Genomic DNA, 110,627 nt, shown 5'->3' with positions numbered 1-110,627 from the left:
GCGAGCGGGTCCGCAACTACGACGGACTCGGCGGCCAGCTGCTCTTCGCCTACCTGCACAAGCACGACGTCGTCCGCTGGACCGACAACAAACTGCACATCGACTGGCAGCGCGCCCCGCAGGTCACCAACGAGCTGTGCGCGGAGATCGAGGACCTCTACCGGGCCGGCATCGACCGCCCCAAGCTCGTCCACTGGTTCAAGGCGTACGAGCTGGTCGCCACCTACCTCGCCCCGCACCCGGGCTCCCGCTGGGCCAAGGGCCCGGACGCCCTGGACCTCACCCTGCCCCCGCGGAAGCTCGTGGACGACGTGCTTCCGGACGAGTTTCCCCTGAGCATGTTCTATGAGGCGCTCGCCAAGAAGCTGAAGCATGTGATCGCCTCCACCAAGGGCATCACAGCGGCGGGCGCCGAACGGGCCGCCGCGTGAGCGCCCGTGCCCAGCACGCTCAGGAGGCGAGGACCATGTCCGACGGGAATGGCAACGGAGCACTGAGCGGAGCGGTGATCGCGGTCGCGGGTGCCGGAGGCCCCGCGGGCCGCGCGACGCTGCTGCGGCTCGCCGAGGCGGGCGCGACGGTCGTCGGCTCGGACAACGACCCCGAGCGTCTCGCGGAGGCCGTGGACGCGGCCCGCTACGCCTACGGAGGCGCCACCGTCGTCGGCGACACGGTGGACCTGCTCGACCTGGACTCGACCCGCGACTGGGCCACCCGCATCGAGAAGGACTTCGGTCGCGTCGACGGCCTGGTCCACCTCGTCGGCGGCTGGCGCGGCAGCGAGACCTTCACCAAGACGGTTCTCGACGACTGGGACCTGCTCGAACTGCTGCTCATCCGCACCGTGCAGCACACCTCCCTCGCCTTCCACGAGGCGCTGCAGCGCAGCGAGCGCGGCCGGTACGTCCTGACCAGCGCGGCCGGTGCGAGCAAGCCCACCGCGGGCAACGCGGCCTATGCCGCGGCCAAGGCCGCCGCCGAGGCCTGGACGTTGGCCATGGCCGACTACTTCCGCAAGGCCGGGGGCGAGCAGGGGCCGACCTCCGCGGCTGCCATCCTGGTCGTCAAGGCACTGGTGCACGACGCGATGCGCGCCGAGCGCCCGAACGCGAAGTTCGCGGGCTTCACGGACGTCAAGGAGCTGGCCGATGCCATCGCCGGCGTCTGGGACAAGCCCGCCGGTGAAGTGAACGGAAAACGTCTGTGGCTGACCGAGAAGCCGTGAACCCTCCCAGGACCGACGCCCGGCGTCGCCACGACCCGGCCGTCCGTGGCTTCGCCAGCGACAACTACGCGGGGGCCCACCCCGAGGTGCTCGCCGCCCTGGCCCTGGCCAACGGCGGGCACCAGGTCGCGTACGGCGAGGACGACTACACGGCCAACCTCCAGTCGATCATCCGCAGCCACTTCGGTGCCACGGCGGAGGCCTTCCCGGTCTTCAACGGCACCGGCGCGAACGTGGTCGCGCTCCAGGCCGTCACCGACCGCTGGGGCGCGGTGATCTGCGCGGAGAGCGCGCACATCAACGTCGACGAGGGCGGCGCCCCCGAGCGCATGGGCGGCCTCAAACTGCTCACCGTGCCCACCCCCGACGGCAAGCTCACCCCCGAGCTGATCGACCGGCAGGCGTACGGCTGGGACGACGAGCACCGCGCGATGCCGCAGGTCGTCTCGATCACCCAGAGCACCGAACTGGGCACCCTCTACACGCCCGAGGAGATCCGCGCGATCTGCGACCACGCCCACGCGCACGGCATGAAGGTGCACCTGGACGGGTCCCGCATATCCAACGCGGCCGCCTCCCTGGACGTCCCCATGCGGACGTTCACCAACGCGGTCGGCGTCGACATCCTCTCCCTGGGCGGGACGAAGAACGGCGCGCTGTTCGGCGAGGCCGTCGTCGTCATCGACCCCGACGCCGTCAGCCACATGAAGCACCTGCGCAAGCTGTCGATGCAGCTCGCCTCCAAGATGCGCTTCGTCTCCGTGCAGTTGGAGGCGCTGCTCGCCAAGGACCTGTGGCTTCGCAACGCCCGCCACTCCAACGAGATGGCCCAGCGGCTCGCCGAGGGCGTGCGCGCGGTGCACGGCGTGGAGATCCTCTACCCGGTGCAGGCCAACGCGGTCTTCGCACGCCTCCCGCACGACGTGAGCGAGCGCCTGCAGAAGCGCTACCGCTTCTACTTCTGGGACGAGAGCGCGGGCGACGTCCGCTGGATGTGCGCCTTCGACACGACCGAGGACGACGTCGACGGTTTCGTGGCGGCGCTCAAGGAGGAGATGGCGCACTAGCGAGCCGCCAAGGTATGCATAGATATACGGTCGACCGAAAAGTAATTGACTCCCGGTCGGCCGTATTCCTATGCTCTGCGACCATGGAGCTGATCCAGGAAACCCCCGACCTGTCCGCCTACTTGGCCGCCGACGAGGTCATCGACCACCATCATCCGCTCGTGCGGGAGGCGGCCGCGCGGCTCGCGAAGGGTGCGGCCGACTCGTATGGCTATGCGCAGGCCGCGTACGAATTCGTGCGCGACACGATCCCGCACTCGCAGGACGCCGGCGACCCGCGCGTCACCTGGCGCGCCTCCGACGTCCTGGAGCAGCGCACCGGCATCTGCCACGCCAAGGCGCACGCGCTGGCCGCGCTGCTGCGGGCGGAGGACATCCCGACCGCCCTGTGCTACCAGTCGCTGGCGCACGACGACGGAGGCGGGCATGTCGTGCACGGCCTGGTCGCCGTCCGGTTCAACGGAGCCTGGCACCGGCAGGACTGCCGCGGTAACAAGCCAGGCGTCGACGCGCGGTTCTCGCTCGACGGCGAGCGCCTTGCCTGGATCCCCGACCCGGAGTCCAATGAGGTGGACTACCCGGTACTGTACGCTGAACCTCACCCGGCCGTTCTGCGCGCACTCAAAGCCGCCCCCGACCGGCCGCACCTGTGGAAGACGCTCCCCACCGCACTCTGAGGCAAGGCCGCCCATGACTCTCACGCTCACCGTGTCCGACGAGGTGCGCGCCCTCGCGCCCGGCTTCACGCACGTCGCCATCGAGGCGTACGGACTCGTCAACGGGCCAAGTACCGAGGGGACTTCGGCGCTGCTGGACGACGCGGCCCGCCGTCTGGCCGTACGGCTGGACGGTCGCGCTCCGCACGAGGACCCGCACATGGCGGCCTGGCGGGAGGCCTACACGGCGTTCGGCTCCAAGCCCTCGCGGACCCGCAACTCGGCGGAGGCGCTGGCCAAACGAGCCCTCTCCGGCGCCGGACTGCCCCGGATCAACGTGCTGGTCGACGTCTACAACGCCATCAGCGTCGCCCACCTGATCCCCGTCGGCGGTGAGGACATCGACCGCATCCAGGGCGGGATGCGCCTCGTGCGCGCCATGGGCGACGAGGACTTCGTGACCGTTGCGGACGGCGAGGAGACCGTCGAACACCCCGACGCGGGCGAGGTGGTGTGGCGCGACGACGCGGGCGTCACCTGCCGCCGCTGGAACTGGCGCCAGGGCCCGCGCACGCGGCTCACGGAGGAATCGACCTCCGCGGTCTTCCTGCTGGAGAGCCTGGCGCCGATGCCGGTCGCCGAAGCCGAGCGGGCGGGAGCCGAACTCGCCGAACTCCTGGAGAAGTTCAGCCCCGGGGCGCGGATCACCGTCCACGCCCCGGAGTGACGATTCAGCGCGCCTCGGCCGCCTTCACCTCTTCGGGGGTCGGCGCCGTGCCGCCGAGGTGCGCGGGCATCCACCACGTGTCGTCCGGGCCGTTGGGCCGCACGGGATAGGCGCGCTGCGCGGCTTCGAGGAGCTCCTGTACCTGGTCGCGCAGCCGCCGGGTGATCGCCCCCGCGTACTGGTCCTTCGGAGCCTCGACCGGCTTGCCGACCCGGATGGTGATCGGGGTGTGGCTGCGCTTGAAGTTGCGCGGGCGGCCCTTGGTCCACAGGCGCTGGGTGCCCCACACGGCCATCGGGATCAGCGGGACGCCGGCCTCCTGGGCCATGCGTGCCGCACCCGACTTGAAGCTCTTCAGCGTGAACGACTGCGAGATGGTGGCCTCGGGGAAGACGCCGATGATCTCACCGGAACGCAGCGACTCCAGCGCGTGGGCGTACGCCGTCTCGCCCTGCTTCCGGTCCACCGGGATGTGCTTCATGCCCCGCATCAGCGGACCGGAGATCTTGTGCCGGAACACCGACTCCTTAGCCATGAAGCGCACGAGGCGCTTCTGCGGCAGGGCGGCCAGACCGTCGAAGATGAAGTCCAGATAGCCGATGTGGTTGCTCACCAGCACGGCGCCGCCCGAGCGCGGAATGTTCTCCGATCCCTTGAGGTCGATCTTGAGGTCCCAGGCCTTGAACAACGTTTGGGCGAGACCGACGACGGGACGGTAGACAAGCTCTGCCATGGACGGGGTGGACCCTTCTCTCTGCCAGGGAAGGGGTCTCCCGGCGGGAAAGTTACGCAGCCGTAGGTTTACGGCATTGCGCAGATCGTGCCCCAAGAACGGACGAGTGGCCAGTCCTAGTGCCAGTGGTGGGCGAGATCCTCGTCACGTCACCCCTTGATCCACCTCGGAGTTTTAACTTCCCTTTACTCCGCACGTACCGTGACTCGGCGCACGAGCAAGTACATCTCGCACCCGAGGCAGTACCCGAACGCGGCATTGAGAAACGCCGCCGCGAGCGCGCAAGCGGTTGCCGCCGTCCCCAGCCACTCCGGTCCCACCGCGTAGCCGATGAGTCCCACGACCGCGAAAGCGAACCCGACCGCCTGCGCGAACCGCGGCGGCTCCGGCGCCTCGAACTCCGTCGGCGGCCCGATCCGGGGACGTACCGCCTTGCGGAACAGCCAGCCGTAGGGGGAGCGCCCCACGCCGCCCGCCGCGCCCAGTGCGAACGCCAGCGTCTGCCAGGCCAGCAGCCAGGCGCTGCCGGTGATCAGCACGACCGCCAGCACGACGGTCGTCACGGCCGCTCCGAACCGCGGCCCCCTCACATCGATGTCCATGAATCAAGCATTCCGCACTCATCGGCTTTTGTGAGGCCGGGAATCTTTGCGGTCTCGTGAATGCTTGTGCAGGTGATGACCGGACTTGTGGTGTGCGTGGTGGTGCTCGCGCTGTCGAGCGCGTACGGAGTGCTGCATCGGCGGCGGAGCGGGAGGGTGAGGGTGCGCGGGCGCGACGGTGGAAAGCTTCTCGGCGCGGCGGAGTTGGGGGAGGGGCTCGGTGAACGGGCCACGCTCGTCCAGTTCTCCAGCGCCTTCTGCGCCCCCTGCCGGGCCACCCGACGGGTGCTCGCCGAGGTGGCGGAGATGGTCCCCGGGGTGTCCCACGTGGAGATCGACGCCGAGGACCGCCTGGAGCTCGTACGCGAACTCGACATCCTCAAGACCCCGACCGTGCTCGTGCTCGACGCGGGCGGGCGGATCGTGCGGCGGGCAACAGGGCAGCCGCGCAAGGCCGATGTGATCGCCGCGCTGGGAGAGGCCGTCTGACCGTGGTGATCAAGGTGAGGCATCTCCCAGATGCCGGAACGCACTTGACTGCACCCACCACCTATCGTCAGCCTGACCGTATGCCCCGGGAAATCCTTCTCTTCGAGCGCGTCCACGTGGACCTGGCCCGCACCGCGAGTGCGCGCTGTCCGGGCTGTTGAGCAGCCACGGATCAGCCCGTCACCTCTCGCAGAAGGACAACTCCATGACGGCCACGCCCGACCTCGGCACCCCACAGCTCGCCTCTCCCGACCTGCTGCGCTCCGTCTTCAGGCGGCACGCGGCCGGTGTCGCCGTGATCACGGCCCCCGGCGCCGAGGGCCCCGTCGGCTTCACCGCCACCTCGCTCACCTCGGTCTCCGCCGAGCCCCCGATCGTCTCCTTCGGGATAGGCGTCGGCGCCTCCAGCTGGCCCGCCATCTCCGCGTCCGACCACATCGGCGTGCACATACTCGGGGAGCATCAGCAGGAACTCGCCGGCACCTTCGCCAGGAGCGGCGCCGACCGCTTCGGCGCGCCCACCCGTTGGCGTAACGGCCCTGAAGACGTTCCCGTGCTCGACGACGTCCTCGCTTGGCTGGTGTGCCGTGTCGTCGCGCGCGTGCCCGCGGGGGACCACCGCATCGTCCTGGCCGAGGTGGTCCTCGGTGACCCGTCGGGCGCGGGCCGCCCGCTGCTCTACCACCAAGGGCGCTTCAACGGCCTGCGCGACTGAAGCTACCGGCGGGTCCTACTCGTCGGTTACGCAGCGTTGCGAAGGTCACAGTTCAAAGCGCTTGCTTAGTGGGTAATTGATGGGTGTACTGGCGAGTAATATTTCGGTCGGAGCGCGGGCCGCCCCGACCGGGATCGGCCGCTTCAGGCGCCTATGCTGCCGATAAGAAGGCAGCCAAAAATGACGATGCAGTAGGAGAGCCGGCGTGAGCTTGAGGATCGTTGTCACTGTGAAGTACGTGCCCGACGCCACTGGCGACCGGCACTTCGCCGATGACCTGACCGTCGACCGTGACGACGTGGACGGTCTGCTCTCGGAGCTCGACGAATACGCGGTGGAACAGGCGCTGCAGATCGCCGACGAAGCCGACGACGCCGAGATCACCGTGCTGACCGTCGGCCCCGAGGACGCCAAGGACGCGCTGCGCAAGGCGCTGTCGATGGGCGCGGACAAGGCCATCCACGTCGAGGACGACGACCTGCACGGCACCGACGTGATCGGTACCTCGCTGGTGCTGGCGAAGGCCATCGAGAAGGCCGGCTTCGACCTGGTCATCTCCGGCATGGCGTCCACCGACGGCACCGCGGGTGTTGTCCCGGCCCTCCTTGCCGAGCGTCTCGGCGTTCCGCAGGTCACCCTGCTCTCCGAGGTCTCCGTCGAGGACGGTGTGGTCAAGGGCCGCCGTGACGGCGACTCCGCCTCCGAGCAGCTGGAGGCCTCCCTCCCGGCGGTCGTGTCGGTCACCGACCAGTCGGGCGAGGCGCGTTACCCGTCCTTCAAGGGCATCATGGCGGCCAAGAAGAAGCCGGTGGAGTCCTGGGACCTGGAGGACCTGGAGATCGAGGCGGACGAGGTCGGCCTCGAGGGCGCCTGGACGAAGGTCGACTCCGCGGCCGAGCGCCCCGCACGCACCGCCGGCACGATCGTCAAGGACGAGGGCGAGGGCGGCAAGCAGCTCGCCGAGTTCCTCGCGGGCCAGAAGTTCATCTAGGAACACCGGCCCGCCGCAGGCTCCCTGACCGCCCCTCATCTTTCGCAAGCAGGAGAGAAGAAGTCCCATGGCTGAAGTTCTCGTCTACGTCGACCACGTGGACGGCGCCGTCCGCAAGCCCACCCTGGAGCTGCTGACCCTGGCCCGCCGCATCGGCGAGCCCGTCGCCGTCGCCCTCGGTTCCGGTGCCGAGGCCACCGCGCCCGCGCTCGCCGAGCACGGCGCGGTCAAGGTCCTCACCGTCGACGCCCCCGAGTTCACCGACTACCTGGTCGTACCCAAGGTGGACGCGCTCCAGGCCGCGTATGAGGCCGTGTCCCCGGCCGCCGTGCTCGTCCCGTCCTCCGCCGAGGGCAAGGAGATCGCGGCCCGCCTCGCGCTCCGTATCGGCGGCGGCATCATCACGGACGCCGTCGACCTGGAGGCCGGCGACGAAGGCCCGGTGGCCACGCAGTCCGCGTTCGCCGCTTCCTTCTCCACCAAGTCCCGTGTCTCCAAGGGCACTCCGGTCATCACGGTCAAGCCGAACTCGGCCGCCGTGGAGGCCGCCCCGGCCGCGGGCGCGGTCGAGGCCCTCGCCGTGTCTTTCTCGGAGAAGGCCACCGGCACCAAGGTCACCGCGCGCACCCCGCGTGAGGCCACCGGCCGCCCCGAGCTGACCGAGGCCGCGATCGTGGTCTCCGGCGGCCGTGGCGTCAACGGCGCCGAGAACTTCTCGATCATCGAGGGTCTCGCAGACTCCCTCGGCGCGGCCGTGGGCGCCTCGCGCGCCGCGGTCGACGCCGGCTGGTACCCGCACTCCAACCAGGTCGGCCAGACCGGCAAGTCGGTCTCCCCGCAGCTGTACATCGCCTCCGGCATCTCCGGCGCGATCCAGCACCGCGCCGGCATGCAGACCTCGAAGACCATCGTCGCCATCAACAAGGACGCCGAGGCCCCGATCTTCGACCTCGTCGACTACGGCGTCGTCGGCGACCTCTTCGACGTCGTCCCGCAGCTCACCGAGGAGATCAAGTCCCGCAAGGGCTGAGTCTCCGTAGGAAGCGTGAGAGGCCCCTGCGACCGTCGTTGACGCGGTCGCGGGGGCCTTCGCTCATGCCAGGGTCAGCGTCGCCTGTACGGGCAGATGGTCGCTCGGGAACTGGCCGTTCAGGGAGAAGGTGTTGATCGTGGAGCGGTGTGCGGTCACACCCGGCGTGGTGAGGATCCAGTCGATGCGGTCGCCGTCCGGCGCCAGCGGCTTGTATCCGTGCAGGGTGGCGTACAGCCTGCTGCGCTCGGCCGCCGTCTCCCAGGTGTCGACGAGTCCGGGGCACAGCATCGTGTCGTAGACGGGGTTCTCGTGGGCGGCGACATTGAAGTCGCCGGTCACGATCAGCGGCAGGGAACGGTCGAGTCCGGCGATGCGTTCGCCGATCAGGGCGGCGGAACGCGCGCGTGCGTTCTGACTCGCGTTGTCCAGGTGGGTGTTGAGGAAGTAGAACTCCCGCCCGCCGTTGCCGAGGTCACGGAAGCGGACCCAGGTGACCATGCGTATGGAAGCGCCGCCCCAGGTGTTCGAGCCGGCCACCTCAGGGGTGTCCGAGAGCCAGAAGTGTTCGTGCTCGACCGGGGTCACCCGACGGGTGTCGTAGAAGATCGCCATGAACTCGTCCTGGTTGCCGCCCGCGCGGCCGGTGCCGATCCAGTCGTAGTACGGGCCCAGGTCGGCCTCGATGTCGAGGATCTGCTGGTGGAGGCCCTCCTGGGTACCGATCACATGGGGCCGTTCCTGGAGCAGTAACGCCCGCATCGCGGGGCGGCGTGCGGCCCAGCTGTTGGGTTCGGTGGTGCTCGCGAAACGCAGGTTGTACGTCATGACGTCCAGGCGGCGGCCCGGGCTTCCGGCGGCGGAGACGGACGCTGTACTGAAAAAGGGCAGGGCGACCGCGGCGGCCACGACGGTCTTGAGCCCCATACGGCGGGTGAGTCTCTTGGGGTTCGGCACGCGTGCTCCTTCGATCGCTGGTCCCTCAGGATGATGAAGGGTGCGGGCCGCAGTGTGAAGCAGGGAACCGAGAGGGGAGTGAACGCGGTGGGTTCGGAGGGTGACCCGGGACGCAAGAGGGTGTTGACCGGCGGGAAGGTCCCCGGATAACTTCGTTCTACGGATTGTTGATTCCGCAGTGCGGAAAACAGGAGGGTGCGGGATGGGTCAGGGCCAGCAGGAGAAGGTGGCGACGAGCCTCGCGGGCGCCGTCAGCGAGGAGATCAGCGCCTCCCTCGCCCCGGTCGACGCCGAGTTGGAGCGCCGCTACCCCGGAGACCCGGGCACCCGGCAGCCCGTCCACACCGTCTACGTGCCCGGCGACGCGTTCGCCGCCGACACCATCCGCTCCTGGGGCGACCGGGCCCTCACCGCCCTCGACGAGCACGCCCCGGACGCCGCCTCCTTCGCCGCCGTCCTCGGCCTCACCGACGACCTCGCGAAGCCCGTGTACGACCGCGTACGGGCCAAACTGGAGCGCGAACCGATCGAGGACCTGCGCGTCGACTTCGAGGACGGCTACGGCCCGCGTCCGGACGCAGAGGAGGACGAGGCGGCGGCGCGCGCCGCCCGGCTGATCGCCGAGGCGTACGAGAACGGTACGGCGGCCCCGTACATGGGCATCCGCATGAAGTGCATGGAGGCTCCGGTCCGCGACCGCGGCATCCGCACCCTCGACATCTTCCTCACCGGCCTGATGGAGGCCGGGGGCCTTCCCGACGGGCTCGTGCTGACGCTGCCGAAGGTGACGTACGCCGAGCAGGTCACCGCGATGGTGCGGCTCCTCGAGGAGTTCGAGAAGGCGCGCGGTCTCGAGCCCGGGCGGATCGGCTTCGAGATCCAGATCGAGACCAGCCAGTCGATCCTCGCCGCCGACGGCACCGCGACCGTCGCCCGCATGATCCAGGCCGCCGAGGGCCGCGCCACCGGTCTGCACTACGGCACCTTCGACTACAGCGCCTGCCTGGGCGTCAGCGCCGCCTACCAGGCCAGCGACCACCCCGCCGCCGACCACGCCAAGGCGATCATGCAGGTCGCCGCCGCGGGCACCGGCGTACGCGTCTGCGACGGCTCCACCAACGTCCTGCCGGTCGGCCCGACGGAGAAGGTCCACGACGCCTGGCGGCTGCACTACGGCCTCACCCGCCGCGCCCTCGCCCGCGCCTACTACCAGGGCTGGGACATGCACCCCGGCCACATCCCGACCCGCTACGCGGCCGTCTTCGCCTTCTACCGCGAAGGCTTCGAACAGGCCGCGGCCCGCCTCTCCCGCTACGCCAACCAGGCGGGCGGCGACGTCATGGACGAACCCGCCACCGCCAAGGCCCTCAGCGGCTACCTGCTGCGCGGCCTGGACTGCGGCGCCCTCGACATCGCCGAGGTGGCGCGGGTTACGGGGCTGACGCGGGCGGACCTGGAGGGTTTTGCGGTGCCGAGGCGGGGAGATCTGACAATCTCGGCCAAGTAGAGCTTCCTAGGGGCGCGGGGAACTGCGCGACCAGCCACAGGCGGCCCGCAGCTTCAGAACGGCCGTTGTGGCCGGTCGCGTAGCGACCACGTCACAGAGCCCGCCTCCCGACACCACCTGTCACTGCTGCCCCGTAGTGTGGACGCCATCCACTGGCGTGACACAGGAACGGGGCAGCAGTGTCTTCGGGGGAGAACGAACAGCCGGACGGCGTAGGCAGACTGCTGGCCGACCGGTACCGCGTCGTGGCCCAACTCGGCCGCGGCGGCATGGGCATCGTCTGGCGAGCCCGGGACGAAGTCCTCGGCCGCGAGGTAGCCGTCAAGGAACTCCGCACCTACACCGACGCCGCCGCGCCCGAACTGGCCGACCTGGGCCGGAGGATGCAGCGCGAGGCCCGCGCGGCGGCCCGGGTGAGCCACCCCGGAGTCATAGCCGTGCACGACGTGGCGGAGGTCGACGGACGCCCGCTCATCGTCATGGAGCTGGTGGACGGCCCGTCGCTGGACGACGTCCTGCGCGAGCGCGGCACCCTGGACCCCCGCGAAGCGGCCTCCATCGGCGCCAAGGTCATGGACGCGCTGGCAGCCGCCCACCGCGCAGGGGTCCTGCACCGCGACGTGAAGCCGGGCAACATCCTCCTCGACCGCTCGGGCCGCGTCGTCCTCACCGACTTCGGCATCGCCACGATGGACGATCCCGGCGACGGCTCCACCACCCACCTGACCCGCAGCGGCGAACTGGTCGGCTCCCTGGACTACTTGGCACCAGAGCGGGCCCAGGGCAACGACCCGGGCCCCGCGTCGGACGTCTGGGCACTCGGCGCGACCTTGTACGCCGCCGTGGAGGGATCGTCCCCCTTCCGCCGTACGTCGACGTGGTCCACGCTCACCGCGATCGTGGTCGAGCCGCTGCCGGAACCCCGGCTCGCCGGTCCGCTGGGCCCCGTACTGCAGCAGCTCATGAACAAGCAGCCGGAGGCCCGCCCGGACGCGGACCGCGCGCGCGAGCTGCTGGAGGCGGTCGCGGGAGCGCCCGAGGCGGACTCCGCGACGACGGGGCTGAGGGTGCCGGAGCCGCGGCCGCGTGAGGCGACGGAACGGAGCGTCCCGTCGGTTCCGCCGGGATTCGGACCGCCGGTGCCCGTCGCTCCGGCGGTGGCCCTCACGGCCGTCGCCCCATCTCCCGCACCCCGCCGCCGCGGAGGCCGCGCCCTCCTCGCCGCCGTGGCCGTCGTCGTCGTCCTCGCGGCGACCGGCTTCACCGTCGCGCTGCTGAACAGCCCGGACGACACGGGCACCACAGCCCTGCCGACGCCGTCCGACGTCGGCGGCACGGCCCCCTCCGACGGCGCCGGCCGCGGCTCGGTCGACCTGTCGGACGACTCCAAACCGACCGGAAAGGGAGACGGGAAGTCCAAGGCCCCGGAGAAGCAGCCCAGCTACATACCCGAGACCACTCCTGAGCCCTCGAAGACACCTGCCAACGGAGGCAGTACCGGCGGCGCATCGGGCGGCGGCTCGGGAGGTTCCACCGACGCTGGCACCACCGGCGGCACCACCGGGGGCGGTTCAAGCAGTCCGACCACCCCTGCCGCCCCGGTCTGCGACCCCATCGGCGGCGGCAAGTACAACTGTCAGGTCTGGCGCACCGCCAAGTCCTACACCGCCTCCGGCACCGAGGTGGGCGTCCTCAACGCGGGCACCAACTACTTCTACTGCCAGCAGAACCTGGGCCGCCGGGAGACCTACGGCGAGTGGACCAACGTCTGGTGGGCCAGGACCGACGACGACAGCGGCAACACCGACGTCTTCGTCAGCGATGTCTACATCAAGGGCGGCGACAACGACGCACCGCTTCCGGGGCTTCCGGTCTGCTGAGGCCGTTCGGATCATCGAGGCTGTACGTACCTTTCGAGGCCGGAAGCCGTCACGCGTCCCTCCTCGGCGAACAGCCGCGTGCCCTGCGCGCAGAGCGCCCTGTCGGAGCGTGCCCGGGCGCAGAACTCCTCGGGTGTGTCCCCGAACAGTTCACGCAGGCGCGGTGATTCGGCGAGAAGAGAGGTGAGCAGCGGACGCTCGCCCGGATGCCCGCGCGGTGTCCCGGTGCCGTCGTGGAGGACGCCGCGGCGGTTGACGTAGACGTACGCGCCAGGGAGGAGTTCGCCGGACTCCAGCTCGATCCGGAAGTCCTCCGAGGAGAGCCGGGCGCGGTCGTACGCACCGGTCGGCGCCGTGACCCCCTCGCTCGCGTCGACGACCGCGAGCTGGGCCGAGTCGAGCCAGGTGACGAACAACTCGCCCACGGTTCCCGGCGCTTGGAACGGCGACGCGGACACATATCCGGTCAGGCTCACATGGGCCGAGACGCCGACGCCAATACCGGTGACCGTCGCCTTCACCATCGGGATCGGAGAGGACACCTCGAACTCCGCCATCTTGTGCCGGAGTTGGGCGGGGCAGGCGTTGGAGCCGACGGCGACGACGGGGACGCGGTCCTCGTACACCAGGCGGCTCAGGGGCAACAGCCGGTCTCCGTCCAGGAGTCCGGATTCCTGGGGCCACTTTCCCGGATAGCTCAGCGGATGGTCGCGGGGCGCTTCGGCGAGGCCGAGAGCTTCGAGCGTACGAGGGTCCGGGCGGGCCATGGCTCAGTCCGCGGGCGGCAGTTCGCCCGAGCCGCGGGTGATCAGCCGGGTCGGGAGCTGGATCCGTTCGGGAGTGATGAGGCTGCCGTCGAGCTGGCGGAAGAGGCGTTCGGCGGCGGTGCGGCCGAGGGTGGCGGCGTCCTGGGCGACGACGGTGACGCCTGGCTGGAGGAGATCGGCGAGTTCGATGTCGTCGAAGCCGACGAGGGCGACAGGACGGCCGCGCTCGGCGATGACACGGACGACCGTGACGGTGACGCGGTTGTTGCCGGTGAAGATCGCGGTGACGGGGGAGGAGCCGGAGAGCATGTCCTCGGCCGCCTTGCGCACCCGCTGCGGGTCGGTGACGCCCAGGGACATCCACGCGTCCTCGACCGGTATCCCCGCGTCCTCCATGGCGGCGCGGTAACCGCGCAGCCGCTCGGCGGCGGTGTGGATGCGGGGCATGTCGCCGATGAAGCCGATCCGCCGGTGGCCGTGGGCGATGAGGTGGGCGACGCCGTCACGGGCTCCGCCGAAGCTGTCGGACAGCACGGCGTCGGCGTCGATCCTTCCGGCCGGACGGTCCACGAACACCGTGGCGACGCCCGCCTTTATCTCGGGCTCCAGATAGCGGTGGTCGTCACCGGCCGGAATCACGACGAGCCCGTCCACGCGGCGCGCGCACAGCGCGAGGACCAACTCCTGCTCGCGGTCCGGGTCCTCGGCGCTGGAACCGTTGATCAGGAGCGCGCCGTGGGCCCGGGCGACCTCTTCGACCGCGCGGCTCAGAGGTCCGTAGAACGGGTCCGCGAGATCCTCCAGGACGAGACCGATGCTCGCGGTACTGCCCTTGCGCAGCACCCGCGCGCTGTCGTTGCGACGGAAGCCCAGCGCGTCGATGGCCTCCTGGACCCGGCGCTCGGTGTCCGGGGTGACCCCCGGTTCGCCGTTGACCACACGCGAGACCGTCTTCAGGCCGACCCCCGCACGCGCCGCGACGTCCTTCATGGTGGGACGGTTGCCGTAACGGTTCTCGGATCGGCGGGCGGTCTCTGCCACGATGCGCTGTCCTGTCCTGTCGTCCACGGGATGCACCGGCCCACGAGAATGGTCGATGGGGATGCACAGGTCCATGGGGTTGTATGAGGATGTGGCGTCGAGCATAGAGCCTGGACAACGTTGTCAGATGCGGGAGAGACTGTCCACCGCATTCTCCGGCCTGCGCCTTCCCCCAGGGGCGCGTCGTCCTGTCCAGTTTTTCGGCCGGGGACCCGGATCCGCAGCGCGGCGGGTCCGACTCGACACCTCCTTGGGAGATCTGAAACTGATGCACACCGACCTCGTGGCCGCGCTCGACATCGGCGGCACCAAGATCGCCGGAGCGCTGGTGGACGGCCACGGCCGGATTCTCCTCCGCGCGCAGCGCGCGACGCCCGCGCAGGAGGACGGCGACACCGTGATGGGGGCCGTCGAGGACGTGATCGGCGAGCTGACCCTCTCTCCGCTGTGGAGCAGGGCAGTGGCCGTCGGTATCGGCAGTGCGGGCCCCGTGGATGCCTCCGAGGGCACGGTGAGCCCGGTGAACGTGCCGGGCTGGCGTGCCTATCCCCTGGTCGAGCGGGTCCGTACGGCCACGGCCGGGCTGCCCGTCGAGCTGATCGGCGACGGTGTGGCCATCACGGCGGCCGAGCACTGGCAGGGCGCGGCGCGCGGTCACGACAACGCGCTGTGCATGGTCGTTTCGACGGGGGTCGGCGGCGGACTGGTCCTGGGCGGAAAACTGCACCCGGGTCCCACCGGCAACGCGGGCCACATCGGCCACATCAGCGTGGACCTCGACGGCGACCTCTGCCCCTGCGGATCCCGGGGCTGTGTCGAGCGCATCGCGAGCGGTCCGAACATCGCCCGCCGCGCATTGGAGGGCGGCTGGCAGCCGGGCCCGGACGGCGACGCCTCGGCGGCCGCGGTGGCCGCCGCGGCCCGCGCCGGTGACCCCGTCGCCACCGCCTCCTTCGAGCGCGCGGCCCAGGCGCTCGCGGCGGGCATCGCGGCGACCGCGACCCTCGTCGAGATCGACATCGCCGTCATCGGCGGGGGAGTGGGCAAAGCGGGGGACGTCCTCTTCACACCGCTGCGCAAGGCGCTGGCCGACTACGCGACGCTGTCCTTCGTCCAGCGGCTGACCGTGACGCCCGCGCTTATGGGCACGGACGCCGGTCTGGTCGGCGCGGCGGCGGCCGCGCTCACCCGTAAGGCGAGCACGACCGCCGCCGGCGTGAGTGGCTGACCCGTCGGCAGGTGAGCGGCGCGTCAGCAGGTGAGCTGCGCGTCCGCCCAGTCGCCGTGGTCCGAGGTGATCCCGTCTCCGCCGTCCGTGACGACGAGACGCACCACCTCGGCACCGCTCACGTCGGCCGAAATCGCCTGCGCGGCCTGGGCGTTGGTGAGTACGCCCGTGGAAGCCACCTTCGTGCCGTCCGCCCAGATCTCGAACGCGACGGAGCCGTCGGTGCCCTCCTCGTCATCGACACCCACCTGCGCCGTGACGGTCTCGCACGCCTTGCCGGTGTAGTAATCGATGGTGCTCTCCGCGTGTACGCCCAGCCCCTTGGCATACACGACACCGTTGATGGTGATCGGATTGCCGTCTCCCGACTCGTTCTCACCGTTGCTGGTGTCGCGCTCGACCGGGCCCCAGCCGTTGGTGGTCGACAGCCATGGCAGGTCCCCGAGGGAGGAGGCTCCCGAGGGTGGTGCCACGACCACGGACGCCGTCAGCGGCAGCACGTTCTCGGCGCGTACGCCGGTCGGCGAGCGGTAAGTCGCCTTCAGCGTCAGGTCGTACGAGCCCGCGGGCGTGCCCGCGGGAGCGGTGACCTTCCATGACGTACGCAGCGACCGTCCCGTCGGCAGGACGCTCGCGGTGGTCGGCGAAGCCGCTTTCACCTTCCATCCCGCGGGCCCGCTCAGCTTCACCGAGACCTGCTTGGCGGCCGTACGGCCCAGGTCGGTGACCGTCGACGTCAGTGCGACGGATTTGTCCGGCTCGGCCAACAGGCTGCCTTCCAGGCCGAGTTCGACGGCGGGCGGGTTCTTGGCCCACTTGGTGTCGGTGGACACACGTACGAGCACCGTGCCGTGCGCCGGGACGGTCGCCGAGATCGTGCCCGCGGTGTTGTAGCTCTTGTGCTGCCACAGATCGCGCAGGGTGTACGCGCTCGCCTCGGGCAGGCCCAGGGCCTGTGCGGTCGTGGCGATGTGCTGCGCGCTGCCGGTCTCGTTGAACAGCGCCACGGTCCGGCTGCCGTCCTGCATCTCCTTGGCGACGACCCAGCGCCCGTCCTCGGAGGAGAGCACCGCGCCCTGCTTGCCCAGCGGGTCCTGGTCGACCGCGATGACCTCCTTGTTGCCGAGGATGTCGAAGGTCGCATCGGAGGCCGTACGCAGGTCGGAGCCGATGAGGAGAGGCGCGGCCATGATCGACCACATCGAGAAGTGCGAGCGGTACTCGGTGTCGGTCATGCCGCCGTTGCCGACCTCCAGCATGTCCGGGTCGTTCCAGTGCCCGGGACCGGCGTACTGGGCGAGTGGCAGGTTCTGCTTGAGGATCGACAGCATCGAGCCCCAGCTGTCGCTGATGTCACCGGTCGTACGCCACAGTTGTCCGACGTCCGCAGCCCATTCCCAGGGCTTGTTCTCGCCCCACTCGCAGATGCTGTAGACGATGGGGCGGCCGGTCGACTGGGCGGCGGCCGCGAGGGCGTCACGCATGGTGTTGTAGCGCAACCGGGCGTCCACGCCTTGGTTGTTGCAGTTGTCGTACTTGAGGTAGTCGACACCCCAGTCCGCGAACTGCTGGGCGTCGCTGTACTCGTGGCCGAGCGCGCCGGGGAAGCCCGCGTCGTTGCATGTCTTCGTGCCCGCGCTGGTGTAGATGCCGAGCTTCAGCCCCTTGGAGTGGACGTAGTCGGCAACCGCCTTGATCCCATTGGGGAATCGCGCGGGGTCGGGCACCAACTTGCCGTCCGCGTCGCGGGACTGCAGGGCCCAGCAGTCGTCCAGGTTGACGTACTGGTACCCGGCGTCCTTGAGGCCCTTCTCGACGAAGATGTCGGCGATCCCCTTGACCATGTCCTCGTTGAACTCGGCGCGGCAGTGCGTGGAGTTCCAGTTGTTGAAGCCCATGGGCGGGGTGAGGGCGAGGCCGTCGGCCAGTGCGGGGGAGACGGTGTCCTCGGCCGGGGCGGCCAGGGCCGACGCGGCGAGGCCGATCGTACACAACAGTCCTGCGGTGAGCGCTCCGACCGCTCTTCGGCGGGCCGTGCGGGTGTGAAGGTGACGCATCGTTACGTCCTCCGAACACGCGAAAGGTGGGATGACGTCATGTTCGCGTCATCGCTGCGCGTTTAAGGTAGGACGTGTTCGACTCTGTTGGAAGAGGGTGCGCAAGACCCGCTCCGAGTGACGTCAGTGGTTCGATATCTCGTCAAAACCCTTGACGTGGCGTCACTTGAGCAGTGGGACCAACCCTCGCGTTCGGTTGTGTTGGTTGCCGCATTGAGGGGGAGGGCTCGACATGGGCATCATTGAAGGGGCTCTTCCTGCCCGAAAGTGCGACAGGAGATCGGATGTCCCGGCGAAATCTCCTGCGTGGTGCGGCCGTTGGCGCCGACGCGGTGGCGCTTACTGTGCTGCTGCCCGCGTGCGGCGGGGGACCCGGCGGAAACAAGAGCGAAGTCGCAGTGGGGCCCAACGCCTCGGACGCGGTACCGCGGCGGTGCGTCGGCGATGCGTGGAGGCGAAGGGCTGATCCCACCCTCACTCGCAGCCGACGCCGTCCCCGTCACGGTCGAGGTGGCGGCCGTAGCCGGGGTCTCCGGTGCGCACGGGTGCGGCTCCTGCCGCGCGGGCGGCGTCGCAGTTCTCGTAGTACACGTCGCCGCTCCCGCCACTGCTGTCGTCCGTGTTGCCACTGTCGGCGGCGGGCTGTGCGGTGACGGTCGTTCGCACGGTTGTCGTCGCCCGGACCGTCACGGTGGCGGCGGGCGCCGCGGTGGCGGTCTCCGTCGCGGTGGCAGTCGTGGTGGCGGTGACCGTGGCGGTCGGCTGGGGCTTGGCGGTCGCGGGCTCCTTGTCGTCTCCACTGCTGCCGGCGCCTATGCCGATGAAGAACGCCAGAGCGAGTGCCGGCAGGACGAAACGTTTGCGCGCCCAACCTGGAGCGATGCGGGCCGGTGCGCCTGATGGTGGTGTGTACGGATTGGTCATCTCGTCCCCCCTGGGATGTTTCGAGGGAGATGACGGTAGTGCTCGGGATGTGCCGGATGGTGCGGAGATGGCGTTGCGTGACCCACCCGTTACTCATGCCCTGCTCCGTAGTTGATCCGGGCATGAAGAAGCGAAGCATGCTTGCCATTGCCTCCCTGGCTGCCGGATTCGTCGTCGCGGCGGTCACGCCGTCCCATGCCGACACCGACGTACTCGACAACCTGGACGTCAACGACACGCTCAGCACCCTCGACCACACCGTCAGCAGCGACAGCCTGGCCGGGCACGAGGGCGCTCAGGGCAACAACAGCTGAGGGGTTCGACCAAAGGCGCCGGTGTCCCTGGGCGGGGACACCGGCGCCGTGCTTTCGGCCCCCTCATCAGGGGCTGGTTTCCGTGGCAGGGTGAAGCGGGCAAGCCTCAGGGGGCCAACAGAAGAGGGGGAACCGTGATCGTCTGGATCAACGGTGCGTTCGGTGCGGGGAAGACCACCACCGCACGGGAACTGATCGAGCTGATCCCGAACAGCACGCTCTTCGACCCCGAGGTCATCGGCGGCACGCTCCCGCAGCTGCTGCCGCCCAAACGCCTCGCCGAGGTCGGCGACTTCCGGGACCTGCCGATCTGGCGACGCCTCGTGGTCGACACCGCGGCCGCGATGCTCGCCGAACTCGGCGGCGTCCTCGTGGTTCCGATGACCCTGCTGCGCCAGGAGTACCGCGACGAGATCTTCGGCGGTCTCGCCGCGCGCCGGATCCCCGTACGACATGTGCTCCTCGCCCCGGCGGAAACGATCCTGCGCGAGCGAATAGCCGGGCGCGCGGTGCCCCCGGACCTGCCCGACGGCGAGATACGTGTGAGCCAGTGGGCCTACGACCACATCGAGCCCTACCGCGCCGCGCTCGCCTCGTGGCTCATCGCCGACGCGCACCCCGTGGACACCAGCGCACTCACACCGTACGAAGCGGCGTTGCGCATCGCCGATGCCGTACGCACCGGGGATGTGCCCGTGTGCGACATCGTCCAGACCCCCGAACCCACCGCGGAGACCGTCGCCGCGGGGGTCCTCCTCTTCGACGAGCAGGACCGCGTGCTGCTCGTCGACCCGACCTACAAGGCGGGCTGGGAATTCCCCGGCGGCGTCGTCGAATCCGGTGAGGCTCCCGCACGCGCCGGCATGCGCGAGGTCGCCGAGGAGACCGGCCTGCAACTGGAGGACGTACCCGCTCTGCTCGTCGTCGACTGGGAGCCGCCCGCACCGCCGGGCTTCGGCGGACTGCGCCTTCTCTTCGACGGCGGCCGGCTCGACGACACCGCGGTCCGGCGCCTGCTGCTTCCCGGCCCCGAACTGCGCGACTGGCGCTTCGTCAGCGAACAGGAAGCGGCGGATCTGCTGCCACCGGTGCGTTACCAGCGGCTGCGGTGGGCGCTGCGGGCGCGGGAGCGCGGAGCGGCGTTGTACCTGGAGGCGGGGATTCCCGTCGGCTGACCTCATCATCGAGCTGAGTCGACGTCAGATGCGGTCGCTGTGACGGGAGTTGCCGACTGAGTCACCGTCAGGTGTTACCGAGTCGGCGCAGCTCCTGTGCCGGATACGGGGTCTGCCGGGTCTGCCGGAGCCTGCTGATGAAGTCCGTCATCACACCTGCGAGCGGCGCGTGCCGGGTGAGGATCGCAGCGGCGGCCCGTGGGATTCCCTCGGGCCGCTTTCCCCCGGCGCAGGCGCGTATCATCGCCTCCCGCTCCTCCCTCCCGTACCCGTACAACGCGGTGACCAGCCAGTTCACCAGATACGACTTCGTGTACGAGCGGTCGTAGCCTTCGTGCTCTTCGAAGAAGTCGGCTTCCTGCGGCGAGAGTTGGAAGCGCGAGGACAGTGAGAGGCCGTAGTCCGCGAAGTACAGCTGCCTGCCGTCGGTGAGGATGTTCTCGAAGTGCGCGTCGAAGTGCAGGAGCCCGCGCGCGTTCATGAACGACACGCCGGCCTCCAGTCCCTCCTCGACCAGGGAGTAGGCGGTCAGGTCGTCGGGCTCCTCATGGAGTCGTGTGCCCAGCCAGACATGGAGGTTGTGCGGGATGTACTCCAGGAACAGCGCGACGCTCGCCGTGGCGTCACGGAGAGCCTCGATGCGCCGGCGCACCTGCTCCGAGCCTCCCCAGTAGGCGACGGCCCGGTCCACGTCGGCCAGTTCCTCGGGAAGCGGCTGCACCGCATCGGGCAGCACCCGCCAGTGATACATCAGCGGGAAGCCGCCGAACTCCCCGGCAAGCACCCAGTTCGTCGTCATCGTGTGCACGGCGAGCTCGCGCCAGGCACCGAATCCCGGCCCACCGCCAACGCCGTACTGACAGAACGACGGCAGCCCGAAGATGTTGGCCGTGGACCGGACGTTCTCCGGCAGGCGCTCCGGATCGGTGAGCGGCACCCGCTTGACGAAGACGGGTGTTCCGGCGACGTCCAGCAGCGCGGATCTCCCGCCGATGCCGGTGCCGAGGGGCTTGGCGGCCGCCACCAGTGCGCCGAGTCCACGATCGCCGCACAGGGCCAAGGAGGTGGAAACCTCACTGTGGAGGCCGAGGCGTGCCGCGTGCGTCATGCCGGATGTCTTCACCGCGGCAAGCCTGCCACCTCCGGTCGCACGACTCTGCCGACTTCCGCAGCACCGCCAGGACCTGCGTGCGGCGAGGGCCCTCACCCGGTGGCGAGGGCCCTCTGCCGTGGCGGGACCGGTTCAGCCGGTCGCCGGTGTGCTCAACTCGCCGCGTAGTTCCGCAGGAAGAGCGCCTCCGCGACCGAGAGGCGCTCCAGTTCGTCCGGGGAGACGCTCTCGTTCGCCGCGTGGATCTGTGCCTCCGGTTCGCTCAGACCGATGAGGAGGATCTCGGTCCGCGGGTACAGCGAGGCGAGGGTGTTGCAGAGAGGGATGGAGCCGCCCATGCCCGCGTACTGCATCTCCTGGCCCGGGTAGGCGACGGACATCGCCTCGGCCATCGACGCGTACGCGGGGCTGGACGTGTCGGCGCGGAACGCCTGGCCCTGGCCGATCTGCTCGGTGCTCACCCGCGCGCCCCACGGCGTGTGCGCCACCACGTGGGCCTCGAGCAGCTTGGTCGCCTCGGCCGCGTCCATGCCCGGCGGCACCCGCAGGCTGACCAGTGCGCGGGCGCCCGCCTGTACCGACGGTGTCGCGCCGACGACCGGCGGGCAGTCGATGCCGAGGACGGTGACGGCCGGACGCGCCCAGACACGGTCGGCGACGGTTCCGGAGCCGATGAGCTCCACCCCGTCGAGCACCTTGGCGTCCGCACGGAACGCCTCTTCCTCGTACTGCAGCCCGTCCCACTCGGTGTCGCCCGCCAGCCCGTCGACCGTCGTCGAACCGTCCTCGGCCCGCAGCGAGTCCAGTACGCGGATCAGCGCGGCGAGCGCGTCGGGGGCCGCGCCACCGAACTGTCCCGAGTGCAGGTTCCCTTCGAGGGTGTCCACCTGGACGCGTACGAGGGTCATGCCACGCAGTGTGGTGGTGACCGTCGGCAGACCGGCCCGGAAGTTCCCGGCGTCGCCGATCACGATGGTGTCGGCGGTCAGCAGCTCGGGGTGCTCCTCGGCGTACCGCTCCAGACCGCCCGTGCCCTGCTCCTCCGAACCCTCGGCGATCACCTTGACGTGCACGGGCACGCCACCGTTCGCCTTCAGCGCACGCAGCGCGAGGAGATGCATCACGAAGCCGCCCTTGCAGTCGGCGCTGCCACGTCCGTACCAGCGGCCGTCGCGCTCCGTCAGCTCGAAGGGCGGCGACACCCAGGCCGCCTCATCCAGCGGCGGCTGCACGTCGTAGTGCGCGTACAGCAGGACGGTCTTCGCACCCTCGGGACCGGGCAGGAAGCCGTACACCGACTGCGTGCCGTCGGGGGTGTCGAGCAGTGCCACGTCCTGGAAACCCTCGGCGCGCAGTGCGTCGGCGACCCAGTTCGCGGCGCCCTCGCTCTCGCTCTTGGGGTATTGATCGAAGTCCGCCACCGACTTGAAGGCCACCAGCTCGGTGAGCTCCGCCTTCGCCCTGGGCATCAGGGAGGCGACGGTCTCGGCGACCGGATTCGACGACATGGGCACGCTCCTTGTGGGTGCGACGTTGTACATCTGTGTACTGGTGTCTGGGTACTGATGATCGTGCGGTGTGTAAGCGTCTCCTGGTGTGCAGGGTGCCTACGCTGCCGATCCTCCCACAGTGGCCTGCGGCGATGGCCGCCGTAGGATGCGGGAGACAGGTGCGGCAGACGGTTGGACTGGGAGCAATAGACCATCGTGAGCAGCGAGAACTCTTCGGCGGACGACGGGCAGCTGGTGTGGGACGTCGTCGTGGTCGGCGCGGGGCCGGCGGGCGCCTCGGCCGCCTATGCGGCAGCGGTCGCGGGACGCAGTGTCCTGCTGCTGGAGAAGGCGGAGCTGCCGCGCTACAAGACGTGCGGCGGCGGCATCATCGGTCCCTCGCGCGACGCGCTTCCGCCCGGCTTCGAACTGCCGCTCCAGGACCGGGTGCACGCGGTCACGTTCTCGCTGGATGGGAAGTTCACGCGCACCAGGCGCTCGCGGCAGATGCTGTTCGGGCTGATCAACCGTCCCGAGTTCGACCAGCAGCTGGTCGAGTTCGCGCAGAAGGCGGGAGCCGAGCTGCGTACGGGCGTCACGGTCTCGCGCGTCGAACAGCATGGTTCCGCCGTACCGGACAGGCGCACCGTGGCCGTCGTCCTGCAGGGCGGTGAGACCGTCCTTGCGCGGTCGGTCGTCGGCGCGGACGGCAGCGCCAGCCGGATAGGAGCGCACGTCGGGGTGAAGCTCGACCAGGTCGACCTCGGGCTCGAGGTGGAGATCCCCGTGCCGGAGACCGTCGCCGAGGACTGGCAGGGGCGGGTCCTCATCGACTGGGGACCCATTCCCGGCAGTTACGGCTGGGTGTTCCCCAAGGGCGACACGCTCACCGTCGGTGTGATCTCCGCGCGCGGTGAAGGCGCGGCCACCAAGCGGTACTTGGAGGACTTCGTCGCCCGGCTGGGGCTCGCCGGTTTCGAACCGAGCATCTCCTCCGGTCACTTGACGCGCTGCCGCGCCGACGACTCGCCGCTGTCGCGCGGCCGGGTGCTGGTGTGCGGGGACGCGGCGGGGCTCCTCGAACCCTGGACCCGCGAGGGCATCTCCTTCGCGCTGCGCTCCGGGCGGCTCGCGGGGGAGTGGGCGGTACGGATCGCCGAGGCGCACGACGCGGTGGACACGCGGCGCCAGGCCCTGAACTACGCCTTCGCGATCAAGGCGGGACTCGGTGTCGAGATGAGCGTCGGCAAGAGCATGCTCTCGGCATTCGAACGCCGTCCGGGTGTGCTCCACGCAGTGATCACGGGCTTCAGGCCCGCGTGGAGCGCCTTCGCCGGGATCACGCGCGGGTCCACCTCCCTCGGTGAGGTCGTCCGCTCGCACCCGATGATCGGGCGTGTCCTGACCGCGCTCGACCGGTAAGCCCGCGTCCTGGGCTCTGTGCCCGGTGGGGGCTACGGCTTGACCGTGATCCGGAACACCGGGTGCTTGGGTGCGGCGGCGAGCAACTCCTCGTCGCTGGAGTTCACGTTGACGTCGCCGAAGAACCTGCCGACCTCCCAGCCCCACTTCTTGAGGTAGGTGCGCAGGACCACCGGCTTCTCCTCGTCGGCCAGCTCGACCGCCGTGAACTCCTGGGTCCTGCGCCCGACCTGGAGCCGCCCACCACCGGCCGCCCGCAGGTTGCGCACCCATTCGGAGTGGCCGCGGGCCGAGACGAGGTACGGGCCGCCTTCGTACGGGAGCGGGTTGACGGGAACCTTCCGCCACTCGCCGCTCTTGCGCCCCTTCACGGAGAGCTCGGCGCTGCCGAGGAGGCTGACGCCGCGGCGCGCGAGCCAGCCGACGAGGCCGTTCATGGCCCTGTCGAGGGGCTTGGGCTTGATGTAGTGGGCCGTCGACATGGTTCCTCCTGGTTTTTGGAGAGCACTGCTCTCGCTTGAGAGCAGTGTGTACGAGATCGGTGATCCAAAGCAAGAGCACTGCTCTCGTTTTTGTGCGGCGCTCTCTTTTGTGTGCACTGCTCCGAAAACGTGGCACACTGCCCGGCATGAGTACCGCACGAGGGGCACGGGCCCGAGCCAGGATCGAGGTCACCGCGGCCATCAAGGACGAGGCCCGCAGCCAGCTGGCGGCGGAAGGCGCCGCCAAGCTCTCGCTGCGGGCCGTGGCCCGCGAGCTCGGCATGGTCTCCTCCGCGCTGTACCGCTACTTCCCCAGCCGCGACGACCTGCTGACCGCGCTCATCATCGACGCCTACGACTCGCTTGGCGAGGCCGCCGAATCGGCGCACGCCCAGGTCGCCGACGCCGCACCCCGTGAGCGCTGGATCGCGGTCTGCGTGGCGGCGCGCCACTGGGCGCTGGAGCATCCGCACGAGTACGCGCTCATCTACGGCTCGCCCGTGCCCGGGTACACCGCGCCGGAGACGACGATCCCGGCCGCCTCCCGCGTGGGCCTGCTCCTGATCGGCATCGTCCGTGACGCGTACCAGGGCAAGGGTGTCGCCCGCCCCCGCCTGCCCGCCGAACTCGTACCCGAGGCGAAGCGGATGACCGCCGACCTCGCCCCCGACCTCCCGCCCGAGGTCGTCACCGCACTGGTGGCCGCCTGGGCACAGCTCTACGGGCTGATCGGCTTCGAACTGTTCGGGCAGTTCAACCGCGTCGTCGAAGACCGTGAGGTGTTCTTCCGGCATGCCGCGGACCAACTCGCCCACGGTGTGGGCCTGGTGTTCCCTCAGCCCACCGCTACGGCGGTCAAGGGCCCCAGCGGTTCCGGGTCCTGACGGAGGATCCGCGCGTGCAGTGAGCGCAGCGCGGGCCCCGGGTCCGCGCCGACGGCCTCGGCGAGCCGCTGCCGTACACCTTCATAGGCGACCAGTGCGTCCGTGGGGCGGCCGGTCCGGTACAGAGCCAGCATCAGCAGCTCCGCGAGCCGCTCCCGCAATGGGTGCGCGGCGACGAGCCGGACGAGTTCATGGACGTACTCGAAGGATCTGCCGAGTTCGATCTCGCCGGCCAGCCGGGCTTCGAGGACGGTGAGCCGCTTCTCCGCCCACCGGAGCCGCTCGGCCGCCAAGCAGGGTGCCTGCAGCCCCTCCGCGAAGTCGCCGCGCCACAACTCCTCGGCCCGTACGACCAGTTCGCCCGCGCGCCGCAGCTCACCCGCGTCTCGTGCCGCCAGCGCCGCGCTCACCAACTGCCGTCGCTCCCGCAGGTCGTCGGCGTCCGCACCGGTCAGCTGGTATCCGCTGCCCGTCCACACCAGTTCCACCCTGTCGCCGAGAGCGCGGCGCAGCCCGGAAATGTACTTCTGGACGAGATTGCGTACATGCGCGGGCGGAGTGCAGCCCCACACTGCCTCGACCAGGCCGTCGTAAGAGATCGGCCGCCCCTCCTGGAGGAGCAGCACGGCGAGCACCGCGCGCTGCTTCGGCGGACCGAGGGAGATCTCCGCTCCGTCGCGCAACGCCCTGAGCGGGCCCAGCAGTTCGAAGCGCAGGCCGCCGCGTGAGCCGTGCGAAGTCCCCTCACCCATGGTTCGAGGGTATCCCGCGCGCGTATCCGTGTGGCGCGCCGCAGTGGATCTTCCAGCGGGTCTTCCAGCGGACGGTCAGTGACGCCCGTGACCGTGGTGGCGTACGGACTTCCGGAGAAGGGCCACCATGATGTTGAACCGGATCGGCCGCCTGGCGGTGCGGCGCAGTCGCGCCGTTCTGCTCGGCGCGCTGCTCGTGTTTCTCGGTCTCGGCGCGTACGGCGCGGGCGCCCAGGGCGATCTGGACCTCTCGCGCTGGAGCGCGCCCGGCACGGAGTCGGTGCGTGCGGGCGACGTCCTGCGCACGGAGTTCGGCACCGGCAACCCCAATCTCGCGCTGCTCGTCACGGCACGCGACGGCGACGTGGACAGCACCGCGACGGCCCGTGCGGCCCGCGCACTTGCCGCCGAGGTCGAGGAACTGCCCCTGGTCACGGACGTCACCTCGTACTGGGATGCAGGCAGCTCCGTCCTGCGCAGCACCGACGGCCGTCGCGCCCTCGTCCTGGCGCGTCTCGAAGGCACCGCCACCGAGACCCGCGAGGAACTCGCCACGCTCTCACCGCGATTGACCCGAACCACCGCCGAACTGACCGTCCGCGTAGGGGGACAGGAAGAGATCTCCCGGCAGGTCGGCGAGCAGGCCCGCGCCGACTTCCTGCGCGCGGAGGCGCTGGCCCTGCCCGCCGTCCTGCTTCTGCTGATCCTCGTCTACCGACGCACGGTGGCGGCCCTCCTGACCGTCGCCGTGGGCCTGTTGTCGGTGCTGGGTACGCTCGCCGGGCTGCGGCTGCTCGCGCAGTTCACCGAGGTGTCGACGTTCGCGGCGAACCTCGCGCTCGTGCTGGGCCTCGGACTCGGCGTCGACTACAGCCTGTTCGTGATCAACCGGTATCGCGAGGAGCGTGCGGCCGGGCACACCCAGCAGAGCGCCGTCGTCCGGGCGACCGAGGCTGCCGGACGTACGGTCGTCTTCAGCGGAGTCACGGTGGCGGTGTCGCTGTGCGCGCTGCTCGTGTTCCCGTTCTTCTTCCTGCGCTCGTTCGCGTACGCGGGCGTCCTCGTCGTCCTCACGGCTGTGGCCGGAGCCGTGCTCCTCCTGCCCGCCGCCCTGACGCGCTGGGGCCACCGGGTGGAACGCCCCGCCGCACCCGCCTCCGGCTTCTGGCACCGCACCGCGCTACGGGCAATGCGCCGCCCGCTGATCGCCGGCGCCGGAGTCCTCACCGTCCTCCTCCTCGCCGCGTCCCCCCTGCTGGGTCTGCGCTTCGGCCTCCCCGACGAAAGGACCCTGCCCACAGGCAGCTCCTCGCGCACCACGTCGGAGATCGTGCACGAGGAGTTCCCCGCCGAGCCCACCGACATCCTGCAGGTCGTCCTCGACAAGCCGGCCGACACGCGCGGGTACGCCGCCGCACTCTCCCGCATCCCCGGGATCTTCCAGGTCGACGCTCCACAAGGCACCTACCGCGACGGGCAGCGCATCGGCGCACCCGGCCAGGACCGGTTGACGGCACCCGACGGCCGCGTACGCCTCGCGCTCGTCCCCACGCAGGAGGCGATGAACGGCGACGTACCCGCGCTCGTCGAACGCGTCAGGGACACTCCGGCACCGGCTCGTGCACTCGTCGGCGGCTACCCCGGCGAAACCACCGACTTCCGCTCCGTACTCCTCGACCGGCTGCCCCTCGCGATCGGGCTCGTCCTGACGGCGACGTATCTGATCCTTTTCCTGATGACGGGCAGCGTGCTGCTGCCGCTCAAGGCGACCGTGCTGAACCTGCTCAGTCTGGGCGTGATGTTCGGCTGCCTGGTGTGGGTGTTCCAGGACGGACATCTGTCCGGGATCCTGGGCTTCACCCCGACCGGCTCGATCGAGCCGAGCATTCCGATACTGATGTTCTGCGTGGCGTACGGACTGTCGATGGACTACGAGGTGTTCCTGCTGGCCCGCATCAAGGAGGAGTACGACAGGACAGGTGACACGGAGCGCGCGGTCGGCGAGGGTGTCCGGCGCAGCGCACCGCTGATCACCGCCGCGGCTGGGATCCTCGCCCTCTCCTTCCTGTCGTACGTCACCGGAGGCGTCGTCTTCCTGAAGGAGCTGGGCCTCGGCACCGCGCTGACGATCCTGGTCGACGCGACCCTCATCCGGGTCGTGCTGTTGCCGGCGGCGATGCGCGTGGCGGGCCGCGTCAACTGGTGGGCGCCGAAGCCGCTGCGGCGCCTGCACCGGAGGATCGGCGTCAAGGAGGAGCCGCAGGAGGTACTACGCCGGGAGTACGTGTGATCACCTCGCCCGGCTGACGCCCCGGGCGGCCACTCGCGTCTAGCGTGACCGTCATGGAAGAGCAGCGCACGCCCAGGTCCCCGGCATGGGGCGGCCCGCCCCAGTGGTGGCGGCACGGGCCGCCGGGGTGGGGTCGACGGGACGAGGAGGAGCGCCGCGCCCGCTGGCCGTGGCGCTCGACGCTGCTGCTGACCGTCTTCGTGTTGGCCGGCTCCCATTTCGCGAGCCAGGCCCAGGAGGGTGAGCGCGCGCCCCTGGACTCCTTCGCACGGGCGCTGCTGCTCGTGGGATGCGGGTTGCTGCTGTGGCGGCAGCGGCAGCCGGTGCTGGTCGCCTTCGGCACCGCGGCGGCGGCCATGCTCTATCTGGGCGCCGGATATCCGTACGGACCGGTTTTCCTCACCGTTGCCCTGGGCTGCTTCAGCGCGATCGTCTCCGGGCACCGCCGAGCCGCCTGGGCGGCCGTCGGGATGCTCTGGGCCGGACATGTGCTGGTGGCGCACTGGCTGTACCGATGGCTGCCGCCGTCGGGGGACACGCCCGCAGCCTGGGGGCAGGAGGTGGTCGTCGCCACCTGGATCGTGGCGATCGTGGCGCTGTCGGAACTGGTCCGCGTACGCCGTGAGCAGTGGGCCCGAGACCGCGCGGAGCGGGCACAGGCCGCCAAACGGCGCGCCGACGAGGAACGGCTGAGGATGGCGCGCGAGCTGCACGACGTCCTGGCGCACAGCATCTCCGTGATCAACGTCCAGGCGGGTGTGGGCCTTGCGCTCCTGGACTCCGACCCGGAGCAGGCGCGTACGGCGCTCACCACCATCAAGGCGGCGAGCAAGGAGGCGCTCGGTGAGGTCCGCCAGGTGCTCGACACGCTGCGTGCGCCGGGGGACGCGCCGCGCGCGCCGGCACCCGGTCTCGACCGGCTCCCCGAACTCGTCGAACAGGCGGCGGGCGCGGGCCTGACGGTCGAGATGCAGGGGGAGGCCCCGAAGCTCTCGCCGGGCACCGACCTCGCCGCCTTCCGCATCGTCCAGGAGGCGCTCACCAATGTCGTACGGCATTCAGGATCGCGGCACGCGCGCGTGCGTTTCGATTCCACGGAGGGCGCGCTGCGGCTGCGTATCGACGACGACGGGCCCGCGACCGGCGCGGACGCGGGCGGCAGCGGCAACGGGCTGGCCGGGATGCGGGAGCGGGCCGCGGCCCTGGGTGGCACGATCGAGGCGGGCCCGCGTGACGACGGCGGGTTCCGTGTGCTGGCCGTACTGCCGCTGAGGTCCAAGGAGGAACGGTGATCCGCGTACTGCTCGCCGACGACCAGTTGCTGGTGAGGGCAGGCTTCAAGGCGCTGCTCGACGCGCAGTCGGACATCGAGGTGGCCGGGGAGGCCGCCGATGGCGAGGAGGCGCTGCGCCGGGTGCGCGAACTGCGCCCCGATGTCGTCCTGATGGACATCCGCATGCCCCGGCTCGACGGCCTGGCCGCGACCCGCCGCATCACGGACGACACCGTCCTCAAGGACGTCAAGGTGGTCATGCTCACCACCTTCGAGCTGGACGAGTACGTCTTCGAGGCGATCCGCTCCGGTGCCTCCGGCTTCCTGGTCAAGGACACCGAGCCGGAAGAACTCCTGCGCGCGGTACGGGCGGTGGTCGAGGGCGACGCGCTGCTCTCGCCGGGTGTGACGCGCCGCCTGATCGCGGAGTTCGCTGCCCGCTCCAAGGAGCCGGCGGCAGTCGGGTCCCTCGCCGAACTCACCGAGCGGGAACGGGAGGTGATGGCCCTGGTCGGCATCGGCCTGTCCAACGACGAGATCGCCCGGCGCCTGGTCGTCAGCCCTCTCACGGCGAAGACGCACGTCAGCCGGACCATGGTGAAGCTGGGCGCCCGTGACAGGGCCCAACTGGTCGTGCTGGCCTATGAGTCGGGGTTGGTGCGGCCGGGCTGGCTGGGCTGACCCGCGTCCTCGCCCTTGCCACTCGCACCCTCGCGGCCGAAGCGGACCAGCACGCTGACCGCGCGTACGGCGAAGAGGACAGCGGCCAGCAGGATCCCCGACGCGAGCAGCGCCTTGCCGACGGTGCCGGGGAGATCGAAGAGCAGGGCGGGACCGTACACCGCCCCGAACACGACGGCCGCCGCGAACGCCGCGCTGCACAGCGCGTATCCGATCTCGACGGTGATCGCGTCACGCTCGGCCTGGCTCCGCCGCCCCCTGGTGAACTCCATGCGCCGAGTCAAACAGGCGGGGGCCCGGCAGGACAAGTGAGTCCGCCGGGCCCCCGCCGCCGAGGCGCCCCCTCAGTCGCGGACCGCCACGCGCTCCGCACTCGCCTCCGCCTGGACGGCTTCCTGAACGGCGTCTTCCTGAACGGACTTGACGACCACGATCGACTCCGGCGTACGCCGTGTCCGCAGACCCGGCAGGGTGATCAGCAGGCCCACGAAGGCGATCGCCGTCACCACCATGAGACCGGGCCGGTAGCTGTCGAGGACGGCCTGAGGTGAGGAACCCCCGGAGGAGTTCGCGGCCACGACCGCCGTCACGACGGCCAGGAAGATCGCGCCGCCCACCTGGACCGAGGTGTTGAGCAGGCCCGAGACCATGCCCTGCTCGTGGTCGTCCACGCCGTTGGTGGCCTGGATGTTGAGCGAGGGGAAGACCAGCGCGCAGGCCGCGCCGATCAGCAGCATGCTCGGCAGGATGACCGCGGCGTACACCGGGTCGAGGTCGACGCGCAGGAACAGCGCGTACCCGACGACCATCAGCGCGAAGCCCGCCGCGATGAGTCGCGGGGTCCCGAAGCGGTCGACGATCGAGCCGACCTTGGTGGAGGACAGCGCCACCAGTGCGCCGGCCGGCAGGAAGGCGAGTGCGGTGTGCAGTGCCGACCAGCCCAGCAGCGACTGCATGTACAGCGTCACCAGGAACTGGAATCCGACGTACGAGCCGAAGAACGCCATCGCGCCGAGTTGGGCCCTGATCTGGTTGCCGGAGCGGAGTACGCCGAGCCGGATCAGGGGACCTGCCGAGCGCTGTTCGACGCGGACGAAGACGGTGAGCAGGACGGCCACGGCGAGGAAGGACAGGAGCGTACGGGCGGACGCCCAGCCGACTTCCGGGGCCTGGACGACGGTGAACACGAGCAGCAGCATCGATGCCGTGCCGAGGATGGCGCCGGGGACGTCGTAGCCGTTGTGGTTCTTCTCGCGCTCGCTGCGCGGGAGGAGCTTCAGGCCGGCGAACAGGGCGATGAGCGCGATGGGCGCGGGCAGCAGCATGGTGAGGCGCCAACTGGCCTCGGTGAGCAGGCCGGAGAGAACCAGACCCATCGAGAAACCGGTGGCGGCGCAGGTGGTGTAGATCGAGAGGGCGCGGTTGCGCAGCGGGCCCTCGGCGAAGGTCGTGGTGATGATCGACAGGCCCGCGGGCGCGGTGAACGCCGCGCTGAGGCCCTTGATGAAGCGGCTGGCGATGAGCAGCGGACCCGAGTCGACGAGTCCGCCGAGCAGCGAGGCGAGCGCGAAGACGCCCAGGGCCACGAGGAAGACCTGGCGGCGGCCCAGCAGGTCGGCGGTGCGTCCGCCGAGGAGGAGCAGTCCGCCGTATCCCAGGATGTAGCCGCTGACGATCCATTGGAGCGTCGAGGTGGAGAGATCGAGTTCGGAACCGATGGACGGCAGGGCGACGCCGACCATCGACACGTCCAGCGCGTCCAGGAACATCGCGGCGCAGAGCACGAGCAGGGTGCCCCACAGACGAGGGGTCCAGCGTCCCTCGGTCGTGGAGTTGGTGAGCGGAGAGGTCATGCCGGAGACACTACATGCGCATGCATTCAATGCAAATGCATTTAATGTCGATGCAACAAAGCCGATTGTTTGCTACGGTGCGCCCATGGCGGCGAAGAAGGCCGAGCAAGGGCTCGTGAACCAGTGGCGCGACATCCTCGCGGTGCATGCGCGCACTCTCTGCGAGCTGGACCGTGAACTGCACCGACACGGCCTCGGCGCCAGCGACTTCGAGGTGCTCGACGTGCTGGCCGAAGGTGTCGCCTCGGACGGCGGCCCGTCCTACCGCGTGCAGGAGATCGCCGACCGCGTCCACCTGAGCCAGAGCGCGCTGTCCCGGCTGATCGCCCGCCTGGAGCGGGACGGTCTCGTGACGCGCGGAATGTGTGCGGAGGACCGGCGCGGAGTGCGCGTCTGCCTCACGCCGAAGGGGCGCGACCTGCACGGCGAGGTGCTGCCGTTGCAGCGCGCGGTGCTGACGCGGATGCTGGCGGGCGGCGGCGCGGCCGGCTGACCTGGCCGGTCGGCGCCGCTACGCCGAGAGCCCGAGCAGTGCACCATGCCCAACGCCCTTGTACGTGGCCCGATGTGCCTCGGGGAACAGACGGCAGGAGCCGCCGGGCGCGCCCCCGACGGCTCCTGTCGTACACGAAATCGGTTGTTCTCAGTTCGGCTGTTCTCAGTTTGGTTGAGCGGAGAACTCGGGCACGCGCCCCGTTGAAGCGGCGGTGGTCCTCGGCTCCAGGAGCCGTTCGGCGAGGTAGCCGAAGAGCAGCCCGAAGGTGGCCCACAGCACGGCCTGCATGCCGATGGACGCCAGCCGGAACTCCCACAGGTCGGTGGCCGGGAAGCCCTTGGGAGTGTTGTCCCCGGCCGGAAGGAAGACCATGGCGACGGCGACCGCCGCCATGAAGGCCGCCCCGGCTGTGATGGAGGCGTTCCAGTTGCCCCATCCCGGAGCCAGCCGTCGGCCGAGCAGGACCGCGGCGACGCCCAGGAGCACGCTCAGCGCGATCATGAGGACGAACAGGACGGTGCGCTTGCCGATCGTGTCGGGATTGCCCACGGCGGGAGGGCTGGCCGGGTACTTGAGGATGGGCACCAGGTAGACGGTGAGGAACCCGGCGAGCGCGGTGAGCGCCGCCGTCGCCCTGGCTCCGAACCGGCCGATACGGCCGAGCGCGAAGCAGAACGCGAGCGCCGCGATGCCGCCGATGGCCACGCCGAACACGAGGACGCCCGTGGCGAGCCCCGCTGTCGACTGCACGGAACGACTGACGAGTTCCTCGCCGTGCTCATGGGAGTTGGCCGACTCGAAGGCGATGGCCGCATCCACGGGGCCCTCGCCCACAAGGTAGGCGAAGACGAAGGCGAGCGCGCCCGCGGCGAGGCCCGCGAGCATGCCGCGGACCAGCAGGGTGCGTACGTTGACGGAGTTCATCGGTTTGTCTCCGTCTCAGTGGCAGGGGAAGCCGAGCAGGTGCCGGCCGTCGTGGACCCACTCGTGCACGCCCTCGCCGGAGATCAGCGCGGTGGCACCCTGCTCAGCGCCGACGAAGTACAGCAGGACCAGCATCAGAACGCCGAAGAAGACGGCCCAGGGCAGGATGGCCTGGATCGGCAGCGGCGCCGCGGCGGACGGAGCAACGGGGGCAGGGGCGGCAGTGGACTGCGCCATGGCGAGACCTCCTCGGGAACACGCGTCCCGCATTGTGTGGAGCACTCGACGACGGCGTTGGGTCTGACTCACCACCGACTCCTTGCGAGGGGCGGCACACAGGGGCGCGACCGTGCCGGGCTTGCACCGGACTTCCGTGGCGCCGTCGTCCTTGTCGCCCCAGATGGTAGGTGCAATGAGGGCTTCGGCCAACATGGCGTAGGACACCTACGATGAACCGGCCTCGGCGACCTTGCGAAAGGACTCACATGACCGTCCGGCTGACCCTGTTGTGCGCCGCCGCCCCAGTGGAACGCGACGTACGTTTCGCCGACGTGCCGCTGGACGATCGGGCGCTGCGGGAGGCACGGGCGATCGCCCGAACGCTGCCCACGGCCGACACCCGGTATTCGGCGCCTTCGCAGCGGTGCACCCAGACGGCGAAGGCTCTGGGATGGGACGCCGTATCCCCGGAACCGGCCCTGCGGGACCTCGACATGGGCAGTTGGCACGGCCGGTCACTCGGCGAGGTCGCGGCCAGTGACGGTGCCGGGCTCGCCGCCTGGATGTCGGACCCGGACGCCGCCCCGCACCACGGCGAGTCCGTGACGGAGGTGTGCCACCGGGTCTCCGCCTGGCTGGACGCGCTGCCGGATGACGCCGGGCGCCTGCTGGCCGTGGTCGAACAGGCCGTGGCGCGCGCCGCGGTCATCGGCGTGCTGGGCGCGCCACCGCAGTCGTTCTGGCGCGTCGACGTACCGCCTCTGTCCACCGTCCAGTTCACCGGCCGGGGCAACCGCTGGAATCTGCGGATGGGTGCCGTCTCCACCGCACCGGGCGGTGGAGACGGCTGAACTCCCCGTGGAGCGGCGTGTGTTCCGCTCCGTGGACGTCCGGGTCGCGTGTCAGCTGCTGCGAGTGGCGGCGCGCCGCTTGCCGAGCCACCAGGCGCCGCCGCCCAGGACGAGCAGGGTGACGACGATCGCACCGACCACAAGGCCGGTGGACATGCCGTCGTCCTCTTCGGCGGCCGTGTCACTGGCGGGCGCCGTTTCGGACGGCTCCGCCGCGGCGGAGCCGGTGGTGGACGGAGTCGGGCTGGGAGTCGCGCTCGCCGTCGGGCTCGGGCCGACCGGCTTCGCACCGGGGGCCGCCGCCTTCAACTCGAGGATCGGCGCGGGCTGTTCGGGTTCCTCGCCGCCGCTGGGCAGTTCGATCCAGCGGGAGACCTCTCCGTCGCTATAGGTCTCGACCGTCTTGAACGCGATCTCCTTCGCGTCCGGGAGCTGCCTGACCTTGATCTTGTGCTCGGCGTCCACTCCGGTCTTGAGGGCGGTGCCGCCGACGGTGTAGCCATCGGCGGTGGCCTTGAACGTCCAGCCCTTGGGCGCCTCGTCGAGCGAGACGTCAGCCGGTGCGATGCCGTCGGGCAGGACGATGCGCAGCTCGGTGAAGCCTCCGGAACTCGACTCCGCCTCGGAGACGAAACTGAGGGTGACGTTCTCGGCCAGGGCCTGCGGGGTGTCGGCCTCAACCTCCGCGTGGGCGGAGGCCGTTCCGCCCATGGCCAGGGTGGCCGTGAGCGCGGCGGCGCCGACGAGTCCGATACGACGCGTCGCGCGGCCGAACTGGTGCGTGGACAGAGACAAGGGAACTCCTTGCTGGTGGGACCGGGCAGGCCGAAGCCGGGCCCGGGGAAATGGACGACCGGACGTGCTCGCGTCCCGGTGGTCCCCTGCGCACCAGCGCATGCTCAAGAGGCTCTGTCCTTGCCGCTGACGGGAGTTCGAAGTGGCCGATCAGTCGCAGGGCGGCGGGCGGTTCGGGAACCACGGCACCGGTGAACCACGGCCTCACGCAGGCGATGACGGCAACAGCGGCACCCCGCACCGTACGGGCGGTGACCAGCGCCGCCGTCACGGCCGCGTCGGCCCGGTGGAGCAGCCAGGCGACCGCCAGGGCGGCGACGACATGGACGGCCGTCATGGCCGAGGAGGCGTGATGCCAGGTGTGTCCGTCTCCCTGGGACATGGCCATGTGGCTGTGCGCCGTGTGACCGCTCTCGGCATGATCCGTGCCACCCGCCCAGGTCAGTACGAGATGCAGCGCGCCCTGCGCCGCGAGCGTGCAACCCGCGATGACGGGCAGCGAGTGATGGCGGCGGGCGATGGGCCATACGACGATGAACTGCGCGACGCCGAAGGCGATCACGAGCCGCCACGGCACCGGGCCCTCGGCGACCGCGTGGTGACCGAAGGCGGCGAGCACGCTGCCCACGAGTGCGAACATCCCGGCCCGGACGCAGGCTCCCGCGCGGCTCGGCCGAGGGCCCGAGCCCCGGCCGTCGTCGTCCGTCACGTGATCACCTGGCATGGTCGCCCATCATCCACCCCCGGCCCCTCGTCCGTCAGGCCGGGCCGGGGATCGGTTCGGCGAGCCGGTGGGATCAGTGCGTTGCCGCGCGTCGTGTGACGAACGCGATGACCGCGGCGGTCGCGGCCAGTGCCGCCACGCTGGTGAGGGCGATGGGAAGGGAGAACCAGTCCGCCATGAATCCGATGGCGGGTGGCCCCAGGAGCATGCCGCCGTAACCGAGTGTGGACGCGATGGCGACTCCGTCCGGGCCGGCCAGCCTGCCGGCGCGTTCCACGGAGACGGGAAAGAGGTTGGCGAGGCCGAGCCCGGTGATCACGAAGCCGAGGAGCGCTGCCCACACGGAAGGGGCGAGCGCGGCGAGCAGCATGCCGGCCGCGGCCGTGGCGCCACCGAACACCAAGGTCCGGGTCTGGCCCAGGCGTTCGAGCAGCCTTGTGCCGGTCAGCCGGCCGATGGTCATGGCGAGCGCGAAGCAGGAATAGCCGAACGCCGCGAAGCCCGGAGTGGAGTCCAGGTCCTGCTCCAGGTGCAGTGCGCTCCAGTCGGCCAGGGCTCCCTCGCCGTAAGCCGTGCACAGGGCGATCAGACCGAAGGTGATCACGAGACCGCGGGTACGGGCGTCCAGTCGGCGCGGCGCGGACTCCGCGGGCGAGACGCTCTCCGGTGCTGCCGGGGGTGGGAGGCGCAGCAGGGCGCGGCCCGCGATGCCGGTGACGAGCAGACCGATCGTGGTGAGGCCGAGCAGGTGCTGCGTCGGGGACAGGACGCCGGCGACGAGCCCGCCGAGTCCGGCACCGGTCATGCCGCCGAGGCTGAAAGCGGCGTGGAACGTCGGCATGATCGGCCGTTGAAGGGCCCTCACCAGGTCGACGGCGGCGCTGTTGAACGCGACGTTGATCCCGCCGTACGCCGCCCCGAAGATCAACAGCACTGCGGCCAGTGCCGGAGCGGAGTGCGTCAGCGGGGGCAGCGCGACACTCAGCGAGAGCAGGACTCCGCAGACCACCGTCACCAGGTGGCTGCCGTATCGACGGCACAGACGGCCGGTGAGGATCATCGTGATGACCGCGCCGGCGGAGACTCCGAGCAGGGCGAGTCCGAGCGCGCTGGCCGAGGCGCCGGTCTGTTCCTTGATGGCGGGGATGCGGACGACCCATCCGGCGAATATGAAGCCGTCGAGGGCGAAGAAGACGGTGAGGACGACGCGGAGTCGGGTGAGGTTGTTGTCCGGCACGACGCTGTGCGGAGTGATTTTGTTTATTAGCGGCACAAAGTCAGGGTAGGTGGGTGGTGGAGGCTGGGCAAGGGAGTCGATGGGCGTACGCGACCGCCCTCGGCACCCCGATCCGCATCCTCGCCTCCAGCCGCTCGAGTCATTGCCGGTATGGCGAAGGGGGGCTGCTACGGCAGTGGGCGGTCGTCGACGACGTTCTTCATCACGAGCGTGGAGGTCAGGCGCTGGACTCCGGGCAGGGTGGCGAGCCGCTGGTCGTAGAGCTGCTGGAAGGCCGCGAGGTCGGTGGTGGCGACCCGCAGGAGGTAGTCGGGGTCGCCGAACAGGCGCTGGGCCTGGATGACGTGCGGGACGGCGGCCACGCCCTCCTCGAATGCGATGACCGTGTCGCGGTCCTCCAGGCGCAGGGTGACGAAGATGATCGCCTCGAAGTTCAGGCCGACGGCCGCGGGGTCGACAACCGCACGGTAGCCGCGGATGGCGCCCGCGCGTTCGAGGTCGCGCAGGCGGCGGTGGCAGGGCGAGACGCTGAGCTGCACGCGGGCGGCCAGTTCGGTCACCGTCAGGCGGCCGTCAAGCTGCAGCTCGGCAAGAATCTTCCGGTCCAGGGCATCCATGGCGAAGATTCTCCCTCGTAGGGCGCGGTCATGGGGTAAATAGAGAAACACTTTCGGGCATTTCGCTCCTATTCTTCCCTCTCACGGCAAGGAGACACGAGAGGGATGGACCCATGGACACGACGACGCTGGCGGCCTTCCTGGCAGTGGATCTACTGCTGGTCCTCACGCCCGGCGCGGACTGGGCCTACGCGATCTCGGCGGGCCTGCGGGACCGGTCTGTCGTCCCCGCGGTCGCCGGGCTGATAGCCGGATACGCGGGATACACCTTGCTCGCCGTCGCCGGCCTGGTGGTGATCGTGGCGAGCTCGCCGAGCCTGCTCACCGTGCTCACCGTCGTGGGGGCCGCCTACCTGATGTGGCTCGGCTGGGGTGTTCTGTCGCGACCGGCGGTTCCGGGCGCGTCCATGGAGGCCATGTCCTCCTCGTCCTCCTCCCGTCGGCAGGTCATGCTCAAGGGAGCCGGCATCAGTGGGCTGAACCCCAAGGCACTGCTGCTCTACTTCTCGCTGTTCCCGCAGTTCATCGACTCCGCGGCGGGCTGGCCCGTCGCCGCCCAGACCGGACTGTTCGGCAGCCTCCACATGGTTGCCTGTGCCGTGGTCTATCTCGCCGTCGGCCTCCTGGCCCGCACGGTGTTGAAGACCCGGCCGTCAGCGGCCCGGGCGGTCACCCGTGCGTCCGGTGCCATGATGATCGTCATCGGCGGGTTCCTGCTGGTGGAACGCCTGGTCGGCTGACGGACCCGCCCGACTCCGTTCACACGCTGAGATGTTCGCCGAAGGAGAGCACGTGGAAGAGCAGGCGCAGCAGGACGAGGCGAGCTCCGAGGTGCAGGCGCGCGTCCGGGCCGGCTTCGACCGCCAGGGGCTGATGGGCCACCTCGGCGCACATGTGTCCCACATCGCGCCGGGGCGCGTGCACATCGTGCTCCCGAGCCGGCCGGCGGTGACGCAGCAGCACGGTTACTTCCACGCCGGTGCCACCAGCGCCATCGCGGACAGCGCGGGCGGCTACGCGGCCCTCACCCTGTTCCCCGAGAACGCCGACGTGCTCACCGTCGAGTACAAGATCAACCTCCTGGCGCCCGCCGTCGGCGACCACATCGAGGCGGTGGGAACCGTCCTGAAGTCCGGACGCACACTGACCGTGTGCCGGCTGGAGGTGTTCGGCGTCCAGGACGGACAGCGAAAACTCGTCGCCGCCGGACAGCAGACGCTGATTCGCGTGAACGGGCCCGAGCGGTGACAGGTCACCTGGGCGTGCCACACCCCGCGTCTGCGACATGATCCGCCGGACAGGCCCGAGGTGCCCGGGAGGGAGGGAGCTCATGGACAGCAGAGCCGAACTGGTGCCGCACTGGGTGACCTGGCAGCAGAGGCCGTTCCCCGACGCCAACCTCCTTCTGCTGCACGGGCGGCAACCGGCCCTGGTCGACAGCGGTTTCGTCGCCCACGCCGAAGAGACGGCGGCCTGGGCACACGCCCGCACCGGGCACATCGACCTGGTCGTGAACACCCACTGGCACTCCGACCACGTCGGCGGCAACGCCCTCCTGCAGACCAGGGGCGCCCTCATCGCGGCCGGAGCACCGGAAGCCGAGGCCGTCACCCGCCGGGACCCGGGCTGCTGCGCGGCGGAGTACCTCGACCAGCCGGTCCCCCCGTACACCGTCGACATGCCGCTCGACGACGGACAGGTCCTCCGGCTCGGAGACGCCGACTGGGAAGTCGTCCGCACCCCTGGGCACACCCCAGGGCACCTCGGGTTGTGGCAGCCGGACGAGCGGCTCCTCGTGGTCGGGGACGCGCTGTCGGACTACGACGTCGGCTGGGTGAACCTCGCCCTCGACGGACCCGCCGCGCTCACCACCGCGCTCGCCTCCCTGCACAGGCTGGCCGACCTCGCCCCGCGGGTCCTGCTTCCCTCGCACGGCCCGATCCCCGCGGACACCGGTGCGGCGTTCGCCACCGCGCTGCGCCGGGCCCAGCGCCTCGTCGACGACCCGGACGGAGCCGTCCGGTACGGCGCGCGGCGGATCTTCGCCTTCGCCCTGATGATCCGTGACGGGATCCCGGCGGATGAGGTCGAGCCCTATCTGCTCGCCCGGGCGTGGCTGACGGACGCGGCACGACTCCTGGGTCTCACACCCGAGGCCCTCGCTGCCGAGTTGACCGGCACGATGCTCCGCGGCGGGGCCATCGTCCTGCGCGACGGGCGCCTGCACGCGGCGGCCGAGCACACCCCCGTCCCGACGGGATCGCTGCGCGTGCCCTACCCACGTGAGTGGCCGTCTGCGACCGAGCCGTGCTGACGGGCGCCGAACCCGATGGGCGGGCGCATTCGCGACCGCTCGCCATGCCCTCGGGTTGTGACCTGCTTCCGTGATGCCAATGCCGTCCGACCGAGCGCTGCCGCGTCTGGAGCGTGCGGGCATCGTGACCAAATCCGGTTGAGATGCTCCCGTGCGTTGGGGAGAGTCTCCGGTCATGGAGTTCTTCTGCTACCACCGCGATCGGCCCGGCTCCGCCAAGTTGCGCGACGAACTACTGGAAGACCACTGGTCCTACATGGACGGGTACGCGGCGGAGATGATCGCTCGCGGCCCGACCCTCGCCGACGACGGCGAAACGCCCACCGGCAGCGTGCACATCCTCGACCTGCCCGATCCCGCTGCCGCCCGCGCGTTCGCCTTCGACGAGCCCAACTACCAGGCCGGCGCGTACCGGGACGTGCTGGTGCGACGTTGGCGCAACATGCTGGGGCGCACCATGTGGGACTTCCCTGGTGGCCGGACCGGTGGGAACCGGTATCTGGTGCTCGGCCTCGGCTCGGGGGAGCCCGTCGATCTGGTCGTGCCACCCGACCGGGACGAACTGATTGCGTACGGGCCGCTGTTGTCCGACGACGGCGCCACCTGGCTGGGTACGGGCGTACTGCTCCGGGCCCCGGACCCGGACACGGCGCGCGCCGTGCTGACCCTGGACCAGTACGCCGACATCGAGGTCCACGACTGGTACTTCGGCGGGCGCTCGTGACGAACACGTAGCCTCAACCGCGCGTCGGAATCAGGGGCTTGCCCCCGTGCTCCGGGGTCTGGCAGGATCACTGCGCCCGTCGCTCACAGCAAGGTGCGGCGGTCGTCGAGGAGGTCCGGTGGACAGGCGGTGGCTGTTCCTGTCGGCGGCCGTGGTACTCATCGTCGTCTCCCTGGGCGTGGTGCTCCTCCGCGACGACGAGGCCGATGACCGGCACGCTGCGGACACGCCCGTCGCCAGCACCCAGGCCAACGTCCCGCCCGGGACGGGGTCTTCGTCCCCCTCGGGCAGTGCCACCACCACGTCGCCGAAGCCGTCGGCCAAGACAACCTCCGCATCCCCCTCCGCCGGCGCGACCAGCGCGTCGGCGAAGCCGTCGGCGACCGACAGCCCGCAAGCGGCGTCCGCCGGCGCGCCGTTGGCCGGTCGCATACGGCCCGGCGTCACCTACCGAGGCGTCGCCACCTTCTACGACTCGGACGGCGGAGGCGCCTGCCTGTACGACCCGAGCGGTGACGTCATGACCGGGGCGATGAACTCCATCGACTACGAGTCGGCGAAGGCTTGCGGCGCGTACGTGTCCGTCCGCGCGGCCAACGGAACCTCCATCACGGTCCGCATCACCAACGAATGCCCAGGGGAGTGCGCACCCGGGCAGATCGACCTCAGCGCCGAGGCCTTCGCCAAGCTCGCGGACCCCACGGCCGGCCGGATCGCGATCACATGGAAGCTGGTGAGCCCCAGCACCTCCGGCACCATGTCGATCCGGTACAAGACCGGGTCCAGCCGCTATTGGTGCGGAATCCAGGCCGTCGGGCACCGGAATCCGGTGGCCCGCCTGGAGGTTCGAGCCGGCAGCGGCTGGCGTCAGCTGTCCCGTACCGACTACAACTACTTCATCTCCGAAGACGGCACCGGGTGCGGCGGCGCGATCAGGATCACCGACATCTTCGGAGAGCGACTCACAGTCGACGGAATCGCGATCCGGCCGAACGTGGTGCAGCCCACCCGGGTCCAGTTCGCCAAGCGCTGACCCCTGCTCGCGCGTCCGGTCCGACGCGTCGACGGACCCTGGCTGACGCCCCGTCAGAAACGAATGGGAATCGGTAGCCGGGAATCGGTAGCCCTCAGCCGAGGAAATTGTCCCTCCTGCGCTCCGTCTCGCCTGGGGGAAATCCCCCAGGCGAGACGGAGGAAAGCCACGTTCCGGCGGGCGGCGCGCGTTCGTAGCTTGGGGTGCATGAGGACAACCACCAGGAAGCAGCCATGATCGAAGCCCGTGGACTCACCAAACGCTACGGAAGCACCGTCGCCGTCGACGGGCTCGACTTCGAGGTCCGTCCAGGCGCCGTCACCGGTTTCCTCGGCCCCAACGGGTCCGGGAAGTCCACCACCATGCGCCTGATCATGGGGCTGGACCGCCCCGACGCGGGTAGCGCCCGCGTCGACGGCAGGCCGTACCGGGACTTGCGCTGGCCCCTGCGCGAGGTCGGCGCCCTGCTCGAAGCCCGTACGTACCACCCGGGCCGCACCGCCGAGAAGCACCTCGCCGCGCTCGCCGCCGCGAACGGCATCCCCGGCTCCCGGGTGCACAGCGTCCTCGACACCGTCGGCCTCACCGAGGTGGCGCGGAAGCGGGCGGGCGGTTTCTCGCTCGGCATGTCGCAACGCCTCGGCATCGCGGGGGCGTTGCTCGGCGACCCGGCCGTGCTGCTCTTCGACGAGCCCGTCAACGGCCTCGACCCGGAGGGGGTGCGCTGGATCCGCAATCTGATGAAGTCGCTCGCGGCAGAGGGCCGTACCGTCCTGCTGTCCAGCCACCTGATCAGCGAAATGGCGCTCACCGCCGACCACTTGATCGTGATCGGCCAGGGAAGGCTGCTCGCCGACACCAGCGTCGCAGGGCTGACCGCGAGCGGCCGCTCGCTGGAGGAGGCGTTCTTCGCGCTCACCGGCGACAGCGCGGAGTACCGGGGCACCGCCCCCGCCCGACGAGGGAGGCAGCTGTGACCGTCGTACCGATCATGAGCGGGCTGCCCGCGGGGCGCTACGGATTCGGGCACGCCGCGCGGATGGAGTGGATCAAACTGCGCAGCCTGCGCTCGACGTTGTGGGCGCTGCTCGCCACGGTGGTGGGGATGATCGCCATCGGGGTCGTCACCATGGCCAACACCAAGGCACCGAGCGCCGCGAAGTCGGACACCTTCGACGCGGTGAACAACGTGCTCGCGGGCGTGGCCCTCGGCCAGCTGGTCGTCGGCGTCCTGGGCGTGCTCGTGGTCACCGGCGAGTACTCGTCCGGCGCCATCCGCTCCACGCTCGCCGCCGTCCCGAACCGGCCGCTGCTGCTCGCCGCCAAGGCAGGCGTCTTCGGCCTGGTCACGTTGGTGGTCGGCGAAGTGGTCGCCTTCGCGACGTTCTTCGCCGGGCGCCTCGCACTCGACGCGACGGTGCCGCGACCGGCGCTCGGCGACCCAGGCGTGCTGCGCGCGCTGGTGCTCTCCGGCGCGTACCTCGCCCTGGTCGGGCTCATCGGCATCGCGTTGGGCGCCGTCGTACGGCACACAGCGGCGGCCATCGGAACACTGGTCGGAGTGCTGTACGTGGTACCGGCGGTGCTGTCCGGGCTGACCGGCGTCGCGGTGGCGAAGTTCTTCCCGACCATGATCGCCGCGAACTCGCTGGCGGTCTCCAAACCGGTGGCCGACTGCCTCTCTCCATGGGCGGGCTTCGCGGTGCTGTGCCTGTACGTGGCGGCGGCACTGGGCGCCGGAGGGTGGCTGCTGGTGCGGCGCGATGCGTGAGCGCTCCGCTGGTTGGGCCGCGACAGGAAGAGCCGCGACATGCCGTCGGTCGGCGGCGGCGCCGTCGTGGCCGGTCGCGCCCACGCGGCGGAGCCGCACATGTCACAGCCCCGCGCCCCTTCGGGGCGTGCTCATGGCGCGGCGGCACGAAGCTGTCGCGGCCACTCGCTCGAACAGGACACTGGAACCATGCGCGACACATCGGCGGTGATGCCCGGACCCGGGGTGCGCACAGGCCCGGGCGGTGCGCTGCGGACCGTTCTGCGCGCTCCCTTCACCACGCGCGCCTGGGCCGAGGCCGCGTACTGCCTGATCGGCTTTCCCCTCGCACTGGTCGGCTTCGTCCTCGTCGTGGTACTCCTCGCCCTCGGTACCGGACTCACCGCCTCCCTCGTCGGCGCCGTCCTCGGACTGCTGCTGGTCGTCGCGGCGGTCGGCCTCGCGCGTGCCCTCGCCGTGCTGCAGCGCGGGCTCGCCGCCGGACTGCTGGGGGAGCGGGTGCAGGCGCCGGCGCGGCTGCGGCCGACGGGCGGGGCGTTCGCGCGGCTGGACTCGCGGCTGCGCGACGCGGCCGGGTGGCGTTCGGTGGCCTACGTACTGGTGAGGCTGCCCGTCGCCGCCTTCGGGCTGTACGCGGTGGGCTGGTGGCTCACCGGCCTGACCAACCTCTCCGCCCCGCTGCGCTGGGCCGCCTTCGACCAGCGCCCCGCGGGCGGCGAGGCGGGCATGGCGACGATCACGCCGATCCCGGTGGGCGGGGGCGCGCCGCACAGCACCTCCCTCGCCGGCACCTTCGTGGCGGCGGGCATCGGTGCGGTCACGTTGCTGGCCGCACCGTGGTTCACCCGGGGGGTCGTGGCCGTGGACCGGTGGCTGGTCCGGGCGCTGCTCGGACCTGGCGCGATGGCCGAGCGGGTACGGAACCTGGAGGAGACCCGTGCCCTCGCCATCGACGACTCGGCGGCGTTGCTGCGCCGCCTGGAGCGGGACCTGCACGACGGGGCACAGGTCCGGCTCGTCGCGCTGGCCATGAGCCTCGACATGGCCAAGGAGCGCCTGGGCGCGGAGGGCGAGCCGGTCGCCGACCCCGCCCGGGTGCGCCAACTGGTCGAGTCCGCGCACCGCAACGCCACCGAGGCCCTGTCCGAGCTGCGCGACCTCGCCCGCGGCATCCACCCGCCCGCCCTCGACGACGGCCTGCCCGACGCCCTGGCCACGCTCGCGGCGCGCAGCACCGTGCCCGTCGAGCTGGCCGTGGACATCCCTGAGCGGCCCACGCCGGCCATCGAGACGATCGCGTACTTCTGCGCCGCCGAGCTCCTCACCAACGTCATCAAGCACAGCGGTGCCCGCCGCGCCGCGCTGCGCGTGACACAGCAGGACGGCGTGCTGCGGCTGTGCGTCAGCGACGACGGGCGGGGCGGTGCGGAGGTGGCGATCGGCAGCGGCCTCACGGGGCTGATGCAGCGCGTCCGCACGGTCGACGGCACCCTGGACATCACCAGTCCGGCGGGCGGGCCCACCGCGGTGACGGTGTCGCTGCCCCTGCACGCGTGAGTACGGAACCCGGCGTGAGGACCATGAGACCATGCCAGCCATGCGCGTCGTGATCGCCGAGGATGCCGCTGTGCTGCGGGAGTTGCTCGCCCAGATGCTGACCGAACGCGGCCACGAGGTGTGCGCGGCCGTGGCCGACGCCGAGGCGCTGCGGGCGGCCGTGGCCGAACACCGGCCGGACGTCACCGTCGTCGACATCCGGATGCCGCCGACGCACACCGACGAGGGGCTGCGCGCCGCGATCGACATCCGGCGGCAGCAACCCGGGACCGGGGTGCTGCTGTTCTCGCAGTACATCGAGACGAAGTACGCGACCAGGCTGCTCGCGGCCGGATCCGCGGGCGTCGGCTACCTGCTCAAGGACCGGGTCGCCAACGTGGCCGAGTTCACCGAGGCGCTGGCCCGGGTCGCGGCCGGCGGCACCGCCCTCGACCCCGAGGTGGTGACTCAACTGGCCGGTGCGGGGCGGCGCATCGAGGACCTCGAATCACTGACGGCACGTGAGCGCGACGTCCTGGCGCTGATGGCGGAGGGCCGGACCAACGCCGCGATCGCCCACGTGCTGGTGGTGTCGGCGGGCACGGTGGAGAAGCACGTCGCGGCCATCTTCGCCAAGTTGGGCCTGCCGATCTCCGAGGACGCGAACCGGCGGGTGCTGGCGGTGCTGCGGTATCTGGGGTCGTGAGCGCCCGGGCCGTGTGCCGGCGGCACCCCCGAAATCGGCCCGCCGGCACACAACTGAGCGGTTCCTAGGCGCCCTTGAACTGCGCGGTGACGGCGGCCACGCGCTTGCCCTGGTACAGAGCGGCGGCTCGGGCGGTGTCGTCGACGGGGATCGCTCCCTGGCCGTTGACGTGGCTGGTGCCGTAGGGGTTGCCGTCGGCGAACTTCACCGGGTCGGTATAGCCCGGGGTGACGATGATGCCGCCGAAGTGGTGCACGGAGTTGTAGAGAGCCAGCAGCGTGGACTCCTGCCCGCCGTGCGCGGTGGCGGTTGCCGTGAAGCCGCTGTAGATCTTGTCGGCCAGCTTGCCCTGCGCCCACAGCCCGCCGAGCGTGTCGATGAACTGCTTCAGCTGGCTGGCGATGTTGCCGAACCGGGTGGGGCTGCCGAATATGACGGCGTCGGCCCACTCGATGTCGGCCGCGGTCGCCACCGGGATGTCCTTCGTGGCCGCGGCGTGCGCCGACCACGCGTCGTTACTGGCGATCGCCTCCTCGGGGGCGAGCTCGGACACGCGCAGGAGCCGTACCTCGGCACCCTCCTTGCGGGCGCCCTCCGCCACGGACTCAGCCAGTTCGTGAACGGTGCCGGTCGACGAGTAGTAGACAACTGCGATCTTGGGAGACATCGGGAGTTCCTCTCGCTGTTCTGTGGTCTCGACGGCCGGGGCCGCCGTTTCGGGGTGGGGATGGGCGATGGCGGTCAGGGAGAGTCGCAGCCGTCGTGCCGCGAGTCCCTTCGAGGCGGTCAGTCCGTGGCGGTAGCGGTCGACGGCCACCGAGGCCGATATCCGCAGCGATCCGTTCTCGACGGAAAGGGAGTCCACCGTCAGGTCGAGCGGTGCCCGGTCCCCGCGGACGGTGAGGAAACCTTTGACGATCCAGGCGCCGGCCTCGCCGCGCGCCACCCCGGTCGATTCGAATCCGATGTCGGGGTAGCGGTCCGCGTGAAGGAAGGCGGGGGAGCGCACATGATCGTCACGGCGGGGCGTGCCTGTCCGGAAACTGCCCGCCTCGACGACGGCCTGTGCGGTCGAGCGGGTGACCGGCTCGGCGACCGTGATGGTCCCCGATTCCAGCAGGAACGTGCCGGTCACCTTGCCCAGGCCGAACATGTGCCGCGTGGTGAAGGTCAGGGACGACCGAGCTGGATCGACCTCGTACGTCCCGGCGGGGGGCAATTGAACGCTCATGCCCTTCTGGCCTCTCGCTCGGCGTCGCGCGGATAGGCCCACGGCGGCGCTCTTGCTTGCTTTGGCAAGTATCTTCTCTGAGTGAAAATGCTTTGTCAAGCAACTAAATCTTGTGCTTGAGTGTTCTTACCAAGAGCTTCGGAAGGGAGGGGGTGGGAGGTGCCGACGCAGCAGCCGCAGAACCCCGCGGGTCAAGCGGCGGTCTCGGAACCGCTGAGCGATGCGGAGGAACGCCTGTGGCGCGCACTGCAGAGAATGCTGGTGGCGCTGCCCCGGGCCCTCGACGAGGACCTCCTGCGCTCCACGGGCCTGTCGCTCACGCAGTACATCGTCCTGGCCCATCTCTCCGAGGCGGACGGAAACCACCTGCGCATGACCGACCTGGCCGCTGCCACGGCCTTGTCCGCGAGCCGCATCACCCGGCTCGTGGAGACCCTCCGAGTTCAGGGCCTGGTCGTCAAGCGACCTCACTCGACTGACGCCCGGGGGCACATGGCAGTGCTCACGGAAGCCGGTCGGCAGCGGCTGGTGGGCGCCTATCCGGCTCATCTGGCCAGCGCTCGGAGACGAGTCATGGACCAGCTCCATCCTGCCCTGGTCCACCGGCTCGCCGAGGAGTTGCAGGCGGTGGCCGATCCGCTCCTCTCGCGGTGCCCGGCGAACCCCGACCGCTCCGAGCCGAAGTCTGTGTACGGCGAAGCAGCCATTTGACCCGACCCGGCCCGGCCCCTGCGCAAAGCATGGTGGTACCCCAGCCAGGGCCGCTCCTCCTAGGAGGCGGGGGAGTCGGGGGCCTTGAGCCCGATCAGCCTCATCACCGCTTGCTCGACGCTGTCCAGGTCGTACTCGCCCAGCGGCACACCGGAGGCGCGTGAGTGCTTCGTGACGCCGACGAACGCACCGAACGCCATCGAGAGCAGGACCTGAGGGTCACCGGGGCGGACGGCACCGATCGCCTGCGCCTCCCGAAGGATCCCCACCAGCTCGGCGTTGAGGCGATCGGCGACCTCGAACGCCTGCGGGCGCAGATACGACCCGTGCACCTGGTGTTCGAGGAACGAGAACGCCTGGGGGTGGGCGACGGCGAACGCGACCTGATGCCGCCAGACCAGTCCGATGGCCGTCACGGGATCGGCCCCGCGTACGTCATCGGTGATCACGGCGTCGGCGAAGGCCGCTTTCGCCTCGGTGAAGACAGCCTCGCCCAGCGCCTGTTTGTTGGGGAAGTAGCGGTAGATCGTGCCCACCGCGACGCCGGCCCGAGTGGCGATCTCCGGCACGTTGGTGCCGTCCCAGGTGCGCTCGTCGAACAGCTCCAGCGCGGCGTCCATCACTTTCCTGCGCAGGGGGGTCTCGTCGCTCGTCACGGAAGGGGGCATCGGCACGAGTGAAACTTCGTTCAGTGTCTCGATCTTGTCAAGCGGAGGGGGTAGGGTGCGGCGTGAATGAAAATTCATTCACCCGCTCATGTATGGAAATGGAGTGTGCCGATGAGGCGATACGGGCACTGGATCGCAGGCGTGGAAGTCGAACCCGCATCGGACAGTTGGCTGCCGTCCACGTCCCCCGGGGGCGATGAGGTCGTGCACGAGATCGCCCTCGGCGACACCACCGATGTGGATCGCGCCGTCGTGGCGGCGGCCGGGGCGGTCGACGGGTGGTGGAACCGTCAGCCCATCGAGCGGGGTCGCGTCCTGGCGGCCATAGCCGCGCGGCTGCGCGGGGAGGTCGCCGGCCTCGCGGAACTGGAGTCGGCCGAGACCGGCAAGCCCGCCTGGCAGTCCCCGCTGGAGGTGGAGGGCGCGGCCAACTTCTTCGAGTTCTACGCGGGCCTGGTGAACCTGCCCGGTGGCGAGGTGGTGAACATAGGGCCGGGCTTCCACGCGTACACCCGGCGCGAGCCGCTCGGTGTCGTCGGCGTCATCACCCCTTGGAACGCGCCCCTCAACCAGGCGGCTCGCGCGATCGCTCCGGCCCTCGCGGCCGGCAACGCCGTCGTGGCCAAGCCTTCCGAGTTCACCTCGGCGACCACCCTTGAACTGGCCCGCATCGCCACCGAATGCGGCCTGCCCGACGGTGTCCTGAACGTCGTCACCGGCACGGGGGGCACCGTGGGCGCGGCGATCGTCAGCCATCGGAAGGTCCGGAAGGTGGCGTTCACGGGCTCGACCCGCGCCGGGCGCGAGATCGGCCGTATCGCCGCGGACCGCATCATCCCGCTCACGCTGGAGTTGGGCGGCAAGTCCCCCAACATCGTCTTCGCGGACGCCGACCTGGCCGCGGCCGCCCGCGTCGCCGTCGAGGCGTTCCTGCCCAACGCGGGCCAGTCCTGCATGGCCGGCACCCGGCTGCTGGTCGACGCGAAGATCCATGACGAGTTCCTGGAAGCGGTGCGCACCGTTCTGACGCATGTGACTCCGGGGGAGACCTACGGGCCGCAGATCACCCGCGCCCAGTTCGACAAGGTCAACGAGTACTTCAAGGTCGCGGAGCAGGACGGCGCCACCCTCATGACCGGTGGCGGCCCGACCGGGAACGGTTGGGTCATCGAGCCGACGGTCTACACGGACGTGACCCCGGACATGCGTATCGCACGGGAGGAGATCTTCGGGCCGGTGCTCGCCGTCCTGCGTTTCACGGACGAGGACGAGGCGGTGGCCATCGCCAACGACTCCGACTACGGCCTGGCCGCCGCCGTCTGGACCAGCGACGTGACGCGCGCCCATCGCGTGGCCGCCAGGCTGGAGGCCGGTCAGGTCTACGTCAACGCCTATCCGCCGGGCATGATGGTCGAGGGTCCCTTCGGCGGCTACAAGAACAGCGGCTACGGCCGGGAAAAGGGACTGGAGGCGCTGCACCACTACACGCAGACGAAGTTCGTCGCCGTGCGGCTCCAGGAGGACCAGCAGGTGTGGTGACGTCGACGGGGACCCGGTCTGCTGCCGACCAGCGGGGGTGACGCTGGATCCTGCACGTTGAGGTTCCTTGCTTGAGCACGCTAACCTGCAAGGATGACCGCCGAAGATCCCCTGACCGCTCAGGAAGAGCTTTTCTGGCGTGCCCTGATGCGCGTCATCGTCGCGCTGCCGCGCTCGCTGGATGACGATCTGCTGCGATCGACGGGTCTGACGCTCACCGAGTACGTCGTGCTGATGAACCTCTCCGAGGCCGAGAACCAGGAGCTCCGCATGGCGGATCTCGCCTCGGCGACCGCGCTGTCGGCGAGCCGTATCACCCGCGTCGTGGACGCGCTGCAGAGCCGCGGCCAGGTCGTCAAGCGGCGCTACGAGGGGGACGCCCGGGGGAACGTCGCGACCCTCACCCCGGAAGGGCTGAAACGACTCCAGGCGGCTTATCCGGTACATCTGGCGAGCGCCCGCAAGCGGGTCATGGACCTGCTCGACGGTCGCTCGCTGCCTGCCATGGTGAGGCAGTTCGAATCGGTGGTCGAAAAGCTCGACTGAGATCCGTCGTCGCCATTGTGGTCGTCGACTTACTTAATGCGACAGGTCCCGGACACGCCTCTCGTGTCCGGGACCTGTCGCGTGCCGGGCTAGTTCGACGACCCGTCCGTCACGAAGGACGACTTGGTCGACGCCCGCTCCACCGACACGTCCGGTCGGCCGTAGGAGCCGGCGCCGAGTCCGGTCAACTCCCGTACACGCGCCGGGCGATGTGCTCCGCGATCATGATGGTGGTCGCGTTGGTCACGGTCGACGGGACCTCGGGCATGATCGAGGCGTCGACCACGCGCAGACCTGCCAGGCCCTTCACGGCCCCCGACTCGTCCACGACGGCCCACTCGTCCCCGGGCCCGCCCATGGGCGCGGTGGAGGTCGGGTGACCGTAGGTGGAGATTCCAGTCGCGATCGCCGCCTCCAGCTCTTCGTCGCTCCGTACCGCGTCACCCGGAGCGAGTTCGGCGGTCACCGCACCCGCGAAGGGCGAGGTGCTTGCCAGGCGGCGTACGAGTTTCACGCCCTCCAGCATGCGGCTGCGGTCCCTGGCGGTCGCGAAGTAGTTGTTGTCGATGACCGGTGCGTCGTGAGGATCACGGCCGGCCAGCCGCACCGAGCCGCGCGACTCCGGCCGGGTGACGGCCGCGGCGAGGAGGATCGCCCCGCCGGTGGGGCTGAAGGAGCCGTCCAGTAGATGGGTGGCGACGATGCTGAGGTCGAGTTCGCCGACCTGGGCTTCACGCGAGGCGAGCCACAGATGGGCCTGGAAGGCGGACGTCATGGTCTGGTGCTCGGGCGCGAGGGCGAACAGCGAGTGGAAGAACGGGTGATCCTGCAGCCTCCGGCCGACCGGGAGGTCGGCGACCACGTCGATCCCGAGAGCCCGCAGATCCTCGGCCGGGCCGACGCCGGAGCGCAACAGGATGGCGGGGCTGCCGTAACTGCCCGCGGAGAGCACCACCTCGGCGGCCCGGAAGACCGTGCCCGACGCGCTCACGACGCCTCGCGCCACGCCGCCCTCGATGAGCACCCTGTCGATCGTGACGTCGCTCAGCACCGTCAGATTGGGGCGGCGGCGCACCTGCGGCGTCAGGTACACCAGGGCGGTGTTCTGGCGCACCCCGTCGACGATGTTGACCGGATAGCCGCCGGTGCCGTCCTGCCGGGCGCCGTTGAAGTCGTCGTTCCGCCGGAACCCCAGGTCGGCCGCGCTGTCCACGAACGCCCGCAGCGGCGAAGTGAGTTCCTCGTACGTCCACTGCCGGATGGGGAAGGGGCCGGTGCGGCCGTGGTAGGCGTCGTCACCGGCCGGCGTGTTCTCCATGTCCCTGAAGGCCGGGAGGACTTCTCCGTACGACCACCCCTTGATCCCGTAGCGATCTCCCCAGGCGGCGAAGTCCGCCGCGCGTGCCCGGATCGCCGCACCCGCGTTCACCGAGGAACTGCCGCCCATGGCCCGGCCGCGCGGCGCGGGGATGCTCGGGGCACGGTCGGTGGCACGTGCGCTGTAGCCCCAGTCGTGGTCGGGGTCGGCCAGGAGGTGCGGGGCCAGCAGCCCTTCGGGCAGCCGGTCGGCGGGGTAGTCCGGTCCTGCCTCGATCAGCAGGACCGTGCGCCGCGGATCCTCACTGATCCTGGCGGCGAGCGCGGCGCCGGCGGAACCTCCGCCGACGATGACGACATCGGCCCCGTGTCCGGTGTGTTCGCCTGTGGTGCTCATCTGCTTCTCCCTATCTATATGCTTTAGCAAGCAAATAAAATGGCGTTACGTCGACGCTGCGGTGCGCTGGTCAGATGTGCAGTGCTTCCGGCATCAGGCGCTCGCCCAGCAGTTGCAGCGCGGCGTGCTGATCGGCCCCGCGGATCGGTCCGATGACGTGGTCGATGCCGATGTGATCCAGTCGGCGCAGTTCCGCGAGCAGGGGCTGGATGTTCTCACCCCGTGCACCGGGGTCGAGCGGGAGCAGGACCGTCTTCTCGATGTCGTCGTAGTCGCGCCCGAGGTGATCGCAATGTCTGCGGAGCACGTCGAGTTTGTGCCGGAGGTCGGGTCCGTGGAAGAGGTTGCAGGCGTCCGCGTACTCCGCGACGAGCCTGAGGGTTTTCCGCTCGCCCGATCCGCCGATCAGGATCGGTGGGCGGGGCTGCCGCACGGGCCTGGGGGAGTTGAGGGTGCGCTCGAGTCGGTAGTACCGGCCGTCGAAGGGCTTCTCGTCGCCGCTCCACATCTGCAGGCAGATCTGCAGCGTCTCCTCAAGTCGTTCGAACCGCTCGGCGACCGGAGGAAAAGGCAGCCCGAGTCCGCGCGCCTCGGCGATGTTGAAGCCGGCTCCGACGCCGATGCCCAGGGCGGCGCGGCCCTCGGAAAGGACGTCGAGTGTGGTGATCATCTTGGCCAGCAGTCCGGGTTCGCGGTAGCCGACCGAGGTCACCAGGGCGAGAAGTTCCGCGCGTTCGGTGGACGCCGCCAGGTAGCCCAGCGTGGTGTACGCCTCGAGCATCTCCTGCTCGGAGGCGCCCACGATCCCGATCTGGAAGAGGTGATCCATGACGGCGATGCGTGTGAAGCCGAACTCCTCCGCGGTGCGGGCGAGGCCGCCCACGTGACGTGCGATGCCTGCCGGGCCCTCTGGCTGGGTGAAATCCGCGATGGCGATGCCGAGGTTCATGCGGGCCTTCCGTCGTGCGAACCGCTGGCTCGATCGCCATCGAGTATGCCCGGGTCACTCCATGCTTTGTCAAGCAATGAAAGGTGAGTTGCAATGTGCTTGACGGCGCAAATAGTTCTCAGGGCCTGCCAGTAACGGCAGGGGGCCTGCGTACTCGGTAAGGTTGGCCGGTGACCAGTGACCCGAAGCCCGAAGCCGAGGCCGCCGCCGAGCTGATGAAGGCGATGACCCGGCTGCGCGCACGGCTGCGCAGGGAGTCGGCACCGGGCGACATGCAGTGGACCTGGTCGCAGCTGACGACCCTGGGCCGGATCGTCACGGAGGGCTCTGTCACGGCCAGCGAGCTGGCGCAGGCCGAGCATGTGCGCCGTCAGTCGATGGCCGAGACGCTCGCGGCTCTTCGTGTCGGAGGTCTGATCGACACCAGCAAGGATCCCGGCGACGGCCGTAAGACGCTCATCCATGCGACCCCCGAGGGTCGGGCGCTGATCGAAACGATCCCGGCCGCCCGTGTGAGCTGGCTCGGTGCGGTGATCGAGGCCCACCTGCGAGCGGACGAGCGCGAGACCCTGCTGAAGGCCGCGGCGATCATGAATCGGCTCGCGGACAGCGACAGCTGACGGGAAGGTCTTCACCGGCATGTACGCCGACCCCGTACGGGGTCGGGTTCAGTCCGGGCCGCGCGGGGCACGCCCGGACCGGAGGCCTCAGGCCGGCTTGCTCAGCGTCCCAAGTTCGTCGGTGTCGATGACGTACGCCTGGTGGGGGAAGACCTTCTCGGTCAGGACGCGGTGGACCTCGGGGTCGGGGTCGGCGGTCGCGTCCTTGAGGACGTAGAGCTGGAAGTCGTCGTCGGCCGCCTGCCGAAGAGTCGTCAACACCACTCCGCCGGTGGACAGTCCGGCGAGAACGAGTGTGTCGATGCCCTGGTCGCGAAGGGCGGCGCGCAGGTCGGTGGCGGAGGCGAAGGCGCTTATACGGATCTTGCGCACGGTGATGTCCTGCTCGTGCACGTCGAACGACTCGTGCAGTGCGGCCTCGGGGCTGCCGTCGGCGAGGAACCCGCTCTGGGCGAGGGGGGCGAAGGACTTGTTCCGGGCGGGGACGGCGGCGAAGTCCTCCGCGGTGAAGGCGACGCGGACAAAGGCGACTTGGACGTCATGGGAACGGGCCCAGGACAGGGCGGCGTGAGCACGGGAGAGCACTTGGTCCGCATCGGGGACCACGGCGAGGACGGCCGGCTGGAAGTCCATGAGGAGCAGGGCGGTGCGGGTGGGGTCGAGGTGCGGGGCGATGGTGGTCATTACCTGATCCTTCTGATCTTTCCGGATGGTTGGGGCAGGGGTGTCAGTGCGCGGACCGACGGTCGGTGTTCGCCAGGTGCCGGTCGAAGACCGTCATGACGACCACGACGGCAGCGATACCGACCAGAGCCCAGGAGATGTGCTGGAGGCCGGTGTCGTCGACGTTGGTGCGGAAGGCGGTGCCGGTGATGGCCGCCGAGGCGATGGAGCCGATGTAGCCGAAGGTACGCAGCAGTCCTGAGGCGGTGCCGACGCTCTCTGGGGGCGCTTCCTTGTACAGGACCGTCTGGTTCGACACGTTGCTCGCCCCGGAGGTGAGGCCGAACACCGCCGTGACCGCGATCACGGCGATCAAGGGCGTACCGCTGTTCAGGAACAGGGTGGCAACGGCTCCCGCGAGCAGGAGGAGCGCCGAGGCGATCAGTGGTCCCCGGACACCGCTGCGCCGCGAGGCGACACGGGCGGAGACCGCCGACAGGGCTCCCATGGGGATGAGGACCAGGCCTGCCTGGTAGGCGGACAGGCCACGGGCGGCTTCGAGCCACTGGGTGAGTCCGTAAAGGATCACGTAAGTGCCGAGAAGAGTAAGGCCGTTGCGCAGGTAGGTGCGGGTGAGCGCGAGGTTCGAGGCGAGCAGGCGGACGTTCAGGAAGGGGTTGGCGGCGCGCAGTTCCCATCCCACGAGGGCGGCGGCGATCACGGCGGATATGCACAGAGCAGCCCAGTCGGGGCCCGGCAGCGAGGACAGGAACACCAGCAAGGCGGTGAGTGTCCCCCCGAATCCCACGATCCCGGGCAGGTCGAGGCTGGAGACGAGGGCGCGCGGTGAGCGGCCGCGCACGCGGTCGGAGTCCTTGGGGATCCAGGTGAACGCCATGGCGAAGGCCGCTCCCGCGACGGGGATGTTGATCCAGAAGGCCGCCTGCCAGCCGAGGCCTCCGATGAGCAGTCCGCCGATTGCGGGTCCGACGGCAACAGTGGCGGCGCCTGCGACCGCCAGGCCGCCCAGAACACTGCGGGGCGGTTCCTGCAGGCCGATTGCCTGCGCCCGCCGGCGGATCAGCAGCATCGCGGACGGGTATCCGGCGGAGGTGCCCGCTCCGATGAGAACGCGGGCCGTGACCAGGGACGGCATGTCACGGGCGACAGCGCCGAGGATGCCTCCCGCGAGGACGAGGAGGATGCCGACGAAGAACACTCGCCTGGGCCCGAACTCCTCCGCGAGCCGCCCGGCGGCGGGCTGTGCTATCGCACTGGTCAGGTACAGGCTCGAGATCAGGATCGCGGTGCCGCCGACGGTGGTGTGCATCGCGGCTGCGATCGCCACCAGGGCAGGCGCGATCATCGAGCTGTTGATCGGATTGAGTATGGCGCCCATGTACAGCGGGGTCACGAATGTCGGTCCGAAGGGCTTTTCCGACGGAGTCCGGTCCTGTTGTACGGCGGTGGCGTTGGTGGTGATTCCCAAGGCGCTGTTCCTGCCTTCCTGCTTCCGCTGTCCTGGGGGCGCCGCGGGAGGCGCGGCTGAAAATATGCGCAGGCTACCTGACAAACTATAGCAGGGAGCCTGCCTATCTCGCGTGGCCCCGGTGGGGATGCCTCCGCTTGCGGGGTTGCTTGACAAGCGATGGGTGGAGGGAGAGTCTTATTGCCGACGCAAGCAAATTATTAACGCCTGACCGCGACCGGCTGGTGACCGCCCCCGGCCGTCCCGCGGCGCACCCGTCAAGGAGAAGCGACATGACCCCTGAACTGGGCTTGTTCCCGCCCGAATTCGACGCGTACGCACCGCTTGCCGGCAAGGTGGCGGCGCAGTGAGCAGCCGCGTGGCGATCGTGGCCGGCGCCGGTGGTGCCCTCGGCCGCGTGACCGCCTTGGACCTTGCCGCCGACGGCTTCACGGTCGTGGCCGTCGACCGCAACGGGAGCGCACTGAAGGAGCTGCCCGACACCATCCGCCGCGAAGTCGGCGACGCCACCGATCCGGACGTGGCCAAGACGCTCATCGACCGGATCGCCGCTGAGGTCGGCCCTCCGGACGTGCTCGTGAACACCCTGGGCGCGTTCGACCTCTCCGACGTGTTCACCACAACGCCCGAGGTGCTGCGCCTCATGGTCGACGTGAACCTGGGTGCGGCCCTGTGGATGAGCCAGGCGGTCGGGGCCCACATGCAAACGCGTGGTTCCGGAGCCATCGTGCACGTCTCCGCGCGACCCGGGGTCGAACCCACCGCCGGCCTGACGGCCTACGGCGTCAGCAAGGCCGCACTCACGCACCTGATCCGCGTCCTCGACCTCGAACTGCGCCCCAGTGGCATCCGGGTGAACGCGGTCGCCCCGCAGCTGATCGACACCCCCAAGAACCGCGGCTTCCTCAGCGAGGACCAGCTCGCACACGCGGTCTCCCCGGAAGCGATCGCGAAAGTGATTGCCTTCCTCGTCAGCGATGCCGCCGCACCGATCAGCGGAGCGATCCTGCCCACGTACGGCGGCTGACCCCGACCGCAGCGGCGAGACGCTCACCGCGGCAAGGCGCGGCAAGGCGCCGCAAGGAGAAAACCCATGCCAGACAACAGTGTTTCCGCTCGAACCGCACCGGCGGCCACCCACGCGGGACGCGTCGCGGTCGTCACCGGCGCGGCCCGAGGCCTCGGCGCCGCCATCGCTCGCGGGCTGGCGCGCCGCGGCGCGACCGTCGCCGCGGTCGACCTGACGGCAGCCGAGCGGACCCAGGAGGAGATCGAGCAGGCCGGTGGCACGTGTGTCCCCCTGATCGCCGACGTTTCCGATCCGGGCGCCGTGCGGGCACTGCATGAAGCGGTGCGCGCGGCTTGCGGGCCGACCGACATCCTGGTCAACAACGCCGGGATCGCCGGTGTGGCGCCGCTGGCCGACGTCGACTTCGCCCATTGGCGCCGTGTGCTGGCGACCAACCTCGACTCCCAGTTCCTGATGGCGACGGCGTTCGCCGCGGACATGCGGGAGCGCGGCTGGGGGCGGATCGTCAACATGAGCTCCTCGTCGATCTACACCACCACCATGAACATGACGCCGTACATGGCCAGCAAGGCCGGGATCCTCGGCCTGACCAGCGGCCTGGCGAACGACCTCGCCGCCGACGGCATCACGGTGAACGCCGTGTCCCCGGCGTTCACACGCACCCCGCTGATCGACGAAACGGTTGCCGAGGGGGCCATGCCGCCCGACATCAACTCCCTGCTCGCCCACGAGCAGGCGATCAAGCGCCAAGCCGTACCCGAGGACATGGTCGGCACGGTGCTGTTCCTCACCGGTGACGACGCCGAGTTCGTCACGGCCAAGTTCATCGCCGCCGACGGCGGTTACACCCGCAACTACTGACTGCACCCCGCCCGCGAATCACTCCGCGCTCCGGCTCTCGCCGAAGCGCGCCGGGCGCCTGATCAGAACCATTTGCGACGAGTCGATCAACCAATCAACCAATCAACCAATTGACCAATTGTGAAAGGCAGTAGCGACATGTCTGAGCTCGATTCCTCCACGGACACGAACAAGCCCACGGTCACGAACCGTCGTTCGTTCCTGGCCAGGTCAGCGAAGATCGCGGCCGTCCCGGCGATCGCCGCCGTGGCCGGCGGTGTGCTCGCCGAGCCGGCCGCCGCGGACTCCACCGAACTGCCGGACTACGCTCCGATCCCGGCCTCGGCACTCGGCCCCGCGGTCAACGCCCAGGGCTACTACGTCGGCCGGATCAAGCGGAACCTCTACTGGGTCACCGATTCCACTTACCAGGCCGCGTTCCTGACGACCAAGGAAGGCGTCGTACTGTTCGACGCGCCCCCGACCATCGGGCACAACATTCAGCGCGCCATCAACGAGATAACCGCCGCCAACGGCACCTCCAACAAGGTCACCCACATCGTCTACTCCCACCACCACGCCGACCATCTCGGGGCCTCGTCCCTGTTCGGCCGTCACGTGGAGCGGATCGGCCACGCGGAGAACCGCCGGCTGCTGCTGCGCGACAACGACCCGACCCGCCCGGCGCCGAACGTCACCTTCGAGCACCACAAGACCCTGCGCGTCGGCGGGGAGCGCGTCGAACTGATCCACAAGGGCACCAACCACAGCGCCGACAACATCTACATCCACTTCCCGGACCACGACGCCCTGATGCTCGTCGACATCAATCTGCCCGGCTGGGTGCCGTTCCAGAACCTCAACATCAACGAGGACGTCCAGGGTTCCATCGCCGCCCCGGGCAAGGCCCTGGCGTACCCGTGGACCCACTACATCGGCGGGCACATGGGGCGCCTCGGCACCCGTCGGGACATGACCATCCACCAGCAGTACGTCGACGACATCGTCGACGGAGTCAAGAAGGCGATGGCCAACGTCGACCCGACCCCGTTCTTCGCCAAGTACGGCAACAACACCTGGGCCGGCGTCAAGACCTACCAGGACGCCCAGGCCGAGTACGCCGCCGCCCCGGTCATCAAGAAGTACACCGGCGTCCTGGCCGCCGCCGACGTCTACACCGCCAGCCACGCCTTCACCATCCTCGAGTCCATCCGCCTCGACCTCGGCTACGGAATCCAGGTCCACGCCTGAGCAGGGCGGGACGAGGTCCCCGCCGCTGTGGGGGAGCGGCGGGGACCTGCCACACCTGGTCCTCGGCACAGACGTCCGGCAATCAGCCCATCAACACAAGCACACCACCGTGTACTTCACGGCCGAGTGGCCTCGGCAAAGGAGAAACGCCGTGTCAGGTTCCGTACACGATCTCGAACGAGCCGGGTCGTTCCCGCTCGGCAACCGGCGCGTACGCCGAGTCGGTTACGGCGCGATGCAACTGGCCGGCGACAACGTCTTCGGGCCGCCCCGCGACCGCGACGAAGCCCTGCGTGTGCTGCGTGCCGCGGTGGAGAGCGGGGTCAACCACATCGACACCGCCCAGTACTACGGACCGGGCGTGGTGAACGAACTCATCCGCGAGGCGCTGCACCCCTACCCGGCCGACTTGGCGATCGTGAGCAAAGTGGCCGCCCGTCGCGACGCGGACGGCGCCGTGCTGCCCTTCGACGAGCCGGACCAACTGCGCCAGGGCATCGAGGACAACCTCGCCACCCTGGGCACAAGCCGTCTGGCGGCTGTGAACCTGCGCATGGTGGACCGGTCCGCGCCCGGCAAGCGGTTCGACGCCCAACTGGCGAGCCTGATCCGAGCCCGCGACGAGGGCCTCATCGACGGCATCGGCCTGAGCAACATCTCGCGGAAGCACCTGTTGCGAGCCGTCGACCAGACCGAAATCGTCTGCGTGCAGAACCTGTTCAACCTGGCGGACCGGCGCTCTGCGGACGTTCTGACCGAGTGCACGGAACGCGGAATCGCCTTCGTCCCGTTCTGCCCGCTCGGGTGGCCGCGCGGCGTCCAGAACGGGATCCTCGACAGCCCTGTACTCGCCGCGATGGGATCCAGGTTGCGGGCGTCCCCGGCGCAGATCGCCCTCGCGTGGCTTCTCGACCTCGCACCGAACGTTCTGCTCATCCCCGGAACCAGCACCCGCACGCACCTGACCGAGAACCTCCACGCCGCCGGCGTCGAACTCGACGACGCCTCCCGTGCGGAGTTGGCCGGGTTTCCGGCTGCCGAATGAGGTGAGCGGTTCGAGACGCTATTCACCCGCCCTCGGCGAGGCGGCTCAGGTGCGGCGGGCGGCCGTATAGGCGCGTTCGAGTTCCGCGGCCGCGGTCATGAAGCCTTCCTGCCCGGTCCTCTGGATCGCTTCCGTAGCGAGCCGCTCAAGGGTCGTCCACACAGCGGTGATCGGCTTGCGCATCGCTTCTCCGTTCTCGGAGAGCGAGACGATCATGGCTCTGCGGTCGCTGGCGGACGGCTCACGGGTGAGCAGGCCGGCATCCACCATCCGCCTGATCGAACGCGACACCGTCGAGTGGTCCAGTCCCACGGCCTGCTGGAGCTCGGCCTGGGTCTGGCCGTTCCGGTCGAAAAGCTGCATGAGGATGAGCTCTTGCCCTGGATGCAGACCGATGTCGGAGAGCAGCTCGGCGCCGTAGCCGTGCAGGGCCCGGGCGAGCGCGAACAGCCCGAAACTCACGGGTGCGGCGGCCACCAGCGCGGGTCGGTGGATCATGCCCTCCGGAGTATCTGCCATGGACGGTCCTCCCGAAATCAGGGCGCGATTGCTTGACATTGTGTGGCTAGACACGTAATTATGTAGCTAGACAAGTTCTTCTGGTGCGGCATCGCTCTTTCGATGGGTGACCCTGCGTCAGAAGCACTTTAGTGAAGGTGTTTTGCATGCCCCGGGCGGGTTGTCCGCGGTAGCCCCTGCATCGCGATCCCCGTCTCCAGCCTCCGCGGCGGGCCCACCGACGTCCGGCTGTGCCGTCGCGTCGTCCCTGCCGATCCGTTGGTCCATCCGGTCTGTTCGACGACGAAACGGTCGTCCTTCCGGCGGACGCGGGGGTGCCTGCAGGCGTCCGCCTCATGCCAACTCCGGCGGTTCGCCATCGATATCACCACCTTGCCATCAATGAATCGGAGCAAATGATGAGTACTTCTCTCACTGCCGTCGACCTGCTGCGGCGCAGCCTGGACAGGTTCCTCGCCAAGGACATGAAGGGCTGGGCGGACCTGTGCGCCGACGATGTCGTCGCCGAGTTCCCCTTCGCACCCGAGGGCACCCCGGTGAGGCTGGAAGGCCGCGATGCCGTCTACGAGTACCTGCGCAACTACCCCGACGTCATCGACGTGCGCACGCTCCCCTCGGTACGGATCCACGCGACCGACGACCCGAATCTGGCCGTCGCGGAATGGAGCGCCTCCGGCACGGTCCTGACCAACGGGAACGCCTACGAGATGAGCTACGCCACCTTCGTGACGATCCGTGACGGCCTGATCGTCAACTACCGCGAATACTGGAACCCGCAGGCCTTCCTGGCGGCCATGAGCGGCTCGGAGTTCTAGAAGACGAGGATCCGGATACTGGAAGACGAGAATCCGGGCAAGTGACCGGACCTTGATCAGTGCCGGCCGGCCGATCCGTACAGGTGAGGCCGGCCGGACGCACTGGCGGACCGCTGATCAGGGGTGTGACCACTCGCCCGGTTAGACTCCCTCACCGGTGCGAGTGGAGGATGCGTGCAGATGGCAGAGCAGCGGGCGGACACGGCGTCGGAGGGTGCCCTTGCGCGTCCGGGCACCGCGGATGGCGGACCGGTCAGTTACGCGATCATCACTCTCGCGCGAGCGCATGGCGGGTACGCAGGCGAGCTGCTGCGCGGTCTCGGTCTCCATGTCGGCCAAGAGCTGATCTTGATGCAGCTGCTGGAACGGGATCACCAGAGCCAGTCCGAGTTGCTCAAGGCCTTGGGGATGGAGCATTCCACGGTGTCGCGTTCTCTTCGCCGGATGCAGGAGGCCGGGTTCGTGACCCGTCGGCCGGCGGAGCATGACCGCAGGGTCATGATCGTGTCGCTGACGGAGAAGGGGGAGGCGACTCGTGAGCCGCTCGCCCAGATGCTGGCGAGGCTGGAGCAGGCCACGGTGGAGTCCCTCGACGAGGCCTCCCGCGAGACGTTCATGGCTCTCGCGCGGGCGATGGAGTGCACGATCACGGCTCATCGCGGTCGGTGAACCCACGGTCCGCGGACGGCAGGCGGGCGTTTCGCGGCCAGGAGTGCGGCGGTACGAAAATGGGGCGTCGTCATGTGAGGGCCGCGGGTCCATAGGCCCGGGCGGTACCCCTCTACTTCGGCGAAGCGGGTGCCAGACATGCAGGAGCGAAGGGCTCAGCCTCGGTCGTCGTTCTGAGGTGTCGAGACCGCCGGCACCTCCTCGGCGGCGGACTTCTCTTCGTGGGACAGGCGGTACGCCACGGCGAGTCCCCAGGGGATACCGAAGAGGATGACGAGGGCGAGGCCGAGAACGAGTGGTGCCGGGCGTGCGGCGCCGACTCCCACACACACGACGGCCACGGCTACGCAGGTGCGGGCCAGCGGCCGATAGAGGCCGCGGTCCAGGTCCCAGACGCGCAGGGAACTCGCGAGCACCATCGTCGTGCAGAGCACGACGGCCGCGCCCCCGCAGAGCACCCAGGCCGTGGCGGCGGGCGTACGGCTGTCGTGGGCGTGCTCGACGAGGCCGACCATCGCGGCGCCCATGGCCGCCACCGTGGCCGTGAGCGGCAGGTGAACCAGCATCCACTGCACGGTGCTTGTGCGTGTGGGCCTCGGCCGACGGTGGCCGGCGAAGTCGAAATACGTCCACCAGGCACCGAATCCGACGACGACGGCGACGAGCCCGACAGCGAGGGTGAGCGCGTTGGTCGGCTCGTGGGCCAGTCCGTCGACCACCGCGGTCACGGTCTCGCCGAGCACGATGATGATGAACAGCCCGAACCGTTCGGTGAGCGCTCCGGTCACGCTGAGCGCGACCGACTGCATCGGGGTGGCCGTACCGATCACGACCGCGAACCCCACCAGATAGGCGACGGCCAACAGACCCCACGTCAGCACGCGGACGCCGGCGGGCAGCGCGGCGCTCGCGGCCAGGACGACCGCGCAGACGGCCGTCCCGGTCACGAACAGCCTGCTGGGACGGCGGAATTCGGGGCTGTCACCACGTGCGGCGAGCATCCACAGCACGGCAAGGACCGCGAACAGCACCCCCGCGTCCACGGCGAACGCGACTCCGCGTGCCCCGCCCGCCTCGGGGATGAACGCACCCAGCGGCACGAGCACCAGGATCTGCAGGAGGAACAGGCTCCGGCCGCGGGCATCGTCGTGGCCGTGCAGTTCGTGGTGGAGGCTGCCGTTGAGCCAGGCGATCCACACCAGCGCGAACACCGCGGCGAACTCGCCGAGGCCGCGCCAGGTCAGGTGGTCGGCCAAGTGGTGGGCGGCCTGGGCGACCAGGACGACCACGACCAGGTCGTAGAAGAGTTCGAGCGGGCCGACCACCCGCTCGCGCGGCTGCTCGCCATGGGCGCGCGGGGGCCGCCAGAGCTGACGGCGCAGCCGGGCCCACTGCTCGTCTCGCGAGGGCATGACCGGAGCCTGGACGGCTAGTTGACCAGAGCCTTGGACACGGACCACAGGCGTGCCGCGTTCTCCCGGTCGAGGGCGTACGGCGCGACGCCGGCGACGGCACCGGCTCGCTCGTCGACCGGCTTGGCCTCGGCGCAGTCCTCGTAGTAGCGGCCGGTGACGCCCTCAACCGTCGGCGAGGCGGCCAGCAGCACCGAGGTCGCGGCGCCCTGCTCCACCGTCTTCCCCGGCGGCAGTGCGAGTTCGCCCGAGGCCATGAAGTCGGCCACCTGCTGCATGTCCATGTGCCGGGCGAGGGACGTGTCCGCGATGTTGCCCGGCATCAGAGCGTTGGCGGTGATGCCGTCGTCGGCCCATCGCTCGGCGGCACCGATGGCGAACAGGGCGTTGGCGGTCTTCGACTGCCCGTAGGAGGTCCACGGGTCGTAGAGGCGGAAGCGGTAGTCCAAGTCGTCGAAGACCACCGGTGAGAAGAGGTGACCGATGGAGCTCACCGAGACGATCCGTGCGCCGTCCGCCGCCGCGAGTGCCGGGTGGAGGCCGGTGGCGAGGGCGAAGTGGCCCAGGTGGTTGACGCCGAACTGCCACTCCCTGCCTTCAGGTGTGCGGGTGAGTTCGGGAGTGGCCATCACTCCGGCGTTGTTGACCAGGATGTGCAACGGGCCCTGCCAGGCCGCCACGAACGCCGCGATCGTCGACCGGTCGGCCAGGTCGAGCCGGCCCACTGTCAACTGTCCGGATTCGGGCGGCAGTTCCGCCTCCAGGCGCGCCGCCACGCGGGCACCCGCGTCGGTGTCCCGTACGGCCAGGGTGACGTCGGCGCCTGCCACCGCGAGCGTCCGGGCCGTCTCCACCCCGATTCCGGAACTGGCTCCCGTCACCACGGCCCGGCGGCCGTGCAGGTCGACGCCGTCGGTCACTTCGGCGGCGGTGGTGCTCGCCCCGAAGGCGTGGGGTGTCTGGGGTGCGGACATGAGGTGGGTCTCCTGACGTGAATGTGGGCCGGCGAATGGGATCTTGGAAGGCGTCGATCGGCATTCAGCCGTTGAGCGTGCCCATGAACTCGGGCGCATAGCGGTCGCCGGTGACCACGCCGTGCGGGGCGACGGCCTCGATGGCGGCGATGTCGTCGGTGGTCAGGGTGACCTCGGTCGCGGCGACGTTCTCCTCGAGGTAGCGGCGGCGCTTGGTGCCGGGGATGGCGACGGCGCCCTGATGCAGGACCCAGGCGAGCGCCAGCTGGGAGGGCGTGACGTTCTTGTCGTCGGCGATGCGGTGGACCTCGCGGACGACGTCGAGGTTGCGGTCGAAGTTCTCCCCCTGGAAGCGGGGGTCGGTCCGGCGCCAGTCGTCCTCGGCGAAGTCGTCCGGGCTGGTGATCGCGCCGGACAGGAAGCCGCGCCCCAGCGGGGAGTAGGCGACCAGGCCGATCCCCAGCTCTCGCAGGGTGTCGCGCACCCCGTCCTGTTCGATGCCGCGCTCGAAGAGCGAGTACTCGGTCTGGACGGCGGTGATCGGGTGGACGGCGTGGGCCCGCCGGATGGTCTGCGCGGACGCCTCGCTCAGGCCGATGTGGCGGATCTTGCCCTGAGTGACCAGTTCGGCCAGCGCGCCGACGGTTTCCTCGATGGGCACCTTGGGGTCGATGCGGTGCAGGTAGTACAGGTCGACGTGGTCGGTGCCCAGGTGCCGCAGCGAGCGTTCGAGGGCGTGGCGGACGTACTCGGGCCGGCCGTTGAGATCGCGCACCTGGCCGTCGTCGGTGATCTCGACGCCGGTCTTGGTGGCGACCACGGCGGCCTCCCGGCGCCCTGCCAGCGCCTTGCCGAGAAGCTGCTCGTTGATGAAGGGGCCGTAGCTCTCGGCGGTGTCCAGGAGGGTGACGCCGAGCTCCAGAGCGCGGTCGATGGTGGCCAGTGACTCGGTCTCGTCGGCGGCGCCGTAGAACGCGCTCATACCCATGCAGCCGAGGCCTTGGGCGCCGACGGCGAGGCCCTGGCTGCCCAGTGTGCGCTGTTCCATTGCAAGTCCCCATTCCGTAACTAACTGGATAGATACATTACCGTAGACCCGTGGAACGCCCATGTCAATAACTAGATAGTTACTTGCTAAGGTGGCGCGCATGCCACGGGATTCCAGCGCCACCAAGGCCCGGCTGCTCGACGCCGCCTTCACCGAATTCGCCGCCTACGGCATCGCCGGTGCCCGAGTGGATCGGATCGCGGAGGCGGCGCAGGCGAACAAGCGGCTGATCTACGCCTACTTCGGCAACAAGGAGCAGTTGTTCGACGAGGTTCTGCAACGTGCGATGACGGCGGGTGCCGAGTCGGTGCCGTTCGACGTCACGGACCTGCCCGGGTACGCCGGCGCGATTTTCGACCACCTCGCCGCCCGGCCGGACCTGATGCGCCTACGCCTATGGAAACTGCTGGAGCGCCCCTCCGCAACCGGTCTCGAACCGGATGCCTTCCGACGCAAAGCCGCCGAGGTGGCCGACGCGCAGCAGTCTGGAGAGCTCGCACAGGAGATGGACCCCGCCGATCTCCTGACCATGGTTCTCGCCGCCGCCCAGGCGTGGTTCTGGGCCGCCGAGGGAGTCGACCCCGAGGAGGTCAGCCAGTCCTGGTCGCAGCAGCGGCTGGCCCAGCACCGCTCGGCAGTCGTCGAGGCAGCCCGCCGGATGAGCGAGCCGAAGACCGCCGGCGAGTAACCGTCTCACGGGCACCCGCGGTGTACAGCGGCGTACGTGGCCCCGGAGCGGGAGGAGTTGTGGGCCGCGGCCCTCTCTTCCGGCCGCCGGGTGGTTCATCCGGGCCTCAGGCTTGATGGTGGGCGGACATCCACGATCACGGGCCGATCGCGTTGAGCGCGTCGAGCAGACGAGGACTCGCCGGCGAGCCCGCGTCGGGGTCGCCCGGTGTCCTGTGGAGTTCGCCGTCGATGATCTCGTAGTGGCCGATGGCCTGGATGGGCGGGGAGTAGACGTGGATGGTGATGGCGCCGGCGTCGTGGTCCATGCGGTGGACGCCTGATCCGGGGAACGAGAACGACTCGCCGGGCCCGTACCGGTGGGCGCGGCGCGGGCCGCCCACCGGCAAGCCCTCCTGCCAGGCGGTGCCCTCGATCACGTGCACGCCCACACAGGAACCCTGGTGGTCGTGGTAGCCGGTGTCGCGCGACTCCCACCAAGTGTTCAGCCACGACTCGGAGTTGTCGTTCCGCCACAGCAGCAGGTACGAACCGGGCCCGGAGCGGTCGAGCGCGGCGGTGTCGACGAACGCCGCCGCACGGCGGGCCCGGTCCGCGCATTCCTCCGGCCGCAACGGGCGGTCGGACGTGCCGAGTTCGGTGAGGGCCTTGGTGTCGATCGGGGTCGGGTTCATGGTCATCCCCTTGTGCCGAGTACGTGGTGGACGGTTCTGGTAGGCCCTAGGGGAGTTCGTCGCCGGCGAGCCAGTTCTCCAGCGCGTCGATGTCGCCGTCCGGCGCCTCGCCCGCGCCGACGAAGGGGACCGATCGCCGAGTTGCCGCGTAGGCGCGTCCCGTCCCGTCGCCGAGGTCACCGGCGTGCCCGCGAAGGTCGACCGCCTGGGCGCCGCACATGAGCTCGACGGCGGCCAACCGCAGTGCCAGGCCGGCCATTTCATGGAGTCGGCGAGCCGCGGTGGGAGCCATCGTGATCCGGTCCTCGATGCCGGCCGCGATTCCACTCGTGGGCTGCTCCAGCGTGACGGGTTGCGCGAGCAGGCGGGCCTCCCCGGCCAGGCTCGCCGCGCCGTTGGCGAGGATCGCCAGGCCGTCGTCGGGCGCGGTGGGATCGGCGCGGAGCCCGTTCGGCAGACCGGTGAAGGCCGAGTCCAGCAGCTTCTGCACCCGCTCGCCCGCGATGGTGACCGCCTGGGCGAGCCCGAGTCGCGCGTAGTCGAGCGCGATGGCGACGGGGGCGATGTCGTGGTTGCCGGTCGAGATGGCACGGTCCTCGTCGACGAGCATGATCGGGCTGTCGCCGGAGGAGGAGAGTTCGATCCCGACGGCGTGGTCGCAGTGCGCGAGCGCCTGACGGGCCGCCCCGTGTGTCTGCGGCACCACTTTGAACGCCAGCGGATCCTGGATGGCGCGGGCCGGCCGCGCGCCGGTCAGCAGGGCGCCGCCCGCGAGCAGCGCACGCAGTCGGCCGATCGTCTCGTGGGCACCCGTGTACGGGCGTACTCCGGCGACGGCCGGGTGGATGGCGTCGACGTTCCCCGTCAGTCCTTCCAACGACAGGGCCGCCGACACGTCCAGTGCCCTGAGGGCCCGGGTCGCCCGCTCCAGGGCCAGACAGGCGATACCGACCGAGAACGCGTTGCTGTTGACGACGGCCCCGGCCTCGCGCGGGCCCAGGTCGATCGGGGTGTAGCCGTGGGCGATCAGGGCGGCTCCGTCGGCACCGTGGCCGATGAGGGCCAGGCCGATCTCGGCGAGCTGGCTCAGATCGGCCTGCCCGATCGAACCGAGCAGGTGCACGCGCGGCGTCACACCGGTGTCGAGGGCCCGGCAGTACGCGTCGGCGACCTCGGCCCGGACACCGGCGACACCGACGGCGAGCCCCGCCGCCCGTATGACCATCGCCGCTCTGACGAACTCCCGGGGTGCCGGCTGCCCGTGCCCCACACGGTGCGCGCGCAGCAGCAGGGTCTGGAAGGCGGCCTGCCGGTCCGCCGAGATCGCCTGGGTCTTGATCGCACCGACGCCGGTGTTGAGTCCGTACACGGTGTCGCCACGGGCCAGCACACCCTCAAGTGCGAGCCGTGAGGCGCCCATCCGCGTCCGGGCGGCATGCCCGAGGACCACGCGACGGCCACGTGCCACCGCCACCACGTCGGCCGGACGCAGCGGTCGGTCGCCCAGGACGACCGCGCCGTCGAACGCTTCCTCCCCGGCGGCCACAGGTTCCGCGATGGACGTCATTGCTCGGCCTCCCGCCGGTCTTCTGCCAGTAGGGCGAGCACCGCGTCGCGTCGTGCGGCGACCTCGCGCGCGGCGCCGGGCGGGTAGTCGCCCAGCAGGCCGCGGCCGCTCTTCATGCCGGTGGCGCCGCTGCGACGTGTCTCGCGCAGCAGGGCCGGGACCTCGGTCGAGCGGGAGAGCCGCGGGAACAACTGCCCGGCGACCGCTTCGTGGACATCGAGCCCCGCCGCGTCCATGGACGCGAACGGGCCGATCGCCGCCCAGCGCGCACCGAGGCCTGCGACGACGGCGCGGTCCACGTCCGCCACTCCGCAGACGCCCTCCTCGACCAGCGCGTACGCCTCGCGCAGCAACGCGTACTGCAGCCGGTTGGCCACGAAGCCCGGGTGGTCGCGCCGCAGCGTGATCGGCTCCTTGCCGACGGCCCGCGAGAGCCCGGCGAGCCGCTCCAGGGTCTCCGGCGCCGTGCGGGGTCCGCCCGTCACCTCCACGAGCGGGACGAGCTCGGCAGGGTTGAACCAGTGCCACCCGGCGAAGAGTTCGGGGCGCTTCAGACCGTCGGCGAGATCCGCAAGCCGGAGCGAGGAGGTGTTGGTGGCCACGATTCCGCCGTCCGGGACGAGCGACTCGGCCCGTGCCAGGGCGACGCGCTTGGCTGCCATGTCCTCGGCCGTCGATTCGACCGCCAGCGCGAACGGGCCGGGCGCCTCACCGACCAGGATCGTCGCCGCCCGTACGGATTCGGGCGACGCCGCGCCGAGTTCGACGAGGTGCTCGACCCGCCGGGTGATCTCGTCCCGGGTGGCCGCGGCCGCCTCGGGGCGGCGGACCAGCACGACCGTCTCGATGCCCGAGGCGGCGAGGCGGGCGGCGATGCCGGTGCCCATGACGCCGCCGCCGATGACCAGCACCCGGCCGAAGTGCGCGCTCATCCCCAGAATCTCTGGTCGTCGAGGTGGGCGAGCAGGATCTCACCGGCGGCGTGCACATGGTCGCGCATCACCTTGCGCGCGGCCTCCGGTGTCCGGGCGCGGAGCGCGGTGGAGATCGCCTGGTGCTCGGTGACGTTCATGGTCGTCATCGCCGTCTCGTCATGGGCGATGACCCGCCATACCGAGTCGCGGGGGAAGACGTTCTGGAGCGCCTGGATGGACTCGGTCAGGCGCCGGTTGGCGGCGGCCCGGTGGATCAGATCGTGGAAGGCGGTGTTCGCCTCCGTCACGGCGGCGTCGAGTTCCGCGTCGTCGACGCGCCCGGCCGAGGTGACGGCGGCGGTGAGGCGTTCCTGAGTCCGCTCCAGAAGGTCCAAGTCCTCGGTGGAGGCGCGGTCGCAGGCGAGCGCGCAGGCGAAGCCCTCCATTTCCGCACGGAGTTCGTAGACCTCGACGAGTTCCGCCCGGGACGGGGTGCGCACCGTCGCGCCGCGGTTGGGCGCCAGTTCGACGAGGTTGAGCGCCTGCAACTGGCGCAGGGCTTCACGGATCGGCGTACGGCTCACGCCGAAACGCGCTGCCAGTTCCTCGTGTTGGAGTCGGGCGCCGAACGGCAGCCGCCCGTCGAGGATGTCGGCGCGCAGCCGGTAGGCGATCTCGTCGGCGAGGCTCGCGACGGCGAGCGTCTCACCTTGAGCGGAGGGTGGTGGCGGGCACATGCCCGGATACTAGATTGGATCCATGGATCCAATCAATGCCCAACTCGACGGAAGACTCGGCGTTCCGGCGCCGACCGGTGCCCAACTCCGCTGCCGGGGCTGGGAGCAGGAGGGCGTACTGCGCTGCTTCCTCAACACGCTCGATCCCGCCGTCGCCGAGAACTCGGCCAGGCTCGTCGTCTACGGCGGCCGCGGGAGGGCCGCCCGCTCCTGGGAGGCGTACGACGCGATCGTCGCCGCCCTCGAACGCCTCGGTCCGGACGAGACGTTGATGGTGCAGTCGGGCAAACCCGTGGCGGTGCTGCCGAGCCACCCCGACGCGCCGCGCGTGCTGATCTCGACGGCGATGGTCGTGCCCGCCTGGTCGGGCGAGGCGGAGTTCCGTCGCCTGGAGGACGCCGGACTCACCATGTACGGGCAGATGACGGCCGCTTCCTGGTTCTACATCGGCACCCAGGGGATCCTCGGCTTCACCCACGAGACCCTCTCCGCCATCGCCCGCCGCCACTTCGGCGGCACGCTCGCCGGACGGCGGGTGGTCACGGCCGGGCTCGGCGGCATGGGCGGCGCGCAGGGTCTCGCCATCGCGAACCTGGGCGGCCGCGGCCTGATCGTCGAGGTCGACCCCGAGCGCGCGCGGCGCAGGCTGGAGGCGGGCTGGGTCGACCGCATCGCGCCGGACTACGAAGCGGCGGTCGCCGACCTCACCGGTGCGTCCGACCCTGCGGCCATCGCGCTCGTCGGGAACATCGCCGAGATCCTGCCCCGCCTGGTGGCCGACGGCGTCGCCATCGACATAGCGACCGACCAGACGGCCGCGCACGACCTCGACCACGGATACGTGCCCATCGGGTACACGCCGGACCAGGCACGCACGCCCGATCCTGCCTACCGCGAGGCCGTACGGGCGTCGTTGCTCGCGCACGCGAACGCGTTGCTGGCACTGCGCGAGGGCGGCACGGTCGTCTTCGAGTACGGCAACAACCTGCGCGCCCAGGCGGTTGCGGCCGGAGCACACCGTGCGGGCGAACTCCCCGGATTCGTGGCCGAGTACGTACGCCCGATCTTCGCGCGCGGAGTGGGGCCGTACCGCTGGATCTGCCTCAGCGGCGACCCCGAGGACCTGCGCCGCAGCGAGGAGGCCGTACTGGAGGTGGTCAACTCCCCTTCTCTGGAGCGGTGGTTCACACTGGCCCGGGCCCGAGTCGCACCGCAGGGGCTGCCGGCCCGCATCTGCTGGCTCGGCCTCGGCGAACGGCACGAGGTCGGCCTGCGCCTCAACGACCTTGTCCGGCGCGGCGAGATCGGCCCGCTGGCCCTGGGCCGGGACCACATGGACCCTGCCGCCGTCGCCTCACCGTCCCGGGAGACCGAGGGGATGCTCGACGGCAGCGACGCGATCGCCGACTGGCCCGTCCTCGCCGCACTGCTCAACGCCGCACAGGGCGCGACCTGGGTGTCCGTCGGCAACGGCGGCGGCGTCGGGGTGGGCCGCAGCATCCACACCGGCCTCACCGTGGTCGCGGACGGCAGCGAACTCGCGGAACGCAAGATCCGCCGGGTGTTCTGGACCGACCCCGCGCTGGGCGTGGCCCGTTACGCGGACGCCGGATACGCAGAAGCCATCCGGGAGGCCCGGGAGAGCGGCCTCGATCTGGGCACGGTCAGTCCTTTCCGGTGAGCAGCCGCCGAGGATTGGCGACCCGGAAGGCGTGCTCCGAGCCATCGCCCAGCCCGAACCCGGGATGCTTTTGCGGCTCCGCGTAGGGCCGGTCCGTGCCCTGGACGACGACATCGACGCCGAGGGCACGGACGACCGCGTCCACGGCGCGCGGCCCGTACGAGGACGTCTCCACGAACACGTCCCGGTCCACCTCGCCCAAGCCACCACCCCGGGCGGCGAGACGCTCCCCGTGCAGCGGCGCGAGCCCGGCCAGCAGCGCGAAGCACACGCGTAGCCGCGGATGGCGAGGCCGGCCGAAGGCGCGGAAGGCGAACCAGGCGGCGTGCATCTGCTGGACGTACGGGACCAACGCGGGCCACCAGCCGGGTGCCGAGGACTCGCCGGTCGCGGGCCCCGGATGGACGAACAGCGGGAGGCCGCGCGCTTCGAGCAGGTCGAGCAGCGGGGCGCACCGCGCGTAACCGGCGGCGTCGGCAAGGGCGTTCGCCGGAAGCTGGAGTCCGGCGCACCCCCGGTCGAGCACGGCGGCCGTCGCGCCGGCGTCGACATCCCGGACGCAGGCGGCGGCCCAGGCCCCGAACGGTTCGGGCAGTTCGGCCGCGTCCTGGTGGTAGGCGTCGAGCAGAGGCCGTGCCTCCTCGGCGGGCAGCCATTCCACGCCGAGCGGTGCGGACAGGGAGACTAGCGCCAGACCGAGGCCGTCGGCGGCGGCGAGTTCCGTACGCCGGGCCACTTCGTGGTCGGCGGGAGCGACCTCGTACGGCGGCTCGCCCTCGACGTACAAGGTCCATCCGTCGAGGAACGGTGGCTTGTCGCGTGCCCGCAGCGCCGCCACGAACGCGGCGCCCCACAGGTGCTGGTGCACGTCGATGTTGGTCACGACACCACCTCGATATTGATCACGACACCTCTCTCAGCATGGCGCGCAGGGCACTTCGGATGTCGGCGGACTCCAGCACCTCGCCGCTCACCCGTTCCACGTCCGCTCCGCAGGGCCGGTCGTCGTCCAGCGGGGGGACCAGCTCGCGGATCGCGCGGTGCAGGAGTCCGGGGCCCCGTCCCAGGGCGGACGGTGCGGCCAGGTCCACGGCCTGGGCGGCCACCAGGGCCTCCACGGCGAGCAGTTGGCGCAAGCGGACGAGCATCGTCGTCAACCGCCGTGCCCCGAGCGCCGCGTTGGTCGAGTCGTCCTCGACGGCGTCCGCGCCGTGCCGGGGGTCGGTGCACACCGGTGCGGACAGCATGCGGATCTCGGCGACGAGCGCCTGCGCCGTCTTCGCCAGCGGTGCGAAACCCGAACGCTCCGGACCGTACGGCGAGAGGTTCGCGGACAGTCCGCTGACGGCCGGGTTGAGCAGCCGCCGCATGCGCTCGGCGGAGATGGCGGCGGTCTGCGTCAGGGCCAGCGCGAGGGTGTCGAAGGCGAGGGCCAGGGCCGGGGTGTGGAAATTGCCGGACGAGAGGATCTCGCCGGTGTCGGCCAGCACCACCGGATTGTCGCCGCAGCCGTTGAGCTCCGGTTCGAGGGCGGCGGTGGCGAAGTCCAGCGCGGCATACAGCGCGCCGTGCACCTGGGCCGCGCAGCGCAGGCTGACCGGGTCCTGCACGCGCCGCGCGTGCCGGGGATCGCCCAACTCGCCGCCGTCGAGCAGGGCGAGCAGCTCGTGCGCCGCCCGGGACTGTCCCGGCGCCGGACGCAGATCCAGTACGCGGGCGTCCAGCGGGCTGGTGTTCGCCCGGAATCCCTCGAAGGTCAGCGCCGTGACCGTCTGCGCCAGCATGAGGACGGCGCCCGTCTCGTGGAGGGCGAGGGCGCCCTGGCCTGCCGCCAACGGGCTTGCGCTGCACAGCACATGGCCGTCCTTCGGCCCCAGCTCGGCCGGGGTGAGACCCGCCCGCCGCAGCGCAGTGGCTCCGTCGAGCACCTCACCGTCGAACTCGGCGCGGCCTTCGCCGATGACGACCAGACCGACATGCGCCATCTGGCACAGGTCGGACGCGCCGATCGACCCGACCTCGGGTACCACTGGATGCACGCGGGAGTTGAGCAGCCCGACGAGTTGGCTCAGGATCTCCGGGCGCACTCCGCTGCCGCCGCTCGCGATGCCGTTCACACGGGCGAGGACGGCGGCGCGTACGACCGGGACCGGCAGCGGATCGCCGACCGCGTTGGCCCGGCCCCGGACCGTACGGACGCTGAACTCCGCGAGCTCGTCGCGCGGCAGTGCGTACGACGACCGGCTGCCCAGCCCCGTGGTCAGGCCGTACGTCGGAACCTGGCGGTCGACGACATCGTCGACGACGGCACGGTCGCGGGTCAGTCTGGGCAACACCTCGGCCGCCAGGGCGACTTGGGCACCGTGGTGGGCCACGGCGACGACGTCGTCGCAGGAGAGTGACCGCCCGTCGACGACGACCGGGCCACGGGAGGGTGTACGTCCGTCGGCGACGGCCGAGTCACGGGAGCGCGTACGTCCGCCGGCGGTGACCGAGTCACGCATGGGCGTTCGCCCGTCGACGACGAGCGAGTCACCGGAGGGTGCTGGCCCGTGCACGTCCGAGTCGCCGGAGAGCGTCCGCCCGTCGGCCTCGACCGAGTCACCGGAGAGTCCGCTCGTCATGAGAACCGCAGCTTCTGGCCGAGGCCGCGCTCCTCGGCCTTCGCCAGCATGGCGGCGCCCAGCGCGATGTCGGAGAGTGAGAGTCCGCGGTGCCAGAACAGCGTCGTCTCGTCGGCGCGTTCACGGCCGGGCTTGTCGCCGACGACGATCTCGCACAGTTCGGCGTGCAGGGTCGCCTCGCTGAGCCTGCCGGACTCGACGTGGGCGCGCAGCGCACCGAAGGGCCCGGACCGGCACTGGCCCCAGTCGTCGACGACGATCTTGTCCATGACGTCCGTGAGGGAGAGTTCGACGGCGCTCATCGTTCCGTACGGTACGACAAGGGCTCCCGGGGTGATCCACTCGGTCTTGAGCAGCGGCTCCGGGCGCTCGAGCCGGGACGCCTCCACCACGATGTCCGCGCCTTCGACACAGGACCGCCAGTCCTCGGTCACGACGACGGGCTTGCCGAGGTCGCGCTCCAGTCGCTCGGCGAAGGCCTTGCGGCTCTCGGGACGGCGCGAATGGACGCGTATCTCGGTGAGGTCGAAGATCCGGTCCAGCAGGCGGACATTCCAGTACGAGGTGGCGCGGGCGCCGATGTGACCGAGCACCTTGGAGTCCGGGCGGGCCAGATGGCGTGCTCCGAGCGCGGTGACGGCGCCGGTGCGCATTTCGGTGATGGCGGTGGCGTCGAGTATGGCCACCGGCATGCCGGTGCGCGGGTCGAAGAGGTTGAGCAGCGCCATCTCGGAGGGCAGCCCCGACTTGTAGTTGTCGACGTAGTCACCCACGATCTTGACTCCGGCCAGCCCGAGCGGAGCGACATAGCCGCGCAGGACGTTGAAGTGGCCGTTGAACGCGGGATCGGGCATGAGGTGGACGCGCGGTTCGATGACCGTCTCTCCTCGGCCCTGGGCGCGTAGCCCCTGCTCGACGGCGTCGAGCACCTCGGTATCGGACAGCTCGAGCTGCTCGATGTCCGAGCCGTTCAGGAAAGTGAACCGGACCGGTTCCATGGCGGTGGCTCCCTGCGTGTGGGGTGGCGGACGGTGCGACGCCGACGGCATGGCCGAAACGTGACCGTCGAGGGCAACTGTCAGGCGTCTGGGGTTTACATGTAAAGGCGCATTACGCATTCAATGCGCAGATTACGGGCGCATCGGCCCCGCCTTCGCAGGAACGTAACGCGCCGTTTACGAAAGGGCATTGACTGCCATTCAGTCACCGGCAACTCTGCATGACCATATGCAGTCGGGGTAAGGGGCAGCCTTGATCAGGTTCGACGCGGTAAGCAAAAACTATCCAAACGGCACGACAGCCGTGGACGAGCTGTCCCTGGAACTGGCCGAGGGCGGCATCACGGTCCTGGTGGGTCCCTCCGGCTGCGGCAAGACCACGACCTTGCGCATGGTCAACCGCATGGTGGAGCCGACGGCCGGGACGGTGAGGCTGCGCGGCCAGGACATCCGGGAGATCCACGCCCCCGAGCTCCGCCGCGGCATCGGCTATGTGATCCAGCACGCCGGGCTGTTCCCGCACCGCACCATCCTCGACAACATAGCCACGGTGCCGCTGCTGCTCGGCTGGAGCCGGAAGAAGGCGCGGGCACGGGCGGCGGAGCTGCTGGAACTGGTCGGGCTGCCGGGCGAGATGGGCAAGCGCTACCCGTACCAGCTCTCCGGCGGGCAGCAGCAGCGCGTCGGGGTGGCCAGGGCGCTGGGCGCCGACCCGCCGGTGCTGCTGATGGACGAGCCGTTCAGCGCGGTCGACCCGATCGTGCGCGGTGAGCTGCAGGCGGAGTTCATCCGGCTGCAGAAGGAGCTGCACAAGACGATCGTCTTCGTCACCCATGACATCGACGAGGCGATCAAACTCGGCGACCACATCGCGGTGTTCCGAACCGGCGGCAAGCTCGCGCAGTTCGACACCCCCGAGCGGCTGCTCGCCCATCCCGCGGACGAGTTCGTGGCCGACTTCGTGGGCCAGGACCGCGGTATCCGCCGGCTGTCCTTCGTCAAGGCGGCCGACCTGCCGCTGCGCGACGGGCCTGTGCTGTCGGCGACCTCTTCCGTGGCGGTGGCCAGGGCGGCGAAGGATCCCTGGGTGCTCGTCGTCGACGGTGACCGCCGACCGCTCGGCTGGACCGAGGTCGCCGAGCTGCCCACGGGCGGCACGCTCGCGGACGCGGCGCTGACACCGCTCGGCCACACATTCAGCCTCGTCGGCGACTCCGCGCGGGCCGCCCTCGACGCGGCGCTCCTGTCACCCTCCCGGCTCGCGGTGGGGGTGGACGGCGAAGGCGCGGTCATCGGTGTCGCGGACGCGTACGAGCTGTCCGCCGCGATGGCCCGCGACGAGGTGGCCGAAGGCGAGGCGTCCGTGGCGGAGGCGTCCGTGGTGGAGATCGCCAAGAACGAGACCGCCAAGAACGAGACTGCCAAAGACCAGACCGCCAAGGACGACAAGGGCGCCGACGGCGCGGGCGGGGGTGAACGATGAACGACGGGGAGCCACTCGTCCGCTGGGACTGGGTCGGAGACCATCTCGGCGAGCTCGGCCACTACACCGGCGTCCATCTGCAACTGGGCCTGCTGCCGGTGCTGTTCGGCCTGATCATCTCGGTGCCGCTCGGCATCCTCTGCCATCGTTGGCGCTGGCTGTACCCACCGGTTCTGACCGTGACCAACGTGCTGTACGCCATCCCGTCACTGGCCATGTTCATGATCTTTGTCCGCTATACGGGGCTCACCCAGCAGACCGTGATGATCCCGCTCACGCTCTACACGCTGTCGGTCCTGGTGCCCAATGTCGTGGACGGCCTGGCTTCCGTCCCGGAACCGGTCCGGCAGGCGGCCACCGCGATGGGATTCGGCACGGTGCGCCGTGTCGTCCAGGTCGAACTGCCCATCGCCGTACCGGTCGTCGTGGCCGGCGTACGCGTCGCAGCCGTCTCCTCCATCAGCCTCGTCGCCGTGGGACAGCTGATCGGGCAGGGCGGTCTCGGCTTCTACATCACCCGGGGCCTCCAGCTCGACTTCCCGACCCCGATCATCACCGCGATCGTTCTGATCATGCTGCTCGCGCTCGCCACCGACGCGGTGCTGGTCCTGGCGCAGCGACTCCTCACGCCGTGGGCCCGCGGCAAGGGGGCGAGGGCATGAACGACCTGGTGAACCAACTCCAGCTCGTAGGGGACTGGTTGACGTCCTCGCAGCAGTGGCACGGCGACGAGGGGATCCCCCAGCGGCTCCTGGAACACCTCACCTACAGCGGCATCTCGCTGCTGTTCGCCACCCTGATCGGGCTCACGTTCGGGCTGCTGGTCGGACACACCGGCCGTGGGGCGTTCGCCGTCGCCAGCGTGGCGAACCTCGCGCGGGCGATCCCCACCTTCGGCCTGGTGGTGCTCGTCGTCACGCTCGCCGGGCTCAGCACCACGCCCGTCCTGGTCGCCCTGGTCGCGCTCGCGGTCCCGCCGATCCTCATCAACACCTTCGAAGGCGTCCGAGGTGTGGACGCCGACACCCGGGATGCCGCACGCGGGGTTGGCATGACGGAGTGGGAGGTGCTGGTGCGGGTGGAGGTGCCGATGGCGCTGCCGCTGATCCTGCTCGGGTTGCGGGTCGCCGCGATCCAGGTCGTGGCCACCGCGACCATCGCCGCCTATCCCGGTCTCGGCGGGCTCGGCCGCTTCATCGTCGACGGGCTCGCCCGCAACGACTACGAACTGGTCATCGGCGGCTCCACCGTCGTCGTCGTGCTCGCCCTCGTAGTCCAGGTTCTCTTCACCGCGCTGCGGCGCGTCATCGTCTCGCCGGGACTTCAGGGCCCGGCAGCAAAGTCATGAGTTTCTGAGCTTCAGGGCTCTTGAGAGAGGAAATACCCATGAGAAGCATGATCCGTGGCGCCGCTTTCGGCCTGATCGCAGCACTGTCCCTGAGCGCCTGCGGCGGCAGCGACAGCAGCGATGACAATCCGCTGACGGGAAGCAGCGGCGACAGCGACAGCAAGGCACTCGTCGTCGGCTCGGCGAACTTCCCCGAGAACCAGCTGCTCGCCGAGATCTACGCGCAGGCCCTGGAAGCCAAGGACCTGAAGGTGACCCGCAAGTTCGACATCGGGGCCCGTGAGGTCTACTACGACCAGATCGTCAAGGGCGGCATCAGCGTCTTCCCGGAGTACAACGGCGCTCTGCTCGCGGTCGCGGTCGACGAGAAGAGCACCGCGACCAGCAGCGAGGACATCAACGCCGAGCTGAAGGCGAAGCTCCCCTCGTCGGTGGAGATACTCGACTCCGCCGCGGCCGAGGACAAGGACTCGGTCACGGTCACCGCTGAGACCGCTGCCAAGTACAACCTCAAGACGCTCGCCGACCTCAGGCCGATCGCGGGCGACATGACGATCGGCGCCGGCTCGGAGTTCAAGACGCGTACGCAGGGACTGGTCGGTCTGAAGACCATCTACGGCGTGGAGTTCGGGAAGTTCCAGCCGCTCGACGCGGGCGCCCAGAGCACTCTGCTCGAACTGCTGAAGAAGGGCACGGTCCAAGCCGCGAACCTCTACACCACCGACCCCGCCATCGTCGAGGACAAGCTGGTGGTCCTCGAGGACCCGAAGAACCTCTTCTCCTCGCAGAACGTGACGCCCCTGGTCTACAAGTCCGCGGTCAACGACACGGCCAAGGCGGCACTCAACGGCGTCTCGGCCAAGCTCACCACCGAGGACCTGCTGGAGATGATGAAGAGGCTCGTCAACGACAAGGAGGACGCCAGCACCGTGGCCAAGGACTGGCTGACGGAGGCCGGCCTCGTCAGCTGACCGGGGTGGTCACCGGATCATTCCTGGGTCGTCAGATCCGGGGCGGGCGGTGCCGGCGGTGGGTTCGACCACGCCGTCACCGTCCGCCGGGCCGTGCGTCTCACCAGGCAGGAGCGAGGGGATGAGTGGGACCGGCTGGGGGATCGAGATGAGCGAGAGCGACGGAGCCGACGTGGGCACCCGGAACGCCGGTGCGCCCGCCTCAGGCGCCGCCGAGACCGGCGCACCCGGCGCGTCCGCACGGCTGCACCAGCTCTTCGAGGGACGCCGGCTGACCCCGACGCAGCGCCGCATCGCGCACTGCCTGGTCCGGCAATCGGCTGCCGTGCCGTTCCTGTCGAGCGTGGAGCTGGCCCAGCTGGCCGGAGTGAGCCAGCCGTCGGTGACCCGCTTCGCGGTCGCCCTCGGCTTCGACGGATACCCGGCACTGCGCAGACATCTGCGGGACGTCGCACCCGCCGCCGGCGCTGAGGACGGGCGGCCGAACAACCAGTACCAGCAAGCGGTACAGGCCGAGATCGACAACCTGCGGAACCTGGCGTCGCTGCTCGCCGACGCCGGGCCCGTGGAACGCGCGGGCCGGCTGCTCGCCGCCTCGCGGCCGCTGCCGGTGCTCGGGCTGCGCGCCTCCGCGGCCCAGGCACGCGGCTTCGCCTACTTCGCCGCGAAGGTTCATCCCGACGTACGCCTGCTCGACGAGGGCGGCTCGTTGCTCGCCGACCGCATCGACGCCGCCCGGCACGCCGGGGCGAGCGCACTCCTGTGCTTCGCGCTGCCGCGTCACCCGCGCGAGCTCCTCGACGCGCTCGGCCACGCCCGTGACACGGGGCTGACCGTGGTGACGATCGCCGACGGCACGTTCGCCCCGGTGGCCGCCCACAGCGATCTGCTCCTCCCGGCGGCCGTGGGCACCGGCCTGGTCTTCGACACGGTGAGCGCCCCCATGCTGCTGGGACAGGTCCTCCTGGAGGTGATGTGCGACGGCCTCCCCGACGCGCAGGTCCGGCTGGAGGAGTTCGACGCGCGGGCGGCGGCGCGAGGGCTCTTCGTCGACTGAACGGTTCACCTGCCGATGCGCCCGTCCCCTGACAGCCGAATGCCACTGAGGCATGGACAGCCGGGCCATGTGGGCGGAAGGCGCTGGTCAGCGGCGTATGGGCGACGCGTGGGGCCGTGCAGCGGGCGCGCGATCGGTTGCGGCGAGGGGCGGTGGTTCTCACGGTGGCCCCAAGAACCGCAATTCTCGAAAGGACTGTGCATGCGTGCCCTTGTCTCCCGCGGACTCCTCCTGTCACCCCTGGTCTGCGCCGCTCTGGTCTTCGGTCCGCTCGGCACCGCCGCTGCCGCCGTCGACGCACCCCGGGTGGCTTCGGGCGGTGCCGCCGCGGCATGGTCCTCCGCCGATTCGGACGCGGTGCTGGAACAACTCGGCGTACTGGACAGAGTTGACCACTACGACGTAGCGCTCGACCCTCTGCTGGACGAGCTGTCCACCCTCGCCGAGCGGGAGGCCGGCACCCTCGACGCGGTCGAGGCGGCCGGACTCGCGAGGGCGGTGGAGACGGCGAACGCCTCTCTCCAGCAGCGGCTGAAGGAGCGGGCCGGCGTCACGTCGGACACGTCGGACCGCGCCGGTGTCGCCGCCGCCGACCCGGTCTCCGATCTGGTGGCCCAGCTCCAGTCGGCGGTCGACGGACTGCTGAAGGCGCTGACCTCGCTCGACCTCGGCGCGGTCCTCGGTGCGGTCACGGGCCTGCTGTCGCCGGTGCTCGGTCTGATCACGGGGCTGCTCGGCGGCGCGACCTCCGCGCTCACGACGCTTCCGGCGCTGCCGACCGCGGGCAGCCCGGCGGCCGTTGGGTAGCCGCGACCCGAAGTACGCGGTGGGGTGCGGAGGTTGATCTTCCGCACCCCACTGTTTTTCGTCCGACGCCGAGAACCGGTCCGGTCCTTCGCCGCGTTCACGTCCGCGTCTCTCCCGGCGGTTCACGTTCCTCTCGTCCGGCACAGCTGAGAGTTAATGGGGCATTAGGGAATCCGAGGTGTAAAGACCACGCATTGATGGCGATGCTCTTGTCATGAACCTGCTGCCCGATGGGCGGGCCGCAGCCTCATGGAGGTGTGGGATGCACCGCAGACTCGCCGCCGGCTTTGCCGCCTCAACTCTGGCCCTGATCACTGTCGTCGGCACCGCCACAGCGGCCGACGCAGTTCCCGCCGACAAGTCCCAGGTCCTCTCGAACTGGACCCAGACCAGCGCATCGAGCTACAGCACCTGGAACGCCGCCCGCGCGAACCAGGCCGCCTGGGCCGCGTACGAGTTCGACTGGTCCACCGACTACTGCTCCTCCTCGCCGGACAACCCGTTCGGCTTCCCCTTCGCCACCTCATGCGCCCGCCACGACTTCGGCTACCGCAACTACAAGGCCGCGGGCACCTTCAGTACCAACAAGTCGCGCCTCGACAGCGCCTTCTACGAGGACCTCAAGCGGGTCTGCCTCAACTACAGCGGCGCGACGAAGACGTCCTGCGACGGTACGGCGTGGACCTACTACCAGGCGGTCAAGGTGTTCGGCTGAGACCGTCGGCCGAGGAGAACGGGGGCGCCGCCCACGCGGCGTCCCGCACTCGGCGAAGAGACCTGCTCAGCCGGCCACGGGCTCACCAGGGCTGTCCTGGAAGGCCGTTCGTGATACCGGGCGGGTGACGCCGGACAGATCGTGGGCGGCGACGCTGTTGCGGTCGGCGACCGAGCGGCCGAGCGCATGGTGCGGCCACAGTCCCGCCGCCACCCGGCGACTGCGCTCGCCCCATTCGCGGGCCGGGGCGCTGCTGGACTTGTAGTGGTTGAGGGCGAATCCGCCGGAGTGGATCCGGAGCAGGCAGAAGCCGCCGGGATAGTCCTTGACGGCGCTGACCTCCTGCAATGTGACGTGCGGGGCCTGCGGCAGGACGGTCCGCTTGTTGCGGTGGGTGTGGCCCGCGTGGTGGAGGAAGACGCCGGGCGCCTCGGCGTAGGCGTCGAGAACGGCACGGGCCTGGCGGCGGCCGAGCTGCTGGCCCCTGGACACGGGGAAGACCGAATCCCGTACGGTCAGCGGATGGTGGCCGAACACCACGGTGGGCTGGTCCCTTTGTTCCTTCAACCGGGCCTGGAACCAGGACAGTTGCTCCGCGCCGAGCCCGCCCGCGTCGGCGCCGTTGCCGTCCTTCTCGTAGGTGTCGAGCCCGAGGATCCGCAGCCCGCCGAGGTCGCGGGCGAAGTACGAGGGACCCCCGCCGTCGAGGAACCCGTCGCGGAAGGCGTCTCCGTGAGATTCGCCGCGCACGGGACGGGGCCTGTCGTGGTTACCCCGTACGACGAAGTAGTCCCGCCCGTGGGCACCGAACCCGTCCAGGATCCGCTTGGCCTCGGCCAGGTCACGCGGCCCGCCGCCGGCCGAGATGTCCCCCGCGGCCAGCAGCACGTCCGCCCCGCGCCGCCGGGCCTCCTCCACCACCGCCCGGCTCATGATCTCCGGGTAGGGCGAGAGCCCCACCTCCTGCGACACCCCGCGGAACAGCGGTACACCACCGACCAGACCGGCGGTGGTCTCCCCGACGTGCAGGTCGTTGCAGAGGGCGATCGACAGCAGGTGCCGCCCGGGCGGCGGCTGCGGGGTGGTGAAGGAGTACGGGCCTCCGCGCGTCCCGAATCCGTAGCGGTTGGTGCCGACGGCGTTGCCGCGGACGAGGTGCAGCGAGGTGGGAACGGCGGTCACACCCCGTGAGCGCGCCTGGTAGTAGTACGTCTGGCCAGGTTCAAGGCCCGTGAGCTCCACGTGGTGGTGCGCGGTGGGCCGGGTTTCCCCCGCGGTGCGGTTGAGGCGCGTGGGGTGAGTGCCGTAGACCACCTCACCCTCCGTGACCGCGGGGAGCATGTGGCCGGTGCCGTCATCGGTGCCGGGTATTCCGGTGTGCCAGGTGATGACGGCGCTGTCCTCGGTCAGGGTGACCAGTTCCAGGTGGACGGCCTTGATGGTGTCGGGGTGGAGGAGACGGCTGGTGCGTGCGGTGTCGTGCACGGCTCCGGCCAGGGCCCTCAGCAGTGCGGGGGCGAGGAGTGCGCCGGATCGCAGGACTTCGGAGGGAGCGGGCAGGGCCGCCAGGGCGGACAGGGCCGCGAGGGGAGCGGAGAGGCAGCAGCGCATGCCGGATGTGTGCCCGCGCGCAGTGAACGGCGGCAGTGCTGCCGACGGCGACACCAGGTATGGCACGCGACATCTCCGTCCGGGCGCGGCTCGACGTGTGTGGATCCGGCCGGTTGGATGACCGGCGGTCAGCTCGTCGACAACGTTTTGCTGAACGGAGTGACGGGGCGCTCCACGCGCTCTCCGTCCACCGTAATGTCCACCACCTCGTTGTAGAAAGCGAGGAGTCCTGTGACAGTGGCCACCGCGGGCAGCGGGTCCGGGTAGCTCCAGACGAGGTTCGCCGGGACATCGGCGTCGCCCCGCCACGACCAGTACTCGGCGGTTCCCTTGTAGGGACACCCGGTGCTGTGGTCGGTGGGGACGAGGAGATCGAGGCGGACGTCCTCCAGTGGCACGTAGTACCGCACCGGAAGGCCGGTCTCGAAGAGCAGTACGGGACGCCGGGTGTCCGCGACGACCGTGCCGTCGATCTCGACCTGGACATGACGGCTGCTCGGCAGGGCGTCCACCCGCTTGTGCGGGTCCCGGGGATGGATGAAGATCTCTTCCTCCTCCTCGTACCAGTGGTCGAGCCCCCGGCCGCTGCGCAGGAACCACTCGAAGGCGATGTGTCCTGCCAGGTCGTCGGCGGGGAACGTCCAGGCCGCGTTCTCCACCACCTCGCCGTCGACCTCGAGGTCGTAGAAGATCCGCGATCCCGTGTGCGTGCCCGTCCGGGGGTCCCGCGCCGGGCGGAGCAGGTCCTCGCGGACCTCTTCGCGGGGGAAGGCGTACGTCGGGACGGGCAGCGCGGGCTCCCACACGAGGACAGGGTGCCGGCTGTCGACGATGGTGACGTCGCCCTTGCGTCCGCGCACCCAGCGTTCGCTGGGCTCCCACAGGAGGCCCTCCGGGGTGGTCCGTACCGTTCGCGCGTGGGGGAGTGCACTCATCGTCCGGTCTCCTTCGGTTTGTCGGACACCCTGACATTGGACACCGACAGAGGCGGCCTCGCCCGCGTCAAACGACGACGACGTCGACCCCCGCCTCCTCGAACCCCCGCACCGTCTCCTCGCTCACCGCCGCGTCCGTCACCAGAGTGTCCACCGACTCGGCCGCGCAGATCCGGGCAAAGGCGCGCCGGCCCAGCTTGCTGGAGTCGGCGGCGACGATCACACGCTCGGCGCGCTCGCAGAGCAGCCGGTTGATCGCGGCCTCCGCCTCGTCGTGGGCGGCCGCACCGTGTGTGGCGTCGAAGGCGACCACGCCGAGCACGGCCACGTCGATGGTGATCTGGCCGAGGACGCCGTCGGCGAGCGGTCCGACGAGCTCGTACGACTGCGGGCGGGCGACGCCGCCGGTCACCACGATCTTGAACTGGGGGCGCACGGCCAGCTCGTTGGCGATGTTGAGCGCGTTGGTGACCACGGTCAGCGCGGGTGAACCGGAAGCGAGGTCGGGGCGCACGGCCAGGGCGCGCGCGACCTCCGTGGTGGTCGTGCCACCGGTCAGGCCCACCGCCTCGCCGGGCGCGACGAGACCGGCCACCGCCTTCGCGATGCGCTGCTTCTCGGAGGCGTGGCGGGCGGTCTTGTAGCGCAGCGGCAGTTCATAGGAGACGCCGTGCACGACCGCGCCGCCCCGGGTGCGTACGAGCATCTGCTGCTCGGCGAGCTGGTCGAAGTCGCGCCGGATCGTCGCGGCCGACACCTCCAGCTCGGTCGCCACCTCCTCGACATCCAGCCGGCCCCGCTCCACGAGCAGTTCCAGCAGCGCCTTCCAGCGGGCGTCGCGCGACATCCGCACTCTCCAATCCTCGATCTTCCGCGACCTTAGCGCACCTTTCTGGCGCTCGAATGCTTGATTGTGCTTGAAAAATCGCTATATCTTGCACGAACAATCATCAGTGGGAGGGGTGCGGCATGACCCATGTCGAGAACGAGCTCAACAGTCAGCCCGAGTGCTGGATACGCGCCGCCGAGCAGGCCGCGGCGCACGGTGCGGCACTGCCGGCGGCGGGGGAGCGAGTGGCGATCGTCGGGTGCGGGACCTCGTACTTCATGGCGCAGGCCGTCGCCGCGCTACGCGAAGGGTCGGGCCAGGGCGAGACGGACGCCTTCGCCGCCTCGGAGTTCCCGAACCGCCGCTCGTACGACCGCGTGGTCGCCCTCACCCGGTCCGGCACCACCACCGAAGTGCTCGAACTCCTCGGGGGCCTGAAGGGCCGTACGCGCACCACCGCCATCACCGCCGACCCGCACACCCCCGTCACGGACTCGGCGGACGACGTCCTGGTCCTGGACTTCGCGGACGAACAGTCCGTCGTGCAGACCCGGTTCGCGACCACCGCGCTCACACTGCTGCGCGCCCACCTCGGTCTGCACACCGACGCCGTCGTCGCCGACGCGCGTACCGCACTCGAGAGCCCGCTGCCCGAAGGGCTCGTCGACTGCGCTCAGTTCACATTCCTCGGCCGCGGCTGGACCGTCGGGCTGGCGAACGAGGCCGGCCTCAAGATGCGCGAGGCCGCGCTGGCCTGGACCGAGGCCTACCCGGCGATGGAGTACCGGCACGGCCCCATCAGCGTCACCACACACGGCACGGCCACCTGGATGCTCGGCGAGGCGCCCGAAGGTCTGGCCGAACAGGTCCGGGCGACCGGCGGGTTGTGGGTGGCCGGCGGTCTCGACCCGCTCGCCGAACTCGTCCGCGCCCAGCGGCTCGCCGTCGCGGTCGCCGCGTCCCGCGGACTGGACCCGGACCGGCCGCGCCACCTCACCCGCTCGGTGATCCTCGCCCCGACGTCCCACTGAGTCGGCTCAACCACCCGCTGAGAAGGAGGAGTTGTGCCACTCGCAGCAACCGGTGAACTGGTTCGCGCGGCCGCGGGGGCGCGGACCGCGGTCGCCGCGTTCAACGTCATCACCCTGGAACACGTCGAAGCCGTCATCGCCGGCGCCGAGTCCGTGGACGCGCCGGTCGTCCTCCAAGTCAGCGAGAACGCCGTCAGATTCCGCTACGGACGGCTGCTCCCGCTGGCCCGCGCCGCGACCGCCGCGGCCGAACGCGCCTTGGTGCCCGTCGCGTTGCACCTCGACCACGTCCAGAGCGACGACCTGCTGCGGCAGGCGGCCGGCGCCGGCTTCAGCTCCGTGATGTACGACGCCGCCCGGCTGCCGTACCAGGAGAATCTCGCCGTCACCCGGGCCGCCGTCGACTGGGCGCACGCCCAAGGGCTCTGGATCGAGGCCGAGTTGGGGCAGATCGGCGGCAAGATCGGCGTACCCCCGCTCGACGCGCACGCGCCGGGCGCCCGCACCGATCCCGCCGAGGCCCGCGCCTTCGTGGCCGACTCGGGTGTGGACGGGCTGGCCGTCGCGATCGGCAGCTCGCACGCGATGACCACCCGCACCGCCGCCCTCGACCACGGCCTGCTCAAGCGCCTGACCGCGGCCCTGGACGTACCGCTCGTCCTGCACGGCTCCTCCGGAGTCCCTGACGGCGAACTGGCGGCGGCCGTCACGGGGGGCATCGCCAAGGTCAACATCGGTACGGCGCTGAACCTCGCGATGACGGGTGCCATACGGGAGTTCCTCACCGCCCACCCCGAGGCCGTGGACTCGCGCAAGTACCTCGGAGAGGGGCGGGAGGCGATGGCGCGGACGGTGGCACGGCTCATCGGCGTACTGCGCGGGTGACCCGAGTGCGACCTCAGGAAGCGTCGACCTCCACCAGCTTCTCGAAGAAGAACTCGTGCTTGAGGAACGACACGTCGTACTCATGCCCTGGATACGGCGGGATCAACTGAGCCGCCTGGAACAGCCGCCAGCCGTCCTCCAGGGCGTGCACGCCCGACGTGTACGGCGGTTCGTCACCGTCCCCGGTAGTGGGGGACGTACGGCCGGTGCCGTCGTAGACCGACCAGCCCACCACGTCCGCGTCCAGCGCGGAGGTGGCCAGGTAGAGCACCAGAACCTGCTGACGGATGGTCATGCGGCGTCTCCCTGCGGGCGGTTGGAGACCCGGGTCACCCAGTGGTCCAGGTCGAAGGAGTCGTCCCCGGTGAGCGCGCGCCACAGCAGGACCCGGTTGTACACCTCCAGGCGGCCGGTGGCGGGCTCGTACCACGGGAACGTCGTGGCGAGTTCCTCGGAGACCCGCGGATCCCCGAGGTCCGAGGTGTCCCACAGCCGCCGCTGCCGCACGGCCGGATTGAAGCGGATCTTGAACATGTAGCGCACCGCGTCGCTGTCGTTGCGCCGCCCGCCGTGCCACAGGCCATGGTGCAGAAACACCACGGTACCGGCCGGACAGACCAGGCGGCTCTGCCCGCGCAGGTTCTGGTAGCGCCCGGTGTCCGACTCGTTCGTGCGCCGCAGATGACTGCCCGGCACGCTGAGGGTGCCGCCCATGTCGAGCGTGACGTCCTGCGGGTAGTACATCAACTGGACGTCGAAGGCATCGGTCCGCACATCGATGATCGCGTCACCGTGCAACGGCTGCGCCTGTCCCTCGCGGGGCTCGCGAATGTGCACGGCGTGGTGGTCCACGGTGGGCCCGGGGCCCACGAGACTGCGCAACGCACCTGCCACAACAGGGAGTTCCACGAGGCGGCGGACCAGGGAACCCTCCGGATAGGCGTCCGCGACAGCACTGCCGTAGGGAACGCCGGGCACGCCCTCGCGCAGGACCTCGATCCCCTCGGCGTTCATCTCCGGCGGCACCACGGCGTCGAGGCGCAGTGAGCCGTGGGCCACGAAGTGCGCCATCCGCACCGAACTCAGGAGCTTGGTGTTGGTCATGCCCTCCAACGTAGGAGAGGTGTCCTCGCGGGCGCGTGGGCCCCACTCACCACTACTGGTACTTTTTCACCATGCGGGAGACGGCGATCCACCTCGGCGAGCCGCCCGCCGTCGTCAACATCGGCGTCGGCGTGCACGGCGTCGCGAGCCCCACGGACGTCTTCCGGCTGCCCGAGCTGTGGCAGCTGCACCTCTACCAGTACGACGCCGAGCTGACCGTCGACGGCACCGCCCACGTCATCCGCCCCGGCCGCGTGAGCCTCGTACCCCCCGGCACCACGGTCCGCTACCGCTACCAGGGCCGCTCCGAACACCTCTACGCCCACCTGCGCATCACCCAGGCCGGCCCGCCGCACACCGTCCCGGTCATGCAGGACGCGGGCCCCGAACTCCCCACACTCTCCGGGCTGTTGCTCCACGCGATGACGGCGGCACCCGGCGCACCCGCGCACACCCGGGCCGAGATCTGGACCGCGCTCTGGCGCATCGCCCACCTGACCCCGGCCACCACCGCGAGCCCGGGACCACACCCCGCGGTGAGCACGGCGATCGCCCATGTCGAAGCTCACCTGGCCGCCCCGCTGACCATCCCCGAGATCGCCCGCGCCGCCGGGATCTCCCACAACCACCTCACCCGGCTCTTCCGCACCGAGACGGGCACCACGGTGGTCGCCTACATCCGCCGCCGCAGACTGGAGCGCGCCCACCACCTGCTGCGCGCCTCGACGCTCTCCATCCCGGCGGTGGCGGCGTCCGTCGGCATCCCGGACCTGCAGGCCTTCAACAAGGCATGCCGCAGAGAGCTCGGGGCATCGCCCCGCACCCTGCGGGGAGCTACTTCTTGACCCCCCTGAGCACCACGAACTTCGCGTCACTGGCCATGAGTTCACTGTTGCCGAAGAGGCGGCGCAGCTTCAGGTGATACCCGAGGTGGCGGTTGCCGATCACCCACAGCTCGCCGCCCGGCCGCAGCGCACGGCGCGCTTCGGTGAACATCCGCCAGGCCGTGGCGTCCGTCGTCGCTTGGTGCGAGTGGAACGGCGGATTGTTGAGTACGAGGTCCACGCTGCCGTCGTCGATGCCCGCCAGTCCGTCACCGACGCGGAACTCCGCCTTCGTCCCCTCGGTGTTCGCCGCGTAGGTCGCCCGCGCCGAGGCGACCGCCTGGTACGACTCGTCGACGAACAGCACCTCGGCCTCGGGATTGGCCAGCGCCGCCGCCGTACCGACGACCCCGTTGCCGCAGCCCAGATCCGCGATGCGCTCGGGACCGCGACTGCGCGGCAGGTGCTGGAGGAGGAACCGGGTGCCGATGTCGAGACGGTCGGCGCAGAAGACGCCCGCGTGGTTGACGACGGTTCGGCCGGAGACCGTACCGACGCCGTCGGGGAGCTCGTAGCTGTACGGCCAGGGGTTGGAGTTCCGGGCGATCCCCGGGAACGGCGTGCAGAAGATCAGCCGGGCCTTCTTGTCGGCCAGTGAGGTGCGGGTCGGGCCGAGGATCCGCTCGAAGAGGTGCAGCGTCGAGGTGTGGATCTCCTTGACCATGCCCGTGCCGATGACGACCGTCCCCTCGTGCACGCCGGGCGCCAGCCGGTGCAGCTGGTCCTCAAGCAGCCCGAGGCTCCTCGGCACCCTGACGAGCAGCACGTCGATGCGGTCCGGAGGCGCGTCCTGCGTGGTGAGAAGACCTATCGCGGCCTCCTCGGCACCGGCCCGCGCGAGATTCGCCCGCGTCGCCTCACGGGCGAGGTACGAATCGGTGATCTGCGTCGGCCGGTGCGCGGACAGTGCCGTGGTGAGCGCGCCCCACCGGTCACCGACCACCACGACCGACCCCGACAACGGGGTCCCGCTCTCCGCGAGATGCCTCAGCAGATACGTGTCGGCGGCGTCCCATGCACGCAGCTGGTCGCGGGCGGCCTCGGGGAAACGGGCGAGTGCGTACTCGCCGAAGGGTGTAGCCATAGAGTCGGTCATCGTGGGTCAAGGCTAACGGAGCCGCAGCTCAGCGAGGTGCGCGAGGACAGGGCGATGTCGATGTTGTTCCCCCGGGACCGGACGGAGGTCGCGCCGGACGCGGTCCATGTGCCCGACTGGCTGGACGCCGACCAGCAGCGGCGGCTCCTTGAGGCATGCCGCGGCTGGGCCCGCCCACCGTCCGGTCTGCGCACGGTCCGCACCCCCGGCGGCGGCACGATGACCGCCCGGCAGGTCTGCCTCGGCTGGCACTGGTATCCGTACGGGTACGCCCGCACGGTCGTCGACGGCGACGGCACACCCGTGAAGCCGTTCCCGGGGTGGCTGGACGATCTGGGCCGTGACGCGGTCAGGGAGGCCCTCGGCGCCGGGGCCGCGAGTGCCCCGTACGACATCGCACTGATCAACTTCTACGACGCCGACGCCCGCATGGGCATGCACCGCGACAGTGACGAGAAGTCGGCAGCGCCGGTGGTCTCACTGAGCCTCGGAGACACCTGCGTCTTCCGGTTCGGGAACACCGCGACCAGGACACGGCCCTACACGGATGTCGAGCTGCGCAGCGGCGACCTGTTCGTGTTCGGCGGGGCGTCCCGGCTCGCGCACCACGGGGTGCCGCGGGTGTACGCGGGCACGGCGCCGCCCGAGTTGGGGCTGACCGGGCGGCTGAACGTCACGCTGCGGGTGAGCGGCCTCTAGATGGCAGGTGGGGCCATGCTACGAGCGGATCATGGGAGACTCGGCCTCATGAACGGCAAGGCGGGCCCCCGGGCGGCGGGGGAAGGGAACACGCGGGCGCGGCTGGACCGGGGGCGCGGGGCGCTCGGCCCCGCGCTGGAACTCGTGCACACCGGACGTGCGCCGACGCGCGCCGTACTCACCGCCGAGCTGGGGGTCACCAGGGCGACCGCGGGAGCGGTGGCAGCGGAGCTGGAGGCGCTGGGGCTGATCCGGGTCGACGCACGGCCCGGCGCCGCGGCCGGTTCGCAGGGGCGGCCCTCGCACCGCCTGGAGGTCGCCGAGGACGGGCCCGTCGTGCTCGCCGCGCAGGTGCACGCCGACGGGTTCCGCGCCGCGCTGGTGGGTCTCGGCGGGCGTCTGGTCGCGACCGCGCCCGGCTGCGAGACGGTCGACGCCGATCCCGCGAAGGTGCTCGGCTCCGTCGTCGAGGCCGGTGCCGCGCTGCTCCGTGAGACCGGGCTGCGCTGCGTGGGCGCAGGACTCGCCGTCCCGTCCGCCGTCGCCGAACCCGAAGGGCTCGCCCTCAATCCACTGCACCTGGCCTGGCCCGCGGGCTCCCCGGTGCGCCAGATCTTCGCGGAGAAGGTGCGCGCGGCCGGAATCCAGGGGCCCGCGTTCGCCGCCAACGACGTCAACCTCGCCGCCCTCGCCGAACACCGCCACGGCGCGGGCCGCGGCGCCCGCGACCTGCTGTGCGTGGCCACAGGGCACCGGGGTGTCGGCGGTGCTCTCGTGCTCGACGGCCGCCTCCACACGGGCAGTTCGGGGCTCGCCCTCGAAGTCGGCCACCTCACCGTCAACCCCGAGGGCCGCCCCTGCTACTGCGGCAGCCGCGGCTGCCTCGACGTCGAGGCGGACCCGCTGGCCTTCCTCACCGCGGCCGGTCTCGATCCCGGCCCCGAGGTGTCGCTGCTCCAGCAGGCCAACGACCTGATCCGCGACCAGTACGCCGACCCGGCCGTCCGCCTGGCCACCGAGGCCCTGATCGACCGCCTCGGCCTAGGCCTCGCCGGCCTGGTCAACATCCTCAACCCGGACCGCATCATCCTCGGCGGCCTGCACCGCACCCTGCTCGACGCCGACCCCGACCGGCTACGCGCCGTCGTGGCCGACCGCAGCCTGTGGGGCCAGAGCGGCGGCGTCCCGATCCTCCCCTGCACGCTGGACCACAACAGCCTTGTGGGGGCTGCCGAGTTGGCTTGGCAGCCGGTGCTGGACGATCCGCTGGGGGCGCTGGCCGAGGTCTGAGACCTGGACGGGTTCCACCGCGCACTTCGGGTACGCGGGCCCGCTCGGTACGGCGGACGAGGGCCGGCAGGGCGACCTGGGCGAGAGTCGGGTTGACGTCGAGTTCCTGCCCGGCGAGCCGGGGGCTGCTCAGGAAGGGGTGGTCGTGCGCGTCGCACACCCCCAAGTCCTCGGGGCACGTGTCCCCGAGGACCGTACGGACCACGCTCACCACTGCCGGCCACGCGGAAGCCGGTCACGCTCCGGCGTGTTGACGTACAGCACCTGGAACACCTCACCCGGAGCCTTCGGCGCGTCGTGGTCCCAGAGCGAGAAGTGCACGAGCTCCCAGTGGCGCGGATCGACGACGGCGGCCGCGCAGACCGCACCGTCGAGCGAGGCCAGCCGCTCGGCCTCCCGCACGGCCACCGCCGCCACCTCGGAGAGCCGCACCCCCTCGGGCACGCTCTGCCGCCCACGCGCGGCGACCTTGGCCGGGGAACCGGCGGCGACCCCCTCCTCGTACGAGAGGCAGCTCCAGTGCCGCACCTCCGGCCGCCCGAAGTCGTCGACGAGCCCCTGGAAACCCGGGCCCCAGAGGAAGGAGTTCATGCCCGACGGGGTGTTCCACAGATAGAACGGCCCGTACTGGTTGACCGGCGACCCGTCGACCCCGCGCTCGCGCATGAGATAAGCCTTCAGGCCGAGGCCGGGGAAGTCGTCGAGCAGCGGCCCCTTGCCCGTCGCCCGGTTGCGGATGATGTCCATGTCGTAGTCGGCGGGCAGGGTGAGTTCGTATTGCATGGCGTGCATCGGGTGCCTCCTGAGGGCTCAGCGGGGCGTCGAACTGGCGGTGCCTGCCGACCCGAGCAGGGAGAGCAGTCCGCGAACTCCCGTGTCGAACGCGGCCGGTGAACCGGAGGCACGCGCCAGCACATAGCCGCCCTGCACGGTCGCGACGATCGTGGCGGCGATCTCCTCCGCATCGAGCGAGGGCGCGAACTGGCCCTGCTCCTGGCCCTCTTCGACGATGGAGGCCAGCCGCTCACGCAGCCAGTCGATCGTCTCGTCGACCGGCGCGCGCAGCTCGTCGCTGGCGATCACGTCCGGGTCCATCGTCAGCCGCCCGACCGGGCAGCCGCGCAGGACGTCGCGCTCACGGCGCAGATACGCCTCGATGCGCTCGTACGGCGATCCGGGCGCGCTCAGTACGCCCTCGGCAGTAGCCCGCAGCTCCTCGGCGGTGCGACGGATCGCCGCGAGCGCCAGATCGGGCTTGCCCTTGAAGTGGTGGTACATGCTGCCCTGCCCCGCGCCTGCGCGTTCCAGGATCGCCTTGGGGCTGGTTCCCACGTAACCGCGCTCCCACAACAGCTCGCGCGTGGACTCGATCAGCCGCTCCGGAGTGCTCATATCGGCACTGTACATACTAGTAGGTACAGACGTCGAGAGGCTGAGGAAGCAGCCGAGGGGAGCGCTCGTACTCCCGCGGAGGTACGCACACAGCCGCTGGCCGTACGACGACTGGGACCCCCTCCCGGAGCGAGTCTCAAGGCATCGGAAACAGATCCCGCAGACATTCCGCGGACATCCCGCAGAGGAGATGGCTTGAGATGAACACTCTGGCGAACTGGGACGGTGGCCCCGGCCCGTGGATCCTCTTCTTCCCGCTCATCTGGGCGGCCGTCGTCATCGGCGTCGTGACCGTCCTGCGCCGCACCGCCTGGCGCGGCCGCCGCGGCCCATGGAACGCGATGGCCGACTCCCGCCCGACGGGCGACTCGCCGATCGCGGTGCTCGGCCGCCGCTTCGCCTCCGGCGAGATCGACGAGGACGAGTACTGGCGCCGGATCTCCGTCCTGGACGAGCAGTTCGGGCGCACGGGCAAGGGCGGTGCGGCATGACCACCACGACCGTCACGAAGGCGGCGGCCGGTGTCACCGACGCCGTCAAGGTGTACGGCAGCGGAGACACCGCCGTGAGGGCCCTGGACGGGGTGAGCGTCGGCTTTCCGGCCGGCCGCTTCACCGCGATCATGGGGCCCTCGGGCTCCGGCAAGTCCACCCTGATGCACTGCGCGGCCGGCCTGGACACCCTCACCTCCGGTGCGGCCTTCATCGGCGACACCGAGCTGGGCACACTCGACGACCGCCGGCTCACCCTCCTGCGCCGTGACCGCGTCGGCTTCGTCTTCCAGGCGTTCAACCTGGTCCCCACGCTGACCGTCGCGGAGAACATCACCCTGCCGTTGGACCTGGCGGGGGCGAAGGGCTCCCGTGAGTGGATCGACGCCCTCGTCGACGTCGTAGGCCTGCGCGACCGGCTCCGCCACCGCCCGAGCGAGCTCTCCGGCGGACAGCAGCAACGCGTCGCCGTGGCAAGGGCGTTCGCCGGACAGCCCGACGTCGTCTTCGCCGACGAACCGACCGGCAACCTCGACTCCCGCTCCGGCGAGGAGGTGCTCGGCCTCCTCGGCCGCGCGGTGCGCCAGATGGACCGTACGGTCGTCATGGTCACCCACGACCCGGTCGCCGCCGCACACGCCGACGAGGTCGTCTTCCTCGCCGACGGGCGCCTCGTCGACCGGATGGAATCCCCGACGGCGGACAAGGTCCTCGACCGCCTGAAGGCCTTCGACAGCAAGGGGGCGCCGTCATGAACGCCTCCGTGCGCATCAGCGTCTCCTCCCTGCGCGCCCACAAGCGACGCTTCGCCGGTACCTTCCTCGCGGTGCTCCTCGGCGTCGCCTTCCTGGCCGGCACGCTCGTCATGGGCGACACCCTGCGCGCCAGCTTCGACACGATGTTCGGCAACGCGAGCAGCGGCACCGACGCCGTCGTCCGCAGCGCCGACACCATCACCACACCCGGCGAGAGCGAAGGTGTGCGCCAGCCCGTCGACACCGACCTGGTGTCGACGATCGAGAAGACCCCGGGGGTCGCGGCCGCCGTGCCCGACATCCAGGGCGCCGGCCAGCTCGTCGGTGCGAACGGCAAGCCCATCGGCGGCCAGGGCCCGCCCACCCTCGCGGGCAACTGGATCGACGACCCGGAGCTCAACGCCTACCAACTCGCCGAAGGACGCGCCCCGTCGAAGTCCGGCGAAGTGGTCGTCAACCGGGGCACCGCCGACAAGGGCGACCTGAAGATCGGCGACACGACCACGCTGCGCACGCCCGATCCCGTCAAGGTGACGATCGTGGGACTCGCGACCTTCGGCGGCGAGGACGGCATGGCCCAGGTGACGTTCACCGGCATGACGCAGGCCGACGCCGAGAGGTACCTCACCGCCAAGCCCGGCGAGGCCGCGAGCATCCGTGTGCGGGCCGGCCCCGGTGTCAACCAGGAGGAGCTGGTCTCGGCCCTGACTCCCGTACTCCCGAGGGGAGTTGAGGCGATCACCGGCCAGGAGTCGGCCCAGGAGAACACCGACATGATCTCCAGCCAGTTCCTGAGCATCTTCACCACCTTCCTTCTGGTGTTCTCCGGCATCGCGCTGCTCGTGGCGACCTTCTCCATCCACAACACCTTCGCGATCGTCGTCGCCCAACGCACCCGCGAGAACGCCCTGTTGCGTGCCCTCGGCGCCTCACGCCGCCAGGTCACCGTCTCCACCCTCATCGAGGCGAGCGTGGTCGCCGTGACCGCGTCGGCCGCGGGTCTCGTCGCCGCTATCGGCATCGCGGCCGGACTGCAAGCGCTGTTCCCGGCCATCGGATTCCCGTTCCCCGAGGGCGACTTGGTGATCAGCGGGCTGTCCATGGCGCTGCCGCTCGCGGTCGGCGTCGTCGTCTGCCTCGGCTCCGCGCTGCTGCCCGCCGTACGAGCCGGACGCACCGCACCACTGGCCGCGCTGCGCGAGACGGCCGTCGACCAGTCCGGGGCCTCCCGCACCCGCGCCGTGGTCGGCAGCGGTCTGGCCGCGCTCGCGGTCGGCATCACCCTGTTCGGCGTACTGGCCAGTCCGTCCCTGTGGCTCGCGGGCCTGGGCGCCGTCCTGGCCCTCGCCGCCTTCGTGGTCCTCGGCCCCGTCGCGTCCTCGACGGCCGTACGCGTCCTCGGCATGCCCCTGGACAGGCTGCGCGGCGTCACGGGCGGACTCGCCCGGCGCAACGCCCTGCGCAGCCCGAAGCGGACCGCCGCCACCGCGAGCGCCCTGATGATCGGCGTCGCCGTCGTCTCGCTGTTCACCGTCTTCGGCGCCTCGCTCAAGGCCACCATGGACCAGACGGTCTCCCGGTCCTTCGCGGGCGATGTCGCCGTCAGCACCCCGTCGTTCGGCGCGGGAGGAAGCGGCCTGAGCCCGAAGCTGGCTCCCGCGATCGCCGGGCAGCCCACGGTCGAGAACGCCGTCGGCCTGGGCCGCGGTGTCGCCGAAGTCGACGGCAAGGGCCGTGCGTTGACCGTCACCGACCCGGTCACCCTCGGCAAGGTCTTCGACCTCGGCGACGTACGCGGCTCACTCGACGGCCTGGGAACCGACGGCATCGCCATCACCGAGGGCGAGGCCGACAAGCAGCACCTCAAGGTCGGCGACACCACCCAACTCGCCTTCACCGACGGCGAGAAGGAGACATTCACCGTCCGCGCCGTCTACGGCAGGTCGGAACTCGCGGGCGAGTACGTCATCACCCGAGCCGCCTGGAACCCGCACCGCACCCAGGACTCCGACACGCTCGTCGCCGTCTCCTTCAAGGACGGCGTGAGCACGGCCGACGGCAAGGCCGCGGTGCAGAAGGTCGCGGACCAGTACGGCAGTCCCGAGGTGCAGACCCGTGACGAGTACGCGCAGTCCTCGGCCGGCGGCATCGACATGATGCTGACGCTGGTCTACGCGCTGCTCGCCCTGGCGGTGCTCATCGCACTGCTCGGCATCGCCAACACGCTGACGCTCGCGATCCACGAGCGCACCCGCGAACTGGGTCTGCTGCGGGCCGTCGGACAGACCCGGGCGCAACTGCGCGCCATGGTCCGCTGGGAGTCCGTCCTGGTCGCCGCCTTCGGCACGGCGGGCGGTCTCGCCCTCGGCGCCTTCCTCGGCTGGGTGCTCGTCAAGGCCTCCGACGGCGCGAGCGACAGCGCCTTCGCCTTTGCGATGCCGCCCGTGCAACTCGTCGTGGTGGCCCTGGTCGGCATCGCCGCCGGAGCCCTCGCGGGCCTGCGTCCGGCACGTCGGGCGGCACGCCTGGACGTGTTGCGCGCCATCGCCACCGAGTGACGTACGAGGGGGGTGTCACCGCCCGGTCAGCCGGCAACGGCGGACCGGGCGGGAGCGTGTTCGGGCCTGCGCCCGTCGACACTGTGCCGGCGCGTGGTCTCGCGGGCCGTGTCGTACGGGGGACGGACGGGCACCGCCACGGCGGGCGCCGGGGCCGGCAGCGTGAACCACACGACCTTGCCCGACTCGCCGTCGGGACGCACTCCCCAGCTCTCGCTGACCGCGGCGACCATGGCGAGGCCGCGTCCGCAGGTGGCGTTGGGGTCCGCGTCCCGCACCTCGGGAAGGCGGGGGTCGTGGTCGTGCACCGAGACCGTGAGCCGGTCGAGCAGCAGCTCGATCTCCACGGTGCACAGCTTGTCGGGCTGGGCGTGCCGGTGCACGTTGGTCAGCAGCTCGGTCACACCGAGCGCGGCCGGGTCTATCAAGGGATCCAGATGCCAGTAGCGCAACTGCGCAGATACGATTCTGCGGACCTGGCCGATCCGCGACGGCAGGGCTTGGAGCTCCACCGTGCAATGCCTGCTTGGCTGGCTGATCACGGCTGCGACTCCCCGAATTGAGGTCCGGAAGAAGACGGAGATCGGGCCGGCAGAGTGGCTGAGTGGAACGGCCGCCTGCTGACGTGGCCGGCGGGCTGGTTCGCAGCGTTATCGCCGGTAAACCCAGAGTAGTGATGTGAGAACAGAGTGACTCAGGGGGTGCGGTCGTGCAACTCGCGGCGCTTTCGCCCCTACGGACGCCGTCGCCGTCGGGTCAGCGGTTGCGCCCCGCGGCCTTGCGTACCGCTTCGATGAACCGGCGTGCCGACGGCGGCCCCGGCTTGCCGGGTGCCGGGTCGTGCTCGCCCAGGGTGAGGGAGTACCGCGTGCCGTTGACGTCCGCCAACGCTCGGTCCTCGTGCGCGAACCACGGCTTCGACGCGCGCACCGCCTGCACGGGCGCGCTGTCGATCTCGCTCCCGTAACTGGTGAGCAACTCCAGCCTGCCGTCGCTGATCCGCACCTGTCCGGCCCGGGTGAGCGAACGAAGCCTCTTCCCGATCCGCACGCCCGTGGCCGTGAACTCCGGCTCCGCCATGATGCCCCGCCCCCTTGTGCGCTTCGGCTGTGCCTGTGCCGTGATCCAGTGTGCATCCCGCCGGGAGAAGTCCGGGTCGTCCTCGGAGAGCGCCGTCCTGCCGGACCCTGGTCCCGCGGTGCAGTCTGCCCGCACCCGGCGTCGAGCACCAGTGCGCACGACGAGGTCGCGACGGGGGCGGGAGCACTCGCCGGGATGCGCCCCCACCCTTGCGCGCACTCTTGCTCCAGGGGTGTCTTTGAGGTGCTCAAAGGTATGTTTATGCAGGTGAGAAGCGTGCGGAAGGTGCCTATGATCGAGGTGTCCGACCTCGCGATCCGGCGTCGGCACGATCCGAAGGAGCCCCGCCGTGAGCACCCCGCAGCAGACCAGGACCGGCGAAACCCTCGACGTGGACCACAGCGACGCGGAGTACCGGAGCTGGCTCAAAGAAGCCGTACGCAAGGTCCAGGCCGACGCCAACCGCTCGGCCGACACACATCTGCTGCGCTTTCCGCTCCCCGAGCACTGGGGCATCGACCTTTACCTGAAGGACGAGTCGACGCACCCCACCGGCAGCCTCAAACACCGCCTCGCCCGCTCACTGTTCCTCTACGGCCTGTGCAATGGCTGGATCCGGCCCGGCCGCCCTGTCATCGAGGCGTCCAGCGGCTCGACAGCCGTCTCCGAGGCCTACTTCGCCAAGCTCATCGGCGTGCCCTTCATCGCGGTCATGCCCCGCACGACGAGCGCGGAGAAGTGCCGCCTCATCGAGTTCCACGGAGGGCAGTGCCACTTCGTGGACGACTCCCGCAAGCTGTACGAGGAGTCCGCCGCCCTCGCGGTGGAGAGCGGCGGCCACTACATGGACCAGTTCACCTACGCGGAACGGGCCACGGACTGGCGCGGCAACAACAACATCGCCGAATCCATCTTCCGCCAGCTGGAGTTGGAGCGGTTCCCGGAGCCCGCGTGGATCGTCGCCACGGCCGGCACCGGCGGCACCTCGGCGACGCTCGCGCGCTACGTCCACTACATGCAGCACGACACCCGCATCTGTGTCGCAGATCCGGAGAACTCGTGCTTCTTCGAGGGTTGGACCACCGGCGATCCGGACGTCACCTGCGACTGCGGCTCGCGCATCGAGGGCATCGGCAGACCGCGCATGGAGCCGAGCTTCGTACCCGGCGCCATCGACCGGATGATGAAGGTTCCGGACGCCGCGAGCGTCGCCGCCGTACGTGCCCTGGAACAGGCCATCGGCCGCAAGGCGGGCGGCTCGACGGGCACCGGCCTGTGGAGCGCGCTGAAGATCATTGCCGAGATGGTGGGGGAGGGGCGTACGGGGAGTGTGGTGACGCTCCTGTGCGACCCCGGGGACCGGTATCTCGACAAGTACTACTCGGACGCTTGGCTGGCCGAACAGGGGCTGGACATCGCGCCGTACACGGCGGCGATCGCCTCGCTGCTGGAGACGGGCGTCTGGCCTGACTGACGTGTGGCCTGACCGACGGTGGCCGCATTGACGTGTGGCCGCCCTGACTTCTGGTCGGACGTTGCGCGCCGGTCAGACGTTGGTCGACGCCAACCGCCGGTCCAGCGCTGTGACCGCGTCCCGAAAGGTCCGGCCCAGCCCCGCCCGGCTCAGCTTCAGAGCCAGCCGGAAGGGGGCCGGGCCGTCCGTGGCGAAGGTCCACTGCACCCGCGTGCCCGTTCCGGCGGGTGTGAGCCGCCACTCCTCGGCCAGGGCGCGGGCCCCGGGTGCGTTCGTGAGGTCCACCCGATACGCGTACACATCGGGAGCCTTGGACACGAGGACCGTCTCCTGGAAGCGGATGCCGCCCCTGAGCCGGATCTCGCGCCCGCCGCCGTCCTCGGTCGGCCGGGCCCGGGTCACCGCCGCGAACCACTCGGTCCAGCCCGGGACGTCCTCGGCGAGCGCGCGGAAGACCGCCTCCGGGGGCGCCGTGACGTCTCTGGCGAACACCAGGCGCACCGGAGCGGCCTCGATGAAGTCGGGTCCTACCGGGCGCAGTCGGCGTGCCATGTGCGGAACCCCCTGTGGGGACACGGTCGATGACAGAACGCGCCCGCACCGCAGGGCGCGGCCCGGGAGCAGCGTCACCCTAACTGGCGGACCGTCAGATGTCTGTACCGTCTCCCGGTTCACCGGCCACCACCAGGCGACTGAGGTGTTCCGAGATCTCCGCGCGGGCCTCGGCGGGCAGCCCGGCGTCGGTGACCAGCGTGTCGACCTGCTCGAGCGCGGCGAACGAACTCAGGCCCACCGTGCCCCACTTGGTGTGGTCGGCGACCACGACGACACGCCGAGCGGACTGCACCAGGCGCCTGTTCGTCTCGGCCTCCGCCAGGTTCGGCGTCGACAGGCCCGCCTCGACCGATATCCCGTGCACGCCCAGGAACAGCACGTCGAAGTGGAGCGCCGCGATGGCCTGGTCGGCCACCGGTCCCACGAGGGAGTCGGACGGCGTGCGCACCCCGCCCGTCAGGACGACCGTGGCGGCGCCCTGCCGCTGGCCGGAGACGCGCTGCGCCGAGTGGAACACGTCCGCCACACGCACCGAGTTGGTGACCACGGTGAGGTCCGGGACGTCCAGGAGCTGTTGGGCCAGCGCGTACGTCGTCGTACCGCCCGAGAGTGCGATCGCCGTGCCCGGAGCGACGAACTCGGCCGCAGCGCGCGCGATGTCCTCCTTGGCGGTCAGCTCCAGACCCGACTTGGCCTCGAAGCCCGGCTCGTGCGTGCTCGCCTCGACCACCGGCACCGCGCCGCCGTGCACCTTCTCCAGGACACCCTGGCGGGCGAGGGCGTCCAGGTCGCGGCGGACCGTCATGTCGGAGACGCCGAGCCTGCGGGTCAGTTCGTTCACACGGACGCCACCGCGCCGTCGTACTTCGTCGATGATCAGGGCGCGACGCTGCTCTGCGAGGAGGTTCTGATTCTCACTCACGTCCGCTCCGGTCCTTTCGCCTCAGCCTGCCCGACACTGCGTCCGAACCCACTCCCACGTGGACATTCTCCCTGTCCTAGGTCTGGAGGACGCCTCATCCTCGCACGGCTCACAGACAGGCGCGCCACTGCCTGTACGGAGTCCCGTCGCGGAGCTGTCACACGAATCGGGGAGATTCCGTGACTACAGGTGTGCGTACGGCCCTTGAGCGAGATCCTTGTGCCTGCACATGACACAGGGGACAGACGTGGCACGGGGGAAGTGCGGATCAGTGGAACGTGCACGGGAAAACGGTTCGACGGGGGAGCTCGACAGCCCCGCACAGCGGCCCGAAGCGGCTTCGACGGCCCTTGAACTCCTGGTTCACGGAGTCGGCGGCGCCTCACCGGAGGAGATGCTCGACGACCCCCGGACAGTCCGCGTCACCGGCGACGACACGGCTGCCGTCTATCGGCGCATCGCCGACGCCGACGCCGAGCAGCGTCCTGAAGCCGGCCCGGGCCAACCGGTGCCCGAGGCCTACGTGTGGTGCAACCTCACGTCCGGCAACGGCTCCCGCGCCCTGTGGCTGCTACTGCTGCCCTTCATGGTGGTCAACCTCGCGCACTGGATGCGCCCCACCACCCGCGGCCGCAAGCGCACGGTCCGCCTGTACGGCCTGCTCGTCCGTCTGGCCGGGCTCACCCTCACGGTGCTCCTGGTCGCCGCGGCCTGCGAGGTCGCCCTCGACCTGGCCGCCTGGCAGTGTGCGGGCACGCGCGCGTGCGCCGAGGAGCACTCCTGGCTGGGGTTCCTGTCACCGGCCGCGTCCGACGACGGCTGGTGGAGCCAGCCGGGCCGCCGCCTCGCCCTGGCCTGCCTGGTGCCCACCGCGCTGACAGTCCTCCTCTGGTACCTGTCCCACCGCACCTGGAGCGAGTACGAGTCGCAGCAGCCGATGTCCCGCCAGGCCGAGCCCGACGAGGAGACCGGCCGCACGGGGCTCGGCCGGCCGGGCTTCTGGTACGGGCGCCGTCTGGTGGCCCGGCTGCGTGCCGCGCACACCGCCGCGGGCCTGCTGACGGTCGCGGCGGCGGTCGGCGCCTCCGCGGCGCGCTACGACCACGCGTCGGGTGGCCCCGCCGTGCTGGACACTCTGGGCCGGCTCCTGGAGGTGACCCTCGTCGCGGGCTTCGCCGTCGTCCTGTGGGTGGTGTGCCGCAGGGGCCGCAGCGAGAACCGCCTCGACAAGGAACTCGACCGGTCCCTGGTGCGCCTGCTGCCCACGGGCTCCGTGATCCTGCTGGTCCTGACCCTGCTGTACGCCGGTTGGTCGCGGCCCGGCTGGCACTCGGAGGGGCGGCTGTCCGGCGACATGACGTTCGGCGGCATCGCGCTCTTTCAGGGCCTCCTCGTCATCGCGCTCGGCGTGGTGGCCCACATCCTGTTCCGTGCCCGACCAGACACGCGCACCGCGATGCGTGGTCTGGCCGGTCCAGCCGTCGCGATGCTGGCCTGCGCGCTGGGCGGCGTGATGTCCGGCGGGGTGGCCCAGCGCGTCGCCGACTGGCTGGACGGCACCCGCAGCTCGATCCCGGGCCCACCCGTCCTGCTGACCTGGCAGGCCTCCACGATCCCCGCGGTGCTCGTCGTGCTCGCTGTCCTCATCGCCTGGCTGGCCTGGCGCACCTGGCAGCTGCGAAACCGGGAGATGGGCGGCGTCGAGCTCGACTACGAGGGAGAGGCCAAGGACCCCGCCCGTACGCGCCGCATCGCGAGCACGCGCGCGATGGCCGCCCTCACCGACAGGGCGCCCCTCATGGTCGCCGTCGTCTCGTCCGTGACATGGCTGCTCGGCGCCGGTGCTCTGGCGGGCGCACTGGCGACCGAGGACCCGCCGAGCGAGGCCGCGCGAGGGACGTACGCCTTCGTCCAGGGCGCCGCGGAGACCGCGCAGGCGCTCGGATCCTGGCTGATCGGCCTCGGCTTCATACTGTTCGTCACCTGGGGCCGCCGCGCCTACAAGGACCCGGCGGCCCGCCGCACCATCGGCATCCTCTGGGACGTCGGCACCTTCTGGCCGCGTGCCGCCCACCCCTTCGCGCCGCCCTGCTACGCCGAGCGCGCGGTGCCCGACCTGACCTGGCGCATGGCCACCTGGACCCGTGCCACCGGCGGGCGGCTCGTCATCTCCGGGCACTCCCAGGGCAGTGTGCTGGCCGCCGCGGCGGCCTGGCAGCTGAAGCCGTCCGTACGCAAGCGGGTCGCGCTCCTCACCTACGGCTCACCGCTGGAACGCCTGTACGGGCGCTGGTTCCCGGCCCACTTCGGCCCGGCCGCCCTCAGTTCCCTGCACCGCGAGGTCGCCTGCTGGCGCAATCTCTACCGGCCGACCGACCCCATCGGCGGCGGCGTCCAGTTGCCCGGCGACTGCGGCCCCCAGGTCGACCGCGAGCCCCTCAAGGACCCGCTCGCCTACGGACGCACCGCACAGCACCCGCTGCCCGCGCCGATCCTGGGTCACTCCGACTACCAGGCGGACCCGGCCTTCGCCGAGGAGCGGGGAGAACTGCTGGCTCGGCTGACGCCTGACGTGCAGGTCCCGCGCGCGCGGGACGACGGCGCGCCTCAGGGCAGCTCGGGCAGGTCCTCCGAATAGAGCAGGGTGAGGTCGTCCGTGCTCGGCTCCTCCAGCTGGGCGACCCGCCCCGCGTGCCGCTCGACCATCGACTCGAACGTCTGCCGCGCGGTGCGGCCGTTACCGAAAGCGGGCCCCTTGGGGATCGCCGTGAAGTACTTCAGCAGCGCCTCGGGTGCCCCCGGGGCCAGTCGGTACTCGTGCTCCTCGGCCTGCTGCTCCACGATCCGCAGGAGCTCGTCGGGGTCGTAGTCGCTGAAGGTGATGGTCCGTGAGAAGCGGGACGCCACACCGGGGTTGACGGTGAGGAACCGCTCCATCTCCGCGGTGTAGCCCGCGACGATCACCACCACCGCCTCACGGTGGTCCTCCATCAGCTTGACCAGCGTGTCGATGGCCTCACGGCCGAAGTCGCGTCCCGAGTCCTCCGGCGACAGCGCGTACGCCTCGTCGATGAACAGGACCCCGCCGCGCGCCTTGTCGAACGCTTCCTGCGTACGGATCGCCGTGGAACCGATGTGCTCGCCGACCAGGTCCACGCGGGACACCTCGACGAGATGCCCCTTCTCCAGGACACCGAGCGAGGCGAGGATCTCGCCGTACAGTCGCCCGACCGTGGTCTTGCCGGTGCCGGGGGAGCCGGTGAAGACCAGGTGTCGCCGGGCGGATGCCGCCTTGAGGCCCGCCAGTTGGCGGCGTCGGCCCACCTCGATCATGTCGGTGAGGGCCCGCACCTCGCGCTTGACGCTCTCCAGGCCCACCAGCGCGTCGAGTTCACCGAGGACGGCCTTCGACGAACGCGTCGGCTGCTCGGGCTCCTGCGCGGCGACGAGGGGCTCCTGCTCGGTGGTGCGCTGGCCGGGGATCGCGCCCAGCAGGCCCTGGGAAGCACTAGACGTCTGTACGGCGGTCTCGTGCGCCGGGGACCGCAGTCCCGCGCTCTCGTCGCTCGTGCAGTCCTCCACGACCGGTCCGTCGCCCGCGCCCGGTGCGGTGCCGGCGTCGGCGAAGTCGTAACCCCCGCGCGCGCACCGCTCCGTACGGCACTTCTTCAGGGTCGCGCGGCAGCCGTCGATCACATGGAAGCCGTAGCCCCCGCTGTCCGTCACCCGGCAGTTGAGGAAGCTGCCCCGGCCGCCCGCCGACACGTAGAAGCCCGCCTCCGCGGGCGAGGTGACCGTGCAGCGCTCGATGGTGGGATCGGCGCCCTTGGTGACGATCACGCCGGTCTGGGTGCCGTCCACGGTGCAGCCGGACAGAGTGCCGCCGCTGCCGTGGTCGCGGAACCAGGCGCCCGTCGCGGCGTCCCGGATACGGCAGTCGTCGAGCTGCGCGGTCGCGCCGTCACTCACCGACACGGCCGTGTTCCGCACCTGCGACAGGTCGCAGTCGACGACGTCCGCGCGCGAACCGCGGTCGAGGACGAACAGGGCGTCCGGCACGTCGTGCACCCGGCACGAGTCGAGCACGGCCGTGGCGCCGTCGCTGATCCACACCGCGGGGTAGTCGCCCGTGCTGTCGAAGATCTCGCACTGGTTGGCGTCCACGCGCGTGCCCGGATCCCAGACCGACAGGCCGTTGCGCCCGAACTGCCGCACGGTGGTGCGCGTCAGCGTGAGGACCGAGCGTGAGCGTAGATCGACCGCGTTCTCCGGGATGTCGTGGATGCGGCAGTCGGCGAGCGTGAGCACCGCGTCCGTGTCGAGGGTGATGCCGTCCCCGGTCGTACGGTGCACATCGCAGTCGGTGAGATGTGCCGTGGCCCGCCCGGTGATCTGCACTCCGGAGCCCTTGACCTCGTACACCTCGCAGCCGACGGCCTCCAGCGACGAGCCCTCGCCGGTCGCCGAGAGGCCCGCTCCGGAGGCGTGGTGCACCCGGCAGCGCTCCAGACGTGGACGGCCGCCTCCGCGGACCGCCACGCCCGACTGGCCGGCCGAGACGATCTCGCACTCCTCGAACACCCCACCGCCGCCGTCCAGTACGGCGATGCCGATACCGGCCGGATTGTCGACCGTGCAGCGGCGCACGGTCGGGCGGGCACCGCCGCGCACCTCGATCCCGGCGGCGGAGCGCGTGACGATCCGCACGTCGAGCAGTTCGGGGGTGCCCTCCTCGACGAGCAGCGCGGGCGCGGCGGAGTCCTGGCCCTCCACATGCAGGTCCTGGACCACGGCGGAGGCGCGCACGGTCAGCGGCACGCCGTCGACCGGCGCGATGCGCACGGAACCGGGGGAGCCTTCGGGGCCGCGCAACGTCACCGCACGCTCGACCACCAGGTTCTCGCGGTAGGTGCCCGGAGCGACAGTGAGGACATCACCGTCGCCCGCCGCCTCCAGAGCGGCGGCCAGCGATGCGTACTCACCCGTGCGGCGCCGCCACCGCGAGGTGCCGGTGTGCGTCACCTGGACCGTGCCCTGTGCCATGGCGCTGTTCTGTCCCCACCTCGTCATACGCGGGTCCTGCGAGGCCGACCCGAAGCCCGTCGGCATGACGGAAAGCCTCTCACGACGGTGCCGAAGACCTCGTCCGGTCCACCGTAGCGTGCGCGGGGACACCGGGTTGACCGGAGTGGGAAGGCTGTCAGCTGCCCGCGCCCGTCCTGCCCCAGTCGGGCCCCGCCTTGTCCCAGGCACGGTCCCAACGGGCGTACCGGCGAAGGACCATGCGCCAGACGATCAGCCGCCTGCCACCCTCGACGAGTCCCACGGCCAGCACGGCCGCGCCGAACCCGGCCAGCACGGCATGTGTCGTCGCGGTGGCACCGTCCAGCGGGCGGCCCACTATTCGGCCGTGCGGGTCGGTCCAGATCGTGAAGTGGTCCCCGGGGGCGGGGGACTTGATGGCGGCCGTCACCGTGCCGTGCTGCGCGGTGCCGTCCGGTGCCGTCCAGTTGGCCACTACGCGGCTGTGGGAGTCCCGTCCCGAACCTGTCTCGGGGTCCGGGTCGAGCAGCGGGTTGCGGGACGCCTTCTTGACGACGATGGCCACCACTTCGTGGCGGGCTTCGCGCTGGTCCCGTACGGACTGCTGCAGGGCGCTCTGGGCGGAGGCTCCGACAGCGGCTCCGACGAGAGGAGCGACAGCGAGGATCAGCACGATGGCGGCCAGGGTCAGCCAGGCCTCGACCAGATCGGTCCTGCGGCGCAGCGGGTTGCGCCGCCAACGCCAGAGTCCGCCGATTGCTCGCACCGTTCCGCACCCCCTTCCGCTTCCGTGATAACCCACCGCGGAGTCGTTCGCTCGTCGAGCCCGGGGAAGAGAGAGCGAAATCACCCTGCCCTGGGCCTTTTAGGAACGTCTCACGAAGTCTCAACGACCGTGCCTGGGAGCCGGGTTCCCGATGTGCGTGGCCTATTCACGGAACTTGCCGGGGCGGGTTATTCGAGGACGGTGACCGCGTCACCGATCCGCACCGTGCCCGGGGACTCCGGCACCAGGTTCTGCCCGAAGACCAGCCGGTCCCCGAAGCGGCGGTGGCGCCCGAGGGTCCGCAGCGGCTCCTTGCCGCGCTCGGCGGTGCCCTGGTCGGTGGTGGTGACAACGCACCTGCCGCACATCTTGGCGACCCGGAAGGTGACCTCGCCGATGGCGATCCGCGACCAGTCGTCCTCGGCCCAGGCCGCGGTGCCCGCCACGACCACGTTCGGCCGGAACCGGTTCATGGGCAGCGGACCCTCGTCGGCGTGGTCGCCCTGGGCGATGAGGGAGTTGAGGGCGTCGAGCGAGGCCAGTGTGGTGAGCAGCAGCGGGTAGCCGTCGGCGAGGCTGACGGTCTCGCCCGGCAAGGCGTGCGGAGGGTCGTCGATGGGGCGGCGGGTGGCGGGGTCGTCCATGTGCAGGAGGCGCACGTCCGCACCCAGATAGTCGCTGCACCAGTCGTGCGCGGTGTCGTCGGCGAGGACCGCTTCCACCTTGGTGCCGAAGATGTTCAGCGTCGTCGTGCCCACCGGCTCGGGCACGGGGACGGTCACCGGCTCACGGTCCGATGCGGACAGACGAATGCCGCCGCCGGGCAGAAGCTCGGCGGCGGCGAGTGCCAGACGTGGCTGCTGGCGTTGCGTGACGACCTTTCCCCCGGCGTCGATCAGCACCCAGCGTCGGTCTCCGGCCAGCCCCCAGGGCTCCACCAGGGCTTCCCGGGGCTCCTGGCCCCTGAACGCCTTGACCGGATGGACATGAATCGAGTGCAGCTCCGCGTTCCCCATGACGCAATCTTGCCAGCAGGCACCGACAATCCGGTGCGAATGCCTCAGTACCCGCGGTACTGCTGGCCGTTGTACGGATCCTGGTAGGGAGCCGGAGCGGGACGGGGGGCTGCGGGGCGCATCGCCTCGTAGCCCGTGCCGGGGGCCATCGGGCGCTGCTGCTGGGGCTGGGCGCCCGGGTAGCCGCGCGGGGCACCGGCCTGTTGCGGGATGTAGGGCGCGGGGGCCTGCTGCAGCGGTGCGGGCTGCTGGGCCTGCGGGTAGCCGTACATCGGGGCCTGGGCCTGATACGAGGGTCCGGCCGGCAGGGCGGGAAGTGCCGAGGGAAGCGCGGGCAGGTGGTTGCCCGTGTCATAGGCGGCGGGAACCCGGATCGGGGCGATCTGGGGAGTCCCCCGCTCAGCGACGAGCGAGTCGTAGATCGGGGTGTCCGGGAAGGACGGCGCGGAGTAGTAACCGCCGCCATAGGTGGAGCGGGGGGAGGTCATGGCACATAAGTTAAGCCCACGATGTGCTGGTTGGGGAGACCGATAAGAGGGTTGTTTTCCGTGTCGGCAGTGACGCGGGATCCCCAATGCGAGCGAACTCGTCAAAAAAGGGCACCAAAGCGCGTTCAGATCGTGTAAAGGCCGAGTACCTGGGAGGTTACCGGCGGTTGACCACCGATCTTCCGGTGCGGATCATGGGTGTTCGGTACCCGGGGGATTAGGTTTGGCGGGAGTGGAGTCGGCGGACTGCCCGAGGTGCGGCCCGGCGCAGAGAGCATGTGATGGGGGCGTACATGTCAATGCCTAAGGGATCCAATGTTCCCGTGCCGACGGCCGCCTTGCGCGTCGAATTGGGATGGCGTTCAGGACCAGGGGTGCCCGACGCGGATGCCTCCGCTCTGTTGCTGGTCTCCGGACGGGTCCGTTCGGACGGCGATTTCGTCTTCTACAACCAGCCGGCGCATTCCTCCGGCGCCGTGCGGCACGAGGGCAAGCGGGACGCGGGCGGCCAGGTGACCGACACACTGCTCGTCGACCTCGCGCGCGTGGAGCCCGCGATCGAGACCGTGGTACTGGCCGCCTCCACGGACGGCGGCCCCTTCGGGCAGGTGCCCGGACTGTACGTCCGGGTGCTCGACGCGCAGCGCGGCACCGAGGTCGCCCGCTTCGACAGCGCCGACGCGACCGTCGAGACCGCGTTCGTGCTCGGCGAGTTCTACCGACGTCAGGGCGCCTGGAAGTTCCGCGCCGTCGGCCAGGGGTACAGCAGCGGTCTGGCAGGGCTGGCCACGGACTACGGGATCACGGTGGACGAGCCGCAGCACGCGGCGCCGCCCGTGGCTCAACCGGTGACCATGTCACGGCCTGTCACGCCGCCCGTCCCCACGTCGCCGCCCGTCCCGCCCGCGGCCCCGCCGACCCCGGTGCGCCTGACCAAGGTCACGCTCACCAAGGAGGCCCCTTCGGTCTCGCTGAGCAAGCAGGGCGGCACCTCCGGCGCCATGCGCGTGAACCTCAACTGGGAGGTGCGCAAGCAGTTCTCGGGGTGGGGCAGCAAGCTGGGCCGGGCCGTCGCGATGCACGCGGATCTCGACCTCGACCTCTGTGCCCTGTACGAGCTGTCCGACGGCCGCAAGGGAGTCGTCCAGGCGCTCGGCAACGCGTACGGAGCGCTGCACCAGCCGCCGTACATCCATCTCGACGGCGACGACCGCACCGGCGCCTCGGCGAGCGGCGAGAACCTCTCCATCAACCTCGACCACAAGCAGAGCTTCCGGCGCATCCTCATCTTCGTGACCATCTACGAAGGAGCGCGTTCCTTCGCCGACCTGAACGCCACAGTCACCCTCCAGCCGCTGAACGGCGCTCCGATCGACTTCTCGCTCGGTGAGTGCACCGTGCCCTCGACCGTCTGCGCGCTCGCCCTCATCACCAGCAACGGCGGCGACCTGATCGTC

General features: G+C 70.4%; 111 protein-coding genes and 3 pseudogenes (2 of these 114 only partly in view). 60 read left to right on the top strand and 54 right to left on the bottom strand.

Annotated elements, in window-relative coordinates; translation table 11 throughout:
- From OG219_RS06425 to OG219_RS06405, 5 genes are all read left to right on the top strand, one after another.
- Positions 1–431 carry the 3' portion of a DUF6421 family protein gene (locus OG219_RS06425; RefSeq protein WP_266823758.1) on the top strand. 967 nt of this gene lie to the left of the window's left edge, so only the last 431 of its 1,398 coding nucleotides appear in the window; its start codon lies off the left edge, out of view; the stop codon is at positions 429–431.
- Between the two features lie 35 nt (positions 432–466).
- Complete coding sequence (locus OG219_RS06420) at positions 467–1,225, top strand: SDR family NAD(P)-dependent oxidoreductase (RefSeq protein WP_266823757.1); 759 nt, start codon at positions 467–469, stop codon at positions 1,223–1,225.
- Positions 1,222–2,292 (top strand): low specificity L-threonine aldolase, encoded by a 1,071-nt coding sequence (locus OG219_RS06415; protein WP_266823755.1) that lies wholly within the window; start codon positions 1,222–1,224, stop codon positions 2,290–2,292. The genes OG219_RS06420 and OG219_RS06415 overlap by 4 nt, the downstream gene beginning before the upstream one ends.
- Before the next feature lie 83 nt (positions 2,293–2,375).
- A complete protein-coding gene (locus OG219_RS06410; protein WP_266823753.1) occupies positions 2,376–2,969 on the top strand; it encodes a transglutaminase domain-containing protein in 594 nt (197 codons plus the stop codon).
- A gap of 13 nt (positions 2,970–2,982) precedes the next feature.
- On the top strand, positions 2,983–3,675 hold the full coding sequence (locus OG219_RS06405) for a B3/4 domain-containing protein (protein WP_266823751.1): 693 nt from the start codon (positions 2,983–2,985) through the stop codon (positions 3,673–3,675).
- 4 nt (positions 3,676–3,679) lie between these two features.
- Here the strand turns inward: OG219_RS06405 and OG219_RS06400 are convergent, their stop codons facing one another.
- A complete protein-coding gene (locus OG219_RS06400) occupies positions 3,680–4,408 on the bottom strand; it encodes a 1-acyl-sn-glycerol-3-phosphate acyltransferase (protein ID WP_266823749.1) in 729 nt (242 codons plus the stop codon).
- Positions 4,409–4,593: 185 nt separating this feature from the next.
- A complete protein-coding gene (locus tag OG219_RS06395) occupies positions 4,594–5,010 on the bottom strand; it encodes a DUF4395 domain-containing protein (protein WP_266823747.1) in 417 nt (138 codons plus the stop codon).
- A 75-nt stretch (positions 5,011–5,085) separates the two neighbouring features.
- Here OG219_RS06395 and OG219_RS06390 point away from each other — a divergent pair, with 75 nt between their 5' ends.
- The 4 genes from OG219_RS06390 (at position 5,086) to OG219_RS06375 (ending at position 8,235) form a co-directional block, all read left to right on the top strand.
- Entirely contained in the window at positions 5,086–5,499 is a 414-nt protein-coding gene (locus OG219_RS06390; RefSeq protein WP_266823745.1) for a thioredoxin family protein, read from the top strand.
- 205 nt (positions 5,500–5,704) lie between these two features.
- Positions 5,705–6,214: a flavin reductase family protein gene (locus OG219_RS06385; RefSeq protein WP_266469532.1), complete on the top strand. Its 510-nt coding sequence runs from the start codon at positions 5,705–5,707 to the stop codon at positions 6,212–6,214.
- Positions 6,215–6,419: 205 nt separating this feature from the next.
- Positions 6,420–7,205 carry an electron transfer flavoprotein subunit beta/FixA family protein gene (locus OG219_RS06380; RefSeq protein ID WP_266469534.1) on the top strand — a complete coding sequence of 262 codons (786 nt, stop codon included), beginning with the start codon at positions 6,420–6,422 and terminating at the stop codon, positions 7,203–7,205.
- A gap of 67 nt (positions 7,206–7,272) precedes the next feature.
- Positions 7,273–8,235, top strand: a complete 963-nt coding sequence (locus OG219_RS06375; protein WP_266823742.1) for an electron transfer flavoprotein subunit alpha/FixB family protein — start codon at positions 7,273–7,275, stop codon at positions 8,233–8,235.
- A gap of 63 nt (positions 8,236–8,298) precedes the next feature.
- Here OG219_RS06375 and OG219_RS06370 read toward each other — a convergent pair whose 3' ends face one another.
- Positions 8,299–9,192, bottom strand: a complete 894-nt coding sequence (locus OG219_RS06370; RefSeq protein ID WP_266823740.1) for an endonuclease/exonuclease/phosphatase family protein — start codon at positions 9,190–9,192, stop codon at positions 8,299–8,301.
- A gap of 202 nt (positions 9,193–9,394) precedes the next feature.
- Here OG219_RS06370 and OG219_RS06365 point away from each other — a divergent pair, with 202 nt between their 5' ends.
- Both OG219_RS06365 and OG219_RS06360 read left to right on the top strand, forming a co-directional pair.
- On the top strand, positions 9,395–10,699 hold the full coding sequence (locus OG219_RS06365) for an aldolase/citrate lyase family protein (protein WP_266823738.1): 1,305 nt from the start codon (positions 9,395–9,397) through the stop codon (positions 10,697–10,699).
- Between the two features lie 179 nt (positions 10,700–10,878).
- Positions 10,879–12,579 carry a serine/threonine-protein kinase gene (locus OG219_RS06360; RefSeq protein WP_266823736.1) on the top strand — a complete coding sequence of 567 codons (1,701 nt, stop codon included), beginning with the start codon at positions 10,879–10,881 and terminating at the stop codon, positions 12,577–12,579.
- A gap of 11 nt (positions 12,580–12,590) precedes the next feature.
- Here OG219_RS06360 and OG219_RS06355 read toward each other — a convergent pair whose 3' ends face one another.
- Positions 12,591–13,346 (bottom strand): hypothetical protein, encoded by a 756-nt coding sequence (locus OG219_RS06355; protein ID WP_266823734.1) that lies wholly within the window; start codon positions 13,344–13,346, stop codon positions 12,591–12,593.
- Positions 13,347–13,349: 3 nt separating this feature from the next.
- Positions 13,350–14,414 carry a LacI family DNA-binding transcriptional regulator gene (locus tag OG219_RS06350; protein ID WP_266823732.1) on the bottom strand — a complete coding sequence of 355 codons (1,065 nt, stop codon included), beginning with the start codon at positions 14,412–14,414 and terminating at the stop codon, positions 13,350–13,352.
- A 241-nt stretch (positions 14,415–14,655) separates the two neighbouring features.
- Here OG219_RS06350 and OG219_RS06345 point away from each other — a divergent pair, with 241 nt between their 5' ends.
- Positions 14,656–15,615 (top strand): ROK family protein, encoded by a 960-nt coding sequence (locus OG219_RS06345; RefSeq protein ID WP_266823730.1) that lies wholly within the window; start codon positions 14,656–14,658, stop codon positions 15,613–15,615.
- Positions 15,616–15,638: 23 nt separating this feature from the next.
- Here the strand turns inward: OG219_RS06345 and OG219_RS06340 are convergent, their stop codons facing one another.
- Positions 15,639–17,672 carry an NPCBM/NEW2 domain-containing protein gene (locus OG219_RS06340; RefSeq protein WP_266823728.1) on the bottom strand — a complete coding sequence of 678 codons (2,034 nt, stop codon included), beginning with the start codon at positions 17,670–17,672 and terminating at the stop codon, positions 15,639–15,641.
- A 474-nt stretch (positions 17,673–18,146) separates the two neighbouring features.
- Positions 18,147–18,596, bottom strand: coding sequence for an excalibur calcium-binding domain-containing protein (locus tag OG219_RS06335; RefSeq protein ID WP_266823726.1), 450 nt, complete (start codon positions 18,594–18,596; stop codon positions 18,147–18,149).
- A gap of 122 nt (positions 18,597–18,718) precedes the next feature.
- Here OG219_RS06335 and OG219_RS06330 point away from each other — a divergent pair, with 122 nt between their 5' ends.
- Entirely contained in the window at positions 18,719–18,910 is a 192-nt protein-coding gene (locus OG219_RS06330) for a hypothetical protein (RefSeq protein WP_266823724.1), read from the top strand.
- A 134-nt stretch (positions 18,911–19,044) separates the two neighbouring features.
- Positions 19,045–20,085 carry an NUDIX hydrolase gene (locus OG219_RS06325; RefSeq protein ID WP_266823722.1) on the top strand — a complete coding sequence of 347 codons (1,041 nt, stop codon included), beginning with the start codon at positions 19,045–19,047 and terminating at the stop codon, positions 20,083–20,085.
- A 67-nt stretch (positions 20,086–20,152) separates the two neighbouring features.
- Here the strand turns inward: OG219_RS06325 and OG219_RS06320 are convergent, their stop codons facing one another.
- Positions 20,153–21,193, bottom strand: coding sequence for a protein kinase family protein (locus OG219_RS06320; protein ID WP_266836019.1), 1,041 nt, complete (start codon positions 21,191–21,193; stop codon positions 20,153–20,155).
- A 155-nt stretch (positions 21,194–21,348) separates the two neighbouring features.
- Positions 21,349–22,704: a dipeptidase gene (locus OG219_RS06315; RefSeq protein ID WP_266823720.1), complete on the bottom strand. Its 1,356-nt coding sequence runs from the start codon at positions 22,702–22,704 to the stop codon at positions 21,349–21,351.
- Between the two features lie 198 nt (positions 22,705–22,902).
- Between OG219_RS06315 and OG219_RS06310 the strand changes: the two genes are divergently transcribed.
- A complete protein-coding gene (locus tag OG219_RS06310; RefSeq protein ID WP_266823718.1) occupies positions 22,903–24,108 on the top strand; it encodes a geranylgeranyl reductase family protein in 1,206 nt (401 codons plus the stop codon).
- A gap of 32 nt (positions 24,109–24,140) precedes the next feature.
- Here the strand turns inward: OG219_RS06310 and OG219_RS06305 are convergent, their stop codons facing one another.
- Entirely contained in the window at positions 24,141–24,590 is a 450-nt protein-coding gene (locus OG219_RS06305) for a nitroreductase family deazaflavin-dependent oxidoreductase (RefSeq protein ID WP_266823716.1), read from the bottom strand.
- Positions 24,591–24,736: 146 nt separating this feature from the next.
- Here OG219_RS06305 and OG219_RS06300 point away from each other — a divergent pair, with 146 nt between their 5' ends.
- A complete protein-coding gene (locus OG219_RS06300) occupies positions 24,737–25,474 on the top strand; it encodes a TetR/AcrR family transcriptional regulator (protein ID WP_266823714.1) in 738 nt (245 codons plus the stop codon).
- Here OG219_RS06300 and OG219_RS06295 read toward each other — a convergent pair.
- Positions 25,426–26,226 (bottom strand): BTAD domain-containing putative transcriptional regulator, encoded by an 801-nt coding sequence (locus OG219_RS06295; protein WP_266823712.1) that lies wholly within the window; start codon positions 26,224–26,226, stop codon positions 25,426–25,428. The two genes, OG219_RS06300 and OG219_RS06295, sit on opposite strands and share 49 nt — an antisense overlap.
- Positions 26,227–26,353: 127 nt before the next feature.
- Between OG219_RS06295 and OG219_RS06290 the strand changes: the two genes are divergently transcribed.
- Genes OG219_RS06290 through OG219_RS06280 form a run of 3 tightly spaced genes read left to right on the top strand, consistent with a single transcriptional unit; the run spans position 26,354 to position 30,470 of the window.
- Positions 26,354–28,516, top strand: a complete 2,163-nt coding sequence (locus OG219_RS06290; protein ID WP_266823710.1) for an MMPL family transporter — start codon at positions 26,354–26,356, stop codon at positions 28,514–28,516.
- A gap of 53 nt (positions 28,517–28,569) precedes the next feature.
- The gene (locus OG219_RS06285; RefSeq protein WP_266823708.1) at positions 28,570–29,808 is read left to right on the top strand and encodes a sensor histidine kinase; all 1,239 of its coding nucleotides are present in this window, start codon (positions 28,570–28,572) and stop codon (positions 29,806–29,808) included.
- Positions 29,805–30,470, top strand: coding sequence for a response regulator transcription factor (locus tag OG219_RS06280; RefSeq protein WP_266823706.1), 666 nt, complete (start codon positions 29,805–29,807; stop codon positions 30,468–30,470). Before OG219_RS06285 ends, OG219_RS06280 begins: the two co-directional genes overlap by 4 nt.
- On the opposite strand, the gene OG219_RS06275 is transcribed toward OG219_RS06280, so the two are convergent.
- Both OG219_RS06275 and OG219_RS06270 read right to left on the bottom strand, forming a co-directional pair.
- Positions 30,431–30,742 (bottom strand): DUF6332 family protein, encoded by a 312-nt coding sequence (locus tag OG219_RS06275; protein ID WP_266823704.1) that lies wholly within the window; start codon positions 30,740–30,742, stop codon positions 30,431–30,433. The genes OG219_RS06280 and OG219_RS06275 overlap by 40 nt on opposite strands.
- A 72-nt stretch (positions 30,743–30,814) precedes the next feature.
- Positions 30,815–32,323, bottom strand: coding sequence for an MFS transporter (locus tag OG219_RS06270; RefSeq protein ID WP_266823702.1), 1,509 nt, complete (start codon positions 32,321–32,323; stop codon positions 30,815–30,817).
- Between the two features lie 85 nt (positions 32,324–32,408).
- On the opposite strand from OG219_RS06270, the gene OG219_RS06265 reads away from it, so the two are divergent.
- Positions 32,409–32,816: a MarR family winged helix-turn-helix transcriptional regulator gene (locus OG219_RS06265; RefSeq protein WP_266823700.1), complete on the top strand. Its 408-nt coding sequence runs from the start codon at positions 32,409–32,411 to the stop codon at positions 32,814–32,816.
- A 165-nt stretch (positions 32,817–32,981) separates the two neighbouring features.
- On the opposite strand, the gene OG219_RS06260 is transcribed toward OG219_RS06265, so the two are convergent.
- Both OG219_RS06260 and OG219_RS06255 read right to left on the bottom strand, forming a co-directional pair.
- The gene (locus tag OG219_RS06260) at positions 32,982–33,743 is read right to left on the bottom strand and encodes a CbtA family protein (protein ID WP_266823698.1); all 762 of its coding nucleotides are present in this window, start codon (positions 33,741–33,743) and stop codon (positions 32,982–32,984) included.
- A 15-nt stretch (positions 33,744–33,758) separates the two neighbouring features.
- Positions 33,759–33,980 carry a CbtB-domain containing protein gene (locus OG219_RS06255; protein WP_266469582.1) on the bottom strand — a complete coding sequence of 74 codons (222 nt, stop codon included), beginning with the start codon at positions 33,978–33,980 and terminating at the stop codon, positions 33,759–33,761.
- A 248-nt stretch (positions 33,981–34,228) separates the two neighbouring features.
- Here OG219_RS06255 and OG219_RS06250 point away from each other — a divergent pair, with 248 nt between their 5' ends.
- The gene (locus tag OG219_RS06250; RefSeq protein WP_266823696.1) at positions 34,229–34,813 is read left to right on the top strand and encodes a histidine phosphatase family protein; all 585 of its coding nucleotides are present in this window, start codon (positions 34,229–34,231) and stop codon (positions 34,811–34,813) included.
- Positions 34,814–34,864: 51 nt separating this feature from the next.
- Here OG219_RS06250 and OG219_RS06245 read toward each other — a convergent pair whose 3' ends face one another.
- The 4 genes from OG219_RS06245 to OG219_RS06230 all read right to left on the bottom strand — a co-directional run bounded on the left by OG219_RS06245 (position 34,865) and on the right by OG219_RS06230 (position 38,186).
- Entirely contained in the window at positions 34,865–35,524 is a 660-nt protein-coding gene (locus OG219_RS06245; RefSeq protein WP_266823694.1) for a DUF1775 domain-containing protein, read from the bottom strand.
- Positions 35,490–36,317: a hypothetical protein gene (locus tag OG219_RS06240; RefSeq protein ID WP_266823692.1), complete on the bottom strand. Its 828-nt coding sequence runs from the start codon at positions 36,315–36,317 to the stop codon at positions 35,490–35,492. The genes OG219_RS06245 and OG219_RS06240 overlap by 35 nt, the downstream gene beginning before the upstream one ends.
- An 88-nt stretch (positions 36,318–36,405) precedes the next feature.
- On the bottom strand, positions 36,406–37,605 hold the full coding sequence (locus OG219_RS06235) for an MFS transporter (RefSeq protein ID WP_266823690.1): 1,200 nt from the start codon (positions 37,603–37,605) through the stop codon (positions 36,406–36,408).
- 131 nt (positions 37,606–37,736) lie between these two features.
- Positions 37,737–38,186 (bottom strand): Lrp/AsnC family transcriptional regulator, encoded by a 450-nt coding sequence (locus tag OG219_RS06230; RefSeq protein ID WP_266823688.1) that lies wholly within the window; start codon positions 38,184–38,186, stop codon positions 37,737–37,739.
- A 113-nt stretch (positions 38,187–38,299) separates the two neighbouring features.
- On the opposite strand from OG219_RS06230, the gene OG219_RS06225 reads away from it, so the two are divergent.
- The 9 genes and pseudogenes from OG219_RS06225 (at position 38,300) to OG219_RS06185 (ending at position 46,270) form a co-directional block, all read left to right on the top strand.
- Positions 38,300–38,926: a LysE family translocator gene (locus OG219_RS06225; RefSeq protein WP_266823685.1), complete on the top strand. Its 627-nt coding sequence runs from the start codon at positions 38,300–38,302 to the stop codon at positions 38,924–38,926.
- A gap of 52 nt (positions 38,927–38,978) precedes the next feature.
- Complete coding sequence (locus OG219_RS06220) at positions 38,979–39,434, top strand: PaaI family thioesterase (protein WP_266823683.1); 456 nt, start codon at positions 38,979–38,981, stop codon at positions 39,432–39,434.
- 82 nt (positions 39,435–39,516) lie between these two features.
- Entirely contained in the window at positions 39,517–40,500 is a 984-nt protein-coding gene (locus OG219_RS06215; protein WP_266823681.1) for an MBL fold metallo-hydrolase, read from the top strand.
- Positions 40,501–40,675: 175 nt separating this feature from the next.
- Entirely contained in the window at positions 40,676–41,224 is a 549-nt protein-coding gene (locus OG219_RS06210) for a YciI family protein (protein WP_266823679.1), read from the top strand.
- A gap of 118 nt (positions 41,225–41,342) precedes the next feature.
- Positions 41,343–42,257, top strand: coding sequence for an expansin EXLX1 family cellulose-binding protein (locus tag OG219_RS06205; protein ID WP_266823677.1), 915 nt, complete (start codon positions 41,343–41,345; stop codon positions 42,255–42,257).
- Positions 42,258–42,490: 233 nt separating this feature from the next.
- Positions 42,491–43,126: pseudogene (locus OG219_RS06200) on the top strand (ABC transporter ATP-binding protein); the annotation flags it as partial.
- Positions 43,127–43,230: 104 nt separating this feature from the next.
- Complete coding sequence (locus OG219_RS06195) at positions 43,231–44,028, top strand: ABC transporter permease (RefSeq protein WP_266823675.1); 798 nt, start codon at positions 43,231–43,233, stop codon at positions 44,026–44,028.
- Between the two features lie 189 nt (positions 44,029–44,217).
- Positions 44,218–45,585 (top strand): sensor histidine kinase, encoded by a 1,368-nt coding sequence (locus OG219_RS06190; protein WP_266823673.1) that lies wholly within the window; start codon positions 44,218–44,220, stop codon positions 45,583–45,585.
- Positions 45,586–45,625: 40 nt separating this feature from the next.
- Positions 45,626–46,270 carry a response regulator transcription factor gene (locus OG219_RS06185; protein WP_266836018.1) on the top strand — a complete coding sequence of 215 codons (645 nt, stop codon included), beginning with the start codon at positions 45,626–45,628 and terminating at the stop codon, positions 46,268–46,270.
- 64 nt (positions 46,271–46,334) lie between these two features.
- On the opposite strand, the gene wrbA is transcribed toward OG219_RS06185, so the two are convergent.
- Both wrbA and OG219_RS06175 read right to left on the bottom strand, forming a co-directional pair.
- Positions 46,335–46,937 carry an NAD(P)H:quinone oxidoreductase gene (gene wrbA / locus OG219_RS06180; protein WP_266836017.1) on the bottom strand — a complete coding sequence of 201 codons (603 nt, stop codon included), beginning with the start codon at positions 46,935–46,937 and terminating at the stop codon, positions 46,335–46,337.
- 120 nt (positions 46,938–47,057) lie between these two features.
- Positions 47,058–47,501 (bottom strand): annotated as a pseudogene (locus tag OG219_RS06175) (YceI family protein); the annotation flags it as partial.
- Between the two features lie 159 nt (positions 47,502–47,660).
- On the opposite strand from OG219_RS06175, the gene OG219_RS06170 reads away from it, so the two are divergent.
- Complete coding sequence (locus OG219_RS06170; protein ID WP_266823671.1) at positions 47,661–48,212, top strand: MarR family winged helix-turn-helix transcriptional regulator; 552 nt, start codon at positions 47,661–47,663, stop codon at positions 48,210–48,212.
- A 59-nt stretch (positions 48,213–48,271) separates the two neighbouring features.
- On the opposite strand, the gene OG219_RS06165 is transcribed toward OG219_RS06170, so the two are convergent.
- On the bottom strand, positions 48,272–48,880 hold the full coding sequence (locus OG219_RS06165) for a TetR/AcrR family transcriptional regulator (protein ID WP_266823669.1): 609 nt from the start codon (positions 48,878–48,880) through the stop codon (positions 48,272–48,274).
- 111 nt (positions 48,881–48,991) lie between these two features.
- Here OG219_RS06165 and OG219_RS06160 point away from each other — a divergent pair, with 111 nt between their 5' ends.
- Together OG219_RS06160 and OG219_RS06155 are read left to right on the top strand one after the other, a co-directional pair.
- Positions 48,992–50,419, top strand: coding sequence for an aldehyde dehydrogenase (locus tag OG219_RS06160; protein WP_266823667.1), 1,428 nt, complete (start codon positions 48,992–48,994; stop codon positions 50,417–50,419).
- A gap of 93 nt (positions 50,420–50,512) precedes the next feature.
- Positions 50,513–50,965 (top strand): MarR family winged helix-turn-helix transcriptional regulator, encoded by a 453-nt coding sequence (locus tag OG219_RS06155; protein ID WP_266823665.1) that lies wholly within the window; start codon positions 50,513–50,515, stop codon positions 50,963–50,965.
- Between the two features lie 184 nt (positions 50,966–51,149).
- On the opposite strand, the gene OG219_RS06150 is transcribed toward OG219_RS06155, so the two are convergent.
- Positions 51,150–52,679 carry a GMC family oxidoreductase gene (locus tag OG219_RS06150; protein ID WP_266823663.1) on the bottom strand — a complete coding sequence of 510 codons (1,530 nt, stop codon included), beginning with the start codon at positions 52,677–52,679 and terminating at the stop codon, positions 51,150–51,152.
- Between the two features lie 70 nt (positions 52,680–52,749).
- A complete protein-coding gene (locus OG219_RS06145; RefSeq protein ID WP_266823661.1) occupies positions 52,750–53,628 on the bottom strand; it encodes an LLM class F420-dependent oxidoreductase in 879 nt (292 codons plus the stop codon).
- A 170-nt stretch (positions 53,629–53,798) separates the two neighbouring features.
- On the opposite strand from OG219_RS06145, the gene OG219_RS06140 reads away from it, so the two are divergent.
- Positions 53,799–54,248: a MarR family winged helix-turn-helix transcriptional regulator gene (locus tag OG219_RS06140; RefSeq protein ID WP_266823659.1), complete on the top strand. Its 450-nt coding sequence runs from the start codon at positions 53,799–53,801 to the stop codon at positions 54,246–54,248.
- A gap of 87 nt (positions 54,249–54,335) precedes the next feature.
- Here the strand turns inward: OG219_RS06140 and OG219_RS06135 are convergent, their stop codons facing one another.
- Positions 54,336–54,932 carry a cysteine hydrolase family protein gene (locus tag OG219_RS06135; RefSeq protein WP_266823657.1) on the bottom strand — a complete coding sequence of 199 codons (597 nt, stop codon included), beginning with the start codon at positions 54,930–54,932 and terminating at the stop codon, positions 54,336–54,338.
- Positions 54,933–54,975: 43 nt separating this feature from the next.
- Positions 54,976–56,400: an MFS transporter gene (locus OG219_RS06130; RefSeq protein ID WP_266823655.1), complete on the bottom strand. Its 1,425-nt coding sequence runs from the start codon at positions 56,398–56,400 to the stop codon at positions 54,976–54,978.
- A gap of 346 nt (positions 56,401–56,746) precedes the next feature.
- Here OG219_RS06130 and OG219_RS06125 point away from each other — a divergent pair, with 346 nt between their 5' ends.
- The 4 genes from OG219_RS06125 (at position 56,747) to OG219_RS06110 (ending at position 60,566) form a co-directional block, all read left to right on the top strand.
- Positions 56,747–57,427 carry an SDR family NAD(P)-dependent oxidoreductase gene (locus OG219_RS06125; protein WP_266823653.1) on the top strand — a complete coding sequence of 227 codons (681 nt, stop codon included), beginning with the start codon at positions 56,747–56,749 and terminating at the stop codon, positions 57,425–57,427.
- 66 nt (positions 57,428–57,493) lie between these two features.
- Positions 57,494–58,291 carry an SDR family NAD(P)-dependent oxidoreductase gene (locus tag OG219_RS06120; protein ID WP_266823651.1) on the top strand — a complete coding sequence of 266 codons (798 nt, stop codon included), beginning with the start codon at positions 57,494–57,496 and terminating at the stop codon, positions 58,289–58,291.
- A gap of 138 nt (positions 58,292–58,429) precedes the next feature.
- The gene (locus OG219_RS06115; protein WP_266823649.1) at positions 58,430–59,521 is read left to right on the top strand and encodes an MBL fold metallo-hydrolase; all 1,092 of its coding nucleotides are present in this window, start codon (positions 58,430–58,432) and stop codon (positions 59,519–59,521) included.
- A 151-nt stretch (positions 59,522–59,672) separates the two neighbouring features.
- Positions 59,673–60,566 (top strand): oxidoreductase, encoded by an 894-nt coding sequence (locus tag OG219_RS06110; protein ID WP_266823647.1) that lies wholly within the window; start codon positions 59,673–59,675, stop codon positions 60,564–60,566.
- 45 nt (positions 60,567–60,611) lie between these two features.
- Here OG219_RS06110 and OG219_RS06105 read toward each other — a convergent pair whose 3' ends face one another.
- A complete protein-coding gene (locus OG219_RS06105; protein WP_266823645.1) occupies positions 60,612–61,085 on the bottom strand; it encodes a MarR family winged helix-turn-helix transcriptional regulator in 474 nt (157 codons plus the stop codon).
- 398 nt (positions 61,086–61,483) lie between these two features.
- On the opposite strand from OG219_RS06105, the gene OG219_RS06100 reads away from it, so the two are divergent.
- Both OG219_RS06100 and OG219_RS06095 read left to right on the top strand, forming a co-directional pair.
- Positions 61,484–61,900, top strand: coding sequence for a nuclear transport factor 2 family protein (locus OG219_RS06100; RefSeq protein ID WP_266823643.1), 417 nt, complete (start codon positions 61,484–61,486; stop codon positions 61,898–61,900).
- Positions 61,901–62,080: 180 nt separating this feature from the next.
- Positions 62,081–62,569, top strand: a complete 489-nt coding sequence (locus tag OG219_RS06095; protein ID WP_266823641.1) for a MarR family winged helix-turn-helix transcriptional regulator — start codon at positions 62,081–62,083, stop codon at positions 62,567–62,569.
- 155 nt (positions 62,570–62,724) lie between these two features.
- On the opposite strand, the gene OG219_RS06090 is transcribed toward OG219_RS06095, so the two are convergent.
- The 3 genes from OG219_RS06090 to OG219_RS06080 all read right to left on the bottom strand — a co-directional run bounded on the left by OG219_RS06090 (position 62,725) and on the right by OG219_RS06080 (position 66,003).
- A complete protein-coding gene (locus tag OG219_RS06090) occupies positions 62,725–63,981 on the bottom strand; it encodes a low temperature requirement protein A (RefSeq protein WP_266823639.1) in 1,257 nt (418 codons plus the stop codon).
- Between the two features lie 17 nt (positions 63,982–63,998).
- Entirely contained in the window at positions 63,999–64,955 is a 957-nt protein-coding gene (locus tag OG219_RS06085) for an SDR family NAD(P)-dependent oxidoreductase (RefSeq protein WP_266823637.1), read from the bottom strand.
- 64 nt (positions 64,956–65,019) lie between these two features.
- The gene (locus OG219_RS06080; RefSeq protein ID WP_266823635.1) at positions 65,020–66,003 is read right to left on the bottom strand and encodes an aldo/keto reductase; all 984 of its coding nucleotides are present in this window, start codon (positions 66,001–66,003) and stop codon (positions 65,020–65,022) included.
- A gap of 100 nt (positions 66,004–66,103) precedes the next feature.
- On the opposite strand from OG219_RS06080, the gene OG219_RS06075 reads away from it, so the two are divergent.
- Positions 66,104–66,691, top strand: a complete 588-nt coding sequence (locus OG219_RS06075) for a TetR/AcrR family transcriptional regulator (protein WP_266823633.1) — start codon at positions 66,104–66,106, stop codon at positions 66,689–66,691.
- Positions 66,692–66,827: 136 nt separating this feature from the next.
- Here the strand turns inward: OG219_RS06075 and OG219_RS06070 are convergent, their stop codons facing one another.
- From OG219_RS06070 to OG219_RS06055, 4 genes are read right to left on the bottom strand one after another with little or no spacing between them, the layout of a single operon-like run.
- Positions 66,828–67,364, bottom strand: coding sequence for a hypothetical protein (locus tag OG219_RS06070; protein WP_266823631.1), 537 nt, complete (start codon positions 67,362–67,364; stop codon positions 66,828–66,830).
- A gap of 46 nt (positions 67,365–67,410) precedes the next feature.
- Positions 67,411–68,931 carry a histidine ammonia-lyase gene (hutH, locus tag OG219_RS06065; protein ID WP_266823629.1) on the bottom strand — a complete coding sequence of 507 codons (1,521 nt, stop codon included), beginning with the start codon at positions 68,929–68,931 and terminating at the stop codon, positions 67,411–67,413.
- Positions 68,928–69,863 carry a 3-hydroxyacyl-CoA dehydrogenase family protein gene (locus OG219_RS06060; RefSeq protein WP_266823627.1) on the bottom strand — a complete coding sequence of 312 codons (936 nt, stop codon included), beginning with the start codon at positions 69,861–69,863 and terminating at the stop codon, positions 68,928–68,930. Before OG219_RS06060 ends, hutH (OG219_RS06065) begins: the two co-directional genes overlap by 4 nt.
- On the bottom strand, positions 69,860–70,582 hold the full coding sequence (locus OG219_RS06055) for a GntR family transcriptional regulator (RefSeq protein ID WP_266823625.1): 723 nt from the start codon (positions 70,580–70,582) through the stop codon (positions 69,860–69,862). The genes OG219_RS06060 and OG219_RS06055 overlap by 4 nt, the downstream gene beginning before the upstream one ends.
- Before the next feature lie 22 nt (positions 70,583–70,604).
- Between OG219_RS06055 and hutU the strand changes: the two genes are divergently transcribed.
- Entirely contained in the window at positions 70,605–72,263 is a 1,659-nt protein-coding gene (hutU, locus tag OG219_RS06050) for a urocanate hydratase (protein ID WP_266823623.1), read from the top strand.
- On the opposite strand, the gene OG219_RS06045 is transcribed toward hutU, so the two are convergent.
- Genes OG219_RS06045 through OG219_RS06035 form a run of 3 tightly spaced genes read right to left on the bottom strand, consistent with a single transcriptional unit; the run spans position 72,247 to position 75,885 of the window.
- On the bottom strand, positions 72,247–73,146 hold the full coding sequence (locus OG219_RS06045; protein ID WP_266823621.1) for an amidohydrolase family protein: 900 nt from the start codon (positions 73,144–73,146) through the stop codon (positions 72,247–72,249). The genes hutU and OG219_RS06045 overlap by 17 nt on opposite strands.
- Before the next feature lie 19 nt (positions 73,147–73,165).
- Positions 73,166–74,887, bottom strand: coding sequence for a histidine ammonia-lyase (gene hutH / locus OG219_RS06040; RefSeq protein WP_266823619.1), 1,722 nt, complete (start codon positions 74,885–74,887; stop codon positions 73,166–73,168).
- A complete protein-coding gene (locus OG219_RS06035; protein WP_266823617.1) occupies positions 74,884–75,885 on the bottom strand; it encodes an ornithine cyclodeaminase family protein in 1,002 nt (333 codons plus the stop codon). Before OG219_RS06035 ends, hutH (OG219_RS06040) begins: the two co-directional genes overlap by 4 nt.
- 253 nt (positions 75,886–76,138) lie before the next feature.
- Here OG219_RS06035 and OG219_RS06030 point away from each other — a divergent pair, with 253 nt between their 5' ends.
- The 7 genes from OG219_RS06030 to OG219_RS06000 all read left to right on the top strand — a co-directional run bounded on the left by OG219_RS06030 (position 76,139) and on the right by OG219_RS06000 (position 82,266).
- Positions 76,139–77,368 (top strand): ABC transporter ATP-binding protein, encoded by a 1,230-nt coding sequence (locus OG219_RS06030; RefSeq protein ID WP_266823615.1) that lies wholly within the window; start codon positions 76,139–76,141, stop codon positions 77,366–77,368.
- The gene (locus tag OG219_RS06025; RefSeq protein ID WP_266823613.1) at positions 77,365–78,030 is read left to right on the top strand and encodes an ABC transporter permease; all 666 of its coding nucleotides are present in this window, start codon (positions 77,365–77,367) and stop codon (positions 78,028–78,030) included. Before OG219_RS06030 ends, OG219_RS06025 begins: the two co-directional genes overlap by 4 nt.
- Positions 78,027–78,716, top strand: a complete 690-nt coding sequence (locus OG219_RS06020) for an ABC transporter permease (protein WP_266823611.1) — start codon at positions 78,027–78,029, stop codon at positions 78,714–78,716. The genes OG219_RS06025 and OG219_RS06020 overlap by 4 nt, the downstream gene beginning before the upstream one ends.
- Before the next feature lie 47 nt (positions 78,717–78,763).
- On the top strand, positions 78,764–79,687 hold the full coding sequence (locus tag OG219_RS06015) for an ABC transporter substrate-binding protein (protein WP_266836016.1): 924 nt from the start codon (positions 78,764–78,766) through the stop codon (positions 79,685–79,687).
- Between the two features lie 148 nt (positions 79,688–79,835).
- A complete protein-coding gene (locus OG219_RS06010; protein ID WP_266836015.1) occupies positions 79,836–80,744 on the top strand; it encodes a MurR/RpiR family transcriptional regulator in 909 nt (302 codons plus the stop codon).
- Positions 80,745–80,945: 201 nt separating this feature from the next.
- Entirely contained in the window at positions 80,946–81,551 is a 606-nt protein-coding gene (locus OG219_RS06005) for a hypothetical protein (protein ID WP_266823609.1), read from the top strand.
- A gap of 262 nt (positions 81,552–81,813) precedes the next feature.
- A complete protein-coding gene (locus OG219_RS06000; protein ID WP_266823607.1) occupies positions 81,814–82,266 on the top strand; it encodes a phospholipase in 453 nt (150 codons plus the stop codon).
- A gap of 66 nt (positions 82,267–82,332) precedes the next feature.
- Here the strand turns inward: OG219_RS06000 and OG219_RS05995 are convergent, their stop codons facing one another.
- The 3 genes from OG219_RS05995 to OG219_RS05985 form a co-directional block, all read right to left on the bottom strand.
- Positions 82,333–83,877 (bottom strand): metallophosphoesterase family protein, encoded by a 1,545-nt coding sequence (locus OG219_RS05995; RefSeq protein WP_266836014.1) that lies wholly within the window; start codon positions 83,875–83,877, stop codon positions 82,333–82,335.
- A 128-nt stretch (positions 83,878–84,005) separates the two neighbouring features.
- Entirely contained in the window at positions 84,006–84,812 is an 807-nt protein-coding gene (locus OG219_RS05990; RefSeq protein WP_266823605.1) for a DUF427 domain-containing protein, read from the bottom strand.
- Between the two features lie 67 nt (positions 84,813–84,879).
- Positions 84,880–85,659: a DeoR/GlpR family DNA-binding transcription regulator gene (locus tag OG219_RS05985; protein ID WP_266823603.1), complete on the bottom strand. Its 780-nt coding sequence runs from the start codon at positions 85,657–85,659 to the stop codon at positions 84,880–84,882.
- Between the two features lie 122 nt (positions 85,660–85,781).
- On the opposite strand from OG219_RS05985, the gene OG219_RS05980 reads away from it, so the two are divergent.
- Positions 85,782–86,672, top strand: a complete 891-nt coding sequence (locus OG219_RS05980; protein ID WP_266823601.1) for an SIS domain-containing protein — start codon at positions 85,782–85,784, stop codon at positions 86,670–86,672.
- Between the two features lie 33 nt (positions 86,673–86,705).
- Complete coding sequence (locus OG219_RS05975) at positions 86,706–87,557, top strand: class II fructose-bisphosphate aldolase (RefSeq protein ID WP_266823599.1); 852 nt, start codon at positions 86,706–86,708, stop codon at positions 87,555–87,557.
- Positions 87,558–87,570: 13 nt separating this feature from the next.
- Here OG219_RS05975 and OG219_RS05970 read toward each other — a convergent pair whose 3' ends face one another.
- Complete coding sequence (locus OG219_RS05970; protein WP_266836013.1) at positions 87,571–87,846, bottom strand: hypothetical protein; 276 nt, start codon at positions 87,844–87,846, stop codon at positions 87,571–87,573.
- A gap of 2 nt (positions 87,847–87,848) precedes the next feature.
- Positions 87,849–88,661, bottom strand: a complete 813-nt coding sequence (locus OG219_RS05965; RefSeq protein ID WP_266823597.1) for a phytanoyl-CoA dioxygenase family protein — start codon at positions 88,659–88,661, stop codon at positions 87,849–87,851.
- Between the two features lie 71 nt (positions 88,662–88,732).
- On the opposite strand from OG219_RS05965, the gene OG219_RS05960 reads away from it, so the two are divergent.
- Complete coding sequence (locus OG219_RS05960) at positions 88,733–89,506, top strand: AraC family transcriptional regulator (protein WP_266823595.1); 774 nt, start codon at positions 88,733–88,735, stop codon at positions 89,504–89,506.
- On the opposite strand, the gene OG219_RS05955 is transcribed toward OG219_RS05960, so the two are convergent.
- Complete coding sequence (locus OG219_RS05955) at positions 89,496–90,629, bottom strand: methyltransferase (protein WP_266823593.1); 1,134 nt, start codon at positions 90,627–90,629, stop codon at positions 89,496–89,498. The genes OG219_RS05960 and OG219_RS05955 overlap by 11 nt on opposite strands.
- A gap of 66 nt (positions 90,630–90,695) precedes the next feature.
- Here OG219_RS05955 and OG219_RS05950 point away from each other — a divergent pair, with 66 nt between their 5' ends.
- Entirely contained in the window at positions 90,696–91,340 is a 645-nt protein-coding gene (locus OG219_RS05950) for an alpha-ketoglutarate-dependent dioxygenase AlkB (protein ID WP_266823591.1), read from the top strand.
- Between the two features lie 48 nt (positions 91,341–91,388).
- A complete protein-coding gene (locus OG219_RS05945) occupies positions 91,389–92,630 on the top strand; it encodes an ROK family protein (protein WP_266823589.1) in 1,242 nt (413 codons plus the stop codon).
- Between the two features lie 97 nt (positions 92,631–92,727).
- Here the strand turns inward: OG219_RS05945 and OG219_RS05940 are convergent.
- The 3 genes and pseudogenes from OG219_RS05940 to OG219_RS05930 form a co-directional block, all read right to left on the bottom strand.
- Positions 92,728–92,844 (bottom strand): annotated as a pseudogene (locus tag OG219_RS05940) (phosphotriesterase); the annotation flags it as partial.
- Positions 92,838–93,422 carry a DUF4865 family protein gene (locus OG219_RS05935; RefSeq protein WP_266823587.1) on the bottom strand — a complete coding sequence of 195 codons (585 nt, stop codon included), beginning with the start codon at positions 93,420–93,422 and terminating at the stop codon, positions 92,838–92,840. The pseudogene OG219_RS05940 and the gene OG219_RS05935, both read right to left, overlap by 7 nt.
- 18 nt (positions 93,423–93,440) lie before the next feature.
- The gene (locus tag OG219_RS05930; RefSeq protein ID WP_266823585.1) at positions 93,441–94,022 is read right to left on the bottom strand and encodes a TetR/AcrR family transcriptional regulator; all 582 of its coding nucleotides are present in this window, start codon (positions 94,020–94,022) and stop codon (positions 93,441–93,443) included.
- A gap of 200 nt (positions 94,023–94,222) precedes the next feature.
- On the opposite strand from OG219_RS05930, the gene OG219_RS05925 reads away from it, so the two are divergent.
- Genes OG219_RS05925 through OG219_RS05915 form a run of 3 tightly spaced genes read left to right on the top strand, consistent with a single transcriptional unit; the run spans position 94,223 to position 97,826 of the window.
- The gene (locus tag OG219_RS05925) at positions 94,223–94,513 is read left to right on the top strand and encodes an SHOCT domain-containing protein (protein ID WP_266823583.1); all 291 of its coding nucleotides are present in this window, start codon (positions 94,223–94,225) and stop codon (positions 94,511–94,513) included.
- The gene (locus OG219_RS05920; protein WP_266823581.1) at positions 94,510–95,268 is read left to right on the top strand and encodes an ABC transporter ATP-binding protein; all 759 of its coding nucleotides are present in this window, start codon (positions 94,510–94,512) and stop codon (positions 95,266–95,268) included. The genes OG219_RS05925 and OG219_RS05920 overlap by 4 nt, the downstream gene beginning before the upstream one ends.
- Complete coding sequence (locus OG219_RS05915) at positions 95,265–97,826, top strand: ABC transporter permease (protein WP_266823579.1); 2,562 nt, start codon at positions 95,265–95,267, stop codon at positions 97,824–97,826. The genes OG219_RS05920 and OG219_RS05915 overlap by 4 nt, the downstream gene beginning before the upstream one ends.
- Before the next feature lie 26 nt (positions 97,827–97,852).
- Here OG219_RS05915 and OG219_RS05910 read toward each other — a convergent pair whose 3' ends face one another.
- Together OG219_RS05910 and OG219_RS05905 are read right to left on the bottom strand one after the other, a co-directional pair.
- Positions 97,853–98,368: an ATP-binding protein gene (locus tag OG219_RS05910; protein ID WP_266823577.1), complete on the bottom strand. Its 516-nt coding sequence runs from the start codon at positions 98,366–98,368 to the stop codon at positions 97,853–97,855.
- A 214-nt stretch (positions 98,369–98,582) separates the two neighbouring features.
- The gene (locus OG219_RS05905; RefSeq protein WP_266823575.1) at positions 98,583–98,906 is read right to left on the bottom strand and encodes a hypothetical protein; all 324 of its coding nucleotides are present in this window, start codon (positions 98,904–98,906) and stop codon (positions 98,583–98,585) included.
- A gap of 349 nt (positions 98,907–99,255) precedes the next feature.
- On the opposite strand from OG219_RS05905, the gene OG219_RS05900 reads away from it, so the two are divergent.
- A complete protein-coding gene (locus tag OG219_RS05900) occupies positions 99,256–100,380 on the top strand; it encodes a PLP-dependent cysteine synthase family protein (protein ID WP_323183267.1) in 1,125 nt (374 codons plus the stop codon).
- 72 nt (positions 100,381–100,452) lie between these two features.
- Here the strand turns inward: OG219_RS05900 and OG219_RS05895 are convergent, their stop codons facing one another.
- Both OG219_RS05895 and OG219_RS05890 read right to left on the bottom strand, forming a co-directional pair.
- Entirely contained in the window at positions 100,453–100,932 is a 480-nt protein-coding gene (locus OG219_RS05895; RefSeq protein WP_266823573.1) for an SRPBCC family protein, read from the bottom strand.
- A gap of 94 nt (positions 100,933–101,026) precedes the next feature.
- On the bottom strand, positions 101,027–101,857 hold the full coding sequence (locus tag OG219_RS05890; protein ID WP_266823571.1) for a DeoR/GlpR family DNA-binding transcription regulator: 831 nt from the start codon (positions 101,855–101,857) through the stop codon (positions 101,027–101,029).
- Positions 101,858–102,128: 271 nt separating this feature from the next.
- Here OG219_RS05890 and OG219_RS05885 point away from each other — a divergent pair, with 271 nt between their 5' ends.
- On the top strand, positions 102,129–104,495 hold the full coding sequence (locus tag OG219_RS05885; RefSeq protein ID WP_266823569.1) for a hypothetical protein: 2,367 nt from the start codon (positions 102,129–102,131) through the stop codon (positions 104,493–104,495).
- Here the strand turns inward: OG219_RS05885 and OG219_RS05880 are convergent.
- The 4 genes from OG219_RS05880 to OG219_RS05865 all read right to left on the bottom strand — a co-directional run bounded on the left by OG219_RS05880 (position 104,465) and on the right by OG219_RS05865 (position 109,170).
- Complete coding sequence (locus OG219_RS05880; RefSeq protein ID WP_266836011.1) at positions 104,465–106,900, bottom strand: right-handed parallel beta-helix repeat-containing protein; 2,436 nt, start codon at positions 106,898–106,900, stop codon at positions 104,465–104,467. The two genes, OG219_RS05885 and OG219_RS05880, sit on opposite strands and share 31 nt — an antisense overlap.
- A gap of 157 nt (positions 106,901–107,057) precedes the next feature.
- Positions 107,058–107,666 (bottom strand): hypothetical protein, encoded by a 609-nt coding sequence (locus tag OG219_RS05875; protein ID WP_266823567.1) that lies wholly within the window; start codon positions 107,664–107,666, stop codon positions 107,058–107,060.
- Between the two features lie 188 nt (positions 107,667–107,854).
- Positions 107,855–108,682 carry an MOSC domain-containing protein gene (locus OG219_RS05870; protein ID WP_266823565.1) on the bottom strand — a complete coding sequence of 276 codons (828 nt, stop codon included), beginning with the start codon at positions 108,680–108,682 and terminating at the stop codon, positions 107,855–107,857.
- Between the two features lie 44 nt (positions 108,683–108,726).
- Positions 108,727–109,170, bottom strand: a complete 444-nt coding sequence (locus OG219_RS05865) for a DUF6643 family protein (protein ID WP_266823563.1) — start codon at positions 109,168–109,170, stop codon at positions 108,727–108,729.
- 293 nt (positions 109,171–109,463) lie between these two features.
- Here OG219_RS05865 and OG219_RS05860 point away from each other — a divergent pair, with 293 nt between their 5' ends.
- Positions 109,464–110,627: the 5' portion of a TerD family protein gene (locus OG219_RS05860; RefSeq protein ID WP_266823561.1), read on the top strand. The gene runs 105 nt beyond the window's last position; the window shows 1,164 of its 1,269 coding nt (coding positions 1–1,164); the start codon lies at positions 109,464–109,466; its stop codon lies beyond the right edge, outside the window.

This window comes from Streptomyces sp. NBC_00038 (assembly GCF_026343635.1).
Classification (GTDB): Bacteria; Actinomycetota; Actinomycetes; order Streptomycetales; family Streptomycetaceae; genus Streptomyces.
The sequence above is the reverse complement of the archived record's forward strand: the minus strand, read 5'-3'. Positions and strand labels throughout refer to the sequence as shown.

Bases quoted from the DNA above. Each gene is read 5' to 3' on its own strand.
- OG219_RS06420 (WP_266823757.1), top strand. From the start codon at position 467: ATGTCCGACGGGAATGGCAACGGAGCACTGAGCGGAGCGGTGATCGCG.
- OG219_RS06410 (WP_266823753.1), top strand. From the start codon at position 2,376: ATGGAGCTGATCCAGGAAACCCCCGACCTGTCCGCCTACTTGGCCGCC.
- OG219_RS06405 (WP_266823751.1), top strand. From the start codon at position 2,983: ATGACTCTCACGCTCACCGTGTCCGACGAGGTGCGCGCCCTCGCGCCC.
- OG219_RS06400 (WP_266823749.1), bottom strand. From the start codon at position 4,408: ATGGCAGAGCTTGTCTACCGTCCCGTCGTCGGTCTCGCCCAAACGTTG.
- OG219_RS06395 (WP_266823747.1), bottom strand. From the start codon at position 5,010: ATGGACATCGATGTGAGGGGGCCGCGGTTCGGAGCGGCCGTGACGACC.
- OG219_RS06390 (WP_266823745.1), top strand. From the start codon at position 5,086: ATGACCGGACTTGTGGTGTGCGTGGTGGTGCTCGCGCTGTCGAGCGCG.
- OG219_RS06385 (WP_266469532.1), top strand. From the start codon at position 5,705: ATGACGGCCACGCCCGACCTCGGCACCCCACAGCTCGCCTCTCCCGAC.
- OG219_RS06375 (WP_266823742.1), top strand. From the start codon at position 7,273: ATGGCTGAAGTTCTCGTCTACGTCGACCACGTGGACGGCGCCGTCCGC.
- OG219_RS06365 (WP_266823738.1), top strand. From the start codon at position 9,395: ATGGGTCAGGGCCAGCAGGAGAAGGTGGCGACGAGCCTCGCGGGCGCC.
- OG219_RS06355 (WP_266823734.1), bottom strand. From the start codon at position 13,346: ATGGCCCGCCCGGACCCTCGTACGCTCGAAGCTCTCGGCCTCGCCGAA.
- OG219_RS06345 (WP_266823730.1), top strand. From the start codon at position 14,656: ATGCACACCGACCTCGTGGCCGCGCTCGACATCGGCGGCACCAAGATC.
- OG219_RS06340 (WP_266823728.1), bottom strand. From the start codon at position 17,672: ATGCGTCACCTTCACACCCGCACGGCCCGCCGAAGAGCGGTCGGAGCG.
- OG219_RS06335 (WP_266823726.1), bottom strand. From the start codon at position 18,596: ATGACCAATCCGTACACACCACCATCAGGCGCACCGGCCCGCATCGCT.
- OG219_RS06330 (WP_266823724.1), top strand. From the start codon at position 18,719: ATGAAGAAGCGAAGCATGCTTGCCATTGCCTCCCTGGCTGCCGGATTC.
- OG219_RS06320 (WP_266836019.1), bottom strand. From the start codon at position 21,193: ATGACGCACGCGGCACGCCTCGGCCTCCACAGTGAGGTTTCCACCTCC.
- OG219_RS06315 (WP_266823720.1), bottom strand. From the start codon at position 22,704: ATGTCGTCGAATCCGGTCGCCGAGACCGTCGCCTCCCTGATGCCCAGG.
- OG219_RS06305 (WP_266823716.1), bottom strand. From the start codon at position 24,590: ATGTCGACGGCCCACTACATCAAGCCCAAGCCCCTCGACAGGGCCATG.
- OG219_RS06300 (WP_266823714.1), top strand. From the start codon at position 24,737: ATGAGTACCGCACGAGGGGCACGGGCCCGAGCCAGGATCGAGGTCACC.
- OG219_RS06295 (WP_266823712.1), bottom strand. From the start codon at position 26,226: ATGGGTGAGGGGACTTCGCACGGCTCACGCGGCGGCCTGCGCTTCGAA.
- OG219_RS06290 (WP_266823710.1), top strand. From the start codon at position 26,354: ATGATGTTGAACCGGATCGGCCGCCTGGCGGTGCGGCGCAGTCGCGCC.
- OG219_RS06285 (WP_266823708.1), top strand. From the start codon at position 28,570: ATGGAAGAGCAGCGCACGCCCAGGTCCCCGGCATGGGGCGGCCCGCCC.
- OG219_RS06275 (WP_266823704.1), bottom strand. From the start codon at position 30,742: ATGGAGTTCACCAGGGGGCGGCGGAGCCAGGCCGAGCGTGACGCGATC.
- OG219_RS06270 (WP_266823702.1), bottom strand. From the start codon at position 32,323: ATGACCTCTCCGCTCACCAACTCCACGACCGAGGGACGCTGGACCCCT.
- OG219_RS06265 (WP_266823700.1), top strand. From the start codon at position 32,409: ATGGCGGCGAAGAAGGCCGAGCAAGGGCTCGTGAACCAGTGGCGCGAC.
- OG219_RS06260 (WP_266823698.1), bottom strand. From the start codon at position 33,743: ATGAACTCCGTCAACGTACGCACCCTGCTGGTCCGCGGCATGCTCGCG.
- OG219_RS06255 (WP_266469582.1), bottom strand. From the start codon at position 33,980: ATGGCGCAGTCCACTGCCGCCCCTGCCCCCGTTGCTCCGTCCGCCGCG.
- OG219_RS06250 (WP_266823696.1), top strand. From the start codon at position 34,229: ATGACCGTCCGGCTGACCCTGTTGTGCGCCGCCGCCCCAGTGGAACGC.
- OG219_RS06245 (WP_266823694.1), bottom strand. From the start codon at position 35,524: ATGGGCGGAACGGCCTCCGCCCACGCGGAGGTTGAGGCCGACACCCCG.
- OG219_RS06230 (WP_266823688.1), bottom strand. From the start codon at position 38,186: ATGGATGCCCTGGACCGGAAGATTCTTGCCGAGCTGCAGCTTGACGGC.
- OG219_RS06225 (WP_266823685.1), top strand. From the start codon at position 38,300: ATGGACACGACGACGCTGGCGGCCTTCCTGGCAGTGGATCTACTGCTG.
- OG219_RS06215 (WP_266823681.1), top strand. From the start codon at position 39,517: ATGGACAGCAGAGCCGAACTGGTGCCGCACTGGGTGACCTGGCAGCAG.
- OG219_RS06210 (WP_266823679.1), top strand. From the start codon at position 40,676: ATGGAGTTCTTCTGCTACCACCGCGATCGGCCCGGCTCCGCCAAGTTG.
- OG219_RS06190 (WP_266823673.1), top strand. From the start codon at position 44,218: ATGCGCGACACATCGGCGGTGATGCCCGGACCCGGGGTGCGCACAGGC.
- OG219_RS06185 (WP_266836018.1), top strand. From the start codon at position 45,626: ATGCGCGTCGTGATCGCCGAGGATGCCGCTGTGCTGCGGGAGTTGCTC.
- wrbA (WP_266836017.1), bottom strand. From the start codon at position 46,937: ATGTCTCCCAAGATCGCAGTTGTCTACTACTCGTCGACCGGCACCGTT.
- OG219_RS06165 (WP_266823669.1), bottom strand. From the start codon at position 48,880: ATGCCCCCTTCCGTGACGAGCGACGAGACCCCCCTGCGCAGGAAAGTG.
- OG219_RS06160 (WP_266823667.1), top strand. From the start codon at position 48,992: ATGAGGCGATACGGGCACTGGATCGCAGGCGTGGAAGTCGAACCCGCA.
- OG219_RS06155 (WP_266823665.1), top strand. From the start codon at position 50,513: ATGACCGCCGAAGATCCCCTGACCGCTCAGGAAGAGCTTTTCTGGCGT.
- OG219_RS06150 (WP_266823663.1), bottom strand. From the start codon at position 52,679: ATGAGCACCACAGGCGAACACACCGGACACGGGGCCGATGTCGTCATC.
- OG219_RS06145 (WP_266823661.1), bottom strand. From the start codon at position 53,628: ATGAACCTCGGCATCGCCATCGCGGATTTCACCCAGCCAGAGGGCCCG.
- OG219_RS06135 (WP_266823657.1), bottom strand. From the start codon at position 54,932: ATGACCACCATCGCCCCGCACCTCGACCCCACCCGCACCGCCCTGCTC.
- OG219_RS06120 (WP_266823651.1), top strand. From the start codon at position 57,494: ATGCCAGACAACAGTGTTTCCGCTCGAACCGCACCGGCGGCCACCCAC.
- OG219_RS06115 (WP_266823649.1), top strand. From the start codon at position 58,430: ATGTCTGAGCTCGATTCCTCCACGGACACGAACAAGCCCACGGTCACG.
- OG219_RS06105 (WP_266823645.1), bottom strand. From the start codon at position 61,085: ATGGCAGATACTCCGGAGGGCATGATCCACCGACCCGCGCTGGTGGCC.
- OG219_RS06100 (WP_266823643.1), top strand. From the start codon at position 61,484: ATGAGTACTTCTCTCACTGCCGTCGACCTGCTGCGGCGCAGCCTGGAC.
- OG219_RS06095 (WP_266823641.1), top strand. From the start codon at position 62,081: ATGGCAGAGCAGCGGGCGGACACGGCGTCGGAGGGTGCCCTTGCGCGT.
- OG219_RS06090 (WP_266823639.1), bottom strand. From the start codon at position 63,981: ATGCCCTCGCGAGACGAGCAGTGGGCCCGGCTGCGCCGTCAGCTCTGG.
- OG219_RS06085 (WP_266823637.1), bottom strand. From the start codon at position 64,955: ATGTCCGCACCCCAGACACCCCACGCCTTCGGGGCGAGCACCACCGCC.
- OG219_RS06080 (WP_266823635.1), bottom strand. From the start codon at position 66,003: ATGGAACAGCGCACACTGGGCAGCCAGGGCCTCGCCGTCGGCGCCCAA.
- OG219_RS06075 (WP_266823633.1), top strand. From the start codon at position 66,104: ATGCCACGGGATTCCAGCGCCACCAAGGCCCGGCTGCTCGACGCCGCC.
- OG219_RS06070 (WP_266823631.1), bottom strand. From the start codon at position 67,364: ATGAACCCGACCCCGATCGACACCAAGGCCCTCACCGAACTCGGCACG.
- hutH (WP_266823629.1), bottom strand. From the start codon at position 68,931: ATGACGTCCATCGCGGAACCTGTGGCCGCCGGGGAGGAAGCGTTCGAC.
- OG219_RS06060 (WP_266823627.1), bottom strand. From the start codon at position 69,863: ATGAGCGCGCACTTCGGCCGGGTGCTGGTCATCGGCGGCGGCGTCATG.
- OG219_RS06055 (WP_266823625.1), bottom strand. From the start codon at position 70,582: ATGTGCCCGCCACCACCCTCCGCTCAAGGTGAGACGCTCGCCGTCGCG.
- hutU (WP_266823623.1), top strand. From the start codon at position 70,605: ATGGATCCAATCAATGCCCAACTCGACGGAAGACTCGGCGTTCCGGCG.
- hutH (WP_266823619.1), bottom strand. From the start codon at position 74,887: ATGACGAGCGGACTCTCCGGTGACTCGGTCGAGGCCGACGGGCGGACG.
- OG219_RS06035 (WP_266823617.1), bottom strand. From the start codon at position 75,885: ATGGAACCGGTCCGGTTCACTTTCCTGAACGGCTCGGACATCGAGCAG.
- OG219_RS06025 (WP_266823613.1), top strand. From the start codon at position 77,365: ATGAACGACGGGGAGCCACTCGTCCGCTGGGACTGGGTCGGAGACCAT.
- OG219_RS06020 (WP_266823611.1), top strand. From the start codon at position 78,027: ATGAACGACCTGGTGAACCAACTCCAGCTCGTAGGGGACTGGTTGACG.
- OG219_RS06015 (WP_266836016.1), top strand. From the start codon at position 78,764: ATGATCCGTGGCGCCGCTTTCGGCCTGATCGCAGCACTGTCCCTGAGC.
- OG219_RS06010 (WP_266836015.1), top strand. From the start codon at position 79,836: ATGAGCGAGAGCGACGGAGCCGACGTGGGCACCCGGAACGCCGGTGCG.
- OG219_RS06005 (WP_266823609.1), top strand. From the start codon at position 80,946: ATGCGTGCCCTTGTCTCCCGCGGACTCCTCCTGTCACCCCTGGTCTGC.
- OG219_RS06000 (WP_266823607.1), top strand. From the start codon at position 81,814: ATGCACCGCAGACTCGCCGCCGGCTTTGCCGCCTCAACTCTGGCCCTG.
- OG219_RS05995 (WP_266836014.1), bottom strand. From the start codon at position 83,877: ATGCGCTGCTGCCTCTCCGCTCCCCTCGCGGCCCTGTCCGCCCTGGCG.
- OG219_RS05990 (WP_266823605.1), bottom strand. From the start codon at position 84,812: ATGAGTGCACTCCCCCACGCGCGAACGGTACGGACCACCCCGGAGGGC.
- OG219_RS05985 (WP_266823603.1), bottom strand. From the start codon at position 85,659: ATGTCGCGCGACGCCCGCTGGAAGGCGCTGCTGGAACTGCTCGTGGAG.
- OG219_RS05980 (WP_266823601.1), top strand. From the start codon at position 85,782: ATGACCCATGTCGAGAACGAGCTCAACAGTCAGCCCGAGTGCTGGATA.
- OG219_RS05965 (WP_266823597.1), bottom strand. From the start codon at position 88,661: ATGACCAACACCAAGCTCCTGAGTTCGGTGCGGATGGCGCACTTCGTG.
- OG219_RS05960 (WP_266823595.1), top strand. From the start codon at position 88,733: ATGCGGGAGACGGCGATCCACCTCGGCGAGCCGCCCGCCGTCGTCAAC.
- OG219_RS05955 (WP_266823593.1), bottom strand. From the start codon at position 90,629: ATGGCTACACCCTTCGGCGAGTACGCACTCGCCCGTTTCCCCGAGGCC.
- OG219_RS05950 (WP_266823591.1), top strand. From the start codon at position 90,696: ATGTCGATGTTGTTCCCCCGGGACCGGACGGAGGTCGCGCCGGACGCG.
- OG219_RS05945 (WP_266823589.1), top strand. From the start codon at position 91,389: ATGAACGGCAAGGCGGGCCCCCGGGCGGCGGGGGAAGGGAACACGCGG.
- OG219_RS05935 (WP_266823587.1), bottom strand. From the start codon at position 93,422: ATGCACGCCATGCAATACGAACTCACCCTGCCCGCCGACTACGACATG.
- OG219_RS05930 (WP_266823585.1), bottom strand. From the start codon at position 94,022: ATGAGCACTCCGGAGCGGCTGATCGAGTCCACGCGCGAGCTGTTGTGG.
- OG219_RS05925 (WP_266823583.1), top strand. From the start codon at position 94,223: ATGAACACTCTGGCGAACTGGGACGGTGGCCCCGGCCCGTGGATCCTC.
- OG219_RS05920 (WP_266823581.1), top strand. From the start codon at position 94,510: ATGACCACCACGACCGTCACGAAGGCGGCGGCCGGTGTCACCGACGCC.
- OG219_RS05915 (WP_266823579.1), top strand. From the start codon at position 95,265: ATGAACGCCTCCGTGCGCATCAGCGTCTCCTCCCTGCGCGCCCACAAG.
- OG219_RS05905 (WP_266823575.1), bottom strand. From the start codon at position 98,906: ATGGCGGAGCCGGAGTTCACGGCCACGGGCGTGCGGATCGGGAAGAGG.
- OG219_RS05895 (WP_266823573.1), bottom strand. From the start codon at position 100,932: ATGGCACGCCGACTGCGCCCGGTAGGACCCGACTTCATCGAGGCCGCT.
- OG219_RS05880 (WP_266836011.1), bottom strand. From the start codon at position 106,900: ATGGCACAGGGCACGGTCCAGGTGACGCACACCGGCACCTCGCGGTGG.
- OG219_RS05870 (WP_266823565.1), bottom strand. From the start codon at position 108,682: ATGGGGAACGCGGAGCTGCACTCGATTCATGTCCATCCGGTCAAGGCG.
- OG219_RS05865 (WP_266823563.1), bottom strand. From the start codon at position 109,170: ATGACCTCCCCCCGCTCCACCTATGGCGGCGGTTACTACTCCGCGCCG.